The organism is Dongia soli (assembly GCF_034044715.1).
Taxonomy (GTDB): domain Bacteria; phylum Pseudomonadota; class Alphaproteobacteria; order Dongiales; family Dongiaceae; genus Dongia_B; species Dongia_B soli.
The window spans coordinates 1-115,343 of the sequence record NZ_JAXCLW010000010.1 but is presented as its reverse complement, the minus strand read 5'-3'; the positions used below and the strand labels follow the sequence as shown (position 1 = coordinate 115,343).

The following is a 115,343-nucleotide window of genomic DNA, read 5'->3' as shown; positions in this document are numbered from 1 at the left end:
GGTCGTCTTCCTGCGCGCCACGTCGATGTCGCAACCCGGGCGGGCCCCTGGCAGCCTCAATGAGATGACCAAGATCACCGAAGCCATCTGCCGGCGTGATCCCGATGCGGCGGAAACCGCCTGCAAGGAACACGTACGTCTGGCCCGCAATGCAGCCCTCGACATGCTGCGGCGCCAGGACGCGATCCAGCCGCATTCACCGAGACTTACAGGATAAAAGAGGGGTGGCAATCGGCCGCTATCGAAGCAGTCGAAATGGCTATATTAGATAATCTCTAATATGGCATACCAGAAACCGGGAAGGGCACCAAAGAGGCCCGCAAGAGAGAGCCATTCCGCGTAACTCATTGATGGAAGAGAGATAAAATGGACCTGCAGCTTCGCAAGATCGTCACCCATACCGAGGATATCTTCATCGAGGGCGGCAAGGCCGGCACGAAGCCGGTTCGCATGGTGGCGGCCGCGGCGGTGCTGCGCAATCCCTGGGCCGGACGACCTTTCGTCGAAAATCTGCGTCCGGAGATCCTCGGCATCGCCCCGAAGATCGGCGAGCATCTGGTGCCGATCATCCTGGAACGCTGCGGCGGCAAGGACGGCGTCGAGGCCTATGGCAAGGCCGCCGTCGTCGGCAGCAATGGCGAGGTCGAACATGCCTCCGCCCTGATCCACACTTTGCGCTTCGGCAATCTCTATCGCGAAGCGGTCGGCGGTAAGAGCTATCTCAGCTTCACCAACAAGCGCGGCGGTCCCGGCTGCGCCATCGCCATTCCGATGACCCATAAGAATGACGAAGGCATGCGCTCACATTATCTCACGATCGAATTCACCATCGACGATGCCCCGGCCCCGGATGAAGTCGTGGTCGCGCTCGGTGCTGCGACGGGCGGGCGCCTGCATCCCCGCATCGGCGATCGCTATATCGACATGAAGGAAATCGAAGCGGAAAAGGCCGCGCGCGCGTGATGACCGAGGCGGTTCCGCAGAATCTCAGCGGCACACGCTGCCTTGTGGAAGGCAAGGACGATGGCACGCCCATCGTCCTGATCCACGGTGTCGGGATGGATCTCTTCATGTGGGATGCCGTGGCCGCCGAGCTGCGGCAATCCTACCGTGTCATCCGCTATGACATGCAGGGTCATGCCGGCAGCGCCAAGCCGGCCGGCCCCTACAGCCTGGCGGATTACGTGGCGCAGCTTGACCGGCTGTCCGATGATCTGAAGCTCGACCGTTTTCATCTGGTCGGCTTCTCCATGGGCGGTTTGGTGGCGCAGGGCTATGCCGTCGGTCATCCCAACCGGGTCGATCATCTGGTCGTGGTCAATACCGTCTATAACCGCACGCCGGATGAACGCGCCGCGATCACCGCGCGTGTCGCCGATGTTCGCAATGGCGGCTATCCCGCCAGTGTCGAAGCCGCGATCGATCGCTGGTTCACGCCGGATTTTCGCCGCGATCACGGCGCCACCGTGGAGGCGGTGCGCAAGCGCATGCTGGGCAACGATCTCGAACCCTATGCCAATGCCTATGCGGTCTTCGGTTCAGCCGATGCAGAACTGGTGGAGAGCGTTGCGGAGATCCATTCTCCCACTTTGGTGATTACCGGATCGGACGATCAGCGCTCCACCGCCGCCATGGCACGGGCGCTGGCTGCACGCTTGCCGCAAGGTCGGCTTGAGATCATTGCCGGGCAGCGTCACCTGACGCCCCTGGAAGTACCGGGGCAACTCGCGGCCTCGATCCGTAATTTCATCACCGGGCCGCACGCAGCGAGAGCCGCCTCATGAGCGAGATCACCTCCTACCGAATGTTCATCGACGGCGCCGGGTGCGATGCCGCCGATGGCGCCACGCTGGAAAGCGTCAATCCGGCAACCGGCGATGTCTGGTGCCGCTTCCCCAATGCCGGCGCGGCCGATGTCGACCGGGCCGTCAAAGCCGCGCATCGCGCCATGACCAAAGGACCGTGGTCGACAATGACCGCGACCCAGCGCGGCAAATTGCTCTTCCGCCTCGCCGATCTCATCACCGAACAGGCCGATAAAATCGCCGAGGTCGAAACCCGGGATACCGGCAAGTTGATCCGCGAGACCAAGGCGCAGATCCGCTATGTTGCCGATTACTTCCGCTATTTCGGCGGCGCTGCCGACAAGCTGGAAGGCTCCACCCTGCCGATCGACAAACCGGATCTCTTCGTCATGACGGTGCGCGAGCCGATCGGCGTCGTCGCTGCCGTGGTACCGTGGAATTCGCAGCTCATGCTCTCGGCGGTGAAGATCGGCCCTGCCCTCGCGACCGGCAATTCGGTGGTGCTGAAAGCCTCGGAACACGGGCCGACGCCGCTGATCGAACTGGTGCGGCTGTGCCATGAAGCCGGCTTCCCCGCCGGTTCGATCAATGTCGTGACCGGCCTTGGCGATCCCTGCGGCAAGACGCTGACCAGCCATCCGCTGGTCGCCCGCATCGCCTTCACCGGCGGGCCTTCCACCGCCCGCCACGTCATACGCAATAGCGCCGAGAACTTCGCCACCGTATCCCTGGAGCTCGGCGGCAAGTCGCCGATGCTGGTCTTCGAGGATGCCGATCTGGACAGCGCCGCCAATGGCATCGTCGCCGGCAATTTCGGTGCGACCGGGCAAAGCTGCGTCGCCGGCACCCGCGTCTTCATCCAGGACAAGGTCTTCGACCAGGTGCTGGAAAAAGTCGCGGCGCGGGCCAGCAGCATCCGCATCGGCGATCCGCTCGACACCCAAAGCGAAATGGGGCCGCTCGCGACGAAAGCGCAGCTCGATCATGTCGAGGCCGCCGTCGCCGCCTCGGTCCAGGAAGGTGCGAAGTTAATCACCGGCGGGCAGCGTCCGTCCGGCTTCGGCAAGGGCTGGTACTACCAGCCGACCATCCTTGCCTGCCCCGGCCAGCACATAACCAGCATGCGCCAGGAATTGTTCGGCCCGGTCCTCAGCGCCATCCGTTTCAAGGACGAAGCGGACGCCATCGCCATGGCCAATGAGACCGAATTCGGTCTCGCCGCCGGCATTTTCAGCCGGGACGGCGCGCGCAGCTTGCGGGTGATGCGCCAGCTGCGCGCCGGCATCGTCTGGATCAACACCTATCGTGCGGTCTCGCCTATGGCGCCCTTTGGCGGTTATAAAAACAGTGGCTCGGGCCGCGAGGCGGGCATGGAAAGCCTGCTCGACTATACCCGGGTAAAAACCGTCTGGATCAATACCGGCACCGAGCCGATGGGCGATCCATTCATCATGCGTTGAAGATGCGTTGGAGGGGACAAGACCAATGATCTATGAACATCGTACCTATCGTTTGCGCAATGGCGCAGTACCCGAATATTTCCGCCTGGTGGAGAGCGAGGGCATCGCCATCCAGCGCAAGCATCTCGGCAATCTCATCGGCTATTTCACCACCGAGATCGGGCCCCTGAACCAGATTATCCATATCTGGGCTTTCGAAGACCTCGCCGACCGCGCTCGCCGCCGCGCCTCGCTGGCCGCCGATCCGGACTGGCTGGCTTTCTTACCAAAGATCCAGGTGCTGATCGAGACCGCTGAAAACAAGATTCTGAAACCGGCGCCGTTTTCGCCGCTGACTTAACTAATTCGCAAAAAAACGGGAGGGCTATGAAGATGATTACACGTCGACATCTGCTGCAGACTGCCGGCTTGGGGGCCGGGGCTCTGGCATTGGGGGCCATGCCGGCTTCGCGCCTGCTGGCCGCCGGCAATCTCACTTTCGTCAGTTGGGGCGGCACCACCCAGGACGGCCAGAAGGCGTCCTGGGCCGATCCCTTCACCCAGAAGACAGGCATTGACGTGCTGCAGGACGGGCCGACCGATTACGGCAAATTGAAAGCCATGATCGATGCCGGCAACACCGTCTGGGACGTCGTCGACGTGGAAGGCGATTATGCCTATCAGGCGGCCGAGAACGGCCTGCTGGAGCCGATCGATTATTCCATCGTGAAGAAGGACAATCTCGATCCGCGCTTCTCCTTCGACTATGGCGTCGGCAGCTTCTATTATTCCTTCGTCCTCGGCTACAACAAGGATGCCGTCGGGTCGAATACGCCGGAAGGCTGGGCCGATATCTTCGATACGAAGAGATTCCCCGGCAAGCGCTCCTTCTGGAAATGGTCAAGCCCCGGTGTCCTGGAAATGGCCCTGCTGGCCGATGGCGTCGCGCCCGACAAGCTCTATCCGCTTGACCTTGACCGCGCCTTCGCCAAACTGGACACCATCAAGAAGGATATCTTGTGGTGGGCCAGCGGTGCCGAATCGCAGCAGCAGCTTGCCTCCGGCGAAGTGGCGCTGGGCAAATTTTGGAACGGCCGCATGTATGCCCTGGAACAATCGGGCGCCAATACCGGCATTTCCTGGAAGCAGAACATGGCGCTGGCGGATATCCTGGTGGTGCCGAAGGGCACGAAAAACAAGGAAGCGGCGATGAAGTTCCTGGCTTTGGCGGCCAGTCCCGAAGGCCAGGCGGCTTTCGCCAACGCCACCGCCTATGCGCCGACCAATACCGCGTCGATCCCGCTGGTCGACAAGAAGATCCAATCGATCCTGCCCTCCGAACATACCGAGAGCCAGATCACCCTCGATATGCGCTACTGGGCGAAGAATCGGGACGAGATCGGCAAGCGCTGGTACGCCTGGCAAGCCGCCTGATCGATTGATGTCGTAACCGGCAGGGTGGTCTGCAGACCACCCTGCCCCGATTATTTGTGAGAGCCATGTTCGAGGCGATCAGTAACAACCCCTATCGCAGCCTGCGCGCGCCGCGGGTTGACCTGCGCCGATTGCGCCCGGCCTTGCCGGCGCTGATCTTTCTGTTCGTGTTCATGGTGGTGCCGCTCTCCAGCCTGCTGCTGCTCAGCGTGACCAAGCCGGAAATCGGCCTTGGCAATTATATCAGCCTGCTCGGCGATGCGACCTACGGCCGGGTGCTGCTAAACACCTTCACCATTGCCGCGATCGTCACTCTGGTCACTCTGATCATCGCCTATCCGGTGGCCTGGCTGCTGGCGATCCTGCCCTCGCGCGTCTCACAGATCTTCTTCGCCATCATCCTGCTCTCCATGTGGACCAATCTGCTAGCCCGCACCTATGGCTGGATGGTGCTGCTGCAGCGCACCGGTGTCATCAACCGCATGCTGATGGAGATCGGCCTGATCCACCAGCCGCTGCCGCTGATCAACAATCTCGTCGGCGTCACCATTGGCATGACCTATATCATGCTGCCCTATGTCATCCTGCCGCTGCATGCGACGATCTCCGGCATCGATCCGGCAATCATGCAGGCCGCCGCCATCACCGGCGCGAAGCCGCGCCAGATCTTCTGGCATGTGATGCTGCCGCTCTCCCTGCCCGGCATCGGCGCCGGCTGCATGATGGTCTTCGTCATGGCGCTCGGCTATTACGTGACGCCGGCTCTGCTCGGCGGCACCGCCAACATGATGCTGGCGGAAATGATCGCCCAGCAGGTCCAGTCGTTGCTGAACTGGGGCCTGGGCAGCGCCGCGGCCTTCATCCTGCTTGCCGTTACATTGATCTTCTACGCCATCTATGTCCGGGCCATCGGGCTCGGCCGGGTGAGGTAACACCATGCTGCTCAATCTCAACCGCATGGGTCCGGGCCGCTACGTCCTCTATGCCATCGGCGTTCTGACGGCCCTCTTCCTCCTTCTGCCAGTGGTCTTCATTGCCGCCCTCTCCTTCGGCTCCTCGCAATGGCTGCAATTCCCGCCGCCGGGCTGGACGCTGAAATGGTATGCGGCGATCTTCAACGATCCGCGCTGGATGGATTCGATCTGGACCAGCGTGAAGGTCGCCTTCACGGTGATGGTGCTGTCGATCGTGCTGGGCCTGCCGGCCGCCTTCGCACTGGTGCGCGGCAAGTTCCCCGGCCGTACCGTGCTGCATGCCTTCTTCATCAGCCCGATGATCGTCCCGGTGATCATCCTGGCGATCGCGCTTTACGCCTTCGTGCTGAAATTTGGCCTCAACGGCACCTTCATCGCCTTCGTCGCCGCGCATCTCATCATCGCCCTCCCCTTCTCGGTAATCTGTATCGTCAATTCGCTGGAAGGTTTCGATGAATCGACCGAGAAAGCGGCCATCGTCTGCGGCGCGACCAAAGCGGAAGCGATCTTCCGCGTGACCTTGCCGGCAATAAGGCTTGGCATCTTTTCTGCCGCCTTGTTCTCGTTCCTCGCGTCCTGGGATGAGGTGGTACTGGGTATTTTCATGGCCAGTCCCATCTTGCAGACCCTGCCGGTCAAGATGTGGACCACCTTGCGCCAGGATTTGACACCGGTGATCGCTTCGGTTTCGACCCTGCTGATCGCTTTGACCATCGTCATCATGATCATTACGGCGTTCTTGCGACGGAGATATGCAAGATGAGCGGACAGGCTCCTTTGGTGAATATTCGTAATCTGGTGAAGCACTTCGGCCCGGTCGCCGCCGTCGATGACGTCTCCCTGCAGGTTGGCGAGGGCGAGTTCCTCACCTTCCTCGGCTCATCCGGCTCGGGCAAGACCACGACACTCTTCATCGTCGCCGGCTTCGAAGACCCGACGGGTGGTGATGTCGAGATCGACGGCCGCTCGGTACTGAGCGTGAAGCCGAACGAACGCAATATCGGCATGGTGTTCCAGCGCTACACACTCTTCCCGCATATGACCGTGGCGCAGAATGTCGGATTCCCCCTGATGGTGCGCCGCCGGCCGAAGGCGGAGATCGACAAGGCGGTCAAGGATATGCTCGACCTGGTGCAGCTCGGCGCCTATGCCGGCCGCAAGCCCAGCGAACTCTCCGGCGGCCAGCAGCAGCGCGTCGCCCTCGCCCGCGCCCTCGTTTACAAGCCGCGCATCCTGCTAATGGACGAACCGCTGGCGGCGCTCGACAAGCGCCTGCGCGAGGATATCCAGCAGGAGATCCGCCGCATCCACCGCGAGCTCGGCGTCACCATCCTCTATGTCACCCATGACCAGGAGGAAGCCTTGCGCATGTCCGACCGCATCGCCGTCTTCAGCCATGGCAAGATCGCGCAGATCGGCAGCGGCGCCGATCTTTACGAACGCCCGGCCGATGCCTTCGTCGCCGGCTTCATCGGCAATTCCAATTTCCTCCAGGGCTCGGTGGTGCAGAGCCAGCAGGACCAGGTCGCCGTGCGGTTGGATGACGGTACCGTCATTCGCGGCAATACCCGGCACCCGATCGCCACCAATGCCCGCGTCCGCCTGATGATCCGCCCCGAACGCCTGACACTCACGCCATCCAACGACCAGCATGATCAGAGCCTCGATGTGACACTCAGCGACACCACCTATCTCGGTGACATGCTGCAGCATGAAGTGGTGACCGCCTGGCAGCAGCGCATCACTGTCCGTACCAACGACCACGCGGCCGCAGCCTCCGGCAACGCCCTGAAGCTGCATTTCGCCAGCACGGATGTCATGGTCTTCGAAGACAGCAGCCGCGCGACGGCGTAAGCGGCGGCATTTCAGCATGCCCGCAAGCGGCTGGCCGTGCGGCCTATCCTTGCACGGCGCCAGCTCTCAACGCACCAAAACACGATTGTCCCCCTCGGGCTTGACCCGAGGGTCCACGGCAACAACCGCGCCCGCCATCTTCCATGGACCCTCGGATCAAGGCCGAGGGTGACAATACAGTTTGGCGTTGGCGGTGTGCGATCATCATCCGGCAGGATTGATAACAAACGGCTTTGTTGCGGGTGCCGTTCGACGACGGCCGGCGAGACCGTCGCGCCCCTGCGACAACTGCCGACTGCCTCACACCGACAGTTGCCATGACCGCCCCCGATCGCGCTATGATGGTGGCAAGACCGTCACGACGCGCAGGGAGCCGGCATATGGAACGCATCACCATCACCATCGACAGTGATCTGCTGGCCGAGCTCGACAACCTGATCGAGCGGCGTGGCTATCAGAACCGCTCCGAGGCGCTGCGTGACCTCGCCCGGGCCGGCCTGCAAAGCGCGGCGCTGGAAGATGACGAGGCCCGGCATTGCGTGGCGGCCCTGGTCTATGTCTACGATCACACCGCACGGGAACTGCCGAAGCGCCTGACCGATTCAGCCCACGACCACCACGATCTCGGCCTCTCCACCCTGCATGTGCATCTCGATCACGATAGCTGCATGGAAGTGGCGGTTTTGCGCGGGCCGACCCGCAATGTGCGGGCCTATGCCGATCACGTCATCGCCGAACGCGGCGTCAAATACGGCCGAACCTTCATGATCCCCGCCAATCTGCAATCCGATAACCATGAACACGGGCATGGCCATCACCACCGCCACGACCACATCCACGTCGGGAAGAGCGAGTAAAGAAAAACGGCCGCCAGGTCGTGGCAGCCGCTCTCTGTTCTGCTTGCGTTACCGATAATCAGAGGCTCATCAGCGTCGCGTATTTGGTGTTGAGATAGGGTTCGATGGCCTCACTGCCGCCTTCGGAGCCATAGCCGGAATCCTTGATGCCGCCGAAGGGCACTTCCGGCAGGCCGAGGCCGAAGTGATTGACCGAGACCATGCCGGATTCGATATCGGCGATGGCAGAATTGGCCCGGTCCATCGAGCGGGTGAAGACATAGGCCGCGAGACCGTAAGGCAGGCGGTTGGCTTCCGTGAAGGCTTCCTGCTTGTCCGAGAATTTGGAGATGAGCGCGACCGGGCCGAAGGGTTCTTCATTCATCACTCGCGCCGTCTTCGGCACATCGACCAGCACGGTCGGTTCGAAGAAATAGCCGCGATTGCCGATGCGGTTGCCGCCGGTCAGCACCTTGGCGCCGTGCTTGACGGCGTCCTGGATCAGGCTTTCCAGCGCCGGGATGCGGCGAGAATTGGCGAGCGGCCCCATCGCCGTCTCCGCGTCCAGGCCATTGCCCACCTTCACCTGCTTCGCCGCCGCGACGAACTTCTCGACGAAGCGGTCGTAAGTAGCTTCCTGCACCATGAAGCGGGTCGGCGAGACGCAGACCTGGCCGGCATTGCGGAACTTGGCGCCGCTGGTGCCGGCAACCGTCGCATCGAGATCGGCATCGTCGAACACGATGACGGGGGCATGACCGCCGAGCTCCATGGTGGCGCGCTTCATATGCTCGCCGGCGAGGCCTGCCAGCTTCTTGCCGATGGCGGTCGAGCCGGTGAAAGAGATCTTCTGAATGACCGGATGCGGGATCAGGAATTCCGAGATCTCATGGGGCACGCCATAGACCAGATTGATCACACCGGCCGGCACGCCGGCATCGGCGAAGGCCTGGACCAGCTTGGCCGGGGCCGCCGGGGTTTCCTCCGGTGCTTTCAAAATGATCGAGCAGCCCGCGGCCAGCGCCGCGCCGATCTTGCGCGTCGCCTGGTTGATGGGGAAATTCCAGGGAGAGAAACCGGCGACCGGGCCGACCGGTTCGCGCAGCACATGCTGATGCACATTGCCGGCGCGGGCCGGGATGATGCGGCCATAGGTGCGCCGCGCTTCTTCCGCCAGCCAATCGATGATATCCGGCGCCGCCATGACTTCCATCTTGGACTGCGCCAGCGGCTTGCCCTGCTCCATGGTCATCACCCGGGCGATCTCATCCGCCCGTTCGCGCAGCAGATCGGCCGCCTTGCGCATGATCTTCGAGCGATCGAAGGCGGAAACCTTGCGCCAGATCGCGAAGCCCTTCTGCGCGGCCTGCGCCGCCGCTTCCAGATCGGTGCGGCCGGCATGGGCGACATGGCCGATGACTTCCTCGGTTGCCGGATTGAGAACCGGAATATTGCGGCCATCGGCAGCCTGGACCCCTTTGCCATCGATAAAGAGCAAAGTATCGGGATACATCTGAAATTCCTTTTACACCAATGAGACGCTTGCGGTGCCTGCAGATGCGGCCGTCGGTCTCGTGGAAGACGGCGGCTAATCTAGGCGCTGGGCCGCCGCCTGCCAAGGCGCGTCTTGGCGCGAAATCGCGCGAAAACCCTTCAGGCTACATTGGTTTTCGGAATTGCGCGGTCGTCGCTCGGCGCGGTCCCGAATTGCTTGCGATAACATTTGGAGAAATGCGAGGCCGAGGTGAAGCCGGTCGCGATCGCCACGGCGATGATGCTGAGGTCGGTGTGGCGCAGCAGCGATTGCGCGCGGTTCAGCCGCACCGACAGATAATATTCGGAGGGCGTCATGCCGAGATAGTCGCGAAACAGCCGCTGCAATTGGCGCTGCCCGACGGCCGCCTGTTTGCTGATCTCCTCAAGGCTGACCGCTTCCTCGACATTGGCGGCGATGGCATCAAGAGCACGGTCGAGAATCCGGTTATAGGCGATGCCGGGCAGCTTCGCATGCCGGTATTGGCGCGGCGTCTCCGTCGGCAGGCGATCGCAGTTCAGCCGGTCGCCGACATAGCGCGCCGTTGCCGGCGAGCAATGGCGGGCGATGACATGCAAGGCGAGATCGAGACTTCCGAGCCCACCGCAGCAGGTGATGAGCTTGCCGTCCACCTCGAACGACTGGCGGCGCATCTCGGTATCGTCATGCATCAACCGCCAGACCGCCTGCATATCGGCATGCACGGCGACCCGCCGGCCGGTCAGCAGGCCGGCTTTCGCCAGCAGCAAAGATGCCCGACCGATCGAGACGATGCGAGCATAATTGCGCGTCGCCTGGCGCAGCGAGGCGCCAGTCTTTACGTCAAGCTCTCCATCACCACCGAGGATGACGAGATTGCGCGTGAAAGCCCGGCGGCCATCGAGCGGAGCGGTCGCAATCGGGACGCCGAGCGAAGATACCACCCGCCCCGCTTCCATGGCACCGATGCGCCACATGAAGCGGACGCTTTGTTCCGCCTGGTTGGCGAGGCCGAAGGTATCGGTGATGGCCGAGAGATCGCCAAGATCGAAACCCGGCAACAGCAGGATGTCGAGGGCGATCTCACCGCTCAGCGTATCAACATAAAGCGGCGCCTCAGCCGGCCGTGCCGCCATGCTGTTACGCATCTCATTGAGACGCGCCTGTGCGATGCGGCGTTTTCCCGGGTCGGGCAAATGGACGAGGCTGGAGCACATTGTCGATCGGCACTCCTGGGCAAGTAAACGGGGACGGCTTTGGCCACCGTCCCCGCCAGCAATCAGCCACGCATCCTGCCGCCATTGGCGTCGTAAAGCGGCTGGGCTTGGATCTCCGCCGGATAACGCTCGCCGTTGATCTCCACCTCGACCTTGGTGCCGCCTGTGGCGAGGTCCACCGGCACATAGCCGAAGGCGACGGACTTGCCGGTGGCATGGGCATAGCCGCCCGAACTGACATAGCCGACCGCCTTGCCGCCCACCAGGATCGCCTCGTCATTGGAGACGTCGATATCCTTCGTGTCGATGACCATGACCACCAGCTTCTTCTTCGGACCGGTTTCGCGTTCTGCCGAGGCCGCTTCCTTACCGATGAAGTCCTTCTTCCAGTCGATGAAGGCATCGAGGCCGCTTTCCGCGGCGGTGAAATCCGGTCGGAAATCGAGGCCCCAGACGCCCCAGCTCTTTTCCAGGCGCAGGCTCATCAACGCCCGGCCGCCATACCAGCGCAAGCCAAGCTCGGCGCCCACCTGCTCCACCGATTCGGCCAGGCGAAGCTGGTATTGCGGCGCGACATAGATTTCATAGCCGAGCTCGCCCGAGAAGGAGACGCGAGCCAGGATGGCCGGCACGCCGGCAACGAAGGTGCGTCGGATATTGAGGAACTTGAAGCCCTCGGCCGAGACATCCTCGCGCACCAATTGCTCCAGCACCTGCCGCGATTTCGGCCCCGACAGCGCCAGGCCATGCAGCTCATCCGACATGTTGCGATAGCTGACGCCGCTTTCCGGCAGATGCCGTTCGAACCAGCGCCGATGGGCTTCCTGCATCATGCCGGAGCCGAACAGCATGAAGTGATCTTCGGCGAGGCAGGCCACCGTCAGATCGCCATAGAGCTTACCTTTCGGCGTCAACATCGGGGTCAGGGCGAGACGGCCTTGCTTCGGCAATTTGCCGGCCAGCACGCGGTCGAGATAGGCGCGCGCCCCCGGTCCCTTGAATTCGTGCTTGGCGAAGTTGGCGATCTCGATTACGCCGACATTCTCGCGCACGGCTTTCACTTCGCGCGCCACATAATCATGCGCCCGTGAGCGGTTGAAGGTCGGCTGTTCGTGGGCATCCGCCGGACCGTCGGCGAACCACAAAGCGTGCTCCAGGCCGAAACCTTGGCCCCAGACGGCGCCCTTCTGCGTTAGGCGGTCATAGAGCGAGGTGGTTTTCTGACGTCGGCCTTTGGGCAGGGTTTCGTTGGGGAAGGTCATCACGAAACGGCGTTCGTAATTCTCGGTGGATTTCACTGTGCCCCATTCCGGCGTCGCGTAATTTCCGAAGCGCGCGACATCCATCGCCCAGACATCGATCGACGGCTCGCCATCGATCATCCATTCCGCCATGCAGAGGCCGACGCCGCCCCCCTGGCAGAAGCCGGCCATGACGCCGACCGCCACCCAGTAATTGCGCATGCCGGGAACCGGGCCGATCATTGGATTGCCGTCGGGGCCGAAGGTGAAGGGGCCGTTGATCATGTTCTTGATGCCGGCGCGGCCGAGAGCGGGGATGCGCTCGAAGCCCAGTTCCAGACGCTCGGCAATATTGTCGAGCTTCGGCGCCAGCAATTCATGGCCGAAATCCTGCGGCGTGCCCTTGACCGACCAAGGTGTGGCGCGCGGCTCATAGGTGCCGAGCAGCATGCCGTGGCGTTCCTGGCGGAAATACATATTGCCTTCGTAATCGATACCGGCCGGCAGGCGTTCCTCGCCCCGCGCGACAATCTCTGGAATATCCTCGGTGATCAGATAGTGATGCTCCATCGGCTGCACCGGCAGATGCAGGCCAGCGAGATGGCCGACCTCGCGCGCCCAGAGGCCGCCGGCATTGACGATCATCTCGGCATGGATATTGCCATTCGGCGTGATCACGTCCCAGCTGCCGTCCGGCCGCTGATTGGTCTCGATGACCGGCGTCTGGGTATAGTATTTCGCACCATAGACCTTGGCTGCCTTGGCATAGGCATAAGTAACGCCGGACGGATCGACATCGCCGTCCAGCGGATCCCAGAGGGCCGCGATGTAATGCTTCGGATCGATCAGCGGATGGCGTCGGGCGGCTTCCTCGACGCTGATGAATTCCTGGTCGAGACCCATATAGCGCGCCTTGGACCGCTCGCGCTTCAGATAATCATACCAGGTCTGGTTGGAGGCGAGATAGAAGCCGCCGGTCGAATGCATGCCAACCGACTGGCCGGAGACCTTCTCGATCTCCTTATAGAGATTGATCGTGTAGCCCTGCAGCCGGGAGATATTGGGATCGGAGGAGATCGTGTGGATCTGCCCCGCCGCATGCCAAGATGAACCGGAGGTCAGCTCCTTGCGTTCGAGCAGGATGACATCCTTCCAGCCGAACTTGGCCAGGTGATAGAGGATCGAGCAGCCGACAACGCCGCCGCCGATGATTACTACGCGCGCTTCCGTTTCCATAACGCTACCTTGTTCGTCTTGTTTCTGTGTGGGTCTAGCGACGCTCAGTACCACTGATCGGCGATGGTTGCCTTCTTGCGCGCCACGAAATCCTTCAATGCTTCATCCACCGCGGGATCGAGTGCCGGCGCCTGATACTCCGCCAGCAGCTTCTTGATCCGCCGTGCCGAGCGGTCGACAGCGTCCAATTCGCCGCCTTCCTGCCATTGCTCGAAAGGACCGTTATCTGCCACCTCGGATTCCCAGAAGGCGGTGCGGTAATTCTCCACCGTATGGGCGCAGCCGAAGAAATGCTTGCCGGGGCCGACTTCCTGGAAGGCCGAGAAGGCAAGCTGGTTCTCGTCGATCTGGATGCCGGCGAGATAGCGATGCAGCGAGGCGCAGAAATCGGCGTCCTGGATGAACTTCTCATAGCCCATGGTCAGGCCGCCTTCCAGCCAGCCGGCGGAATGCAGGATGAAATTGGCGCCGCATTGCACCGCCGCCAGCATCGACATGGCGCTTTCCGTCATCGCCTGGCCATCGGCGATCTTCGATGCCGTGAAGGCGCCGGAGCAGCGCAGCGGCAGATTGAGCCGCCGCGCGAGCTGGCCGATCACCAGCGACCCCGCCGCCGGTTCCGGTGTGCCGAAAGTCGGCGAGCCCGAGCGCAGAGCGGTAGAGGACAGGAAATTGCCGAAGATCACCGGGCAACCCGGCCGCACCAGCTGTGTCAGCGCGCAGCCGGCCATGGTTTCCGCCAGCGACTGGGCGATGGCGCCGGCCATCGTCACCGGTCCCATGGCGCCGCCCAGGATGAAGGGCACGATCACGCAGGCCTGGTTGGCCGCAGCATAGGCGCGCAAGGCATTGGTCATGGTCGCGTCATAGACCAGCGGCGAATTGACGTTGATATTGCCGAGGATGACGCAGTTCTTATCGACGAATTCCTTGCCGAAGACGATGCGCATCATCTCGATCGAGTCTTCCGCGCGCTCCTGCGCCGTCACCGATCCCATCAGCGCCTTGTCGGAATAGCGCAGATGCGCCGAGACCATGTCGAGATGCCGCTTATTGACCGGTACATCCACCGGCTCGCAGACCGTGCCGCCGGAATGATGCAGCCAGGGAATCATGTAAGTGAGTTTGACGAATTTCTCGAAATCAGCGATCGAGCCGTAGCGCCGCCCGTCCTGCAGATCGCGCACGAAGGGTGAGCCATAAGCAGGCGCGAAGACGACGCTGTCATCACCGATCACGACCGAGCGCGCCGGATTGCGCGCATGCTGAGTGAAGGAACGGGGCGCCGTCTTCAGGATGCTGCGGATCAGGCCGCGGGGGAATTTCACCAGCTCGCCCGTCACATCCGCGCCGGCCTCGCGCCACAGCCGCAGGGCTTCCGGATCGTCGCGGAATTCTAAGCCGATCTCGGCCAGGATCTTGTCCGCCGCCTCTTCGATGGCGACCAGCGATTCCTCGTTCAGGATGTCATAGGTCGGCACCTGCCGCCGGATGCCGGCGATCGCCGCCGGAGCCGCGCCAGCTTCCGGGGGTCCGCGCCGTTTCGCCCGTCTTTGTCGGGATCCGGTGCTGTCGGCGGTAGCGTGTTCTTCGGTCATGGGAGCGGCCTTGCCTCAATTATAGGTAATGTCAGAATCCGGCTAATAGGATGTTTTGTCGAGGTTTTGCCGTAAAGCCTCATAAACATAATGGGAGAGAAAACATAAAGTAATGAGCCTTCCCCCAGGCCCCGCCATAAAGGACCGGGCCGCGGCACCGGCCCCCGCCTCCTCCACATTTATACTGTCCTTTCAATCGCCTGCTTGGCTGCCGTCGAGGTCCGGCCATTGCGTGCCCCAAGCAGCTCGGTAACGAAGCCGACAGGTACGCAGCGGGCTGTAGGTGATATAGTCCTGCAATCCTGCGTAGCAACCTGACAGATTTCGGAGACCGGCATGAGCGGCGCCCATCCACGACCAACCTTTATCAGCGTGATTCTGGCCCTGGCGCTATCGGCTGCATCACCCGCTTTGGCGCGCCCGCTTTCCACCATTGAGACCGACGGCATTCTCAGGGTCGGGCTGACCGGCGATTATGCGCCCTTCTCCCTGCGCGATGCCCGGGGCAACATCGCGGGCGCCGATGTCACCATGGCGCGCGCTTTGGCGGATGCGCTCGGCGTGAAGCTTCTCATCGTGCCAACCACCTGGAAGACGCTGCAGGCCGATCTCCAGGCCGGGCGCTATGACATCGCCATGGGCGGCGTCAGCGTGACGCCCGACCGCGCGGCGATCGGCGATTTCTCCGTGCCGGTGATGCGCGACGGCAAGCGGCCGATCGTGCGCTGCGCCGACAAGGACCGCTATATCTCGGTCGAAGACATCGACAAGCCCAATGTGCACGTCGTGGTCAATCCCGGTGGCACCAATGAACGCTTCGCCAAAGCGCATTTCACCCATGCCGCCCTGACCGAACATCCGGACAACCGCACGATCTTCCAGGAAGTCGCCGAGGGCCGGGCCGATGTCATGGTGACCGACGGCGCGGAGGTCGATTACCAGTCGCGCCTGCATCCCGGCGTCCTCTGCCCGGCCGCCGTGCCCGATGCCTTCGATCACGCCGCCAAGGCCTATTGGATGAGCAAGGACCAGCCGCTGAAGGACGCCGTCGATAAATGGCTAACGGACTGCCTCAAGGATGGCTGCTACGAAGCCGCCCTGAAACAGGCGGCCGAGACGAAGACGGAATGACGGCACGTCGAAGATGGCATTAAGTGCAATGATTGGAATCTATCCCTGCATTTGACGCCATAGTTGGCCGGAACCATGCTATGCTTGCTGCATGGCACGACCTGATCTCAATTTGCTCACCACGCTGGATGTACTGCTGACCGAAGGCAGCGTTGCCCGCGCAGCCCGGCGGCTACGGCTCAGCCCCTCAGCGATGAGCCGGGCGCTGGCGCGGTTGCGCGACGCCACCGGCGATCCGTTGCTGGTCCGGGCCGGGCGCGGTCTGGTTCCGACGCCGCGGGCGCTGGAACTGCGCGACCGTGTCGGCCAGCTGGTCAAGGATGGCGAAGCGGTTCTGCGTCCCACCGAGATGCTCGATCTCAAGCAGCTTTCCCGCACCTTCACTTTACGCACCAGGGATGGCTTCGTGGAGAATTTCGGCCCGGCCCTCCTCACCCGGATCGGCAAGGAGGCGCCGGGTGTGCGGCTCTGTTTCGTACAGAAGTTCGACAAGGACAGCACGCCTTTGCGTGACGGAAGCGTCGATCTCGATACCGGCGTCACTGGCGAGATGACCGGCCCGGAATTGCGGGTGCAGGCCTTATTCCGGGATCGCTTCATTGGTGTGGTGCGACCGGGTCATCCCTTGAGCCGCGGCAAGGTCACCGCCGCCCGTTATGCCAGGGGGAAGCATATCAATGTGTCGCGTCGTGGCCTCGCCGAAGGGCCGGTCGATGCGGCCTTGGCGACGGCGGGCCTCGAGCGTGAGGTCACCACCATCGTCAGCGATTTCTCCGCCGCCCTCGCTTTGGCCCGGAGCGCCGATCTGATCGCCACGGTGCCCGAACGCCATACCGGCAACCTGCGCACCCGCCTCGTCAGCTTTCCCTTGCCGCTCGCGGTGCCCGAGATCGCGGTATCACTGCTCTGGCATCCGCGCCTTGATGCCGATCCGGCGCATCGCTGGCTGCGTATGTGCGTGCGTGAGGTCTGCACGGCGCAACCGGCGATGCGACGCGGCCGTTAAAGGCTATGGGGCATCGGGCGGCGTAGCGGCACGCCTCGACCGGCGACGGCGGTGACGAGCGCCACCACGATCAGAACCGTCGCCGCTGCGTAAGTGATCCGCATGCCGGCGGCCACGGCATCGGGATCGGCCGCCATCACATCATGAACATTCGCCGTCGCGGCTGCCGCGAAGATCGCCCCCATGAGCGATGCACCGGTGACCAGCCCCAGATTACGCGACAGATTGAGCAAGCCTGAAATGACGCCGCGCTGGTCGGCGCGGATATCGGTCATGGTGGCGGTGTTGTTGGCCGCCTGGAACAAGGCGTAATGGGCCGTGACGATGCTGATCGGCAGGACATAGCCGGCGACGCCGAGGCTCTCCGGCAGCGCGGCCACCGCGCCCAAACCCGCCGTCATGCCGGCGAGCCCCATGATCGTCGACCGCTGGGCGCCGAAGCGATCCACCAGACGGCCGGCCGGCATGCCGGCCAGCGCCGCGACCAGCGGCCCCGCCGACATCACCATCCCTACGAAGACAGGGTCCAGCCTCAGCGCATAAGAGAGATAAAACGGCCCGACCACCAGCGTCGCCATCATCACGGTCGAGACAAGCGCGCTCATGATGAGGCCGGCGCCCAGTTTGCGCTCGCAGATCATCGCCGGCCGGATCAAAGGCGAGGCGATTTTCGTTTCGGCGAGGAGAAAGACGCCGCCACCGATCGCGGCACCCGACAGCAAGGCGATATTCAGCGGACCGAAGGCGCCCTGCCCCAGGGTCATGGCAAGGGCATAGGCCGCAAGCGACAAAGCCAGCAGCAGCGTGCCGATCACATCGAAGCTGGCGCGTTGGCCGTTCGTGTCCTGACGATCGGCCGGCAAATGACGATAGGCCAGCAGCAGATTGAGAATGCCGAGCGGCAGATTGACGAGGAAGATCGAGCGCCAGCCGAAGCCGCTGATCAGCATACCGCCGAGCGATGGGCCGAAGCTGGTGCCGATTGCGGACATGGTGCCGAGCAGCCCCATGGCCCTGCCTGTCCTCTCCTTCGGTACCGTCTCGCCGACCATGGCGACGGCCAGCGCCATCATGGCCGCAGCGCCAAGTCCTTGTGCGACCCGGGCGATAAGCAGCAGCCAGAATGCCGGGGCGAGACCGCAGAGCAGCGAGGCTGCGGTAAACAGGCCGATCCCCGCCAGCAGCAACCGGCGCCGGCCGACGATATCGCCCAGCCGGCCGGCCCCGACGATGAGCGCCGTGATGGCGAGCAGATAGGAAAGGAGGATCCACTGCATGTCCTGGAAGGATGCGTTGAATGCTCGCGCCAGGCTCGGCAAAGCGACATTGGCAATGCTGGTGTCTAGCGAGGGCATCAGCATCGAGAGCGACAGGGCTGCAATCGCCCATGTGCTCGCGGTGGCCGGTGTGTCCGTGATCGTTTTCAACATGACCTCCGTCTCTGACAGCTCCGGTTCAGGAGCCATCACAGACGTAAGGCCTCACGCGATATGGCGGAAGGCGCAGCATGTGCAGGTTATTCGTGCGTCTGGCGCCATGTCCAACGGAGACAAGTCGGCAGTGGCCGAGACTTTAAAGTCAAGAGAATGCTCAAGAAGTCAACCGGCCGGAGATCCAGGAGATGTTGTTTACAGATCACGCAGTCGCTGCCGTGCGGCCCACACGATGAACAATTCTCTTTTAGAGCGATCCCAAGCGGAATGATCCCTTTTCCACAATGATTGTGGGAATAGGATCTTCTGAAACCACTGTTGCGAACCCAGTGTCGGAAGCGCATAGAAAGCGAAAAAGAGATAGCCGAAGATCCGTACCCAATTGGGAAAATACGGACTGACCCACCGGTGGACGGCTTCTGCGATCAATGCCACGGCGATCACAAACAGAGTGGGAATTGATAAGGCTGTCAGCCGCCAGAGCAGCCAGTTGATGAAGGATACGCAGAGATAACCGAGATGCTCGACAAGCATTTTTTTCAACCGATAAATATCGGTTGATACGAGTGCGGTTAAATCGCTTTTTCCGCCAACATCTGTCATGCAGCCCCCCGACCCGCATCTTATCATTTGGTGCATGGGGTGGACTGCGCGCCGGCTGGTCCACCATTGCCCTCGTCGCGCTCGTACAATCCTCAGCCGGCCACGGTTGGCCAGGTATCCGACAGACGATAGCCGCCGGGCCAGGGATCGGTCGGTTCCAGCATGTGTTGATGCGTGCCGGTGATCCAGGCGCGTCCAGCCAAGGCCGGCACGATGCCTGGCTTGGCGCCGATCCGGGTCTCCTTCACGATCTCGCAGTCGAAGCGCGAGCCGATAATGGAGCGGCCGATGAAACGGTCGCCGACCTTCAGGATGCCCTTGGCATGCAGCACGGCTAGCCGCGCGGAGCAGCCGGTGCCGGTCGGCGAGCGGTCGATCTTCCCCGGCCGGATGGCAACCGCATTGGCGCCACAGGCAATCCCTTCTTCCGTGGTCAGAGGAGCGGCCATCTGGCAGAAGGAGATGTGGTTCCAATCCTGCGTTGGATGACTGAAGCCGAGCTGTTCATTGGCCGCCTTGGTGATGCGCATGCCGAGCTGCGCGATATCCTTGGCCTCGTCGGGGCGGATCGCGAAGCCCAGCGCATGGGCATCGACGATGACGAAACTGTCGCCGCCATAGGCGGTATCGACTTTCAGCGTGCCCAACCCCTCCACTTCCAGCGGCGCGTCGAGCTTATCGGCGAAGGATGGCAGGTTCTGCACCCGGATCTTTTCGGCCTTGCCATTGCGGCAGGTGGCCACGATCTCGACCAGCCCGCCCGGCGCTTCCAGGGTCAGGCGGGTTTCCGGCTCCTGCATCGGGATGATGCCGCTATCGAGCAGCACAGTGGCGACACAGATCGAATTCGATCCCGACATCGGCGGTGTATCGGCCGGTTCCATGATAATCCAGCCCATCTGGGCACGCGGATCCTTGGGCGGCACCAGCAGGTTCACATGGCGGAAGACACCGCCGCGCGGCTCGTTGAGGACGAAGTTGCGCAGGGTCTCGTCCCGGGCGATGAAACGCGACTGCTCCCAGACGGTATCGCCCGGCGGCGGGGCGACGCCGCCGACGATGACATCGCCGACCTCGCCTTCCGCATGGCAGCTCACGACATGAACGACCTTCGACGTATTCATGATCCGCGCTCCAACGGCGGTTGCTTCAGACCATCGCAGCCTATCGTCGAACGCGACCGGCGGGAACCGATTTCTCCCTACCGCCCGATGGCATAAGCCTGCATCAGCCGCGGCGTCGCGGCTGCCCGCAGCAATCCATCGACATCGCGCCGGGACGCCGTCAGGCGGCCGACCGTCCAGGGATCGGTGACGGTCAGTTGATGTCCGCGCCTACGCAAGTCGTTCAGCACATGCTCGCCGATGCTGGCTTCGATGGTCATGTGACCCGGCTCGGCGGTGCGCGGGAAGAAGCTGCTCGGGAAATGCATCGAATGGAACAGCGGGGCCTCGATCGCCGCCTGCAGGTTCATCTGGTGATGCACATAGCGCAGGAAGAAGATCAACTGCCACTGATCCTGCTGATCGCCGCCCGGCGTGCCGAAAGCCAAAGTCGACCGTCCTTCATAGAGCGCGAGGGAGGGCGTCAAAGTGGTGCGCGGCCGTTTGCGCGGCGCCAGCGAGGTCGGCAGCCCGTCCGACAGCCAGAACATCTGCGCACGCGAATTGAGCGCGAAGCCAAGGCCTGGAATGACCGGCGAGGATTGCAGCCAGCCGCCGGATGGCGTGGTCGACACCATATTGCCCTCGCGGTCGATGACGTCGATATGAACCGTATCCCCCTTCTTCTCCGCGAGATGTGCCATGGTCGGTTCATAGACCGGGCCCTGGGCCGGCTCGATGCTGGCCAGCACCTTTTCGGTCAGCCCATGTTGCGCCTCGAAGCCCGGCAACTTACCGGCCCGCAGCTCCAGCGATGCCTGCGTTGTAATCTGCCGGCGGCGTTCGCCGTTATAGCCGTCCGACAGCAGATCGCCCACCGGCACCTTGCTGAATTGCGGATCGCCGTAATAGACCTCGCGATCGGCATAAGCGAGCTTCATCGCCTCGATCACCGTGTGCACGAAGTCAGCACCGTTCGGATCCATCGCGCCGAGATCGAAACCTTTCAGCAAGGCCAGCGATTGCAGCAGCACCAGTCCTTGGCTCCAGGGCTGGGTCTTGGCGACGGTCCAGCCGTGATAATCATAAGTCAGCGGCTCCTCGATTGTGGCCCGCCAGCTCGCCATGTCATCGGCGCTGAGAACGCCCTTGTGACGGCCGCCACTTTCATCCATCACTTCGGCCGTCTTCAGATAATCGGCAATCTTCTCGGCGATGAAGCCGCGATAGAAGGCGTCGCGTGCTGCTTCGACCTGGTCTTCCCGATTCTTCCGGCTCTCGGCCTCGGCGACCACCCGCTTCCAGGTTTCGGCGAGAGCGGGATTCTTGAAATTCGAATGCGGTTCCGGCGCCTGGCCGCCCGGCAGCCAGGTGGCGAAGGAGGTGGGCCATTCCTTCTCGAAAAATCCGCCCATGTTCTTGATCGCGTTCGATACCGCCGGCAGGACCGGATGGCCGTGCTCGGCATAATAGATCGCCGGCTCCAGCACATCGCGCACCGACATCGTGCCGTAATCACGCAGCATCAGCATCCAGCCGTCGAAAGCGCCGGGGATGACCGTCGCCAGCAATCCGTCGCCGGGAATGATCTTCAGCCCTTCGCTCTTATAATGCGCAATCGTTGCCTTGGCTGGCGCCGGTCCCTGGCCGCAAATGACCTCGACCTTGTCCTTCTTCTTCGAATAGATGATCGCCGGCATGTCGCCGCCGGCGCCGTTCAGATGCGGCTCGACCACTTGCAGCGCAAATCCCGTCGCCACCGCCGCGTCGAAGGCATTGCCGCCGCGCTCCAGAATGCGCATGCCGACAGCTGAGGCGATCCAATGGGTCGAGGTAACGACGCCGAAAGTGCCCAATATCTCGGGGCGCGTGGTAAAGGTGGTCACTTGCTCTTCCTTTCCGAGAACGTTCCAAGAAACCGGGAAAGAAGCGGACGCCGGAAACCTGACCGCCCGATGACATCTCCCCTGCACTCATCGTCCTTGCGCCGCACGCTTGCCGTTTTCCGGTCGGTGCCGCGTCGCCCGGCCAGCATAGGCATAGCCGAAAAGAAATTTAATGGACATAAAAGAATCGTGCGGGCGGAAAGATGGGCCGCCGGGATGCTTGCTCGCACTTGATCCGAGGTCCACGGAAGAGGCAGGCCGTGGTGCTAAAAATGATGAATTGGCGCGGCACAGGTAACAATCGTTAGTCGCAACCATGGACCCTCGGATCAAGTCCGAGGGTGACAACTGTGTTCATGGTTAGTGCTGTGCGATGATCGGTGGCATCATGATGCCAGCAATTTAGGGCACGGCGCACACTCCAACTCGCTTGTCACCCTCGGACTTGATCCGAGGGTCCATGGTGGCGACTGACGACCCCGCCCTATTTTGCCTCGGGCGCACCATAGCCGCCACCGGTCGGCGTGCGCACAATGATCGCCTCGCCGGCCTCGATGAAGGTCTGGTCGGCGCCCTGCAGGCGTTCGAGGCTGCCATCCTTGCGTCGGACGATGTTTTCGCCGAGTTGCCCGGCCTCGCCGCCCGCCAGGCCGAAGGGACGCACGCGACGATGGCCCGACAGGATCGCGCAACTCATCGGCTCCAGGAAGCGGATGGTCCGCGACGTGCCGTCACCGGCGCGCCAGCGACCGCGACCGCCGGAATTGGCGCGGATATGGAAGTCTTCCAGCACCACGGGGAAACGCAATTCGAGGATTTCCGGATCGGTCAACCGTGAATTGGTCATATGGCATTGCACCGCATGGGCGCCATCGAACCCTTCGCCGGCCGGTGCACCGGAACAGATCGTCTCGTAATACTGATATTTGTCGTTGCCGAAAGTGAGATTGTTCATCGTCCCCTGCGTGGCCGCCAGGCCACCCAGTGCGCCGAACAGGCAATTCGTCACCGCCTGGCTCACTTCCACATTGCCGGCTACCACGGCGGCGGGATATTGCGGCGAGAGCATGGAACCCTTGGGAACGATCAGATTGATCGACCGCAGGCAGCCGGCATTCATCGGGATATTGGCATCCACCATGACGCGGAAGACATACATGACGGCGGCGCGCGCCACCGGTTCCGGCGCGTTGAAGTTATCATCTCGCTGCGGCGAGGTGCCGGTGAAATCCACTGTTGCTTCACGTTTTGCGTGATCGACGCTGATCTTCACGCGGATGACGCAGCCTTGATCCATCTCGTATTCGAAGGATGAATCCGACAGGCGCGAAATCGTCCGCCGCACGCTTTCATCGGCATTGTCCTGGACATGGCCCATATAGGCATGCACGACATCCAGGCCGAAATGATCCGCCATGCGGCGCAGTTCGGCGATGCCCTTCTCATTCGCGGCGATCTGCGCCTTCAGATCGTTGATGTTCTGCACGACATTACGCACCGGATATTTGGCGCCGGTCAGCAGTTGCGTCAGTTCCTTTTCCAGGAAGCGGCCGCGATCCACCATCTTGAAGTTGTCGATATAGACGCCCTCTTCCTCGATGGTGGTTGCTTCCGGCGACATCGATCCCGGCGCCACGCCGCCGATATCGGCGTGATGGCCGCGGGAGGCAACGAAGAACAGGATCTTTTTACCTGCCGCATCGAAAAGCGGCGTCACGACGGTGATATCCGGCAGATGCGTGCCGCCGTTATAAGGGGCGTTGATCACATAGACGTCGCCGGGCTGAATATTGCCTTCATGGGCCTGAATCACGCTTTCGACCGAGCGGTCCATCGATCCCAGATGCACCGGCATATGCGGCGCATTCGCCACCAGGCGGCCATCGGCATCAAAGATCGCGCAGGAGAAATCCAGCCGCTCCTTGATGTTCACCGAATAGGCGGTGTTCTGCAGGGTTAGCCCCATCTGCTCGGCAATCGACATGAAGAGGTTGTTGAAGACCTCCAGCATCACCGGATCGGCCTGGGTGCCGATCTTCGGCGCGACCTGCGCCGCGGCGGTGCGATTCAGCACCACATGATTCTTCGCCGTGACCTCGGCCTCCCAGCCAGCTTCGATGACGATGGTCTGATGCGGTTCGACCAGCAGCGAGGGGCCGGCGAGGCGTGCGCCGGGGAACAGCGTATCACGTTGATAGATCGCCGCTTCATGCCAGACGCCCTGCGAGAAGAAGCGCGTCTCGGCCACCGGCTTTGCCGGCGCGCTCGACAACGACTGCTCGGGCTCCTCGGCCGGGGCGCCGCCGCCGATCGCCTCGACCGAGACGGCCTCGATGCTGAGGCGGCGCGTCTCGTCGATGAAGCCGAAGCGTGCCAGATGGGCGCGTTCGAAACTGGCGGTCATGGCGGCGATATCGCCGAATTCGACATCGAGCGAGGTATCCGTGCCGGCATACCGGATATGGGCCCGGCGGCGGTAGCTGATGTCGGCTTCCTCAACCGCCTGGCGGATCAGCTCGTCGCGCACATCGCCGGTCAGGCCGTCGAGGATTTTCCGGGCTGTCTCCAGCCCCGTCGCTTCCAGCGGCATTTCCACCGTGCGCTGGCGCGTCGCGCGGATATCGGCGAGACCCATGCCATAAGCGGAAAGCAGGCCCGAGAACGGATGGATGAGGATCGTCTTCATGCCGAGCGCATCGGCGACGAGGCAAGCATGCTGCCCGCCCGCGCCGCCGAAGGTCTGCAGCGCATATTCCGCCGTGTCATAGCCGCGCTGGACGGAGATCTTCTTGATGGCATTGGCCATGTTCTCGACGGCGATGCGGATGAAGCCGTCGGCCACCGCTTCCGGCGAACGCCCCGCACCCACCTTTGCCGCCAGCTCGGCGAAAGCCGCGCGCACCGCCGCCACATCCAGCGGCTGATTGCGCTCAGGGCCGAAAATCGCCGGAAAGAAGCGCGGATCGAGCTTGCCGGTCATGACATTGGCATCGGTGACGGCAAGCGGGCCGCCACGGCGATAGCAGCACGGCCCCGGATTGGCGCCAGCCGATTCCGGACCGACCTGGAAGCGCGAACCGTCGAATTGCAGGATCGATCCGCCGCCTGCCGCCACCGTGTGGATCAGCATCATGGGCGCCCGCATGCGCACGCCGGCCACTTCGGTTTCCAGCGTACGCTCATATTCGCCGTTGAAATGCGAGACATCCGTGGAGGTGCCGCCCATGTCGAAGCCGATCACCTTGTCGAAACCGGCGATGCGCGCCGTTTCCACGCAGCCGACCACGCCGCCGGCCGGACCGGAGAGAATGGCGTCGCGCCCCTGCACCAGATCCGCATCGGCAAGGCCACCCGAAGACATCATGAACATCAGCCGTGCATTGCCGTCTTTATCGCCATCGCCTCCGCCATCCAGTTCCGAGGCGACCTGATCGACATAGCGCCGCAGGACCGGCGAGAGATAGGCATCGACCACAGTGGTATCGCCGCGTCCCACCAGTTTGATCAGCGGGCTCACCTCATGGGAGACGGAAACCTGGGTGAAGCCGACCTGCCGGGCGATATCGGCAACCATCCGCTCATGCTGCGGATGGCGATAGGCATGCATGAAGACGATGGCGCAGGCGCGGATGCCCGTTGCGAAGGCTGCTTCCAGGTCGCGGCGGATGGCGGCCGCATCAGGCGCCGTCTCGACCGCGCCATCGGCCCTGATCCGTTCATCGATCTCGAGAACTCGCTCATAGAGCTGGCTCGGCTTAACGATCTTCTTTGCGAAGATTTCCGGCCGCGCCTGATAGCCGATCTCCAGCGCATCGCGGAAACCGCGTGTGATGACCAGCAGCGTCCGGTCGCCCTTGCGCTCCAGCAGCGCATTGGTCGCGACGGTCGTTCCCATCTTGATGGTGGCGATCTGCCGGGAGGGAATCGGGGTATTGGGAGGCACCCCCATCAATTCGCGGATGCCTTGGGTGGCGGCGTCGCGATAGGCTTCGGGGTTCTGCGACAGCACCTTATGGGCGCGCAGGGTTCCATCCGGGAGGCGGGCAATGATATCTGTAAAAGTGCCGCCACGGTCGATCCAGAAGTCCCATTTAGCCGATTTCATGATATGCCTCGATGATGCCGCAAGCTTCGTCATACAGATAAGTTATCGATAAAATGTCGTCGTTTTGTCAACCCGGCATCCCCGGGCGGCGCTTAACCAAAGTTATCGGAGACCAAGCCGTGTCTAAAAAACCGACCTCCCCCCAAAAAACGTCTTCGATGGGCCCCATCGTTTCATCGTCGTTCCTGGCCAGCGGCGCCCTGCCTGTCCTCTCCGAATTCGAGTTCGGCCTGATCTTGATCTCGCACGCTTTCCAGCGCTGGATGGTGCGCTGCATGGCCGCCGCCGGTTATCCGGACCTCTCCCCCATCGACGTGCTGGTGTTGCATTCGGTGCAGCATCGCTCAAAGCCGAAGCGGCTGGCCGATATTTGCCTCGTCCTCAATATCGAAGACACCCATGTAGTCAGTTATTCGGTGAAGAAGCTGGAGCGGCAGAAGCTGATCAGCAGCCATAAGCAGGGCAAGGAGAAGATGATCGCCATAACAGCGGCGGGCGCCAAGGCTTGCGAGCAGTACAAGGAGATTCGCGAGGCGCTCCTGGTGGAGCCGGTCATCTCGCTCGGTGTTGACGAAGCGACCTTATCGCGGATCGCCAGCCAGATGCGGACTCTCTCGGGTTATTATGATCAGGGCTCCCGGTCAGCGGCCTCACTATAGGATTGAAAGCTTCTTGGCGCTGGCTCTCGCGCGCCAGCTTTCGATTGGGAGATCACCCTGTCACCAGCGTTTTCTCTTTATAGTAATTCCTCGACAAATTATCGATATTTTGCCAACATCGTTAAAGGTCCGCAACCGGACCGCATGGGAGGAGAGACATAGAAAATGACCGCAGGATCGATTCAATTTAACCGCCGCAGCCTTTTGGCGGGCGCTTCCGCCCGAATCGGCGCGCTGAGCATGGGGGCGCTGGCGCTCCGGCCGGGTGCCGCTTTCGCCGCCGGCCAGACGGTAACGCTCGCGGATATTGGCGTCGGTGATCCCGGCGATTGGTCGGACTACACCAAGGCCACCGGCAACAAGGTCAATGTCGCGGCGATCGGCAACGGCCCTTCGGCCGTGCTGAACCAGTTGCTCGCCGGCGGCGGCCAGCAGACCTATGACATCATCAACATCGTCGGCGGCATGCAGAAGCCGCTGGTCGAAAACAAGCTCATCCTGCCGATCGATGTCAGCAAGCTGAAGAACTGGCAGAGCAACACCTATATCTCGTCTTATCTCAAGCCGGGCTCGAAGGGCTTCGACTTCATCGGCTATGACGGCAAGGTCTATGGCGTCCCCACCGTGCTGCAGGGCGATGCCTTCGCCTATCTGCCGGAGAAGACCGGCGGCACGCTTGATTCCTACGCCGCTTTGTTCGATCCGAAATTCAAGGGCTATGTGGCCATCGAGGACAACTACACCTCGGCTGGCCAGAAGACCGCGCTTTACATGAAAAGCGCCGGTCTCGCCGACATCAAGGACCCGGCCGATATGACGCCGGACGAGATCACCAAGGTGGTTGACTTCCTGATCCAGAAGAAGAAGGAAGGCCAGTTCCGCGTGGTCTGGTCCAGCTTCGAACAGGCCGTCAATCTGCTGGTGAACCAGGAAGTCTATGTGATGGATTGCTGGGAGCCGATGGTCTTCGCCGCCAAGGCAAAGGGCATCAACGCGGTCTATGCCCAGCCGAAGGAAGGCTATCTGCTCTGGGCCATGGCGGCCTATCTCGTCGCCGGCGACCGCTCGCCGGAAAAGATCGAGGCATCCTATCAGTTGCTGGATTACATGCTGAGCCCCGAATATGGCGCGGTCATCACCAGTATGCGCGGCTATATGACCAATCCGGGCGCGCCGGCTTACGCGGCGAAGTCGTCCAAATTCGACAAGGCGACGGCGCAGAAGGTTGCCGAGATCGATGCCGGGGTGAAGAAGAAGTTCGAATCCGGCGGCACCTGGCAGGCCCGCTGGCCGACTAATATCGAGACCTACGAAGAACAGTGGCAGCGTTTCAAAGCCGCGTAAGCGCCAATTTGGGACCGGGATTTCTGGGACGGGTATCATGAGCTTTGCTATAAAGCGCCGCGATGCCGGCACGATAGCGCTGCTTGGCGGACCCGTTCTGATCTGCGCCGTCGCTATTATCGCTCCGCTGGTGCTGACCTTGATGGTCAGCTTCTGGGAGCGGCAGATGATCGGCATGAAGCCAGGTTTCACCCTGGCTTCATACGCCCTCTTCTTTGAGGGCGCGCGCTTCACGGTCCTTCAACGCAGCTTCTGGGTGGCAGCCAGCGCGACAATCATCATGCTGGCGATCGCCTATTTGGTCGCCTATCTCGCGACCTTCAAACTGTCACCCCAGCGCACCCGGATTTTCCTGTTTCTGCTCTCGGTGCCCTTCCTGGTGAATTACGTGATCCGGACCTTCGCCTGGGCTTATCTTCTAGGACGCACGGGGCCGATCAACGGGTTTCTGCAGCTGATCGGCCTGACCGGCGCACCCGTGGACTGGCTGCTGTTCAGTGATTTCTCTGTCTATCTTGGCCTCATCGCCGCCTATATGCCCTTCATGGTCTATCCCATCTGGCTTTCGCTCAGCGCCATCGACCGGCGGCTGATCGAGGCAAGCTGGATGCTGGGCGAACCGCCGCTCGGCACCTTCCTGCGGGTGGTCCTGCCACTCTCCTTGCCCGGCGTCTCCGCCGCGGCGATCTTCGGCTTCGTCGGTTCCTTCGGCGAGGTCGCCGTCTCGCAGATCCTGGGCGGCGTCGGCTACCAGCTCATGGGCAATGCGATCACCAGTTCGCTCGATGTGCTGAACTATCCGATGGCCGCGGCCATGTCCTCGGTCGTGGTCGGCTGCATGCTGCTGATGCTCACCCTCTGGCTGCGCTTCTTCGACCTGCGGCTCTTCCTCGGCAAGATGCTGGGACGGTGACCATGACATCTCGCAGTCTCGTCTGGCTCTTTCTGATCGGCGTCCTCGTCTTTCTTTATGCGCCGTTGGTACCGCCGGTCCTCCTCGCCATGCAGGACCCGGCCACCGGCACGATGAATTTCACCAGCTTCGGCGCTATCGCCGGCGACCAGATGTTGATGGGCGCGCTGCTCAATTCCGTCATTCTCGCGATCATCGTCGGCATCGCAGCACCACTGCTCGGCCTCGCTGCCGCCCAAGCGGTGCGCGCTTTCGGCATTCCCCGGCTGATCATCACGGTGATCCTGCTGCCGCTCTTCATCCCCGGCGCCAGCATGGGCGTTTCCACCAGCCTGTTCTTCAAGTTGACGGCGATCCCGCCCTCGCTCTTCACCATGGCGGTGGTGCAGATCCTCTGGGCCCTGCCCTTCGCCTTCCTGATCATACTGACGGTGATGTCCGGCTTCGACACGATCTATCTGGAAGCCGCCTATACTTGTGGCTCCAATCGCCTGCAGGCTTTCTGGGATATCGAATTGCCGCAGATCGCGCCCGGCATCAGTGGCGCGGCGATCTTCTCAATTATCCTGTCCTTCAACGAGACGGTCCGAACTGCCATCGTGCAAGGCGGCAATAACACGGTTCAGACCTTCGTCTGGTCGCGCTACCAGCAGGTCGGCCTGACGCCTAATATGTATGCTTTGATGAGCCTCATCATCGCGGTAACGCTACTCCTCATCCTGGCGCTGGTGGTGCTGGGACGCCGGGGCCAGGCCGCGACGACAGCGAATGAAGGTTGAGATCATGCGCGAAATCCTCCTTACCGGCTTCCAACCCTATGGCGGCAGGCCGCTCAATCCCTCGGCCGAGATCGTCCGGGCGCTCGACGGCAGCACGATCCGCGATGCCGTGGTTCGCGGCCTGCTCCTGCCGGTTTCCTTCGATGCCGCGAAGAAACCGCTGGAAGACGCGATCGCCAAGCATAAGCCGGTGGTGATCGCGTCGCTCGGCCTGTGGCCCGGCGAAGCGGTCATCCGGCTCGAACGGATCGCCGTCAACCGCGCCAGTTTCGAAATCGCCGATAATGATGGCCAGCGTCCGCTCGATACGCCGATCGAGCCCGGCGGCCCCGATGGCCGCGCCGTCACCCTGCCGGTCGCGAAGATCATCGCCGCCTTGCGCGGCAAGGGCATTCCGGCGCGCAGTTCGGATACCGCCGGCACGTTCCTGTGTAACACCACGCTCTATCGGGCGCTCGGTGCCTGTCAGCGCCTGGGCCTGGAGACACGCTGCGGCTTCATCCATCTGCCTTATCTGCCGCAGCAGGTGGCAGATCTGCTCGACGATCTCCTCGCGGAAGGCCGTCTCGAACTGCATCAGCGCGCCGATCTCGCCTCGATGAGCCTGGACATGATGCTCGATGCCGTCCGCACGGCATTGTTACTCTCTCTCGATCAAGGCTGAACCCGCCCATGCAGGATGTATCAATGCAGGCTGCAGCGGCTTCCGCTCCCCTCCTTCACGTCCGCACCGTCTGGAAGAAATTCGGCGACCGCGTAACCGCCGCCGGTGTCGATCTCCAGGTCGGCAATGGCGAGTTCTTCACGATGCTGGGCCCCAGCGGTTCCGGCAAATCCACCGTCCTGCGCATGATCTCCGGCCTGGAACAGCCCGATGGCGGCCGCATCCTCATCAATGGCGAGGACGTGACCGATCTGCCGCCCTGGCGGCGCGGCCTTGGCATGGTGTTCCAGCAATATGCCAATTTCCCGCATATGACCGTGGCGCAGAATATCGGCTATGGTCTGCGGCGCAGTAATCTCGATCGCGCGGCCTTGCGCGAGCGCGTCTCGGAACTGCTCGATCTGGTGAGCCTGCCCGGTTTCGAGGACAAGCCGGTGACCAAGCTCTCCGGTGGCGAGCAGCAGCGCGTCGCCATCGCCCGCGCCTTGGCGCCGCGTCCCCGCCTGCTGCTGCTCGATGAGCCGCTTTCCGCGCTCGACGAAAAGATCCGGCGTGAGATGCAGGTTCAGCTCAAGGATATCCAGCGCGCCACCGGCACCGCGTTCGTCTATGTCACCCATGATCAGGAAGAAGCCCTGACCATGAGCGACCGCGTCGCCGTGCTCAATTGGGGCTATCTGGTGCAGGTCGATGCGCCCCAGGCTTTGTTCCGCCAGCCCCGCACGAAATTCGTCGCGCAGTTCTTCCGCGGCAGCAATGTTGTCGAAGGACGTTTTATCGGCAGCGGGACGCAAACCGTCTTCGACTGCGCTGCCTTCCGCCTCGATTGCGGTGCCGTGGCCAATCCCGCCAATCCGCCCGCGGTCGCCATCCGCAACGAAGACATCCGCATTAATGCCCACTCCGTCGGAAATGTCGCGGAGGGCGAGACCGCTTTCGATGCAGTACTGGAACGAGTCGTCTATCGCGGCATCTATACGGACTTCCAGTTCAAGCTCGCCGACGGCCAGATCATCGTCGCCTCGGCGACCACTAACCAGGATCTAGCATCCGGCGCCAGGGTCCGGCTTGCCGTGAAGACCGACAGAATCATACCGCTCCACGCGGAACCAAGCTGATCTCGGCTTGGGTCGCAGTAAAGGGCAGCCCCGCAAGGCTGCCCTTTATGCATTCGCTGCCTGCAAGCCGGGGATTCCCCCAACGCCCAATGGGGCATTGCCGACCATTTGACGGAGCCCGGCCCGCTGTATAAGAATTAGACGACTATAGCATGCGGGTTTGGACTATTCCCCTTGTCCCATCGATTCGCCCTTCAAGTGACTGGTGAAGATGGAACCCATGACGACTGCATCAGATCGATCGGCAGGCTACTTCTGAAGTCACGTTATTTTCTGGACCGCATTACGTACCGACCATGCGTTGAGTTCGATCGGCGTAACCGGGGGTCGCCTCCGCGCGCTGCAGGACAGGCAAAACAGCTCGAAAGAAGGAACTCCCATGAGTGACATCATCGAGCCACCCGCGCAGGAGGCGCCACATTCGGCAGAACCGGCGCATCCGCAGGCAAAGACGCGCCGCGCACGGCGCATCCCGATTATCTGGATCATTCCGTTGGTTGCCATTGCAATCGGCGGCTGGCTTGCCTGGGATACCTGGTCGAAGAAGGGCCCGACGATCACGGTCTCATTCGAAAGCGCCGAAGGCCTGACGGCTGGGCAATCGCAATTGCGCTTCAAGGATATCGTCTTCGGCACAGTCCAAAGCTTCACCCTTACCCCAGACAATTCGCGTGTCATCGTGACAATCGCGACGACGCGCGAAGCCGAGCCGCTGCTGACCGATCAAACAGTGTTCTGGGTGGTCAAGCCACGATTATTCGCAGGCAATGTCTCCGGACTGGAGACTGTGCTCTCCGGCTCCTATATCGCGATGCTGCCGCCTGAAAAGCCGGGGAAGCCGAAACGGAACTTCGTCGGACGCGAAGATCCGCCGGTCCAGGAAGCGCATGTGCCGGGCCGCACCTTTCTGATCAAGGCCAACCGCTTAGGCTCGATTTCCGTCGGCTCGCCTGTTTTCTTCCGCGATCTCGATGTCGGCGAAGTGCTCGGCTGGGACATCGCCGATATGGCGGAAAGCGTCACGATCCGGACTTTCGTCCGTGCCCCCTATGACGCCTATGTGAATGACGATACCCGCTTCTGGAACGCGTCGGGCGTTTCCGTGAAATTCGGCGGCGGCGGTGTCGAGCTTCAGGTCGAATCCCTGCGCGCCATCCTGCTGGGCGGCATGGCTTTCGAAACCCCGCCCCAAAGCCATGGCCGCACCACGAGTGTGCAGAACCACGTTTTCCCACTATTCCCCGATCGCGACACCGCCGATGCTGCTTCCTATAACCGGAAGATCCCGGTTATCTCCTATTTCTCTGGCTCCGTCCGGGGCATTGCGCCCGGATCTGAAGTGACGATGCACGGCCTTACCATCGGCCGCGTCACCGCCGTCGGGCTGGTCTATGATGGCGACAGAAACGATATCCTGGCTCCGGTCCATTATGAGATCGAACCGGAACGCATCCTGGGCGTCGGTACGAAAGCGGTTTTCAAGACGGCCCTGGAAGCCGCGGACACCATGGTGAAGCGCGGCCTGCGCGCGACGCTGCAGAGCAGCAATCTGCTGACCGGCCAACAGGTCGTGGCGCTCGAATTCATACCGAGCGCCACGCCGGCGACGGCGCGGATGGAAGGCACGGATGTGGTGCTCCCGGCCAGCGATGCCGCCGGCTTGAGCGGCCTGCAAACCTCCGCAACCGACCTGCTCAATAAACTGAATGCAATTCCCTTTGCCCAGATCGGCGCAAGCCTCAACGGCATCCTGGCTTCGGCCAACGACCTCTCCAGGAGTACAGAGCTGCGGCAGACGCTTGCTGAAGCAGCCGGCGCCGTCAAAGAAGCGAGCGCCTTCGTGCGCGAGCTCAACACCGGAACAGGACCGGCTTTCAAGCAATTGCCGCAAGTGATGATGGGCCTGCAAAAGACCATGACCAATGTCGATCGGCTGTTCCTGTCGCTGAATACCGGCTACGGCGACAACACCAAATTCAGCCGCGACCTGCAGCGGCTCATCGTGCAGCTTAACGAAGCGGTTCGCTCCTTCCGGTCGTTGGCCGACATGCTCGTGCAGCATCCGGAAGCATTCATCAAAGGCAGACCGGCGGGGGGGCTTGAATGACAAAGATGCCGCGGCAACTCTTCATTGCCACGCTGGGATTGACAGTTGCGCTTGGCGGCTGCGCCTCGCCGAGCCCACAGCTCTACACCATCGCCCCGGTATCGGGCGCCGAACACAAAGCCGGGCCTGCGGTGATCGTGCTCCAACAGATTTCCCTTGCGCGTTATCTGGAACGGCAGCAGATCGTCCGTTCCTCGGAAGGCTATAAGCTGGATGTGCTGGAGAATGACTGGTGGGGCGAACCCTTATCGGCAATGCTTAGCCGCGTTCTGGTCGAGGAACTCAGCCAGCGCCTGCCGCAAAGCACAGTGCTCGGCGAGAGCGGCGCGGTCTCGGTTTCACCGGATGCGACAGTCGAGCTGAATATCCTGCGGCTCGACCAGGATGCGGCGGGACATGTCATCCTGCAGGCCCAGGCAAGCATCAACTACAAAGACCAGGAAGCGCCCCGCCTGCAGAGCTTTCGCTTCAGCGTGCCGCCGTCGGGCTCGGATGTTCAGGGGGAAGTCGCAGCGATCAGCGTCGCTTTGGGACAGCTCGCCGATAAGCTCGCCCCCATAATCGCAACAGGAAGAACGGCGCGGTGACGCCGATGACGGCCGCAGATGCCCCCATTAGCGATACTCTGACGGCAATGCCCCCGGCACAGCCGCAGCTTCGCGAATGCGGCGGTTGTGGTCTGCTTCAATCGGTTCCCGCCATCGGCCCCGGCATGCGCGCCCAATGCGCGCGCTGCGGCATCACGCTCTACAGCGTCAGCACACATCCCTTGGATCACAGCATCGCTCTCACTCTCGCCTCCATCGTGCTGATGGCGGTCATGTGCGCTACGACGCTGATGCATGTGCAGACAGCCGGCATCACATTGCATGCCGGTCTCTTTTCCGGGCCAGAGGAGCTCGTACGCCGCGGTATGAGCATGCTGGCGGTTGTCGTGGTCTTCGTGACCGTGATTGCACCGGCCGGCAAGCTTCTCGGCACGCTCTATGTCCTGCTGCGCCTGCATGAAGCCGCACCACCACATCATTTGCGGCGGGTTTTTGCTTTGGCGGAGAAATTGCGCCCCTGGTCGATGATCGAAGTCTTCATCCTCGGCGTCTTCGTGGCTTATGTGAAGCTGGGCGATCTTGTGCATATCACGCTCGAGACCGGCGTCTTCGCCCTCATGGCGCTCACCATCACCATCATCTGGGCTGACGCCGCTCTGGACCGCGAGCTGATCTGGCAGCGCCTCGGGTACCACGATCCGGAGAGCATTCCACTGCATCCCGCCCGGGCCAATCTCGCCGGGGCCGTCGGCTGTGAGACCTGCCATCTCGTCAGCCTGCCGCAAGGAAAACATGCGTGTTGCCCGCGCTGCGGCAGCGCCCTTCATGTCCGCAAGCCCAACAGCGTCTCCCGTACCTGGGCACTGATCATCGCGGCGGCGATCCTCTACATCCCCGCCAACTACTTCCCCGTCTTGACGGTGATGCAGCTCGGTGCCGGAGCGCCCAGCACCATCCTCGGCGGCGTTGAGGAATTGCTCGATGCGCATATGTATCCCCTCGCCGCTTTGGTCTTCTTTGCCAGTATCGTCGTGCCGGTGCTCAAGCTGATCGGCCTGGCCATTATGCTGATCGCCGTGCAGACCGGCTATGCGGGCGGGCTGCGCGACCGCACCAGGCTCTATTACGTCGTGCGGTGGATCGGGCGCTGGTCCATGGTCGACATCTTCATGGAATCCCTGCTCGGCGCCCTGGTGCGTTTCGGCGCTGCCATCACCATCGAGCCCGGCATGGGCGCGGTCGCCTTTTGCGCCGTGGTCATCTTGACGATGTTCGCCGCTGAGATCTTCGACCCGCGATTAATGTGGGATGCGGCCGCGGCCCGCCGGTCATTGCAGGCACAACCCAGCGCGGTGCCAGCGCGTTAGCATCAGAAACGGAATGCCGCAATCCCGGCATCGTTCTCGGCTTGTCGTGGCAGGAGAGACTCTGTGACAGTTGTTACGATTGGGCGCGCGGCAAGAATGCCATTTTGATTATCGAATTCGCGAAGGGACGGCACGAGGAGGGCATGAGTATCATCGAAGCGGCAATGGCTGGAACACGCCAACGTTTCCGTCGCGTACTCATGACCGCATTGGCATCGATCTTCGGCGTATTGCCTCGCGTTCCGACACCAGCGCAGGCGCCAGCAGCCGGCAATCGATTGGACTGACGCTGTTTGGCGGCTTATTCTACGGAAATTCGGCCGAAAAATCAGATGCAACAGGGTAAAAGCGACAATTGTCCCAGGCCGCGTTCTGCTCAGGGTATTCAGCAATCCCCCGCATTTTGTGCACTGCGGCGTGCGCTCCATCCCCGACATCAGTTCTACTTGTCAAACCGGCGGCGGCCCCGGTCAAGTAAAAGCCTGGATGGCGTCCTAAATTGCTAGGGTGGGAGCTGATCGGACCTGGAGGCTCGGCCTCAACCACCGGCGGAGAAAATCATGAGCGAACCAAAGCAGCAAAGCGCCAATCGCTGGCGTCGTTTCGCCGATTGGGACGAGCGGCCGCTACGGCTCGATCGGTTTGCCGTGGAAGATCCGCAAAATGGCTTTGCCGCTTTCAAGGGCGCCAAGGACCCGGCACCGGGCCTGGCCATCGAAAACGGCCGCGTCACCCGGATGGACGGGGTCGCCGCCGCCGATTTCGACATGATCGATGTGTTCATAGCCGAGCATCACCTCGATCTCGATCTGGCGCCCAAGGCCATGGCCATGCCGTCCACCGAGATCGCCCGGATGCTGGTCGATTTCAACATCCCTCGCACCGAGCTGACGCGCCTCGCCCACGGCCTAACCCCCGCCAAGCTGGCCGAGGTGGTGGCGCAATTGTCGTCGATCGAAATCGCCTATGCCTTCTCCAAGATGCGGGCACGCAAGACGCCGGGCAATCAGGCCCATGTCACCAACGCCAAGGACGACCCCTTGCAATTGGCGGCGGATGCCGCGACCGCCGTGGCTTTCGGCTTCGACGAGATCGAAACCACCATGCGTGTCGCTCGCAATGCCTGGGCAAATGCGTTGGCCTGTTCGGTCGGCGCTGCCGTCGGCCGTTGGGGCACCTTGTTTCAATGCGCCAGCGAGGAAGCGGAAGAATTGCAGATCGGCATGGCCGGCTTCACCTCCTATGCCGAGACGGTATCGGTCTATGGCACGGAAAAAGCGTTCATGGATGGCGATGATACGCCCTGGTCGAAGGCCTTTCTGGCCGCCGCTTACGCTTCGCGCGGCATCAAGATGCGCTGCACTTCGGGTGCCGCCTCGGAACTGCTGATGGGCTTTCACGAATCGAAGTCGCTGCTTTACCTGGAAGCGCGCTGTCTCTGCCTGCAGCGTGCCATGGGTGTCCAGGGCACGCAGAATGGTGGCATCGACGGCGCCCCGCTCGCATCGACCATGCCCGGTGGTGTGCGCGAATTGATGGCCGAGAATCTGATCGCCGTCTGGCTGGACCTGGAATGTGCAACGGGCAATGATGCGCGGCATTCGGAATCGGAAATTCGCGTCGGCGCCAAGATCCTGCCGCTCCTGATCGCCGGATCGGATTTGATCTGTTCCGGATTCGGCTCAATCCTTAAATATGACAACTCCTTCAATCCCTCTTCCTTCAATGGCGAGGAAATGGAGGATTTCCTGGTGCTGCAGCGGGATTTCGAAGCCGATGGCGGCTTGAAATCGATCGGTGAAAGCGAAGCTCTGGCGCTGCGCCGGCGTGCCGTGGATGCCTTAAGCGCCGTTCTCGCCGATTTGGAGCTCAGCCAGCCGAGCGCGGCGATGAAAGCCAGTGTCGTCGTCGCCTCCGGCTCCAATGATACGGAGAGTTATCTGCCGCGCGATGTGAGCTTGATCAGCGAGGAGATCAAAAGACGTGGCATCAATGTATTGGATGTCATCCGCGCCTTGGCCAGGCAGGGTTATCGCGAGGAGGCCGAAAATCTGTTGAACGTCGTGCGCCTGCGGGTCTCCGGCGATTATTTGCAGACTTCGTCGGTCATTCGCAATGGCAGCGTCCTCAGCGCCGTCAATGACGCGAATGATTATGCCGGACCGGGTACCGGCTATCGCCTCAGCGACCAGCGGCGACGCGAATTGGTTTCGATCCGCGATGTGCTCGACCGTGAAGAAGTGCTGCGTACCGAGGCCACCTATGCCCGTGACGAGGAACGCCGCATTCGCTACCGGGTTCTCGGCGGCGCCGAGCCCGGCCAGCCGAAGAATGAGGTCGTCATTGGCCTCAGCCCGGCCTTCGGCCTGAAGCTCTATCGCAGCCTGGCGGGCCATCCGCTATCGGCGCTGCTCCGCGAACTGGTTGGCGGAATTACGGCAAAGGGCGGTCAACCGCGCATCGTGCGGATGCGACATACGGCAGACACCTCCTTTCTCGGCCTCAGCGCCGCGCGGTTGGCAGGCTCGGGCATTGGCATCGGCTTGCAGGCCAAGGGGACGGCCGTCATTCATCAAGCGGATCGGCTGCCGCATCACAACCTGGAGCTCTTCTCCAATGCCCCCATCACCAAGCTCGCGCATTACCGGCAGCTGGGGGAGAATGCCGCGATTTATGCAAAGGGCGAGATGCCTGAGCCGGTTGTCGTGCCGACCGAAGGAGAAGCCATGGGTGCACGGTTTCATGCGCAGGTCGCGTTGATCTATGCCATCGAAACCTCGCTGGCGGTTGACGGTGCTCAACCTGAAGAGATCGAGGTCGACTTTCTGGAGGACCGGCCATGATACGAGACGACAATAGGATGAAGCTGGGCCTCACGATTGGGGATTATCCGCTGGCGGAAAAACGGCCCGATCTGGTGGTCTCTGCCCGGAACAAGTCCCTTGCCGATCTGACCCTGGAAGCGGTCGAACAAGGTGCCGCCAGTTTGGAAGATTTCCGCATCACACCACGCGCTTTGCGGCTACAGGCGGAAATTGCCGAAGCGGCGGGACGGCCGACCTTGGGGCGAAATTTCGAACGGGCGGCGGAATTGGTCGACGTGCCGCAGGAAACCATCCTGCAAATCTACGAGTTGCTGCGCCCGGGCCGGGCCAAGAGCAAGATTGAGCTTCTTGACGCCGCCCGCTTGCTGCGCGAGCAATATGGCGCCGGCACAATGGCCGGATTCGTTGAGCAGGCGGCCGAGGTCTATGAACGGCGCGGCCTGTTCACCTATCGTTTTTGAGAGTGCCCCATGAGTTGGAAAACGCGTCACCGCTCCTTCTATTATCAGGATGCCCCGGAACCGGCGGATCTTGATTTATCGCCATCGGAAACCGCCTTGCTGGTGATCGATGTCCAGAACACTTATCTTGCCCGTCCCGACCGAGCCAGCGTCTCGCCGGCCGACCGCGCCAGTTATGACGCCTGGACGCCGTTCCATGAGCGCATGCAAGAACTGGTCATTCCGCGCACGGCCGATCTGCTGCAACGGTTTCGCCGGAACGGCATGGAATGCCTGTTTGCCCGCATCGCCTGCCAGACCAAGGATGGCCGGGACCGGTCGCTCAGTCAGAAAATGCCCGGCTGGAACAATCTGCTCCTGCCGAAAGACGAACATGCCTCCCAGATCGTGCCGGAACTGGCGCCCCAGGGCGACGAGATCGTCGTCACCAAAACGACCGACAGCGCCTTGACGGGTACCAATCTGCGGCTGATCCTGCACAATCTCGGCATCAAGAATGTCATTTGCACCGGCATCTTCACTGACCAATGCGTGTCCTCGACCGTGCGCAGCCTCGCTGATGAAAGCTTGAATGTCGTTGTGGTCGAGGATTGCTGTGCCGCCGGCTCACATGCTTTGCATGAACAGGAACTGGCCATCATCAACATGATCTATTGCCATGTCGTCTCGGCAGAGGAGCTGATCGGCATGATGCGGCTTTGAGCGTCACTGCCCATGCGGCGTATCCTGGTCATCGTTCCCGAACTGGTCGCGCCGCCCGGCCTCCTGGGACAGGCGGTAATCGAATACGGCTTTGCCTATGACGCAATCTTTCCGGAAAGCCGCTTTGCCAGCCACGCGCCGCTGAATTATCCCGGCCTGCCGAGCGAGCCCGGCACCTATGCCGGCCTGATCGTGCTGGGCGGGCCGATGAGTGCCAATGATCTTCGAAAGCATTCGTTCCTAGAAGAAACCATGCGCCTCATCGTCGGCTTCCACGCAGCCGACAGACCCGTTCTCGGCATTTGCCTCGGCGCGCAGATCATCGCCCGCAGTTTCGGCGGCGAGGTCTATCGCATGGCGGCCTTCGAATCCGGCTTTTATGACATGGAATTGACCGAGGCTGGACGGGCGGATCCGCTGTTTCGCGCGGTCGATGAGCCGTTTACGGTCTTCCAGAATCATTATGAAGCAACCCGCGGGACACCAGGCGCCGTCACTTTGGCGACGGGTGGCGCCTGTCCGGTCCAGGCATTCCGTCTTGGCCGGGCCACTTATGGGCTGCAATTCCATATCGAGGTAACGATTGACATCGTGCGCGACTGGATCCGGGTATTCGGCGCTGCCTTTTGTCGCGATGAGCCACGGCTATTAACCGATCTCGACCGGCAGTTCGCAACAAGTTTTGCCGATTACCGTCAGGTGTGTCACCATCTCATCCGCCAGTGGCTTAGCCTGACAAGCGTTTGACCGGCGCAGGATGTCAAAATTGCCGGCCGCAATGTCAAGATTAGGCGGCTGGCCTCTTCTATTGTTTGTAGAGCCGGAATCATAACCGGGACGCAGCAAGCGCTCCGCCGGCACCCATAACACGTCTGCAGGGGAGCAGGCGGATAATCGGCCGCGGCCGGAAAGGCCGCGCGACGCAACGGCCGAGCGATCCTGGGAGGATGATATGAGGCAGTTCAAGCAGTCACGGCGTAATTTCATGCAGACATCGGCTGCCGCAGCGGCGGCCTTTGCGACCGGCGGCGTTGCAGGCCTGGGATCAGCTTTGGCGGCGCGTCCGAAGGAGCTCAATATTCTCTGCTGGGAGGGCTACAACTCGGCCCAGGTGCTCGATCCCTTCCGTGAATCGAAGAGCGCGACCGTCAAGGCCGAATCACTCACCAATGACCCCACCATGATCAACCGGTTGCGGGCGGGCGAAATCAACGTCTGGGATCTGATCAATGTCAACAATCCCTGGGCCCGCAAGATCATGTATCCGGAAAAGCTGATCAAGCCGCTGGACCGGGCCAAGATGGAGCCTTATTTCGAGAAGATGCTGCCGATGTTCAAGCCGCCCTATAAATGGGCGATGGATGACGGCGGCAAGGAGCTGCTGGGCATGTGCCAGCGCTTCGGCCCCTATAGTTTCGTCGTCAACACCGACAAGGTGAGCCGGCAGACGGCAGAGGACCAGGGCTGGGATCTGTGGAACGACCCGGCGAATAGCAAGAAATACGGCGTTCTGGAATCCGATGACTGGAATGTCTTCGGCATCTGCTGCATCGCCGGCTTCGATCCGTTCAAGCAGCACGACGATGCCGAAGTGGCGAAATTCACCGAGGCCGCCAAGCGCGTCTTCAAGGGCGCCAAGATGGTCGGCGATATCGCCACGATGAACCAGGCGATGATTTCCGGCGAGATCGATTTCCATCTGACCGGCGGCACCTATTCGGCCTCACCGGCGCGCCATGATGGCGCCACCAATATCCGCGGCATCACACCAAAAAAGGGACCGATGCGCGACGGTTTGGGCGGCATCTCCTGGATCGAGGTGACATCGGTCGTCAACAATCCGGATGTCTCGCCCTTGGCGGTGGAGTTCCTGCAATATGTTCAGGATCCCAAGACCGCCCACATCGTGGCCTTCGCCGAAGGTACCTTCAATCCGGTCGCCCAGATGGGCAATAAGGAATGCTTCGATCTCTTCACCAAAGAGGAGCTCGACGCGATCCAATGGGACAGCCTGGAAGAGGAAATGTCGCGGTCGATCGAATATGACATCGTCCCGGATTACGACAAGCTGCTGGACATCATGTCGGCGGCGAAGCGTGAAGCTTCCGGCGGATGAGCATCGGCGCTCTCGGCTCGGCAGCCGCAACCAATTGCCGGGCCGCGACCGGGCATGCGCTATCCCGCATGGCTTGGTCGCGGCCCCGATGAATTTCCAATTGCCTATGGCGTTCATGACGGATTACCGGGACTATGAGTGACGAGAGCACCACCGGCCGCAGCTCCATCCTGCAATTGCGGCAATTGACCAAAAGCTTCGGCAATTTCACCGCGGTCGACCGGATCGATCTCGATATCGCCGAAGGGGAATTCTTCACCATCGTGGGACCGTCGGGCAGCGGCAAGACGACATTGCTACGGATGCTGACCGGCATGGAGACGCCGAGCGGCGGCGATATCCTGCTGCGCGGCAAGCGCATCAACGACCTGCCGGCCAATCGCCGCCCCACCTGCATGGTGTTCCAGTCGCTGGCTTTGTTTCCGCACCGGACCGTTGGCCAGAATATCGAGTTTCCGCTGAAGATCCGCGGCGTTGATGCGGCATCACGCAAGGCGCGGGCCTTGCAATTGCTGGATCAGTTGCGGCTGCCGCAGGATCATTACGGCAAGAGCGTCACCAAATGCTCGGGCGGCGAGCGGCAGCGCGTCGCCTTGGCCCGGGCGCTCGCCTATAATCCGGAAATCCTGTTCTTCGACGAGCCACTTTCGGCGATCGACTACAAACTCCGGAAGACATTGGAAAAGGAACTGAAGGATATCCACCGGGAGACTGGCAAGACCTTCATCTACATCACCCACAGCCTGGAAGAGGCCATGGTGATGAGTGACCGGATCGGCGTGATGCGCGCAGGCCATCTGGTCCAGGTCGGCACGCCGCACGAGATCTACACGGCACCGCAGAGCAAGTTCGTTTCAGAATTCATCGGCGACGTCAATGTCATCGCCGTCCAGGCGCAGGCCAATGGCCAATTGCACGCGGCGGAATTCGGCACCAGCTTCGCGCCGCCGCGCCTGCCCAATGGCTTCACCAGCGGGCATTTGGTCGTGCGGCCGGAATTCCTGCGCTTTCTCGACCGCCCGGACAGTGCGGTCAACTGCCTGGAAGGTCGGCTCTATAACGAATATGCCCTCGGCTCCCGCATTCAATATCAGGTGCGCGTCGGCGAGCACGTCTTCATCGTGGAGAAATTGCGGCAGCAAGCTTTCGGCGGCCAGCGCGACGATGCTGTTTTGATTGGCTGGGATGCCAAGGACAGCATCCTGGTGGCGGAATAGGGTGGAACGATGTCGCTTCGGAAATTCGCCGCCGGACCGCTTTGTGCGCTGCCGATCGGCCTTTTTCTCCTGATCGGTTTTGCCGCGCCGCTGCTCGCGGTCATCGGCTTCAGCTTCATGCCGCCGCGAACCTTCGGCCTGTTCCTCGATCCGACCCTGGCCAATTATGTCGAGATCGTCGAATCGACCAGCTACATCTCCTTCCTCTGGTCGCTGGCCCTGGCGGCGCTGACCGTCGCCATCCTTGCCGTCATCTGCTATCCGATCGCCTATGGCATGGCGCGCATTTTCGGCAAATGGTCGATGCTGGTGACGCTGCTTTTCACCATCCCGCTTTTCGTGTCGGAAAACGTGCGGCTCTATGGCTGGGTTCTGTTCTTTATCAAGAATGGCGTACTGCTCGGCACGCTGAAATCCGTTTTCGGTATCGAGGTCAATAGCTGGCTCTTCACCACCAGCATCATTCTCTGGGGCATGGTCTATGTTTACTTGCCCTTCATGCTGTTTCCCATGACCTTGGGTGTGGCCATGGTGCCGGATCAGACCCGGGAAGCGGCGCTCGATCTCGGCGCCACGCGCTGGCAGGTGTTCCGTGAAGTCGAGCTTCCCCTGTCGATGCCGGGAATCATGATCGGCTTCCTGCTTTCCTTCGTCCTGGCCGTTGGCGCCATCACCGAAGCCAAGGTGTTGGGCGGGCAGCGCGTCATCCCCATCATCCACGATATCGAAATCGCCTTCACCTATGCGCAGAACTGGCCCTTGGGCGCGGCGCTGGCGGTGTTGCTGATGCTGGTGGTCGGCTTTCTGGTCCTGCTCGTGCTTAGGCGGTTCGATCTGGACGCGATCTTGGGGCGGAGGTAGCCATGCCCGGTTCACCTGCGCAACGTTGGCGACACGCTTTGGTCCTCGTCTGGACCTGCGCCATCATCATCTTCATGTATCTGCCGGCACTGTGTCTCCTGCTCGCCTCCCTCACCGCCAGCCGCTATTTCATCTTTCCGATCACCCGCTGGGGCGTCAATTGGTGGCAGAAGACCTTCGCCTCGATCGAGATTCGCCAGCTCTTCGAAACCTCGATCCTGATCGCGCTTTGCGTCACCGCGATCTCCGTCGTCATCGCCTTTTTCGGAGCCCTGGCGTTCGCGCGGTATAATTGGCGCGGCCGGTCGATCTATCAGAAGATCGTGCTGCTGCCGATTTTCTTTCCCCAATCGGTGCTCGGCCTGGCGCTGCTGCTGTGGTTCAACGCGCTTGGCCTTGGCCTTTCCTGGCGCACCGGCGTGCTGGCGCATCTGGTCTGGATCGTGCCGGTCGCAACCCTGGTGATCTCGATCCAGGTCTATAGCTTCGATCCGGCATTGGAGGAAGCGGCCTTCGATCTCGGCGCCACACGCTGGCAGGTCTTCCGCGAAGTGACACTGCCGGTGCTGTTCCCCGGTATCTTCTCAGGCGCCCTTTTCAGCTTCCTGCTCTCCTGGGGCAATTTCCCGCTCTCGCTCTTCACCACAGGTGCCGATAACACCATTCCCAAATATCTCTACGCCAAGATGGTGGCCGGCTATACGCCCGGCGTACCGGTTCTGGGAACGGTTTCAACTTTCGGCGCCGCCTTGCTGCTGCTCATCGGCTATGCGGTAATCTTGATCTTCCGCCGGCGCCGCAGCGAAACAGCGGCCGAAAAATAAAACGGTCTGAAGGAGGAACGCCATGCTGGCAGCATCGATCAAGGGGAAGTCGGTCATCGTTACCGGAGCAAGCAAAGGGATCGGCAAGGGCATCGCCCGGGTCTTCGCGCGACATGGCGGCAAGGTGCTGGTGGTCGGGCGCGATCTGCAAGCCGCGGAGACGTCAGCCAAGGAATTGACCGATGCCGGCTTCACCGCCGCGGCTTTTGCTGCCGATGTCACAAAACTGGATGATATGGAAGCGATGGCGCGGGCCGCTCATGATCGCCATGGCGGCGTCGATATCCTCTGCGCCAATGCCGGCATGTTTCCGCCGGCCAAGATGGAGGAGATGACGCCGGAGCAATGGGACGAGGTCCAGGCCACCAATCTCAAAGGCACCTTCCTCTCGGTGAAGGCCTGCATTCCCTATCTGAAGAAAAGCGGCGAAGGCCGCGTCGTCATCACCTCCTCGATCACCGGACCGGTCACCGGCTTTCCCGGCTGGACCCATTACGGTGCAAGCAAGGCGGGCCAGCTCGGCTTCATGCGCACGGCCTGTATCGAGCTTGCCAAATATGGCATCACGGTGAATGCGGTCATGCCGGGGAATGTGGTGACCGAAGGCCTCAAGGAACTAGGCGACGACTATATGCAGAGCATGGCGGCTTCCGTGCCGCTGAAGAAGCTGGGCGATGTCGAGGATATCGGCCATGCCGCCTTGTTCTTCGCCTCGCGCGAGGCCGGCTATATCACCGGCCAGACGATCGTCGTCGATGGCGGACAGATCTTGCCGGAATCGCTGGACGCGCTGGCTCAGGCTTGATCGACACCATGTTGCAGCCTGCCGCGCCGATAAGCGCGCGGGCTGATTCCAGTCCAGCGGGTGAAGGCGCGGGTGAAGGCGGAGAGTTCGGAATAACCGAGCAGCAGCGCGATTTCCGTCAAGGGCAATCGCCGCTGGTCGAGATACATCTGCGCCAGGCTGCGCCGCATTTGCTCGACCGCTTCCTTATAGGTCATGCCCTGTTCCGACAATTCGCGCTGTATCGCGGCCGGCGTCACCCGTAATTCATGGGCAATTTTCTCCAGGCTGGGATAGCCGTTCGGCAGATCGACGCGGATCGCCGTTTTCACCCGGTCCGCCAAGCCCTCATCGCCACTGCGATGCGATCCCAGCGATTCCAGGCAGGTCTGCATCATGGTCAGTAATTTCAGATCGCGCCCCGGCATCGCCCGGTCGAGGAGGTCCGGCCGGAAGAGAAGCGCATTGGTCGGCTGGCTGAAATAGACCGGCGCGTCGAAAGCCTCCTCATGTTGCTTCCAGGCTTCGGGACGTGGATGTTCGAAATGCACTTCGACCGGGGCCCATTTGACGCCACAGCATTCACGCAGCACATTGACGAACATGCCGAGCGACAATTCCGCATCCTGGCGGCGCTCGACGATCTCGGCGGAATAAATCTGATATTCCAGGCGTATCAGCCCATCCTTACCGCGCCGTAACTGCATCGCGGAAGATTCCTGATGATAGTGAAAGAGGCGCACTAGATTGTCGAGCGCCGCCCCCAAGGTAGGCGAGCAAACCGCGGCATAACCCCACATGCCAAGATCGCGAGGCTGAAATTGCTGTCCGAACCACAAACCGAAATTCGGCGCCTTCATTCGCCGGGCGGATTCCTCGAACAGCCGGCAATAGGCGCTGAGCTTCACTTTGAGCGTTGGCGCACCGGCCATATCGGGTGCGATACCGGAATTGCCGAAGATGCTGTCGACATCACCATGCTGGCGTTCAATGAAATTGACGAGGCCGGTCGCGGCCGCCGCGAGAACGATCGGCGCGGCGCCATTGGGCGCGGCCGCCATATGATCCTCCTCTCCTACTGTCGCCAATACGCTTGCCATTCGGCCAGTCCCCGGCAACTTGTCGTTATGGGCAATGATGGCACGTCGCAGCGACAAGCTGCAAGAGGCAGCGCGGCGGGTGAAGACCACAATCCGTGAGCCAGCTGTCAAGATCGCCGCTTCACCTGTCAAGCGGCCGGCTGACCGGGCTTCTAGGTTGAGATAAGGGCCAAGCCAAGCCGAACAGAACAAGCGGTTAAGCCGCGAAGCCGGCTTCGATGCTGAATGGGAGGAAGCGAAGAAGGCATGAGCGGCCAGCTCACGATCGATCAATTGCAACGCGCCGTAGATGAACTGGCAGCCTCGGCCCTGGCGTGCTGGGGTCTCGAAGAGGCTCGCCTCGAACTTATTAATCATTCGGAAAACTGGACCTATAAAGTGTCGCCGGCGGGCGCGACCCGGCCCGTCATCCTGCGGGTGCATCGGGAAAACTATCATAGCGTGAACGGCATTCGCAGCGAGCTTGCCTGGATGCGAGCCCTGCAAGCCGAAGCCGGTGTGAAGACGCCGCAGGCCATTCCCGGTAAGGACGATCTGGATATCCAGACCGTCAGCCATCCGGCACTCGATAATCCGCGCAATTGCGTGCTATTCGAATTCATCGATGGCAGCGAGCCGTCACAGCACGATCTCATCGCGCCCTTCATCCAGTTGGGTGAAGTCGCCGCACGCTGCCACAACCATTCCCAGGGCTGGAAACGGCCAAGCTTCTTCGAGCGCCTTTGCTGGAATTTTGACCATTCGCTGGGCGCTCGCCCTAATTGGGGGCCGTGGCAGGCCGGACCGGATCTTGATCCGGTCCGCGAGAAACTGCTTCAACGCCTTGTCGCGGTGATGCAACGGCGTCTGCAGCGTTTCGGCCAAGGACCGGAGCGCTACGGCCTCATCCACGCCGATTTTCGCCTCGCCAATTTGCTGGTCTATGAAGGCGATGTCCGGGTGATCGATTTCGACGATTGCGGCTTGGGCTGGTTCCTCTACGACGCCGCCACAGCCGTGAGTTTCTTCGAAGACCGCGCCGATGTGCCGGAGCTGATGGAAGCCTGGAAAGAAGGCTATCGCCGGCAGCGCAGGCTGAGCGCCGAGGATGAGGACGAGCTTTGGACCTTCATCCTTTTGCGCCGCATGACCTTGTTCGCCTGGATGGGATCCCATGCCGAAACCGAGCTCGCCCGCAGCGAAGGTCCGGGTTACAGCGCCGGCACCTGCGAGCTGGCCGAGCGCTACCTAACCCGCTACGGCTGACATGGCCGTGACTTGACGAAGGAACCGACGGATGGCCAGCGCTGAGAAGCAGGAATTTCTGGAGAAATCGAAGACCTTTTGGAATCCGGGCAAAACCCAGGCCTGGCAGGATATGGGCGTCGATCTGGTGATCGATCGGCGCGAAGGCTATCTGCTTTGGGACATGGATGGGCGCCGGCTGATCGATCTGCATTTGAATGGCGGCACCTATAATATCGGCCATCGCCATCCGGAGCTGGTGGAAGTGCTTAATCGCGGCACCCAGCGCTTCGATATGGGCAATCACCATTTCCCCTCCTTGGCACGCACTGCGCTGGCCGAACGGCTGGCGCGCATCTGCGGCGGCGACATGCATTATACGATGTACGGATCCGGCGGCGCGGAAGCGATCGATATTGCGCTGAAGACTGCGCGTCATGCGACCCAGCGCCGCAAGATCGTTTCCATTATCAATGCCTATCACGGGCATACCGGCCTCGCCGTGGCGACCGGCGCCGACCGCTTCAAGAAGATCTTTCTGGCCGAGCAGCCGGATGATTTCGTGCATGTACCCTTCAATGATCTCAATGCCATGGAGGACGCGCTCAAAGGCAAGGATGTGGCGGCCCTGATCATGGAGACGATCCCGGCTACCTATGGATTTCCCATGCCCCTGCCCGGTTATCTGCAGGAGGTGAAGAAATTATGCGAACGCTATGGCGCGCTCTATATCGCTGACGAAGTGCAGACCGGGCTGATGCGCTGCGGCGAGATGTGGGGCTATCAGCGCTACGGCATTCAGCCGGACATCCTGGTGACCGGCAAAGGCATTTCCGGCGGCATCTATCCGATCGCTTGCGTCGTCGTCCGTGAAGCCTATGCCGGTTGGCTGAAGCAGGATGGCTTTGCCCACATGTCGACCATGGGCGGTGCGGAACTCGGCTGCCTTGTTGCCATGAAGACACTGGAAATTCTCGAACGTCCGCCGGTCAAGCCGATGATCAATTACATCGCCGAGACCTTCCGCAATGGCCTTGCTGACATCATGGGGCTTTATCCCGATTTCTTCGTCGGCATCCGGCAATGCGGCTTGGTGATGGGATTGGAGTTCGATTATCCGGAAGGCGCGAAGCCGGTGATGAAGCATCTCTACGAGAACGGTGTCTGGGCGATTTTCTCGACGCTCGATCCCCGGGTGCTGCAATTCAAGCCGGGCGTCCTGATGACAACCGATCTGTGCCAGGAAGTCCTCGAGCGGGTCGAACGTGCCGTCGGGCTAGCTTATGCCGATTGCCTGGGGCGCGGCCGTCGGACATCGCGCAATGCCGCGTGATTTGAGGATGGAGTGAGATGACCGCCATCATCGAAGAGCTACTGGCCGGCGAAAAACGCGCCACCGGCAGCGCCGATCTGATGCTGCAGACGGCCGAATGGGGCGCGGCCGCCTTCGCCCGCTTTGATCGTGCAGCGGTGGAGGCGATCGCGCGGTCGGCGGCGGAAGCCGGTTTCGCCGAAGCCGGACCGCTTGCCGAAGCAGCTGTGCAGGAGACCGGCTTCGGCGTCGCTGCCCATAAGAAGATCAAGAACGAGCTGACCACGCGCGCCCTCTTCGAGGTGTATCGTTCGGCGGATTATTGCTCGCCCCGCATCCTGCCGCAGGTGAAGATGGTGGAATTGCCGCGCCCGGCTGGCGTGGTTTTCGCCCTGACGCCCTCGACCAATCCGGTCTGCACCACTTTCTACAAGATCCTGCTGGCGCTGTTCACCCGCAACGCCGTCATCCTCTCGCCGCATCCGATGGCGAAAGCCTGCTCCGTCAGGGCTGCCAAATTGATGGCAGCGGCGGCGGAAGCGGCCGGCGCGCCGGCCGGCATCATTCAGGTGATCGAAGCGCCTAATCTGCCGCTGATCGATCACATCATGAAATCGCCCAGGGTGGGCGTGATCCTGGCGACCGGCGGCACGCCGATGGTGCGGGCGGCCTATAGTTCCGGCAATCCGGCGATCGGCGTCGGACCGGGCAACGCACCTGCTTTGGTGGATGAGAGCGCCGAACTCGATGAGGCGGCGAAGCGCATCGTCGCCTCGAAAAGTTTCGACAACTCGATCCTTTGTACCAATGAAAGTGTCGTCGTTGCCGTGGAGAGCATCGCCGACCCATTGCTGCAGAGCCTCAAAGCGGCGGGAGCCTATCTTGCCAAGCCGGAAGAAACCGCGGCCCTGCGCGACCTGCTCTTCGGCAAAGGCAGCTTCAATATCGAAATCCTCGGAAAGACGGCGGGTGAGATCGGCAGTCGGATCGGCCTGCGTTTGCCGGCCAATGCGAAGATCATCTTGACCGAAATCGACCGCGTCGGCATTGACGAGCCTCTGTCAAAAGAAAAGCTCTGCCCGGTGCTCGGCTTCCTCAGGGTGCCGCATGTCCAGGCTGGTATCACCCAGGCCCGCGCCCTCATCCGACTATCCGGGGCCGGGCATTCCGCCGCCATTCACAGCCGCGCCGCCGCCAATATCCTCGCTTATGGCGCCGCGGTGAAGGCGCTGCGCGTGGTGGTGAATGCACCCTGCAGCCAGGGCGCCGCCGGTTACGGCACGCATCTCGCGCCGGCTTTCACCATCGGCACCGGCTTCTTCGGCAGTTCTGCGATCGGCGAGAATGTCGGCCCGCAGCATCTCGTCAATTGGACCCGCATCGCCTATAGCGACGAACCGGCAGAGCTGTTCGGTGAATTCGGCGGCCTCGATCCCTGGACCGGACCACCGGTAGCGCTCGGCCGCGATGCGCCAATCTCGCTGGGCCGGTTGCAGGAAGGGGCCGATCAGGCGCCGGCTTCCGCTTTCGCTACCGCACCGAGGGCGAGCTCGCCCATGACCACCCTCATGCCGAGCGACGAGATCGCCATGATGCGCGAGGAAATCCGCCGCATCGTCCTCGCCGAATTGCGCGCCACGCTCAGGGGCTGAGATCATGGCGGAGATCAGGTCCTTCATCTTTATCGACCAGTTGCAGCCCCAGACCCTCTGCTACATGGCGAGCTCGATGCGGGGTCGTTTGCCGCGCACCAATATGGCGGCACAGATCATTGAAGTGGCGCCCGGCCTCGATATCGAAGCCCTGACCGACACCGCGCTCAAACATGCCGAGGTGAGCGGCGGCATGCTGGTGGTGGAGCGCCAATTCGGTTACCTGGAATTTCATGCCCGATCGACGGCAGCGGTCAAATCGGCCGCCGCCGCGGTGCTGGAAGTCTTGGGCGCCGACGCTGCCCAGGCGCTGAAGCCACAGATCCTGGCGGCCAAGATCGTCACCCGGATCGATGATAGCCATGCCTTCCTGATCAACCGCAATAAGCTCGGCTCGATGATCCTGCCCGGTGAATCCTTGTTCGTGCTGGAGATGCAGCCCGCCTCCTACGCGATCCTCGCCACCAACGAGGCCGAGAAAGCAGCCGAGATCAAGGTGATCGACTATCGCATGTTCGGCGCGACGGGACGTGTCTATCTCTCGGGTGAGGAATCCGATATCCGCATGGCGGCGGAAGTGGCCGAGCGCACCCTCACCAATCTCGCGAGGCCGCAATGATCGATCCCGCCACCCTGCGCGACCTGATCCGCGACGTCATCGCGGAGGAAGTGAAAGCCCTCAAGGCCGGGCAGCAGGCCGGCGCGCCAGCCGCCGCGCCATCTATCGCACCCACGCCGCCTATACGCATCGCCAACGATGCCGATCTCGCCGCTTTCGCCAAACAGGTCCTCACGCTGGCCGAAACACCCGCGATCAGGGAAGCGATCCTGGCCGGGCGGCATCCCTTCAAATTGGCCGCGGGCCAGCCGGCGCAATCCGGCCCGGCCGCGCTGCCCATCTCTCACAGTCATCGTCTCGACAAGGGCGTCGTCACCGAGAGCACCATCCTGAAACTGCCAGCCGGGACCAGCCGCCTCGTGCTGGGACCGGAGGTCAGCATCACCCCCTTGGCCAGGGACAAGGCCAAGTCCCGCAACATCAGCATCGAAAGGGCGCGGCAATGATACGCGGTCGGGTCGTAGGCCGGTTCTGGGCCACCAAGCGCATCGAACATATTCCTTCCGGCGCTTTCCTGGAGATCGAAGCTGCCGGCGGCGGACGCATGATCGCGTTCGATGTGCTGGGCTGCGGCGAAGAGGAAGAGGTGCTGGTGGTGACGGGCTCCACCGCCGCCTCTTGGCTGGGCGGCGGCAAAATTCCGATCGATGCCTTGATCATCGGCTCGCTGGATGAGCCTGGCAAGACCGACAAGCCAAAGAGCAAATGAACTGTGAGCAACTGAATCTGCAAACTGATCTGAGCAATAAGGAGAATAACGATGTCCAACGCAATCGGCATGATCGAAACCAAGGGTTTCGTCGCGGCTCTGGCGGCGGCCGATGCCATGGTGAAAGCGGCCAATGTCACGGTGGTGGGCCGCGAACAGGTCGGTGACGGCCTGGTTGCCGTCATCATCAATGGCGATGTCGGTGCCGTGAAGGCGGCGACCGAAGCTGGCGCCGAAGCGGCCAACAGCGTCGGCACGCTGGTCTCGGTCCATGTCATTCCGCGCCCGCATCCCGATCTTGGCAAGCATTTCGCGACCGCGACATCGAAATAAGCAGCGCGTCGGAGGGCGGCGCGCGATGCCGCCGTGGCCGGATAACGCCATGCGAGAAAAGCGATGACAGAACTGCGCGTCTATCTGCTGATCGAGAACCTAGCGCGGCAGTTCGCCGCCTATATGTCGACGCCGACACGAGCGCGCGGCTACCCGCCGATCCAGGGTGAGCACAGTTTGATCATCGAAGTCGCGCCGGCCTTGGCGATCCACCGGATCTGCGATCTCGCCATGAAGACAGCACCCGACATGGAGCCGGGTCTGCTTTATACCGAGCGGCAATATGGCATCCTTGAACTGCATGCACGCGATCTCGGTTATCTGACAGCGGCAGGTGCCGCAATCCTCAACGGGATTGGCCGTGAAGCGGCGGATCAGTTGAAACCGCGGACGCTTTATGCCGACACCATCGACGATGTCGCCGATCAGCATGCCATCATCCTCAATCGTACCCGGGAAGCCTCCATGCTGCTGCCCGGCCAGTCGCTGCTGCTTTACGAATTGGAGCCGGCGCTTTTCGCCTTGGTCGCCGCCAATGAAGCGGAGAAGGCGGCGCCCGGCGTCACCATCGTCGATGTGCAGATGATCGGCGCCAGCGGGCGCGTCTTTCTCGCCGGCTCCCATCGGGATTGCGAACGGGCCCGCAATCGTATCGACGAGGTGTTAGGCTCGGTCATTGGACGCGCCGGCAAGGGCTGAGCCGCATCAAGGCGAAGACTGCGACGGAGCGGCAATTCTATTCATGCGGCGATTCGCTGCAGCGTCAAAGTTGAAGTCGCAGCGAATCCACCCGCAGCGAATCTACCCAAGGACGGCTCCGCTATGCGCAGCTCCGTCGCTTATTTCTTATGGGACTGCTGGAAGCCAGCCACGTCGTACTGAGATACACTTTTCAGATTCTTGGAGTTCTGCGGCTGTGTGCCCGCGTAATGTGTTCCGGCATTTCCATTTGGATTGAAGGCCGAACCCGGGGCGGTGCTGGCATGGCCCGGCGTGACACTCCCTGTCTGACGGCTGCCAATTGTTTGGTTGGGCTGACCCTTCGTCCCCGTTACCGCGTGGACATCGGCGGCCAAAGCCAAGCCGGTGGAGGTTATGAGCAGCGAAATACCGAGCATCATCGGCGTGAGAAGATGTTTCATGAGGAGATGTTCCATGGCGTGCTCTCCCAAAAGCGTTTGATTTTAGGAGGGCCGCTCGGGCCAGGTAGCATCCAGCGATGGGACATAACCGGATATCAGGCCACCAGCGCTGTTTGGGACCGCCATGCGTTGCGAACATCATCATTGATGATGTCGCGCGACATTGGCGTGGCTTGTCCGAGCGCCCTAGATTGACGATGGCACCGATCACGCGGTAGCCACCGATACCAAAGCCTACTCCGACCCAATCTCGTTTATTCCATGCTGCCCACAATAAGTTGGCGCATTAGATCGGACATGGATTTGTGCAAGCTGAGGCCAATTCCTCCAGCTTCGCCCGACAATCTGGCGCAGCCAGGGTGACCGGCGAGGAGGAGTCTGGCTCAAGACCCCTCCAGCGGGATGGAGCGAGCGCCTCGCCACGGCTTGTACCAGCGCATTGCGTGTCGATATATTTTTTATTTTAATGTTCCTACCCGCATAAAAATATATTATTTTGACAAATATAATTTTTGACCGTAGCTCTCCTGAACGTTATGTCGCCAAGACACATTGACCGGCACATCACGCCGGACATCGACAGGGGGAAAGAATGCGGTTCATGGCTTTTAGGAACCAGTCAGGCCAGAATGGCCTGGCCATCGCCTCAGCCGAAGGCCAATTCCGCGGCCTGCTTTCCGGCGATGCCGATTTCCCCGGGACACTTGAGCAACTCATCAACGGCGGGATGGCCGCTTTGAAGACAGCAGCGGAGCGGCTGTCACGGGGCGCGGTTGTCGAGCCTGACCGCGTCATGGTGCTCCCGCCGCTGCCCATGCCCGGCAAGATCGTTTGTGTCGGCCTCAATTATGTCGATCATTCGATCGAGAGCGGCTTTGCGGTTCCTTCCTATCCAACCATCTTCGCCCGGTTTGCTTCCACCCTGGTTGGGCACGGAAGCGCGATCTTACGCCCCCTCGCCTCCGACCAGCTCGATTACGAAGGCGAGATGGTGGCGGTGATCGGGAAAGGCGGCCGGCATATCGCCAAGGAAGATGCGCTGGACCACGTCATCGGCTACTCAATCTTCAATGAAGCATCGGTGCGCGATTTTCAGACCAAATCGCCGCAATGGACCGTGGGCAAGAATTTCGACAATACCGGCGCCTTCGGCCCGGTCTTCGTCACGGCCGACGAACTCCCGGCCGGCGGCAAGGGGCTGCGCATTCAGACACGCTTGAACGGACAGATCGTGCAGAACGCCACGACGGACGACATGATCTTCGACGTCGCGTCATTGATCTCGATCTTGAGCGAAGCGATTACCCTCTCTCCGGGCGACATCATCGTTACCGGCACGCCGTCCGGCGTGGGTATGGCGCGCAATCCCAAGCTTTTCATGAAACCCGGCGATGTCTGCGAGGTCGAGCTGGAGAAGGTTGGTGTGCTGCGCAACCGGATCGAGGCGGAACAGGGAAAGACCGCACCCCAGCGCGCGCTCAGCGCCTGACGCGGGCGGCTGCGTTTGACATTGCTGGCATGCAAGCCGGCGCGCACCGCCAGGCATATCGGCATCCGGGCCGAGAGGAGTCCCGTCCGATCATGATCAATGTACACGGCGTATCGAAGAGCTTTTCCACCCCTGATATCGGCGCGGTCCAGGCCTTGAAGACCGTGGATCTGGCGATCGGCGGCAGCGAATTCTTCACCTTGCTTGGCCCGTCCGGCTGCGGCAAGACCACGTTGCTGCGGTTGATCGGCGGTTTTGAGACACCGACGACGGGGTCGATTTGCATCGCCGGCATCGACGTCGCGGCCCTCCCGCCGCAGCAGCGGCCGGTCAATACGGTTTTTCAAAGCTACGCTCTTTTTCCGCATATGACCGTGGCGGAGAACGTCGCCTTCGGCCTGCGCATGCAGAAGCGTCCGGAACGGGACATCGAAACGCAGGTCGCAACCACGCTCGACATGGTTCGTCTCGGTGCCTTCGCGCAGCGGCGACCCAGCCAGCTTTCCGGCGGCCAGCAGCAGCGTGTGGCACTGGCGCGTGCGCTGGCGCCCCGGCCGAACGTGCTCCTGCTCGATGAACCGCTTTCCGCCTTGGATCTGAAATTGCGCAAGGAAATGCAGAGCGAATTAAAGCGGCTGCAACGCGAGACCGGCATCACCTTCATCCTCGTCACCCATGACCAGGAAGAGGCGCTTGCCATGTCGGACCGCATCGCCGTCATGCATGAAGGCCGGATTCTGCAAGTCGGAGCGCCGCAGGACATCTATCACAATCCCGCCAATCGTTTCGTTGCCGATTTCATCGGCGAGGCCAATTTGATTCCGGGTGCCGTTCTTCACCGCAATGCCGCTCTGACCGTAGCCGTCCGGCCGGAGCGCATCACGCTTCGCAAGGCGGCCGGCATGGCGGGGCGCTTGCTGGGTCGCATCGAGACGGTAACCTTCCTCGGCCTCGATACGCTCTACGAGATCGAGATCGCCAATCGCAATCGCATCCGTGTCCGGTTGCGCGACACCGGTGCCGGCTTCGATCCGGGGCAGGAAGTTGCCATGGACTGGGCGGCGGAGGCGGAACGCGAATTGATGCAGTGAAGGATGAGATGACGTGATGCCGCTCAAGCGAACACTCCTCCTCATCGCGCCGCCGGCGCTGACCATCGGTATTTTCATGTTGATCCCGATGTTCATCGCGGTCGCCTATTCCTTCATGACGGCCAATCCCTATGGCGGCGTCCAATATCCGCTGACCTTCGACGGCTACATCCAGTTCCTCTTTCAGCGCGACTTCGACGATTCGCTTATCTTCTCCGCCGATTACATCATCATCATTCTGCGCTCGCTGTATCTTGCCGTTGCAACCACAATGATCTGCCTGATCCTCGGCCTTCCGGTCGCCTGGTACATCGTCTGCCAGAGCGCGGAACGTCGGCGCGTATTGCTGTTTTTCGTCACGCTGCCTTTCTGGATCAATACGCTGATCCGCACCTATTGCTGGATCCTGATTTTGCGGGATGAAGGCGTGGCCAATATCTTTTTGCGTGACATGGGCCTGATCTCCCAACCCTTGCCGCTTCTCTACAATGACGGCTCGATCCTGCTTGGCCTGGTCTATACCTTCCTGCCCTTCATGGTGCTGCCGATCTATTCCATCCTGGAACGGTTGGATCCGCGTCTGGTGGAAGCGGCTTACGATCTTTATGCCAGCCGCTGGGCCATGTTCCGCCGGGTGATCTGGCCGCTGGCCAGGCCTGGCGCTTATGTCGGCGCGACCCTGGTCTTCGCACCGGCCTTGGGCTCCTTCCTGGCGCCGGACCTGTTGGGTGGCGGCAAGAAGCTGCTGATCGGCAGCCTGATCCAGATGCAGTTCACTTCGTCCCGCAACTGGCCCTTTGGCGCCGCACTTTCGACCGTCATCACGATTGTCATCCTGCTGGCACTGATGCTCCAGACGCGCAAGACGCGGCAAAAAGAGGCACGGCCATGAGCGATGAGACCGTCAGCCATCCCGCCACGCCGCCCCGCTTCGCCTCACGCAAACGCAAAGCCTTCGATTGGCGTTACACACCGGGACTTGGGCAATATACCGCCCTGATCCTTGTCTTCCTTTATGCGCCGCTGCTAATTCTGGTCATCTATGCTTTCAACAGCAGCTCGATGATCACCGTCTGGCAGGGCTTCAGCTTCCGCTGGTTCCTGCGCATTGCCCAGAACGCGGACATTCGCGATGCCGCCCTGAACAGCCTGGTCATCGCGGTCGTCGCCACCATCGCGTCGACCCTGATTGCCATGACCGGCGCCCTGGCGCTGGAACGCGGGCGCTATTTCCTCGGCCGCAACACCGTCGTCATGATGATCAACATGCCGCTGGTCGTGCCGGAAATCATTGTCGCCATTTCCACCCTGGTTTTTTTCTCCGCGATCGGCATGAAGAACGGCCTGGTCAATTTGATGATTGCCCATACCGTCTTCTGCATTCCCTTTGCCATCCTGCCGATCCAGACAAGATTACGCGATATGGGGCGATCGCTGGAGGAAGCCGGCCGGGACCTCTATGCCGATGAGTGGCAGCTCTTCCGCCACATCACCTTGCCTTTGCTGATGCCTGCCATCGCCGCCGGGGCGATCATGGCTTTCGTCGTCTCGCTCGATGACTTCCTCATCAGCATGATGGTGTCCAGCGCTGGCTCGACCACCCTGCCCGTCTATGTCTATGGAATGATGCGGCTGGGCGTAACGCCTGAGGTCAATGCCATCTCCACCATCCTTCTGCTTGTCTCACTCATTTTTGTCGGCGCCGCCCTGTTTCTCGGCCGCCGCAACCGCCGTCTTGCGTAAACGAAGCCAACTCAAAAACGACCATCTGGAGGGAGGAATACATGAAAAGCTGGCATCGAGGACTGACAGGGTTGCTTTCGATGGGCACCCTGTTTGCCGTGGCCGCTTCCGCGGGATTTATCGCCGAGGCACAGGCCGATTCGAAGGAACTGCATCTTTATAACTGGACCGACTACACCTCGGCCGACATGATCAAGAAATTCGAGAAGGAAACCGGAATCAAGGTCACGATCGACACGTATGATTCCAATGAGACGGCTCTTGCCAAGTTGACGTCAGGCGCCTCCGGCTATGACCTGATCGTCATCAGCAACGATTTCATCCCGATCTTCGTCAAGCAGAACCTGCTGGAACAGGTCGATGTCGGCGGGATGGCGAATTTCAAGAATCTCGATCCCAAATGGCAGAAGCGCGCCTGGGACCCGGATGCGCAATATAGCGTGCCCTGGATGTGGGGCACGACCTCCTATTCTGTCGATACCGCCGTGTATAAGGGACCGACCGACAGCCTGAAGCCCCTTTTCGACCCGCCGGCCGAGATGAGGGGCAAGATCGGCATGTTCGGATCGCCCAGCGAAGTCATGTCGCTGGCCCTGGTCTATCTCGGCAAGTCGCAATGCAACGAAAATCCGGCAGACCTCAAGGAGCTGAACGCGCTGCTGGAAAAGCAGAAGCCCTTCGTGAAGGTCTACAACTCCGACGGCACTGTCGAGCGTCAGGTTGCCGGCGAGACGGTGATGCATGAGCAATGGTCCGGCAAAGCCCAGGCGACTCGGATGCAGAAGGCCAGCGTGAAATATGTTTATCCGAAGGAAGGCGTGGTTGGCTGGATGGACAATGTCGCCGTGCCGAAGAATGCGCCGAATCTTGATAATGCCAAGAAATTTCTCAACTTCCTGATGGATCCCGAAAACATCGCCCTGGAGCAAAGCTCGACCGGCTATCAAAGCGCGGTCATGGGATCGAACAAATATCTTTCCGCCGAGCTCGGTTCGTCGCCGGAATTCAACCCGCCGGCGGATCTCAAGGTCGTCTTTGCGCCTTCCTGCGGGGAAAAGGCAACGCGTGCTTATGATCGGATCTGGACGAAGTTGCGCCAGTAAGCAAAGCTCTGACTGCTTGTGGATACCGTCGATGCAGATCGACGGTATCTTTATTTCGGCCGGACAGAACGGAGAAGATGATGGCGATGGCAGCACCTACGGCACTTCAACTGGCGCAGGAGTTGATTCGTCTCCGATCGATCAATCCGCCGGGTGAGGAACAGGCCTGTGCCGAGCTGACCGGCAAGCTGTTGAGCGATGCCGGTTATCGCGTCACCTATCATCAATATGCCGATGGCCGCCTCAACCTCGTCGCCGAACTATCCGGCACGGGCGACGAAAAGCCGCTTTGTTTCACTGGTCATCTCGACACGGTTCCGCTGGGTGCCGCGCCCTGGAGCCGTGATCCTTTCGCTGCGGATATCGTCGGAGATCGGCTTTACGGCCGGGGCTCCAGCGACATGAAGAGTGGTGTCGCCGCGATGGTGCGGGCCGCAATCGACCTTGCAAAAACCAGCGCCCGGCCCCAAGCGGGACTGGTGCTGGTTCTAACGGTCGGCGAGGAGACCGGCTGCGATGGGGCTCGCGCGCTCACCGGCATAGCCGGCGCCTTGCCGAAGGCCGGTGCGCTTGTGGTCGGCGAACCGACCGGCAATCAGCCGCTGATCGGGCATAAGGGCGCCTTGTGGCTTCGCGCCAGCTTCAAGGGCGTCACGGCCCACGGGTCGATGCCTGAACAGGGAGATAATGCCGTCTACAAGGCCGCGCGCGGCGTGCTGCGGCTGAGCGAGCATGCCTTCGATGCGCCGCGCCATCACCATCTCGGCGGTCCATCGCTCAATGTCGGCACATTCAATGGCGGCCTCAATGTGAATTCCGTACCGGATCGTGCCGAGATCCAGCTGGACGTGCGCACCATCCCCGGGCAATCGAATGAGACGATCACGCGCGAACTCGGCGCCTTGCTGGGCGATGGCGCGGAAATATCGCGTATCGTCGATGTCGGCGCGGTTGCCAGCTCGCCGCAAAATCAGTGGATCAGCGAGGTCTTCGATCTGTGCGAGCGGCTCACCGGCAACCGGATCGATCCCAAAGGGGCGCCGTTCTTTACCGATGCCTCCGTGCTGGTTCCGGCGATGGATAATATGCCCGCCCTCATCCTCGGTCCGGGCGAGACCGTCATGGCGCACAAGACTGATGAATATTGCCTGGTGTCGAAGATCGAGGCAGCCGTCGAGCTCTATGCCGAGATCGGCCGGCGATGGATGGGCATCTGAAGATCAAGGAGAGCCCCAGCCGGTGAACAACGCGGGCGTATCTGCGCGCTCAGTCGTCCGCGTCTTCGCTTCCCTGCATGTCGTCGTAAGAGGTCGCGGAAAGCAGGATTTTGGTGGTTGCTTGAAGATGTGCCGCCAGCAAGCCGGCCGCCGTCTCGGCATCCCGTGCCAGCGTCGCCTCCAGGATGCCCTGATGTTCGTCCTGCACGTTCCGTTCGGTGCGAGCGAGCGGAACTGAGAGCCGACGATACCGTTCGCTCTGATCGTAGAGCTGGCCGCGCAGCCTCAAAAGCCAGGGACTGTCGCAACCGTCGACCAGCGCCTGATGGAAGGCGGCATGGGCCTCGGCCCAATCCTCATTGATGCGGGCCGGATCGCTCGCCACGCGTTCGGGCGTGCGCGACAGGCGATGCGAGGCGGCCACCAGGCCCGCTTCCCAATTGACGTCGCCAACATCGATGGCGCGGCGCAGGCACAATGTCTCGATCTCCACCCGCACCATCGTGAGATCCTGAAGATCCGCCGCCGATATGGGAGCCGCCCGGAAGCCGCGTTGCGGTTCGGCAACGACCAATCCTTCCGACGTCAAACGCGACAGCGCCTCGCGGACGGCGCCGAGGCTCACTGAGAACCGTGCGCATAATTCCTGAATTTTCAGGCGGCGGCCCGGAAGGATGCGGCAGGAAAGCAGTTCGGCACGGAGGGCCTCATAAGCGCCCTGTGTCCGGTTAAGCGTGATATCTCGGGCCATCATATCCCTTATGGCTGGCAAGCGGTCAGGAGACTATCACGATATATTATCGAAGTCATCTCCCGCAGGAGGGATAAAATATATTTTTTATTGACGCATATATGATTGCTTGCCACACTTGCTTCATCGAGGAGGATCGAAGGCGCAGCCATAGCGGAGCCGGCATTCTGCCATCTTGATGGGCCGGCCATCGATTTAAAAACATAAGAGCGGATCGCCACGGCAAGACCGCAAAACCAAGGGGAGCAGCGATGAACAGGGTTCTTTTTCGCAATGCGATGGTGTGGGACGGCAGCGGCGCCGATGCTTTTCCAGCAGATGTCCTGGTCGAAGGTCAACGTATCCGGACGATCGCGCGGACCCCTGGCCAAATGGCTGCCGATGGCACAACCATCGTCGATTGCAAGGGCCGCACCTTGATGCCCGGCCTCGTCGAAGGCCATGCTCATATTTCTTTCGGCGGCGCGGTGAACGATTCCGATCTCGGCAACATCCCGCCCGAGGAGCATCTCCTCCTCACCATGCGCAATGCCAAGACCCTGCTCGATCACGGATTCACCAGCGCTTACAGCGCCGCCACATCGAAGTTGCGCCTGGATGTCGTCATTCGCAACGAAGTCGATGCCGGCCGCCTCCCCGGCCCGCGCATCCGCGCCGGCAGCCCGGAAATCACGGTCACCGGCGGCCTCGGCGATGAGCGCAAGATGCATATGTATTACGAGAGCTTCGGCATGATTGCCGACGGGCCAGAGGAGATCGCAAAAGCCGTGCGGCTGTGCTGCCGCGAAGGCGTCGATAACATCAAGATCAATATCTCGGGCGACGATCTTGGACCCAAGGCACATGGCGGCGTCACGGTTATGCGCGAAGACGAAGTCCAGATGGCGGTTTCCGTTGCGCGTGACTTCGGCAAGAAAATCAATTGTCATGCGCGCGCCGCTGAATCGGTGAAACGGGCCGTGCGATGCGGTGTCGACGTGATCTATCATTGTGAATCCGCCGATGAAGAGGCGCTCGACATGCTGGAAGCAGCAAAGCATCGGATCTTCGTCGGCCCAGCCATCGGCATCATTTACGGCACGCTCTATGACGGGGAAGCATTCGGCTTTACCCGCGAATTCGCTCTGCATATCGGTATGCAGCGTGTGATCGACGACAGCCGCCGGGTCTATACCGAGCTGCGCAAACGCGGCGTCCGCGTGCTGATCGGCGGCGATTACGGCTTTGCCCAGTCGCCCCAGGGTACCAATGCACGTGATCTCAGGCATTTCGTCGACCTTCTCGGCTATTCGCCGAGCGAAGCACTGCAATGCGGCACGCGGATCGGCGGCGAAGTCATGGGACTCAAAGGCGAACTCGGCGAGGTCAAGGAGGGTTACCTCGCCGATCTGTTGCTGGTGAATGGCGACCCGTTGAAGGATCTCGACATGATGGTTCATGAAGAGAATCTGCTGGTCATCATGAAGGACGGTGCCCTCTACAAGAACAATGCAAGCGCCCTGGCCCACGAACGCAACGTCGCGGCTCAATGACGATCGCCGCGCCGGAAATCGCCATCGAGGTCGATCCGGACACTGGAATCTGGCGCACAGATAACCTCCCGATGGTCTATCTGCCGCGCCACTTCCTGGTAAACAATCACCGGGCGGTCGAAGACGCCCTTGGCATCGACACCTATCGTGCCATTCTCCAAGGTGCGACCGAAAAATCGGCGCTGCATTGGTGCGAAGTTCAGGCGCGCAGCTACAATCTCGATCGAGAACAGACGTTTCACCTGTACTTCCAGCGCCTGTCGCAGCGCGGCTGGGGCCGCTTCACCGTGGAAATGTTGGATAGCGCGGCCTGTTTGGGTCGCATACGCATCGAGAATTCCGTCTTTGCCCTGGAATTCGGCACCGGCACCGAGCGGCGCGTCTGTTACATGTTCGAGGGGTTCATGATCGGTGCCTTTCGTTTTTTGATCGGCGCAATCAACAAATCAGCGAACATCTATTGCCGCGAAATCTGCTGCAACGCGCATGATGGAGTTGAGCCATGCCAATTCGAATTTGGCTTGGTGAGACCAGATTGACCTCCTAGCCTCCGCAGACGAAGCAAAGATAGCTGCCTGCAACCAGCAGAGATGTTATCGTTGCGGAGCTGATCGCTCGCCTAGCGAAAGAATCTGCTTAAGCTGAAGACGCTGGAATCGACGACCGGTGTGTCATTGGCACAGATCGGCGGTCAGGCGACCAGCGCCCAATCCCAGGCCAAAACCATGACCGGAACAGCCCGTGGAAATTGTCAGCCCCGGCACGCTCGCCGCGTTGGAGATAACAGGCACGGCATCCGGTGTGACATCAATGAGTCCGGCCCAGGTTTCGACGATCCGTGCCTTGCGGAACTGAGGCAGGGCTTGCAGGAGGTTCGCCCAAGCCGTCGGAATGTCGCGGGAGACCGGTGCCGGTCCAGCACGCGCTCGTCACTGCCGAAGCCAGCCCCCGCGGCAGCACTGGGGTGGAACCCACGCCGGCTGCGACGACCGGCGCGCAAGCGAATGGAACGCCATTCCGACTTCATCAGAGGCAGAAAATCGCCGAAACAGCGGAAACTGTCGCGCGTGTTTTCCGCTGCCACGGTCGGACCATAGCCCATCGTATAGCCGCCGTCGGCGCTTTCGAATGGCAAAACCGGCGCCCTTGATGGCGATGTCGAGATCATCGGCAAAGTTGTCGGTACGGCGGTGGCTTCCGTAATGGTCAATTGCGGCAACCGGATACCCAAAGGCCGCAGCAGCAGGCTTGACCAGGCACCGGCGGCAACGACCACATGCCGGCATTTGATTGTTCCCCGTTCGGTGACGACACCCGATAGCTTCCGGTAGCGTTGCCACACGACCAAGAGCCTAAGCGGGCTTGCTCCTCGCCGTGCCAACCGACTGCAAGCGCCCGAGTTGCTCGATCGGCAAATGGCATCGGATAGCGTGCTCCGCGCCGATCCTGGCGAGGCCAGGCTCTTGCAGTTCGCAGATCGGGCCGATCTTGCGCGGGCACCGGGTGTGGAAGACGCAGCCGGTGGGCGGGTTGACGGCGCTGGGCACCTCGCCCGACAGGCGGATCCGCTGCGCCTCGCGATCATCGATCGACGGGATCGCCGACAGCAGCGCCTCAGTATACGGATGATGCGGGCCGGCGAAAACCTGATCGGCGGGGCCAACCTCCATCAGCCGGCCGAGATAGAGCACGGCGATGCGGTCGGACAAGTACCGTACCACGCCGAGGTCGTGCGAGATGAAGATGTAGCTGACCTGGCGCCTGCTCTGCAGGTCCACCAGCAGGTTAAGGATCGCGGCCTGGACCGAGACGTCGAGCGCCGAGGTCGGCTCGTCGCAGACCACGATGCGAGGATCGCCGGCGAAGGCGCGCGCGATGGCGATGCGCTGCTTCATGCCGCCGGAGAGCTGCCGCGGCCGCGCCGAAAGATACCGGTCGGCGACCCGGACTGCACTCATCAGCTCGTGCAGCTTGGCCAGGATGGCCGCCGCCGGCGTGGCTGACAGGCGCTGGATTGCCCGGCCGATGATGCGGCGGATTGAATGGGCGCGATTGAGCGCCGAATCCGGGTTCTGGAAGATGATCTGCATCGACTTCACGTCGTCGAGGCTGCGGTCGGCCAGCCGCGCAGCCAAGGGCTTGCCGTCGAGCTTGATCGTGCTGCCGCCATCGGGCTCAAGGAGCCCGAGCAGGAGGCGCGCGAAGGTGGTCTTGCCGCTGCCGGATTCGCCGACCAGGCCAAGCGTCTCGCCGCGCGCCAGTGCCACCTCGATCTGGCGCAGGACCGGGAGCGGGTGCTTCTTTGGGTTGAACGTCTTGGACAGGTTGTCGACCGCCAGCACTGGCTGTGCGTTCTGCAGGCCGACGTCGGTGATGATCGCGGCTGCCGGCGTCTCGCGCGGCACCGGCCGGTCGTGATGAAAACAGCAGCTGGAATGACCCTCGCCGAGATCGAAGAATGGCGGCGGCGAGGTGCGGCAGGTGTCGTCCGCTAAGGTGCAGCGTTCGGCAAACACACAGCCCGCAATGGCGGCGTCGGGCGACGGCAAGGAACCGCGGATAGCCTCCAGCGGGCCGTCGCTCTTGCGTCGGCCGCGCGTTGGCAGGCAACGCAGTAGTCCGACGGTGTAGGGATGGCGCGGATTCCTGAAGAGGTCGTGGGTTGCGCCTTCCTCCACCAGCGTTCCGCCATAGAGCACGCCGACCCGGTCGCACACCTTCGCCACCACGGCGAGATTGTGGCTGATGAACAGGATCGAGGTCTGAAAGTCGGCGCGCAATTGCTGGATGAGGTCTAACACCTCGGCTTCGACCGTGACGTCGAGCCCGGTGGTCGGCTCGTCGAGGATCAGCAGCGTCGGATTGTTGGCCAGCGCCATAGCGATGCAGACCCGCTGCTGCATGCCACCCGAAAGCTGGTGCGGATAGCGCTGCATCACCTTCAGCGGATCCGCGATGCGCACGCTTTTCAGCATGGCGATTGAGCGCTCATGCGCCTCGCTCTTGGCGACATTGGAAAACTCGAACGCCTCCGCCAGCTGCCGACCGACCTTCATCGATGGATTAAGCGCGCGGCCGGGGTCCTGATAAACCATCGACACCTTGGTGGCGCGCAGTTGCTGCAGCTCCGCAGGCGCAAGCTCCGTCAGGTCGCGGCCCTCGACCACGACGCGGCCACCGCTGACGATCCCGTTGCGCGGCAGATAGCCCACCGCGGCGAAGGCGGCGGTGGATTTGCCGCAGCCCGACTCACCGACCAGCCCATAGGCGCCGCCGCGGCCGATGCGCAGATCAAGGCCGTGCAGCACGCGCCGCAGCCGGCCGCGCACGCGATAGTCGACCTGCAATCCCTCGATCGCGAGTGCGTCGAGTGCCGCCACCGGGGCGATCGCGGGCCTATTCATCGAGCGCACTCTGAATGCCGTCGGCGACCAGGTTGACGGCCACCACGAGGGTCGCAATGGCGCTACCGTCGAACAGCACGGTCCACCAATAGCCGGCGCCGATTAGCCCGTAATTGGCCGAGATCGACAGGCCCCAGTCCGGCGATGGCGGCTGGATGCCGAACCCGATGAAGCTGAGGCTCGCGACCGCAAAGATGGCATAACCGAGGCGCACCGTCGCCTCCACCAGGATCGGCGGCAGCACGTTGGGCAGGATCTCGACGAACATGATGTAGAACGCGCTTTCGCGGCGGAGCTCGGCGGCGGACACGTAATCCAGCTCGCGTTCCGCCAGCACGCTGGCGCGCACCGTACGCGCGATGATCGGGGCGAAGGTGAAGCCGATGACGACGACCACGGTGCCGGGAGACGGACCCAGGGCCACCAGGGCCAGCAGCGCCACGATCACTGTCGGCAGCGTCAGCAGTGCATCGACGATGCGGCTGATGCCTTCGTCGATGAAGCCGCGGAAATAGCCCATGATCAGTCCGAGCGCGGTGCCCAGGATCGTGCTGATGATGGTCGCCAGCGGCGCGATGGTGAGAATGTCACGCGCGCCGACAATGACTCGCGAGAACACGTCGCGGCCGAGCTGGTCAGTGCCGAACCAGTGCTCGCCCGACGGCGGCATCAAAGCGTTCAAAAGATCGTCGGCGTAGGGATCGTACGGGACGATCGCCGATCCGAACAAAGCGCAGAACACCCAGAACAGGACGATCGCCAAGCCGACCAGGAATGTCCCGGAGCGGAACACCTGCCGCAGCCGGTCGCGCCGCTCGTAGTCCTCCGCAGTCGCCGTTGAAATTGCTGGCTCGGCGATGCTCATTCGCCACCGCCTACGCGGATGCGGGGGTTGAGCAGCGCGTACAGCAGATCCGCGCCGAGGCTGGCCAAAGTGAAGATTGCACCGACGGTCAGCACACCCGCTTGCAGCGTCGGGAAGTCCTTCTTGCTGGCGGCGGTGAAGATCAGGCCTCCGATGCCCTGGTAGTGGAACAAGGTCTCTATGATGACGAGGCCGCCGATCAAATAGGCGGTTTGGGTCGCGATGACGCTGATGGTCGGCAGCAGGGCGTTGCGCAGCACATGCCGCCAGATGACGGTCCGTCGCGGCAACCCTTTGAGAATGGCGGTGCGGGTGTAGTCGGAATCCAGCGCTTCAATCATGCCTGCGCGCGCCATCCGTGCGATGTAACCGAACAGCACCAGGACCAGCGGAATCGAGGGCAGCAGCAGGTAGTAGACCTGCGTGACCGGCCCGGCGCCGTTCGGCCAGGTTGCCGAGATCGGCAGCCATTTGAGCCAGACGCCGAAGATGAGGATCAGCACGATGCCGGAAACGAACTCGGGCACGATGGTGGCGGAGAGTCCGAATATCGTGATGCCACGGTCGACCGGACGGCCGACATTCAAGGCAGCGACGATCCCACCCAGGATTCCAAGCGGTACGACCAGGAGGAAGGCGACCAGCGCCAGCTTCGCCGAATTGATCAGCGCCGTCGTCACCAGCGGCGCGACCGGGGTGCGGTAGGCATAGGACTGGCCCATGTCGCCGACCACGAAGCGTGAGATCCAGTCGGCATATTGCACCAGAACCGGCCGGTCGGTTCCCATCTCGTGATTGAGCGCGTCGACCGCTCGCTGGTCGGCGAACGGCCCCAGCACGGCGCGGCCGAGATTACCGGGCAGCACCTGCGCGCCGGCAAACGCCATGACGCTGAGGAGCCACAGCGTCACCAGCGACAGACCCAGGCGCTTCAGCAGAAAGGCGATCATGGCGCCGCTTTCCGGTCGGTTCCACTTCCAGTCATGAGCCGCGGCCAGAAGCGGATTTCGATCGGCGTCGGGCCTAGAGCGACGCCTGGTTCATAAACAAGTGGCTCATTGCGGTCGGCTGCACGCCGGTGGCCCTTCTTCGTCGCTGTCAGGAAGTCGTAGAAGTAGACGAAGAGCACCAGCGATTCATCGAGCAGCAGGTTCTGGATCTTGCCGGCGCTGGTACGCTGTGAGTCGAGGTCGAGCGCGGCGATGTAGCTTTTCACCAGCATATCGTACTCCCGGTTCATGAAGTGCGCCGAATTCCAGGTACCGTCGCTTTGCAGCGCGACCAGTCCGTCGATTAATGGTTCTCGTGCTGGCCGCGCCTGCGGCGCAACGCGTCCAGAAGCCTGTAATTGATAGCCATCGCTTGCCTCTCCTGTTGTCTTTTGTTTTGGTCTTGCGCCAAACTGTTATTCTTATTGTCCCGTTGTGGCCCGCCTCAAGTCAAGGATTGCCGGTCGGTCCAGGGGCCGACCGTCCTTGAGTATGCGTGAACCCGTCACCAAGCCCCAGACAGCGCATCGCCGAGGCGGCGGCCGCAATAGCGGTAGAAGTCCAGCACCGGCCCCTCGAAGTCGGCCGGCGCCAGCGGCCCCGCCTGATGCCGGCTCGAAGCCAGCCCCGCATCATGCCCGCCAGGGCGCGCTTGTGTTCCGCCATGGCTTCGTTGAACAGCGCGATCGCGACCTGGACGGTTTCCTTCGGCCAATTCTCGCCATAGAAATGAGGCCCATCTTCACCCGCACCCGGTCGACCGATTCCGGTTGCACACAGATGAAGGAGCTGTAGTCGCCGCCGCAGCCCGACACCAGGCCGGGCGGGATGGCGGACATCACGCAATTGCCGATCTCCGCCTCGGTCAGATCCGGGCGGCCCTTTTGCGCGCGGCAGGATCGGGGCATAGCCAGCGTTATAGCCAAAATAGGCATCGCCAGCCGGGTGGTGGCTGCACAGCCGCGTCGGATTGACGACGTGCAGCTTCATCCGATGCAGCGGCGAGAGGTGATAGCCCTCCATGAAGCTCTCGATCAGGCACTTCCAGTTGGTCGGCCAGACCTCAGTTGCCCACCGGCGATGCAGGCCAGTCCCTCGGCATTCTGCTCCACCAGCGCGCCGGTCCAGGGTCGCCGACGCCGTCGCGCCCGCGAGCGTGAACGGCGTCACTACCCAGACCTGATTGCGGCGCGCCATCTCGATGATGCCCATGGCGATCGGGCTATCGAGCTTGAGCGGAGAGTTCGTGTTGAGGCGGTTTATACAGACGCAAAGAGGGGAAGGTTACGGGATGCATAGCGTTGCCTGACCGATACGGCCCGCACAGAAATCGGCATTGACTCACATTCGCCCTCGTTTGAGAATTGTCCAAATCACAAGGCAAAAGCTTTCGACGGCAGGCGTTGGTTTGGAGTGTCCGGGAAAGTTGAACCCGAACTGAGAACCGCGAGCTTGTATTATTCGCATCATTTGTTCGCGCAGACAGTGCCAGTGGTAGGGAGGCATGTGTGGCTTCTGCTATTACTCCCTCCGCCGAGGAAGGTGGGAAGGACGTCGTCTACATCGTCGATGACGACGCTTCGCTATGCGTGGCCCTGGAGGAGTTGTTCGGGTCAATCAGCTTAGCTACACGGTGCTATCGCTCGGCGCGCGAGTTCTTGGACTCTGATTTAAGAAATTTGAGCGGTTGCATCGTTATTGACATCAGACTCCCAGATATGAATGGCCTGGAATTCCAAGCTCAGCTCGCCGAGATGGGCATTCGACTGCCGGTCGTTATGATGACAGGATATGGCGACGTACCGATGACGGTCCGGGCCATGAAGGGAGGCGCAGTCGATTTCCTCCTCAAGCCGTTTCGCGATCAGGATATGCTGGATGCTGCCCTAGCTGCCATCCGCCGAGACCAAGAGCGGCGAACGGTTGAATCTGAAACCTCGCAAATTCGCGAGCGGTTCGAAACCCTTTCGGCGCGCGAGCGCCAGATAATGTTCCAAGTCGCGACCGGCAAGATGAACAAGCAGATAGCCGGAGATCTAGGAATAAGCGAAGTCACCGTGAAGGTGCATCGGGGTGCTGCTATGCGTAAGATGGGCGCTCGGACTCTCGCCGATCTCATTCGACTAGCAGACTTGCTCAAGCACTGATCTTCTCTGTTGGCAATTGCACTCTCGTATAATTCACTGGCACAACCGTATAATTCACTGACACAACGCCAAGTGGTACAAATCTGTTGGCTGCCCGCCTCACTGCGGGGGCCAAAGGGGAGGTATGTGTCGAAAAAAGCGCTTAATCGCCGTGATCGACGACGACGAGCCGTTCCGCGCGGCGCTGGTTGAGCTCCTCGGCTCGACCGCGTTTGACGCCCTCGGTTTTGCCTCCGCGGAGGAGTTCATCTCATCGAAACATGCGGATGCGTATGACTGCATTGTTACCGACATTCACCTTCCCGGAATGAGTGGGATCGATTTGTTGCGATCTCTTCGCTCGAACCAGTGGTCAGTTCCTGTCATTTTGATAACCGCCTACATGACCCCGTGGCTTGAGGCGAACTTGAAGTCCATTGATCCAATATGTCTCCTCATGAAGCCGTTCAGTCCAGATGCTCTAACAGCCTGTATCGAAAAGGCTTTCAAGGGCTGCAAATCCTGATGCAATAGGACGCAACCCCTTCTATCATCCCAAAGTGCGGACAGGCTGCACCTGCCTCTTGCAAATTGCCCCCTCCAAGAGAGGTTGGATGCCCATTCATCTTACTTCGCGTGTTGATTTCACGCTCGCCAACTATCTCCGGGTGAGCTGGGAGGGCGAGCACGTTAGTTTCGCCGAATCCGCGCTCGCCAGGATGGCTGAGACACGTCGGCAGTTTCTCGATCTGCTTGACAATGATCCCGAAATCTACATCTACGGTGTCACCTCCGGCTATGGTCAAAATGCTGGGCTACGGCTGTCGCCCGAACAGCGCCGAGAACATGCCCGCCGACTACCCTATGGTAGCTGCTCCGCTTTCGGTCCGGCACTTCCTGACAGGCTCGCTCGTGGCATCGTATTCGCCCGGCTTGCAAACTTCGTCGAGGGCCATGCCGCTATCAGTCCGGATCTCGCCTGCGCGATAGCGAAATTGCTGGCCGGCAGCGAAATGCCCGAAGTGAGCATGTGCGGCCAAGGCGGGGCGGGTGAGATTTTGGGCCTCGCACCCCTCTTCTTTGGCGTCGCTGAACGGTTTGCGCTTGGTGAGAAAGAAGCCCTGGCACTCATCAATGGATCTCCGTGCGCCGCGGCACTCGTCGCCGACGCAGCTCTCGCCGGTCGCCGGCGTCTTGAATTGGCTGAGGAGGTTTTTGCACTGTCTTGTGAGGCTATCCTCGCACCACACGAGCACTTCGCAGCGGAGCTCGAGGAACTTTGGCGCGACCCGTCGGAAAGTGCGACGCTGGCACGGCTGCGTGCATTGATGGCTGGTGGCGAGGTTAACCGGCGGCCATTCCAAGCGCCTGTCAGCTATCGCGTCCTGCCGCGCGTACTTGCCCAGCTCCGTCGAACAATAGAGGCCGCCGAAGCAGCGGCAGGCACGTCGCTTGGAGCGATTACCGATAATCCTGTATTTCTGGCTGCAACCTCAGAGCGTCCTGAGGCCCGGTTATACAGCACCGGCGGATACCACAACGCGATGGCTTATCCTACACTCGACAATCTGGCTGCAGCGATGGCCGATCTTTGTCACATCGCCGACCGCCATACATCGAAACTACTCGACGGCCGATATTCGTTACTGCCCGATCAATTGCAGGAGGATGATGGGTTAGCATGCCTAGGCATGCTCCAGGTAGGCTACGCCGAGCAGGCGCGCCGGGCAGCGCAGCGGAACTTTCTGCCTGGAAGTGAAGGCGGCGGCTTTGGACAGAACGACGTATCAGCGCCGACCTTCCCGGCTTGGCGCGCCCAAGAGGAGGCCGGTCGATGCCTTGATGCCGGACTTGCCATCCTCGCGGTGATTGGCTCGCAGGCGCTCTTCGCAACTAATAGGTCTGCTCCGCCGGCGCTCGCTCAGCTCATCCTCCAAGTCCGCCAGTACGTACCGCCATTGACTCACAGTCGCGTGCTAAGCAATGACATGACTGCGCTGGCGAATGCGTTCAGTCGCCGTGTCTTCGCGAGCGGTGCGTAGCTTTCATCTAAAGGTAGATCGACCACGTCGCAGTCTGCCTTGTGTTACCGCCGAAATCGCCGTTGCGTCTCCCCCAATCGAGCCGCCGATCACGCGCTTGAAAAAAAGCTGCAACCTGGACACAATCCTGCCACACAGAGCCAGATACCTCTAATGACAGAAAGCGACAGGGTTTAGGCTGCGTCTTCGGCGAGAGACCGCTCGTGACCGATCTTTCGAAATACAGATTCACTACCTTGTGGCAAGAGGAGCTTGCACTTTATCGGGGCTCCGCTGGAGACCTGTCTCGTATTCTGGTGGTCTCTAACGTCAGCCGCCAGCCGCTAGAATTGCTGCGGCGCTTCGAGCATGAACTTGCATTTCGGTCAACGTTAGAGTCGGAGTGGGCTGCTCTGCCTCTCGAACTTACGGAGTACGAGGGGCGGGTGGCACTTGTCCTTGAAGATCCGGGCGGTGAACCACTCACCGGCCTCCTTGGAAGGCCGCTCGAGACATCGCAGTTCCTGCGTATCGCGATTTCACTGGCATCCGCAGTAGCCCGCATGCATGAGCGAGGGCTAATTCACAAGGACATTAAGCCGTCGAACGTGCTGGTCGAAACGGAGACCTGTGCGACGTGGCTCACGGGATTCAGCATCGCATCCCGTCAACCGCGCGAGCGTCAAGCACCAGATCCTCCCGACAAGATCTCAGGGACGTTCGCCTATATGGCGCCAGAACAGACAGGCCGCATGAATCGCGCGATCGACTCCCGCAGTGATCTCTACGCGCTGGGCGTTACGTTCTATGAAATGCTGGCTGGAGCCCTTCCCTTTACTGCCGACGATCCGATGGGATGGGTGCATTGCCATATCGCACGCCAGCCGCTGGAGCTTAGCCAGAGGTATCCAGCAGTTCCGCTTCAGTTATCATCGGTCGTGATGAAGCTCCTGGCGAAGAACGCCGAGGACAGATATCAGACTGCCGATGGGTTGGTAGCGGATCTCCGGCGCTGTTTGCTGCAGTGGGAGATGCACCGACGTGTCGACCAGTTTCCTCTTGGGCTTCACGATACTCCCAGCCGACTTGTAATACCGGAGCGTTTGTATGGCCGTGACGCTGAGATTGGCACTCTGCTCGCGTCCTTCGATCGGGTAGCTCTCGATGGCAGGTCGGCCTTCCTGCTCGTATCCGGTTATTCAGGCGTTGGGAAATCGTCTCTTGTGAATGAGTTGCACAAGGTCCTGGTGCCGCGCCGTGGTCTCTTTGGCACCGGCAAGTTCGATCAATATAAACGCGGCATTCCCTACGGAACGCTGGGGCAAGCCTTCCAGAGCCTTGTCCATCAGATTCTTGGCGCTTCCGCTGCGCAAATGGACGAGTGGCGAGATGCGTTGCTGGAGGCGCTCGGTCCAAACGGGCAGCTTCTCGTAAATCTCGTTCCCGAACTCGCTCTCGTAATCGGCAATCAACCATCCCCGCCCGAGCTGCCGCCGCAGGATCATCAGGCGCGGTTTCAGACGACGGTGCGTCGCTTTCTTGGCGTGTTTGCTCGGCCGAAGCACCCCCTCGTTCTATTCCTCGATGATCTTCAGTGGCTGGACTCAGCAACTGCGGATCTCATCGAACACCTGATCGCCCACCCTGAGCTAAAATACTTATTGCTGGTGGGTGCGTATCGGGAGAATGAAGTCAAACCCTTGCATCCGCTTGCGCGAATGCTTTCTCGGCTCCGCCATGCTGGAGAGATCGTACAGGATATCCGCTTGGATCCGCTTCCGCCCGAACAGGTATGTCAGCTGCTCGCGGACGCCCTGCACAGCAAGCCGGAGCGTGTCGCCCCTATCGCTGGACTTGTATTCGAGAAGACCGGCGGCAATCCCTTCTTTACGGCTCACTTCATCACGACGCTTGCAAACGACAAGCTCCTAACCTTCGACGCCGCAGAGGGCGCGTGGATTTGGGACGTTTCCGGAATCCGTGCGAAAGGATTTACCGACAACGTAGCGGAGTTGATGGCCGCCAAGTTGGGCCAGCTTCCGCCCGACACGCAGAAGACTCTGGGCATACTAGCCTGTCTCGGACCTGCTGCCGACGCGGCCACCCTCGCTGCGTTGCAGGAGAAAGAGAAAACTGCGGCGGACCTCGCGCTTTGGGAAGCAGTTCTCGCCGGTTTCGTCCTCCACTCCGACGACACCTATACATTCGCTCATGATCGTATTCGTCAGTCTGCCTATGAGCTGTTACCAGCGTCCGAACGCGCCACTATGCACTTACGGATTGGTCGTCTGCTCGCAAAGCGCACGTCACCTGACGAGATTCAAGAGAAGATTTTCGATATCGTAAATCAGTTCGATCGCGCTGCAGGGTTGATCACGACGGCGCAAGAGCGCGAGCAGCTCGCGGAGCTCAATCTCCTTGCCGGCAAACGCGCCAAGATGGCAAGCGCTTACGCCGCAGCGCTGGAGTATCTCGCAGCCGGCCGCACGCTTCTACCAAAAAATGGTTGGGAACAGTGTTATCGTCTCAGCTTCGAGCTCGAGTTGAACTTCGGTGAATGTGAGTATCTTACCGGTGAGGTTGCACGATCGGAGAAGCGACTCTCTACGCTGGGAGCCCGCGCCCGCACGCTTGTCGACGGCGCTGCCGTTGCCTGTGTGCGTATCAATCTCTACACCAACCTTGATCAAGCAGAGAACGCCATCAAGGTTGGCATTGACTTCCTGCGGCACGTTGATCGCAATTGGTCGGCGTCCGTTACCGACGCTGGCGTTCGGCGCGAGTATCTTCGCCTACTAGGCCAACTAAGGCCCGAGTCGATTGAAGACCTAATCGATTTACCTCTCGCAGTCGATCCCGAAAAACGGGCCATCATCGACGTTCTCACCGAACTGGCGGTGCCAGCTCTGTATACCAACGTGGATCTCTTTCGCGAGATCGTCTGCCGGATCGTGGCTCTTAGCCTGGAGCATGGGAACACCGACGGTTCAAGCCTTGCATATGTCCGATTCGGCGCCGTCGTAAGCACTTATATCGGAGACTATCAGATCGGCTTCCGCTTCGCCCGGCTTGGCGTAGATCTTGTCGAGAAGCGCGGCCTCGACCGCTACAAGGCGCGTGTCTATTTCGTACTCGCAGCGCACGTCGCGCATTGGACGCAGGAATTGACCGCCTGTCTGGCATTTGCGCGGCGCGCCTTTGATGCGGCGCAAGCTGCCGGCGACTACGTTTATGCAGCATACAGCTTCGCCATCATCATTGCACATCGCCTGGCCTTAGCGCATCCACTCGAGGATGTCCAACGCGAGGCGGAGCAATGTCTCCAGTTTGCTCAGAATGCTCGTCTCCGCATTATCAGCGAGCAGACCAAAGAACATCTCGTCCTAATCCAGACCCTTCGTGGAGTGACACTGGATCGTGACCTTTTACACGACGAAACTTTCGCCGACCGCCGTTTCGAGAAAGACCTACGTAGCGAGACTCCGTTGGCCTTCTCGGCGTGCGCTTATTGGTTCCGAAGGTTGGCGGAAGGAGTGTACTCGAACGACCCCCTGTCTGCCGTAGCGGCTTCACAAAAGCTTGCGCCTCTGATCTGGACCTTCCCTACCCGCTTTGATCTAGCCCAGTATCACTTCCACTCTGCGTTGGCCTGGGCGGCGTATTCTAGCACCGTCTCAGCCGATCATTGCCGCGATTGCATTGCAGCCCTGAGAACTCATCGCGAACAGATCGCCATTTGGGCTCGGACCTGCCCATCCACGTTCGCAAGTCGCGCCATTCTGCTAGACGCAGAGATTGCGCGCATAGAAGGCCGGCACTCGGATGCTACTCGGCTCTATGAAGAGGCAATTACGCTGGCGCGCGACCATGGCTTTGTCCAGGATGAGGCCATTGCTCACGAACTTGCCGCGAGATTCGCGTCTTCGCGTAACCTTCGCCATGAGGCAAATGCTCACCTTCAGCACGCAAGATATTGCTACCTTCGGTGGGGAGCTGGTGGCAAGGTCCTGCAGCTCGAGCAAAGGTACCCTCACCTTCGCGCGGAACTAATCTCGCCGAAGGCGAACACGACGATCGATGCTCCGGTCGAACAACTAGACCTCGCCACGGTTGTTAAGGCCTCACGGGCAGTTGCCGGTGAGATTTTGTTTGAGCGTCTCATTGAGACGCTCATGACCATCTCGCTCGAGCACGCTTGTGCCGAACGGGGAACACTCATCCTTCTCCACGATGGTGAGTTGAGGACCGCGGCCACGGCCAACACCAGAGAAGACGCAGTCCAGGTCACGCTGCAGAAGCCGCCAAAAACTCCGGCGGACCTACCGCTCTCTGTTCTGCACACCGTAATGCGTACCCGTAGGGGCATCAATCTCGAGGATGCCGTGCAATCCGGCGTCTTTACAGCGGACGCATATATACAGCGGCAGCGGCCTCGATCGGTGCTTTGTCTCCCCCTCTTAAAGCAAGGTCAGCTGATCGGCCTGCTCTACCTTGAAAACAATCTGGCGCCCGGAGTTTTCACTAAGTCTCGTGCCGGTGTAATTGAACTTGTGCTGTCACAGGCCGCGATCTCCCTCGAGAACGCGCGACTCTATGATGGATTGCGGCGGAGTGAAGCTCTCTTAGTTGAAGCCCAACGGATGACTGAGACAGGCAGCTGGGCGTGGGACCCCTTCACTGACGAAGTAGCCTGGTCCTTAGAACACTACCGCATCTTGGGACTCGATCGAGAAAAGGCGAAGCCTTCTTTCGAACTTTTCTTTGCTCAAATCCATCCTGATGATAGGTCCGCATTCGAGGAGACAGTCAGGTCGGCATGCCAGGCGAGGGCCGACTTCGAGAAGGAATGTAGGATCGTCCTAAGCGATGGGCGTATTAGATACGTCCATTGCGCGGGCCGTACGGTAATTGACACCGCAAGCAACTTCGTGGAGTTCATCGGGACCACCAGAGATATTACAGAGCGCAGGCAGGCTGAGGTGGCGCTAAGAGATGCTCAATCGGAGCTTGCTCGTGTTACGCGACTTTCGACAATGGGCGAACTCGTGGCTTCGATTGCGCATGAGATAAACCAGCCTCTCGGCGCAATCGTGGTTAATGCGGGCAATTCAATTCGCTCGCTCAGTAGGGAAAAACCTGATCTGCTGAAGGCGCGGGATGCGATAACGCGCATTGCCAGCGACGCTCAACGTGCAGCGGATGTGATCCGAGGCCTCAGGGCGCTAGTCCAGAAAAACGAGCCAAATATCTCCAAGGTGGATATCAATGACGCTATCGAAGAAGTGCTGATACTCACTCGCATTGAGCGACAGCGGCACAATATAGAGCTGCGCACTGCGCTGCGAACTGGTGATCGCATGATGCTTGGGGACCGAGTACAGCTGCAGCAAGTTATTCTTAACCTGATCATGAATGGCATTGAAGCAATGAGCACGGTCATCGACCGGCCGAGGGTCCTCGAAATATCGTCCGAACCGGTTGATAAGGACCATCTTCTTGTCGCAGTACATGACACCGGTCCCGGCATGAACCCTCAAATAATCGGTCGAATCTTTGATCCTTTCTTTACAACAAAGTCCAATGGCATGGGTATGGGACTCTCTGTCTGCCGAACGATTATCGAGGCTCACAAAGGACGCTTTTGGACATCGCCACGTGAGCCGCACGGGTCGAGCTTTCAGTTCACCGTGCCCAGTGTTGCTACACGATCCAATGACCCGACCCGCTAGAGAGTTCTCTCACTCTACGTGATCGCACTTCAGGAGTGAGCCCAGGGAAACCGAATGGTCGACGAGCTGAGTACCGGTGAATAGGTCAGCTTACGCTCAGGTCGCAGTAACAGCGGGAGCCGCGGACCCACTCTGCAGGCCCAGGGAGGAACTCTCGCGAAACCAGGTCGGAGAGGCGACATCGCCTAAGAGGAAAGGCGGGAGCATTCTACAAGAGCGGGTATGGGAGGTAGCAATGACGATAAACCGAAGGTTACTGGACAGCTTACGCCAGAGATGCAGCGCGCTGGAAAATCACCTAATCGATGGATTGGTTGCCGGTCGTGTCAGCCGGCGCGAATTTATACGACATGGATCAGTTCTAGGTTTAGGTTTGCCAGTCCTCGTACGTGCCGCTTCAACGGTTGGTTTATCTGGTTTGTCGGCGATGTCGCGTAGCGCCCGCGCCGCATCGCCAGGCGGTACGATCCGAGTGGGCCAGATAGTTCCCGCGGCCGCGATCGACCCCCTGAAGATCGCCGATGGCGGTGGCATAACGGTGATGTCGCAAGTTGCCGAAACCCTTGTGTTGACCGGCGGCGATCTGACGGCAAGGCCGTTGCTCGCCGAGAGCTGGTCGCCCAACAATGACGGCACGGTGTGGACCTTCAAGCTGCGCCAGGGGGTCAAGTTCCATAGCGGCAAGACCATGAACGCCGACGACGTGGTCGCCACCTTCGACCGGCTCGCCGACCCGGAGAACGGGTCGAATGCACTGTCGGCCTTGACCAGTACGCTCTCCAAAGGCGGCACGCGCAAGGTCGACGACTACACAGTTGAGTTCCACCTGGACGCCGCCAATGGCAACTTCCCCTACATCGTCTCGACCGACAACTACAACGCGGTGATCCTCCCCGCCGACTACAAGGGTGACTTCGAGCAGAACATGAACGGCACCGGTCCGTTCAAGCTTGAGAAATACACACCAAAGGTCGGTGCCTCCTTCGTCCGCAATGACAGTTATTGGGGATCCAAGGCGCTGCCCGATCGAGTCGAGATCGGCTTCTACAGCGACTACCAACCGCAGATCCTCGCGCTGCAGGGCGGCCAGATCGACATCATCCAGCAGATTCCAGTCTTGCAGGGCGTCGGGCTGCTCAAGGATCCCCATGTCGACATCATTGCGATGCCCTCGACGGCGCACCAGCAGGTGCACATGCGCACCGACAAGGCACCCTTCGAGGACAAGCGCGTGCGCCGCGCCATCGCACTGTGCCTCGACCGGCCGAAGATCGTGCAGGGCCTGATGAAGGGCAAGGCCAAGATCGGCAACGACAGCCCGTTCGCGCATGCCTATCCATCCACCGATCCGAACGTCAAGCAGCGCGAGAAGAACATCGCGGAAGCTAAGCAGCTGCTGGAAGCAGCCGGAATGAAGGGATTCGAGGCGACGCTCACGGTCGAGAAGTATCTCGAGATCCCCGAATACGCTGTCCTGATCCAGAACGCCGTGAAGGAGATCGGCGGCAAGATCAATATCGACCAGCTCGATCAGGGCGCCTACTATGGTGATGCGGTCTACGGCAAGTCACCGTGGCTTGATTCAGACATGGGCATCACCGACTACGGCCATCGCGGCGTACCAAACGTGTTCCTGTCGGCGCCGCTGAAAAGTGACGGAACCTGGAACGCGGCGCACTTCAAGAATCCCGAGTACGACAAGCTGGTCGCCAAGTACATCGCATCGCTGGATCTGGACTCGCAGCGTACGATCGCCGGCGAGATCCAGAACCTGCTGCTCGATGAGACGCCCGTGCTCTTCGCCTATTTCTACGACTTCCTGACCGCGACGAAGAAGGGTGTGGCTGGCGTGCAGCCAATACCAATGGGACAACTGATCTTGAGCCAAGCGACGCTTTAGAGGTCCAGATTGTGCCGCGAATGTCGGCCTGCCGTAATGTTCTAGGCTGCGGGCAGAGCGGGCATTACGACAGATACAGCGAAAGTTGGACCGATTGCCCTTTCCACGAACTCGCGGCGGCAAATGGTTTAACCTGCGACGACGTTCAGACCCTTCAGTCGTTCGAGCAGCCAAGGCGGCAGCTAACCGAAGCTCAGACGGCGCAGATTGGCCGGAACGACTTCAACTGTGGTGCTTGCTAATATCCTCAAGAACCAGCTTGGAACCGCTGAGCTCAAGGACATCCGGCCTCAGGAAGCAGACAAGCCCCGCTCTTTCGAACGGGGCCTTTTGTTGGTTGCGGGGGCCAGAAACCACAGACAGTTTCGCTTACCGCTGATAAAGATTTAGGGCTACCCAATCTGAATTGACGACTTCGCGCTTCGGAGACTTTTGACCTTCGGAGGGCGTTTTTAGGCTATTTCCCATGCTTGCCCGAATGCGATTTATCTCGATAATATACTGTAATAAGTTATATATTCAGCACGCCTGAGTGCAATGATTCACGCTCCTTTTGTCAAAAATGCGCCATTATTCGCTTCCGCTTGCTTTCCCGATGCTTCCCTGAATTGGCACTTACGAGAAAGAAGATGCCGGCAGTCAAACTCACAAAGCGGATATTAGACAGCTTTCAGAACGTGCGGCGGGCCATATCGCACACAGCATGGGTCTGAAACTTGGCGGATCAGAAAGCCAAGCGGAGAACATCCAGGATTTAGTCGGACTGTCCTAGCTACCAAAGCTCTTCCGTACGAGCTAGGTATTGTACTGCCAAAAGTCCCCTTGCGGCTCCGCCGGCTCTCCCAGGGGATCATGCAAATCATCTGTCTCCGGAAAGAGAGATTTCTCGTCCGGGCCGTTAATTGCCTTCTGTAAGTTTATATGCGCTTCAATATCCGCTAAGCGCTCCTGCACCCAAATGCGCATACGTCTGGCTTCACCAGACTGCTCATTCTCTACGTCGCTTGGTAGGGATGCCAGCCAGTCCCTCACCTCCGAGGCCTGCCGCCGCCTTTGCAACAGCTGCGAAAGATATGCGGTACGCTGCTCCTCGCGCTCTTTCCGCTTCTTCGAAAGATCGCGCCGATGCGCCATTTTTGCGCGGATCCGGGTGTCTTCCTCGCGACGCTCGCGCTCGCTCTTTTCGTTGGCAAGTGTGGCCTTGATGCCGGCGACAATATCTTCGAGCATCGCTTCAACTGCCTGGGTTTTGCCATCCGCCCAGGTTTTCCTCAATCCCCGAGCCCAGCTCTCGATAGAAAACACGAGCTTCCCCGTGTGAACGCGGTCGAATTCCGGCCAAGGCTTCCCGTAAGGCAGTGACAAGTGCAGACCCCAGTCCTGGCGATCAGCAGCCCGCTTGCGCTGAGCCTGTTGCTTCTCATAGAGAGCCAGTTCCTTTTCGGTAGGCGAGTGCGCCTCGCGCTTTATCAGCTCGGTCAGCGTGAAAGCAACCTCGTCCGCACCAACAATCACTTTCATCCGCCCGCCATCTGCCTGGAGATCAAGCCCGTCTGTCTCCAGCGCAATAGCCAGTGCGTTAAGAATACTGACAGTTCTCTCTACCCGGTCACCGTGGATAACGATGCCGCATAGTCCTGCTCCGACAGCGCTAATTGTTCCAGAGGCGTCTGCCTTTCCTTTCCGCAACAGCCTAGCTGTCAGATCTATTGACCTGTGTATATTCTGCGCCACTTGCACTTCAGGGAGATTGCTGACCGGTGGACTTTCACGTTGCCGGACGGCTTCCTCTGCCTTGGCCTCGCGGATGATACTTTGAGTCTCTTCTGAAAGCCCTGCAATCGTGGATTCGATGACAACCCTGTCGAATAACGGGTCGCTTACATCGCGCAAAATCGCCTTCTTAACGCTTTGACCGGCGGCAAGTCTTGCCCAATAGCCGTGCGGCGGGCTTGGTATGCGATGGCGCTCACATATTTTAGCAAGCCCACCGCCGGAGATTCCAAAATCTTCGGCGACCTTTTCAACCGGCTTTGACCATACCAGCTCATACAGTTCTCTGCGCGACAGCTTCATGATGCAACCTCTATCGAAGAGCCCATACTGTTTTCAGTCCCTGCGCCGCAGTCAGACTTCAAAAATAGACGATCCCAAGCGACGACGCAGGTTATATGTGGTCCGGACGTACGACCATCCCCGAGGCGCTAGGCGTCCGCCGGAAGATCATCATTGTCAAACTTACTGTCGAGCCTGTAATGAAGGATCTGCGCTTGGCGATATCGCATGCCCGTTCCATTCAGAATAATATATTTAAAGTGCTTCGCCGTCAGCATCAGAAGGATCTGTGTAAGAGCATCTGCTGGCATTGAAATTAAGCCCTGAAGCAACCCGCCGTAGATATTGAGGGTGCCAACCTGTGTTGGGTTGTCGAACACCTGAGCATCCGGATTGTATGACGCGGATGGCAGGAAAGTCAGAGAGACCTCTTCCGGCTTCAGCTTCTTTGGTCGTAGGATGCGACCTCTGATTTCCAGATGGCGATAGTTTGAGAACGGTCCAGGGAAATGCTTGCTTGTTTCTATCCCGAAACTGAATCCCCAGTCCCAGGACGCAATTTCAACGACGTAATACTGAATGTCCGGAGTGCGTGATTTTCTAACCTTCCGACGCGGCATGGCCTGCTTCTCCAGATTGCCTAAACGAATCAAGGAACCGGCCGTTCAAATTTCATAAATGGACTATGAGGGATCAATTCAGATTAAGAAGCATTAAGTTTGAGCGATACATTGCCCGGCTGGTGTCCCAGAAGTTATGTTATGGCGATCTGAGCTTAACTTTGCACTATGCATTGGACCATGAAAGACCAGACTGATCTCTTCAATGACATAGACGCTTCTGAAGCGCCGCTTCGTAAAGGCATGAAAGTCAAGCCCGTATCCGGACGCCATCAGGCAGCCCAGAACCCTGTTTCGCGGGACGAAGTGTATGAAGGCTGGGTGCGTCAGCTTGAAGCGTCGGGCCGGTATCGGGTGCTTCGTCAGTTGGCGCCGCGCCCGATTGTCCGTCGGGCACCAGCCGTGACGGAGAAAATTGCCGTTATTGTGGACGTTGAAACTACCGGACTTGATCACAGCAAGGATGAAGTCATTGAACTTGCAATTGTCGCCGTCACATACACCGATGACGGTCGGATTGGCGATGTCATCGACACCTATAGCTCTCTTCGTGAGCCGTCTGTGCCGATCAGCCCGACCATTACAGAGCTCACGGGAATCACAGCCGAAATGGTTGCAGGAAAGTCGCTCAATGATGACGCAGTGGCAGCTATAGTCACGCAAGCGGATCTCGTCATCGCACATAACGCGCGCTTCGACCGTCCCTTCTGTGAAAGTCTCTCACCGGAATTCCAACATAAAGCCTGGGCCTGCTCGTTCAGCGAAATCTCCTGGTCCGAGCTCGGATTTGAGGGTGCCAAACTGGGCTACCTCCTCGGCCAGTTGGGATGGTTTCACCGCGGCCACCGCGCAGTTGATGACTGCCTGGCTCTGCTGGAAGTTCTTGCCACGCCGGTACCTGACTATCCCGGGAATGGATTTGCGCGCCTGCTGGAAGCGGCATCTCTTTCAAAATACAGAATCTGGGCCGAGAACAGCCCCTTTGATCTGAAAGATATACTGAAAGCCCGCGGATACCGATGGAGCGATGGATCTGATGGAAGACCACGGTGCTGGTGGACCGAGGTCTCAGAGAACATGCGTGAATCTGAGCTGCATTTCCTGCGCACGGAAATCTACCGTCGCGACGTCGATGTTCACGTGCAGCGACTCACAGCGCTGGACAGATTCAGAAGGAGCTGACCCCCGACATCTTTCTGCCCCCGTCATCAGGTCGGCTCCTTCTGCCTGGCGCCTGTCTGCTTCTCAGGTCCGCTGGCCATCCGGTTTCCGGATATCTCCAGCTCCTGCTGCCGGCCGGAAATAAACCTCTCACACTGACGGGCAATTGATTCAGCAGTAAGACGTCCCGGCCCCTTAAGGCTGCATTCCCATACAGTCAGAATACGCCATCCGGCATCCAACAGAGCACTGCAGGTACGTTTATCGCGGGCTTTATTCCCCGCAATTTTCATTTCCCAGAACTCACGCCTCGTCACCGGGAGCTTGAAATTAGGGCAGCCGTGCCCATGCCAGAAGCATCCGTGCACAAACATCGCCACCCCGAAGCGTGAAAACACCAAGTCAGGCCGGCCGGGCAGTTTCTTGTCATGGAGACGGTAGCGAAATCCCCCCGCGTGGAGCAAGCGCCGCAACGTCATTTCCGGCGCTGTATCTCTTCCCCTGATGCGCTGCATGTTGAGACGGCGCTGAGCAGGAGTGAGAACGTCCGTCACGCCTCTGCTCCGGCATCCGCGATAATTGACCTGAGGGCAGACTGTATTTCCGGAAGCGGCGTGCCGGGCTTCAGCGTAACCGCGCCAAACCGGAAAGCTCCCCGGTAAAGGGGGTGGAACAGGCGCCCCGGCAAGGGCGTCTCGCGATAGCCGGTCTGAAGCAGCGGCACATGAGGCGTCAGAAGATAGGCAGCCCTGACAATGCCGCTCGTCTCTCCGCCGGCCATTTCTCCGACCAGTGCGTCGCGATACATGTGAATCGAACTCAGAGCGTCATTCAAGTTCTCATTAATACGGTACTTTGCATCGAGCACGATGAGCTGCCCCGGATCGCCCCCGGACTCTTCCCGGGTCATGACGATGTCGGGAATCATTGTCCGGCTGTAAGAGCCCCGCTTCTCGGGCTCAAGCCAGAACTCCCGGTACTGCCGCTGAAAACTGATCTTCCAACCGCTTCCCGTACCGATCGTGATAGCTGTGGCCTTAACCGTGACGCCTCCAGAGGTGTCCGTGCTGAACAGCTTTCCGATGTTAACGCTGTCGGAACCAAACTCTGCAATTGCCGCGTGGATGAGACGCAGGAAGCACCACAGCTCGTATAGTTCAAAGGTGCGCGCGAGCGGCAGGTCCAGAAAGTCGCCGAACACCGCAGCAATGCCACGTTCGATATCCTGCCAGATCCGGTAAAACCGGCCGTAAAGCGGATCGTTACGAAAGACCGGTGACATCGTGAGGCGCGGCTCGGCATCGCCGGCTTCTGCGAAGAGGGGCGAAGCGCGTAATGAACCGACGCGGCGTGCCAGCTGCCGACACCTCGATGACCAGGACATGCGGTTGTTACACCCTTCGTCGTCATCCACCGGCAGATTGCGTTCGAGCAGGTCAGCAGCCACCCCGAGCCAGGAGGCCCAGGACTGCAGGCATGCTGCCATCTGCCGGTGCTCCGGCAGATCCAGCGAGCTTACACGCCGACGGGTTCTGATACGGGCAGGAAGAAAGCCGTGCAGTGACGAAGGTAACCCGGTGACACCGTCAGCTTCCCTGAGAACTCTCCCCGATCGCAGGGAGCGGAGAATATCCGGCCCGGTTGCGCGTGAAGCCCGGTGATAGGGAAGAATTATCTCATCTCCCGCCAGTGCGTGCCGCGGCCGCCGGGCAATTGCAGCGACGGCCTCCTCGAGTTCATCGATACGTGACCGCAAAAACTCTAACCGTGCGAGGGCGGGTGGTCTCGAACCACTGCCGCGTGCAACAGACTTCCGGAAGCTGCTCAGGGAAAAGAGGGCAAAGGTATCGTTAAGAATTTCTCTGAGCATGACGTCGAAGTCATCCCGGGAGAGCTTCCGCCGGTCAGGATCAGTAATGACCTCAAACCGCCGGGGCCCCATTCCCGGCATCCGGAGTTCCGCCTGAACCGTGCCGGCGTGAAAACCAGGCTGCCAGCGCCAACGCACAGCAGCGGGCGGCTTTGACCTGAGTGCCTCCAGCCTGACCTCGTCAATCAGGAGGTCTGCGTCGGCCGCTACGCCATCGCCATGCAACTCAAAGACATAACTTCCCGTTTCATGCACCGTTCCCGGCTCGACGGGCGCCTGCTGCGGCCAGATCTGCCAGTAAGCACCGGACGTCTCGCTGCGCATAAACAGGGTAGCCATTCCCGGAATCACCTGCCCGCCTGGAACGACCCGAATTCATCGAGGTCAGACAAGAGCCGGTTGAGGAATTCGGCGGACCGTGGAAGACCGCCCAACGCTTTGAGAAGTCCCGTCAGCAGGGGTCGTTGCCTTTCGCCGCCACGGAGTTTCAATAAGACCTTTTGCACCATGAGGTCATCAATGATTTGGGCAGCAGCCATTTTGAGGTGCGTCCGTGCAAAGGCATGGTAGCGCAGGACTTCTTCCGCAACCCGATAGCCAAAACCAAATCCATGCGCTGCCATCGTCGCATATGCCGTCAGAAGATATGGACTACAATCAGCACATGATGGTGCAAGGTCCGACTCCCGGCCTTTCAGTCCGCTGATAAAGCCTTCCAAATCGACATTCGACATATCAATTACGATGGCGCGATCTAGCACCTTGTCGCTGACCGAATTCGTCGTCTCATCGACGTTGATCGTTCCAGTAATATAGAGATTGGACGGTAGCGGGAGGGCTGCCGGAATGGCGATTCCGTTCGAGCCTTCCAGCGGAACACTGTTGGAATGAAGCTGCAGACTCGCCCCTGTTTCTATGCAGGAGAGAACGTCCGAAAAGTAATATTCGACGCGTGCCAGATTCATCTCGTCGAGAATTACGAAAACGGGTGAGTCCCGGTGCGCTGTCGCTAACAGAACAGCTTCAAGAAAAGGGGGTACAATGTAGCGATTGGAGAGCACATCGGGATAACCGGTGAGGCCCGTTGGGTCCGTCCATTCTGGGCGCACCGGGCAGATAAAAAGGAACGGGTCCGGCTTGTCGGCCGTGGTGATCCCGTGTACGGCTCGCGCATAATTCAATGCAAGCTGAGTCTTGCCGGTCCCTGAGAGGCCGGTGAGAATTACGAAATGCTTTTGCGCCAGAAAATTTAGCGCTGCGTGGTAACGCGCAACCTCGCCGGCCGGATAGTGGCCGCCTAGATCCGCAACCGCTTTCTCAATATCGCTTACCGCCATTGAATTCGGCGCGCGTTGCATTTCCGGACTGGCGGCCGATGCATCCTGCCAGACCCGTATTTCATGCACTCTGTCGCGCCCGATCAGACCACCGAGGTATCCGACGAATTCACGAGCCAGCAGGCTCTTCCGGGCCGAAACAGCGGGTGGCCAGATTGCAAAGAAGAATGAGTCGACCTTCGCCATACAATCGGAGTCAAGAGGCTCATTACCAGGGCTCAGCTTTAGCGAATTCAAAAACCCGTCATTCTGAAAGTACACAGTACCTTCGTCAGTGACATAGAATTTAACATTATTATTTATCCGCCCGCCCTTCTTCCCTGCGGCCAGATTTTCTTTAATCCGCTCTTCGCCTTCATGGAAAAGTTTGACCAGCCCACGATTTACCGCACCGACCTCAGTGTCCACCAATACGGCAAAATAGACCTCTTCTTCCGGGGGAAAGGTCAAAACACTGACGAGGGCAATCTGGCTGGCGCCACTGGTCGGATCGGCCGCCAACCTCGCCGAGTATGCTTCCATGTTGTTTGTGCACGCGAACAGACCGCCCTCGATGATGCGGGCGCTGTTAGAGAATCCGAAGCCCGAAGCAATGATTGCATCATCGCTGATTTCCGGACGAATAGTTATCGCAGCTTCAAACTGCTGCTGCCGCTCTGCCCCCGACATGCTGCTCCTGCTTTCTCGTGGCCTTCAGGGCCTCCATCATTTTTTCTGCGAGCGCCCTGGCCATCAGTGGTGGAACCGCGTTGCCGATCTGACGGAATGAGGGATTCATCGTTCCGCAAAAAGCAAATCCGTCTGGAAAAGACTGAAGACGGGCGGCTTCACGCACGGAGATTGTCCGCGCCTGCTCGCTGTCATAGTGGATATGACTGTAACTGTCTTTCCCGAGATGCGCCATCAGCGTGCGCGCCGGCTGATCGCGCCACATCTTGCGCCATTTGTTCGGGAACTTGCTGACATCATAGGGCGGCACGATCGCTTTCTGCAGCTTCTCGTATGCAGCCGAGCTCTCACGCAACGTCTCACCTTTCCGGCGGCGCTTCGCGACTTCTTCGGCCAGAAGATCGAGCGCATGCTGATAGGCCTGCGGATACTGGTCTCCCGGGTTGAGGCGGGCAAACAGCTGATAATCCCGCGGCAGGTACCGGATGACGTGATCACGCAACCCCTCCTCCGGCGCTTCAAATCCCGGCCAGGTGCGCATCAAGCGCGCATAATCCGATATTTTCCGGCGACGGTCGTATGGAATGATTTCATCCATCCGCCGGGCACCCCGCTTAAGGTTTCCGGCCTCCAGTTCAGCCTGGGCATAGATCGGCGGAAGATCACCGAGCGCCTGCTCAGCGGTGACTGCTGCCGGCAGCAGCGGCTTTGCTTCCGGCGGCTCGTGATAGTCATGAGCCTGCGAGAACAGGCCGTTCAGGACTTTGAGGGCAACTGCGCGCGTCCCCTCATAACCCGGCGGCAGGACAAGCCAGTGGCTGGGCTCGGGAAAAACAACTGCCTGCTCCAGTTCGCGACGGTAGGCGATCAGGAACATCCGCTCGCGCATCTGCGGCACACCGTAGAAAGCAGCATTGAGCAGCGTATAGCCGCAGACATAGCCCTTGTCTTCGAGGACCTCGCTGATCTCTTCAGCGATATTCTGACCCCCGTGATTAAGCACGTCGGGCACGTTTTCCATCAGCACGGCAACCGGCTGGAACGCCTCCACATAGCGGAGATATTCCTGATAGAGCCGCGCCCGGGGATCATGCTTGAAAGCCTGGGGATGAGCATCGATCTCGCGCAGTTTCGGCCGGCCCACACGGGCAAAGGCCTGACAGGGCGGGCCGCCCACAATCACGTCGATCGCCCGCTCCACGGGTCCGAGGTCAAGCTCTGCAACAAGATCCTCAGGATGCGTTTCGATAATGTCCCGGGCGACGCTGTGGCGCTTGTCGCCGCCATGGAAATTGAGGCCGTGCGAACGCGCTGCTTCCGGATCGAATTCAACGGCAGCACGCGCTTCAAAACCGGCAGCCTGGAACCCCAGCGACAGACCACCACAACCTGAAAAGAGATCCAATACCCGCGGCTTGCCACCGGCACGGATGCGCGCAATCTTTTCCTTTATCGCCGAGGTCTTCACTGGCGGCCTCCGCGCGTCACCTTCGGCAGCCGAAGCGGCAGCTCCTCCTGATCGCCGTGTTCTTCCAGAAATCGCAAAACAGCGGCGCGGATGACCCAGGCCGCGGAGATATGATTGGCATCGGCCAGCGCCTGGATGCGCGCATGCGCATCTTCGGGCAGAAGAACCGACGTCCGGACGGATTTCTTCGGAGCAACGGCTGACATGGTGTGATTCCCATATGTTGGCTGCATCCAGCTTATGCATTTCTGATGCAAAGTGCACCACTGATATTTCCTGGATATTGAGGGAATGAGCTGCCGGCACCTCCCCGGGCGCTTTACCAGAAATTCCGGCCGTCCAGCCTCGGCAACACTAATAAGGCGTGGGATTCGGGTACACTTCCGGAAGATTTCAAAAATATTTAAAAAATATGTTGTCAAAAAAACAAATGTGACAAATACATGCAGCATATGGTGTGAAAATCAGGAAAAGGCTTGATGCGGGACAAGCGGAAAAAATTTGTCGAACTGGCGGAGGCCCGGGTCAACAAGACAATTAAAGATATCCGGCTGATTGGGAATCTCTCCAATAAGGCGGCATACAGCTTTACGGAAGGCGATATCAGGAAGATCTTCCGTGTGCTGACAAAGGAGCTGGAAACTGCGAGGGCACGCTTCAGCGAAGGTGCCGGCAGCGGGGAGAATGAATTCAGACTGGGGGACGAATGACGAACGGGATGTCAGCGGTGCAGCCGCGCTGGAATTTTGAGGCGCTGCGTGATTCGGACGTCGAAACGGAACCGACCCAGCGGGATCAGTTCAACAACGACGACGTCGGCCTTGCCGATGCCCTGGTCCGGGAAGTCATCCAGAACTCATCGGATGCCGCCCGCGAGAACCAGCAGGTCAAAGTACGGTTCAGTTTCAGGACACTCGAGAACAAGGCGGCCGGGGAACTCCGGGAGCTGTTCGGCGGGCTGACGAAACACCTGCAGAGCTGCAATCTCGACTGCAGTCCTTTTGACCAGCAGGTCGCCCGTATCCTCGTCATCGAGGATTTTAATACGACAGGCCTGACCGGAAATTATGATGCATTCGATAAAGGCAATTTTACGAACTTCTGGCGGCGGCACGGCAGATCTGCCAAGGGCGGGCAGGCCGGCGGCCGGTGGGGCCTCGGCAAGCTGGTTTTCTCGTCCTCATCAAGGATCCGGACGTTCTTCGGCCTGACCCTGCGCGACGGTGACAACGGCCCTCTGGCGATGGCGCAGGCTGTGCTGTCCGTGCATGAGATAGACGGTGAGCGCTTTCCCGCCCATGGCTTCTGGTTCGCAAACAGTACCCCCAAAGGCCTCCAGCTGCCCGTCACCGATGCCGGTGTCATCGCCCGGCTCCGCACCCTCCTCGGCTTTGTCCGCGAAAATCAGACCGGGCTGTCGGTTGTCATTCCTTATGTTCATGACGGTATCAATGAAGCGGCAGTGATTGCGGGCGTCATTAACAACTACTATTTCCAGATTCTCGACGGGCGCCTTGTTGCCGAAGTCGGCGACACGGTCATCGACAAGAAGTCATTCCATCAGATTGCTGCGGGACTGCCCGCCGCAGGTGCCGGCATTCCGTTCGCTTTTGTTGAAGCGGTAAGTGAAAAGCTGAAAACCTCCCCCGATCTCACAGCAGCAAAGCCGGTGGGCAAGGACGGCCTGGAACAAAGCGTTTTCGACCCGGAAACCCTGAAGAGTCTGAAGTCGCGTTTCGCCGCAGGCGAGATGATTCATGCCCGGATACCGGTGCAGCTGAGCAATCGCGACGGAAGCAAGCCCTCGTCTTACTTCGATCTCTTCCTGAAAATGCTGCCGGAAAATGCGCAATCTTTTGCTCTCTTTGCCAGGGGGCCGATTACACTGGTCGGCGAACGCAGATATTTTCAGGGTTCACCTGCCTATGGCGCCCTCGTCGCCCGCGACCCGGCAGTTGCCGCATTCCTCGGTGACGCGGAAAACCCGGCGCACACAGCCTGGAACTCCCACGCAGAAAAGCTGGAAAAGAACTGGCGCAATCCTGCTCCGGTGCTGGCAGCTGTCCGGCACAGTCTGCGTCATTTCTACGATCTGATCGCCGAACGCATCGAAAGAGAAGATCCCGACGCGCTGATCGATTTCTTCTCACTCCCGGACAAGACGAAGCCGGCGCGGGTCAGCCGCAGGAAAACGCCGCCGGCGCGGCTCCAGCTGCCGCCGCGTCAGAAGGCGATTATCATCAAACCGCAGAAAGGCGGATTTGAGCTGACCGCCGGCCCCGGGGCGGCGGCCTGGACCTATCCGCGCAATATCCGGATCAGGGTCGCCTACGACATTATCGGCGCTGATCCCTTCAAGCGCCACAGCCCGTTCGATTTTGATTTCACGAAAGGCGACATCAGCCTTTCCCCGGCGGGCGCCACCGTTGCGGAAAAGGCGAAGAATGTTCTCGTTCTCGAGGCAGCAGACAGCAATTTCCGGCTCGAGGCAGCCGGGTTCGATGAGAACAGGGATATTGTCGTTGATGCGAGGGCACAGGCATGAGCGGCGTAAAGAGACGAATTAATTCGACCGGGCGCAAACGTATCGGTCACGACAGAATCAATATCAGGTTGGCGGAGACGGCGCCCGGCCAACCGCTCAAAGCAACAGCAGCTCTCCGGCTCGATGACCTTGGCTTTCCGCCGCATGCGGCGGTCGCCCTCGAAGCCTATTACCGGTCTTCCGGGATGCGGTTTCCCTGCGGCACAATTGGCAACCTGAATGTTCCTTCCGTCCTTGTCCTTGATGAAATCGATCACGACAGCTCCGTTCTTTTCAGGGTCAAGGTCATTGACAGGGAGAGCAGTCACGGCCGGCTTCTCGGCAGTGCCGAGCGCGTCAGCCCGCGGGAAGCAGGTGATCAGGAAGGACGGCGCGGCATTCTGCCGGTTATCGAGCGGGACCTCGGGCACGAGATCTGGAAAGTCGATTTCAGTGAAGACGGTCCGAAGCTCATGCTCAACAACCGTATTTCCGGTGTGAGCGCCCGCATCCTCGGAAACGCCTTCGGGCAGGCACTTGTTCTGCCAGCGGCGCTGCGGATTGTGCTGGAGCAGCTCGCACATGAATCCGAGGAAGACGACAGCTGGCAGGCACAATGGCTTGACCACATCCGCGAGAAATTCAACATCCCGGACAATCCGGCCGATCTGCCGGACGAGGCAGCGGCGGAGTGGATCGATGAGGTTATACGCGGCTTCTGCGGGGGTCACGACTTCATCGGCAGTATTAAAGCGATGAGTGAAAAGGAGGCGCGGGATGCCTGAGCCGTTTAAAAAACTCAATGACCTCGGCATCAACCGGTTCAGGGAATACCTGCTGGCCGGTGCTGCCGGGCCCGCACCTCTCGACCTGCTGTCAAATCCCGAAACGGCGGAGGCAGTGGCCGGCGTCCCTCCCGCAGAGCGGAGCAACTTCAGCGACCGTTATGAATTCGGCTGCTACCTCGTGGAGCTCTTCAGTCCTCTGCCGGCCGCGTCGATCGCCCATGACCAGGGATTATGGTCGGCAGCCGCCCTCAGATGGTTCGATGCGATCTGCCCGGCCGGAAGCTCAGGTACACGCGATCCCGATAAGGAATACCGCTATATCCTCAGCAAAGACTACCGGCATTATTACCGCCACGCGGTCAGAGCCCCGTGGCAGCTGGTCCGCGCGCAAAAAGAGCTCGCGAAACTCCTTCTCATCTCGCCCCGGGAAACGACACATCCCCTCAGCACACATGGCGAAATCCTTGAACAATTCAGCGGACGCCAGCAGCTTCTTGGCAGCGGGCCGGTGATTGCGGCCGCGAATAGGCTCTATTTCGATGAAACGACGGGACGACCGAAAAAGGGTGTGGCTGGCAGTGGAAAGGGCAGCGCCCGCAGGTTCGGACTGGTTCTAAGACAGTTTGAGCTCACCTTCGATCCTGAAGTGATGACGCCCGGCGAACTCATTGCACTGCTGCCATCTGAATTTAACCGCTGGAAAAAAAGCGCTTCGGCGTCAACGGTTGAACAAGAGTCCTGGCCTGGTCCGATAACGAGGGCTTATACAAAAGGGGAAACGACTGAATGCGCCTCATAATGGGCGGAATAAACGGGTACTATCTTCAGAACATTACCGGAAACTGCGCTTCTGAAACCAACGAAGTTCTTGCCGCCGTCGCCTACGCCAGCGACAGCCGGCTTTTGTTCGATTGGTGTTGGGAGAATCGCATCCCAATCAAATTCTACGGCCGATTGGACGATAGGGTAGCGGTAAGCGTTGCGATCTTAAGTGATTTCCTGAACAGGAGATCGTCGAACTATGTCTGCCGGCTGGTACAGCATCATCATGCCAAGGTCATCTGGTGGCGTGGCGCCGGCGTCTATATTGGATCTGCAAATCTGACGGATCGGGCCTGGTATAGTAACGTGGAAGCAGGATGCTTCTTTCCTGAGAACGAAATTACTGACGAAATGGCGGGCGACCTTCTGCAGTTGTTCGCGACACTTGACGCTTATTCAACACCACTGACTGAAGAGGCGGTTAAGGAAATGCGCAGCCGAGAGCTGGCATTGAATGCGACATCGCCCAGTTCGAAGAACTTCTGGGCAAGCCCGAGCTTTAAGACTTGGCCCGGCCTGATTCACACTGCACCGAAGACTGCTCAGGATCGCAAGCACAAGGCTTTTCTCGAAGAATGGCATTCAACACTGCAGGACCTCCGCAGTATCGCCGCAATCGTGAGCCTGGATGAAAACCGTCCCCACTGGGTAAACCCCCGGCCCCAGCAGGAGCTCAGGCTGACCAGTTCCTTCATGCACCTTACTACCAGCGCACGTTCGATGGTCGGAAGGCCAATTATGTAGCCTTTTATGAGGAAAATAAGGGCCGTCGCGACACCGCATTGGCGGAAGCGATCCAATGGTGGAGAGAGCTGCCGCACGCGCCGTCTCTTGAAGCGGAGATGTTGACAATACGGCTCCTGCGTTGCGGTCGGCATTAAAGGAGGAGAGTTTGGACCTGATCAATGACGAGCTGTTTGAAAAGATCTGCGCCGGTGTACATGCAGTGAGGGATTGTGCCCGCCGCGTTCCGAACCGGACAGTAGGGCTTCCAGACAACGGCACGCGTTACAACATTTCTGAAAAGCTCGCAGCACTTTCAAATCGAATCTGGAACGACAAATCGTCGAGTGGGGCGAGTGTAAGAGATTTGCTGAGATACGTCCTATATGGCGGCGCAAGCGAAGAATTGCCGCAGCGACTGTGGCTTGGCATAACCTCCCCTGGAAAATTGACGGGCTCGGCATCAGCGCTCTCGGTGAAATAGTTGGTTGGGCCCTGCCTGACCAGTTTCCCCCAAGGAACGGACGCACCTCAAAGGCCCTGAGATCACTCGGTTATGATGTCACCGTGCATGTCGAGTAAATAGCACGGGAGCAGTATGACGACAGCTGAGTCACCTCACTCGTGACACCGTCATGGGCGGTGTCAAAAAGCCTCAACCGCGGCAAAAGTCAAGGAAGGGCTAATTCCTGGTGAGTCCCGTTGAGCCTAGTATCAAGCACCTAACTTTAGTTGCGTGTCCAAATTCGCAGACGGCCGGTGAAACAAAGTAACGGCAAATACGATGCAGCTTAGTAGATTGATGGGCAGCAAGTTCAATTCGCGGGCCTGCAGCCAGTTTAATCTGCCTTTCACGGCTCGAGGCCTGCCGGATACCGCACAAATGTAGGCATATCGCCCGTTCATGCTGCCACCTGCATCAGCAACTGCTGGCGGCCCGCAAGGTAGTCGGCGACGCGCTGCGCATGAGCGGCGGCGTGACCGTCCCTCACCTCCGGCGCTAGGTCGATCGACGAACACATGAAGGCGGCGCCCAGCTCGGCAACAAGCTCTTCCATGGCGTAGCCTTCATCCCCCAAGCGCTTGCACCCGAAATCCCGGTCAAGGCGCTTGCCGTGGCGCGTCCAGTGCACGCTCTGATGAGCAGGGTCGCATAATAGGCCTCGGCATCGCGAAAAATCTCAAACAGCGGTATCTGCACAAAGTCGAGCGTGAGCATATAATAGGCCTGATATTCCCCATGGCGGATATCGGCGCCCAGAGCGGCAAAGAACGTTTCCGCCCTCTCAATGCGCTTTATACGATCAAGGCGCGGCTCCGGCTTTCGGAAAATGCTCCGGCAGTCCTTCGACCTGCTCCACATTGAAGACGGTGTAGCCCTTGAGGAACGGAATTTCCCGCTCGGTGTCTTCGCCCGTCTGCTCGTTGGTTTCGGTGCGGCCTGCCTCCGCCGAAGTGCCGCTCCGTGCAGGCAGGCGGATCCGGTCAACCGACGCCCATCGCGCTTACCTACACGATCCAGCACAAGCGAAGGGACTACTACCCGGCGCTTGAACTCAACAACAAGAACCAGGAAATCACGGACTGGCAACTCTATTTCGAGAACACGATCCTCGAAGCGCAGGACACGACGATGAAGCGCGTCGAGTTCTATCTCGCCAAGGCGAAGCTCTACGAAAAGATGAAGGGCCTGCTCAACGCGCACCAGGAAAAGGCGATCGCCCGCATGTTCCACGAAGGCCTCGACGGCTTCGAGGGCGGCATGAGCGCCGACGACCACATCACCATCACGAGCGCATCACGGACAACGGCCAGGAGGGACCTACAGGAGCTGGTCGCCAAGGGCGCACTTACCCGGACAGGGGCGCTGCGGCATACGTGTTATCATCTTGGTCTGGCACAGTGGCATTCAGCGCGAAATGTGCACGAGCAAAATGGCTGAGCTTAGATCTCTGTAACGTTTGGGGCAGCCATGCGCAGGTTACGTAGCCGCGTCAGTTGCTCATGGCACCTTGAAAATGTCTTCCAATCTCCCGCTAATCCATTGAAATGCATCTTTTGCGGTATCGTGCGGCGGAGCCGGTGTAAAGGGGTCCAGCAAGGCTTTCAGAACGTAAGCAGCATTCTCAAGCCCCACGCTTCGGTCGCCGGTCTGGAATAGGGTTGATGCTTCGCGGAAGCGCAGGATTGCGGGAGGATGGTCAGTGCCTACACCGACTGTTTGCTCGTGCACAAACAGCCAGGTCAGAGAAATTACGACCACAAGCACACGGAACTCGCGATAGAGTCCGTGTCCAGCATTATCCAGAATCCAGCGGGTGGCGAAATCGTCAGCGCGGTACTCCTGACGCACAAGCAGGCTTGCAGGAAGAAGCTTTTCACCGCCGTGAAAAACATGTGCTATTTCGTGAAGGAGAATCCAGCTTAGCGCGCCATAGAAGGCGTTGTTCACGCGGCCTTCTGGTGTATCCAAGTCCGAGGACGCTTGAGGCTGAGGAAGATCGTCTGGCCAGTCCTGATCCTGCCGAACGAGTGCTTTGCTGTAGGCAATGTGTGCCGGGATCTTTCGCAACGCATATTCCTGAGCGATATTGATTTCGGTTTGCCCGGAGCTTTTTGGCGCGCGTTGAAGCCGTGAAGCGACATCAGCGACATTGAAGGCCGCGTACGCGATGCACCACAGGCTCGCGAGTCCGGCGTAGGAGAGGTAAATAGCCTTGTCGGATGGCACGGCATAGAAATTTGCTGCCATCTCACTCGGAACGAGCTGCCATCTGCCCGAACCAAATATTTCAGCGGCGAGTTCGGTACCGCGTTCAGGTGCAATGTTGAATGGCACTCGTGCCGCAAAGCTGAAGAACGGCTTCATCACCTCTCTGGTCGATATTCGCATACCGCCCCTGCCCTATATTCACTTACCGTCAAAATCGGTCATCGCTAGATCGCACAAACGCTTCGTGATCACATCAGCACACGCCAACTCCAGAGCCCTTGCGGAGAAATCGCGTAGGCTCATTACGACGATGCGTGATATCTGTAATGTACATTAGGAACTGCTCGGCTCTCGTAATGCCTACATAAAACAAACGCTTTGCAGCTTCATAATCCTCTGCAGTTCGCGACATGTAATGCGGGATACGGCCTTCGTGCAGGTCGATCATTGCGACGGCCCGCCATTCACGGCCTTTGGAAGTATGTAGATTGACCAGCTTGAGCGCCGCTTTTGGATTGGCGTAGACGCCCAGCTCTTCGGTCGTGAGATTCGCGAGATCGACATTGTTATTGCGCATGTCGCTCTTCATCTCCTCCACCGACATCCTAAATATGTCGCGTTCCGACGGGGCGAGATACTCTTCAGTGATCAGAAGATCAGCAAACTCCGCACTAGTGGCTTCCAGCCAGGCAATGGCACCCGTATGCTTAGCGTGCAGTTTCCGCGCGACCTCCAGCAGCCGAAAAACTATGACGCGCCCGCGATAAGAGAAGAGATCGAAAGAGGCACGGCCCGTAATATCGAGCAAGGTGTTGAACAGAGTGCGCTCTATGCCGGCAATAGCGTCGGGACGCGGCTCCATAAGATAACCGCAAATCTGCTCAGCTAGAGGCGCGAACTGGCGATTTCGCCGGTAAGGTCGGGCGCCGGGGCCTACAATGCTAACACCATACTCTCGCAGGCGCCGTCCAAGTGGGAAGAGAGACAACCAAGTGGGGGCCAATATTGCGGCCTCGCCTACCGGGATGCCGAGACCATCAAGAGCCGGGAGAAAGTGGTCCGTGATGACCTGAAACGGCGAAGATCCATGCCGCCAGACTGGCTGCTGAGCGACATCCTTGTACTGGCCGAGCGCCACCATCGCCGGCGTCCGGGCATAAAGAAGGTTAGCATGCGCCAGAATTGACGTACTTGACCGAAAATTTCCCGACAACTGCTTGTCTGTTCGCGCGGAGATGCGCGTCGCGAACTCGTCAGCTAGGTCCGGCCTCGCGCCTGCGAAGCCAAAGATGGACTGATAAGGATCGCCGACCAAAAGAAACCGTGTCCGCTTCGCTGCAGCGATCAACGTTAGAATCTCTACCTGCAGGTCCGTCGTATCCTGGAACTCGTCCACCAGAATCCACGCAAACTTCGCCGTGATCGAATTCAGGATTTCCGGCCGCTTCTGAAGCAGAATGAGTGAGTAATAGATGATGTTCGCAAAATCGATGAAGCCATCCTCCCGGATGCGCTTCCAGTAGTCCTTTGCGACATCCGGTGTAATCGCGCCATGTTCGATTCCGACCGGCTCACCGCTAAGTCCAACCCGAAGCTGGGTGAATTCCTCAAATTCTCGGAACGTCAGATTGTAGCGCCCATGCTGCGCCCAGACCGCAGTTACATGCTTTTCAAACTCTTCACTCTCTGGAGTAAGGACCTTGAAGCCTTTCTCGTACCCTTTGATGAGATGGCAGAACGGTCGGAAAATATGATTAAGGCAAAAGGAGTGGATAGTGCAGATATCGAAAAGCGTGTCGTCTCCGGGCTGAATGTGATGCCGTAAGCGCGATTCAATCTCCTGCACTGCCGCATTCGTGTAGGTGATACACGCAATGGCGCGCGGCGTTCCTCGTATCTCATCGACCACACGGGCAAGCTTTGAGATGATGACACGCGTCTTGCCACTGCCGGGACACGCGGTCAGCATGAGGTCCTCATCGCATCGTACAGCGTCCTTTTGCTCGTCGGTTAGCATCATGCTTCAGCCAGCCATTCTGCCGCATCCGTAATGTACTTCGGAAGTTCAGTCGCATCGCTGACGTGACGCGCTGCAAGCTGCGCGAACCTGGCCTTGCCAAATCTTTTGGCTGTATTCAGTACTAGCTCACGCATCTCCGTAAGAGTTGCCTTGCGATCATCGTCGTCGGTGTCTTCATCTTCAAGAATTGCGAGGCCCTGCCTCAGGCGCTTTGCGACTCTTGGCGCGCCGATGTCATCGGCCGCACTAGCGAACATTTCGAGGGTACCTTCTGCCGTCACTGCGCGTTCAAACGTCGTTTCGCAGGCAAAAACCTTTACATGATCACCCTCTAGATCCTTTAGATCGGGTATCTCCGGGAGATCGTCTTCGCCTTCCACGTCCTCATTGGCATCACTGGGCTTGAGGTCGCCATCGCAAACAATGGCGCAACGCTTCGGAAGCGCTTTGTCAGAGAAGAGCTTCGCGTAGACATCGAAGTGCACCCCGTAGATGGGGATTACCGATATGCCTTCCCGCTCCAGATCAATGTCGGAGACCTCCTTGAGTAGCGCAGGGATGAGAAACAGCTCCGCAGGTCCTTCTACAAGCATTACCCTTCGTGCGAAAAGCAAATTGGACTTCGTTGCATCAAGGTAGCGCTCCAGATCGTCAATCTCTCCGTCTTCCAGCTCCGCCCCTTCAGCCGGAACACTGGAGGCAACTCCGGCTTCTCCAACTTGCGTTAGCACAACGTAGGACTTAAGGGGGGCGTTGGCAGTAATATGCGTGCTGTGCGTAGTGAGGATGCTTTGGAACGGAAGACCACAGAGCGCCTTGTACAGGGTGAGCTGCAGCTGAGGATGCAAGTGCGCCTCTGGCTCCTCGAAGAGGATGATCTGGCCTGCTGATTTCTGCTGAGCCAAGCGTTTGAAGAAATACTCGATTAGGATGGACACATACAGAATGTTGTTAAGGCCCAGTCCATTGGAGGACGGCTCAAATTTCGTCATCGCCAAGTTTGTAAGCAGAATGCGTAACGCACGGACGATTGCCTGAAAGGATGGCTCGGCCAATCCGAGCTCGACGTCCATGGCGAATGCCGGTCCCGTGACGGTCTTGAAGGACTCATCAATGGCTTCGGCGATTTCCTTAATCGTTGGCGCTTTGGCTATCGCTTCGTTGGCCTTTTGAAGGATTTCGACGAGTTTATCCTGCTCAACGGTATCAATTTCCATGGCTGCTATCAGCCGTGCGAGCGGGGAGCTCCTGTGCTGGCGCAGATCGCTTTCTACGTCGCGAAGAGCCTGCAGGTATACGACTTGAAAGGACTGAAGATCGCTGAAGCGGATCGATGAACCGACATCCTCATCCCATTCGATTTCAGCCGGATCATGTGCCGGATCGCCACCCCCGGTGATTTCCCACTGATAGTCATCCCGCGTCAAAGCTCCCGGCTCAATCTCTTCGCTTTCAAGGTCCTCCCGGACACCCAGCTTGGGTCGATAACGATAGATCAACCTTGCCACGCCTGGCTTGTGTTGCCATGCACCGACCAGCGCCTCCTCATTAACCTTCCCAGCAAAATCGCTGATCTCCAGGGCGATCAGAACCTGATTAGGATGTGCAATATCAACAGCCGAATGAATGTCGTTCGGTGCCAGTGAGCGAAAGGCGGACGAAAGCTCCGCGTCTATACATAGCCGGATAGCGTGCAGAAAATTCGACTTGCCGGTGTTGTTCTCTCCAATCACGCATGTGGTGCCACGACAAATGGACAAGTCTAGCTGATCGAAGGAACGAAAGTTTCTTATGACAATTCTGCTGATGTACACGTTCTCTCCCCCGGACTAGCACACGGTTCATCACGACCGGTGCCAGCATTTAAATTCATTCAGGGTGAGACTAGCGAAGAGATGCACGGTTGGGTAGTGGTATATTTCGCCTTACACAATCTACCTCCTGAACGAGACCGACCCTGAATAAATTTGTCGGAAGAACAATCAGTCTAGACCCAGCGTAAGAAGAAGATGAGATTTCGACGCCTCTTAAATGGGTGGCCCCGCAAAGCCGTCCGCATGGCCCGCTGCCACACATGCGCATAAATGTTGTTGGCCACGACCGTCTTATCTTCCGCTGTGAATGGCGGCGTGGGCAGCACGGAATCTGGTGATCCCGCAATGGCCATAGGGGACATCGTCGGCGTCCTGGAGACACCGCGACCGTCCGTGTTTCCGTTGCCCGTCTATCTTGGCAAGCTCAACGAACGCGAGCGCCTCGCCTTCGAGCACGGCATCGATCGGGCATATCGGCGATCCGCCTCGGGTGATCGCCGGCGCGGGATCCGGCAAAACCAATACCCTAGCATCGCGCCGGCGGTCCGGAGGCTACCGGGTCCTGCCCGATTGACGCCACTCGCGATAAAGTGGTAGGCGCCATAAGCATCAATGTGGATCTGGTAGTACCACGAATAGAAAAATGCCACCTATCACAGCATGTGAAAAAAAAGCTGCGACCAAGATCGCGCACTTCGCCTTTGCCGACTTCGCCGCTGAGCGCGCCTTGATCCATTTATCATCCGTCAATTGCGGTTCGCCAAGGAGTTGTCTCAGGTTCCTCCATATGTGCCAGCCGTCATTGAGGCTGATCGGCACCAAGTTGGAGAGCAATTGAACAAAGGTCCAGTACGCCGCCAGCCACGGCATGGACCTCCAGCTCATCTTGTTCCAAGCGACGGCCAGCCTGTAGGTTATCTGGATGACACTCTCGTGCTCCAACTTGATGGGAAGGCACAATACCTCTTCGAGCAAATAGGCGGCTAAGAGCTGAAGCGAGCTTCCGATGTTAGAAACATAAGCTTTCAGCTGGCCGCCACTGTCGGACCGGGCGGCATCCGATTTCGCAGCGATGAGAGCCCACGTGAGCAATCCCGCCCCAATCAACGCGTTGACTAGAATTCCTCCGCTTGCCACCATCAATTGTTGGTAGGACCGCTTACAATGAACAGCAAGCCCGCGTTTATCCGGATGTATCGAGCTGCAAGCTCGCATCTCGCCGAAAACATCGACGCGACCACCAAACGGCGGAAAACCGATGTAAATGGGGATCCCACAAAGGCGAAGCCACTCTTTTCTCCTGCACATGCAGCGACCAATTATGATACGCCGGACTCGAATTTTGAGCACGACAGCCAAAATCCAATGCCCGACCTCGTGAATTGACAAGAGAACTAAGACTACAGAGGCAATCGCAAGTCCGATCCTTGGTCGTTCACTGCGCTGGCTCCAATCGAAGCGCATCATGCGGCATTTGCAATGTTCCAACGATTTGTTGCAGAGACGGGCACTGGCGAGTTGCGGTCAATACTTCTCAGATCAACCTGGGCAAAGCGATTGGCCCCGCTTAGGCCCTCGGTTTCGCGTTCCAGTCAGGATGACTGACCAATACCCCAAAGGAGCTCGTCGACAATTCTCAAATGATTTTTGTGCAATGGCACCGGTATCTGCTTCGCATTTTCGATCACATAGGCGTCAAGGTCGCCCTTGAGGTTTCTTGCAATCCGCGTTGTCAGGCGTAGGAAGTTCGAATATTCCACCATGGTAGCTTCAACTGCCTCATCTCCACCCAGGCAATTCTTATCTCTGTTGACGACGGGCGCTTTTTTTATGAGCTTCTCGCTTGCGAATGCATGCAAAGCGCCTTCGACCAAGCTGTCGTAAATTGATACTCGATCGGAGGCGATCAACCACGCCGCCTTAGTTGCCAGGACGAAATAGTTGCTTCGCCCCGCCTTACGGCACGACTCATATACGCTGAGGACCAATTCCTCCGGCGCGAAAGAGCCGCGCTCCATCTCAGCTCGCCAAGATCGATAGTTCTTTAGAAAATTCTTCACGATCCGGGTGCCATCAACGGCTGGCATATTCTTTGTCGTTTTGTAAAACGTCAACCATGAGTACAGCACATGGCCCGACAAGGTGCCTTCGCGGACGGCGTTGAGAACGATTTCATCGCCGGCGAAAAGAGGAGTCCCTCGATGGCTGTTCTTGAGATAGCCGGCAAGGGTCTCCCCAGCGAAATCGTTGCGAATCTGCCTTCTTAGGTATTCTTCAAGCCTCATCTCGCTGCCCCTTTTCATTCCGTCAGCATGACTGTGGCTTCAAATGGTGCTTTCGCCTCAAGCGATCGCATGGTGTCCAGCGCAACGGGTACCTCAGGCAGTCCAGACGAGCCCCACTAAGCCGGGCTTATGCGCCCACAGCTTAACGATTGGTCAATCGCAGGCGATTGCGGAATAGGGAAAACGCCACGCAGAGAACCGTGGTTGCCTCGTCGCTCGGCCAGCATCCGCGCGTTCCTAGAGCGCGCCTCCCCGCCGAGCAGTTTCCGAGCGTGTAAGAAGCGAGCACGCTCGTGACCGGGCCGCGCAAGGCGCGCGAGCAGTTCACGAAGGCCCAAGGGCAGCCAGAGCAACGAAGCGACACAGGCAAAGCGATGCCCGCGCGAGCACGCCGGCACCCGCCTCGCAGCCGCGCCGGACTATCACCTGAAGGAAGCGGAAGCTACCACGCTGATCGAAAGACAGATTGCAACGATCGCGCAAAGCTACCAAGCGGCTTGCAATGAAGCGGAACTGAACTCTGTCGACCGGAAGCTGTCCGCCGGCCGCCGGTTTCAAAATGGCTACTACCTTGAGGGGCTGGATGGTCACGAGGCCATGCGGGACGCTTTCCGGGCCGCACAGAAGAAGCTGATCGCTGGTGGAGTTGTCTGGCAGTCCCCTTGGATTTTCTTAAATGCCTATTGAGCATCGCCTGACCGCATTAGCGCGCCGATACTTTTGAAAATTTGTCCGCACTTCTAACTCGCGGCCCTCAAAGCGGATTGTCGCCGTCGATTTATTAAAATATTTCCGAAACCGTCAGCTTTGTAATCAGGACAGTCATCCCCACTTCCTGAAGATGCATGCCCTCTGATGGCGATCTTCAGCCAATGGCCGGCGCCAATGAACTGATGTCCATCCACGCCTTCTGTGCATCCGTCCGCAGACTGCCCACGACACGAAACCAGCAGCGATCCGTCAGTACGCTGATATCCCATGAATCGGCCGTCCCCGACCAAACCTTGTTCTTACGATCGAAGCTAAGGCCGAGCAATTGTAGCTCTCGACTGAGGTCATCACCGATAGGTTTGGAAAACACTAGGCACAATGGCGCGGTTTCATCGAGCCTGACCTCCACCGGTAACGCAGAAATCCAACGCTTGCGGGCTGCTACATTATCGCGGCTTTGATCTATTACCTTCAAGATGGAAGCAAGAATGGCAACGTCCCAATCCATCATCCCAGCTCTCTCAAATACTGCACCTGCGGTAATCCAGCGCCGGTTCCGCGCTTTGTTGGCAGGCCCGGTACCCGCGCCAGACACGCCCATCTCCTCCAAGATTTTTGCTCCTCGAACACGCCATGCTTCCATTTGCTTGAGATTGCATTGGCATTCCCTCGCGCTGACTAACGCACCTTCCAGCACGCGGTACTGCATGTTTGAGAGGCCGGAATGCTCGATAAGAATCCCCAACCGCAGAAGCTTTTGTGTCCGCGTTTTCCTCGCCAAACTCGATGCTTTGGCATGTTCCCGGTTGGCCCTCAGCGATCTCTGCAAGATTTCACGCTGAAGAGAGCCCATCCGCCAGCCGTTCTTTTCCTCGAGGGTCGTGATCTCAGCTTCGAGCAGCTTGATCTTCTCAATCTGGCGCACAATTCCGGTCAGTTTCGCCATAATCCCGTCTTTTACCTCACGCAGTTTCCGTTCGGATTTCGAGATAGTTGCCGGGAGCGGTGTCTGCCACGTGGGGGCCAAAGAAAGATTCGCCAAACTTCCCGGGCGCCCTCGCCCGGTCTGCTGGAGCCATTTTCCGGCTATCTGTATTGGCTCGATATTTCGGCATATTTGCCGACCGCGCGGAGCGGGGTCTCTGACAACGCACCGGGAGGTGACTTGGAAGCGCAATATGCAGTTTGCTGAGCGCAAACCGCTGGCATTGTCGATTTCTGGCAAATTGCCGCGCCACAACTATCTGACTTCAGCGTGACCGAGAACAAAGTTCCGTGCTGGAGAAACGCCGCATGGCGATCGATTTTATCAGGGTCTCGATCCTATCGGAAACCAACGGAGACAGCCCCGTCGGGCTCGGCGCTTACCTGTGCCGGGAAAATTGGCACAATGCTTTGACCAACAAATGGCATCGTCATGCGCATAAAAGCACTGACCTGGTGGGGCCGCCAATCGTCATCCTGCCTGAGGGCGCGGATCCCAAACTCTCAAATCCACTGACGCTATGGACGGAAGCGGAAATCGCGGAAACGACGGTTGATCCGAAGACAAAAATCTCTCGGTTCAAGAAGAGGGCGGCATTTGCGAAGCACGTCATCCTCGCGCTACCGAAGGAATTATCGGGCGAAGAACGGGAAGACATGACACGCGAATGGGTAACAGAAAACTACCCCGGCGTCGGCGTCATGATTGCGATTCACAGGCCAGACGATCCAGACTTTGGCAATTACCATGCACACCTTCTTGTCACTACCCGCGTGATCGTCGGCGACAGTTTTCGCAAAAAGGCTCGTCATCTGGACCCGCTCTTTCGAAGCAAGACCGGCAAGAAGGGCGCTTATATGCAAGGGGAAGACCTTCCCGGCCGGTGGCGCGCATTCCAGGACGCCTATTTCCTGAGCCACGGGATCGACCTCACTGTCGATCCATCTCGGTCGATCTCCGGCGAGCATTGGGGTAAAGCGCGTTATGTGCCGGATAGCAACAAGGCTGCTTTGGATAAAAAAGCGACAGCGGAAGCTCGGGCAAAAATGTCCGAACCAACCAATGTCGTCGCCGAAGCGACAAAGAACCGGGCGACCTTCAGTCGCCGTGCTTTATTTGGGATTTTGCGGCGACACGACATCGTTGGTGAGGAAGCCAGCGGCATCATCCGGCGCATTTTTAGAAGTGCCGAGACAATCCCGCTTTACGATCAAGCCACCGGAGAGCCGACCGGGCTTTACACGACCCGCGCGATCCGCCGACAGGAAAAGGCGATCTTGGAATCGGCGAAGCAGCTCGAGAAGCGGCGACTTACGAAGAAGCAGCTGGCGACGATGAAAGCCGCAACGACAAGGCTGGGCGAACAGATGAATCTCTCGCCAGAACAGCTCGCAGCGTTATCCCATGCAACGGGTAATGCCGGCATTCATCTCATTCGCGGCGTTGCCGGTGCTGGCAAATCTTACACCGTCAAAGCGATCCGGGAAGCCCATGAAGCAGCGGGATTTCACTGCATTGGCCTTGCGCCGACGAACACCGTGGCCGCCGCTTTGGGCGCTGACGGGTTCTCTCGTGCCGCGACATTGCATTCAGAACGATACAGACAGGAAAGCGCCAAATATCCAGATCAGGCCTGGAACCGGAAAACCTGCATGATCGTCGACGAGGCCGGAATGGTCGATTCTGAGATGACCGAATGGCTGCTGCGGTCCGCGGAAAGAGCCGGTGCGAAAGTCATCCTGGTCGGTGACGAAGCTCAGTTGGCCTCGGTCTCGCGCGGCGGCATGTTCCGTATTCTCAAGAATGAGCTGGGCGCTGCCGAGCTCAGGGATATTCGCCGCCAGGAAGCGGATTGGGCAAAGGCGGCAAGCCTGTCGCTGGCAGAGGGGCGTCCCGCCGAGGCACTGGAGGCATATGATGCCCATGGAAAGGTGCACTGGGCACCCGACCTTGGAGGCGCCATGGAGTCGCTCATCAACCGCTGGTCGAGCGATTTCAAGGAGAACCCCGAGGTCTTTCGATTTGTCTACTGTGCGACAAACGATGCTGCGAACAAATTGAACGATCGGCTGCAAGAGGCGCGGTTCGGCTCCGACGGAGAGTGCGGCATCTTCACCTGCATCCGGGGCCGCATCAAGTTGCATCTGGGTGACCGGGTTCAGTTTCATGCCACGGACAAAAGCCTCGGCATCATGAACGGGCATATCGGCAATGTTGTTGGCATCGCTGAAGACGAGATTTCGGTTAAACTGGATGGCGGCGCAACTGTCGCCTTCGATCCAGCAGCATTCGACGGATGGGGCTTGGGCTATGCCGGGACCATTTATCGTGGCCAGGGGAAGACCCTCCCTCGAGCTTATGCGGTTTATGACAGCATTCTCCCCTGGTCTGCCCGCGCGAGCTACGTAGCCATGACACGCCATAAGACGGCTTTCGACCTCTTCGTGCCGCGCGATCTTGCCGCAAATCTTGGTGTACTCGGACGGCAAATGTCGCGGGTGGACGACGCCGACGCCTCCTTGGTCCACCTGACGCAAGAGGAAGCATCGATCAAATTCCCTAAAATCCCATTTGCTATTTTTGATGGCTTGCCCGTTCCTCGTAAAATCGACGCCGCATCGGCCGATGCAGCCGACGCGCTCGAAACCCATTGGCGGCGCGTCCCGCCTGATCGCTTCGCGGCGGAATTCCAAATGCTCAAACAGGCCGCCAAAAAAACCAACGAAGCCCATCCACTACATGTTCATCTCTCTCGAGCGACAATGATCGCCTTCGACCGAGGTTTTCATCCATGGAACGGGCAACCGGACGTCAATTGCTTGCGCCACTCGCTGCCAGCTTACGATGGTCTGAAGCGGAGCGCCGACCCCGCTTTGGTACCCCAGAAAGGTGAAATCGACATCCGGCCCATCGTCATTGACATCGAGGATGTTGAAACGCATGCCTGGATGAACATGCAACGACGACTACGCCGACTGGACCACCGGGTCCTTTCCGCTGTTATGGGGCAACTCGGCCGGTCTGCGAAACGGGTTAAAGCCAAATCCAGTGTCTTCGCGGACATCGTCGTCGCGACATACTATGCCCGCATAGCGCAATTACTGAAGAAGTGGGACGCTAACGGAAAGCTGCGCCCGCACCGCAGCCGAAAGGAGTTTCACGCGCTTAGAGCGTTTAACCCGATTCCGCGGGAAACCAACAGCCGTTTCCATCTACACCGAAAGGACAAAGCCGGCGATCTGGTCGGGTGGGATGTCATGGGTATTGCAACCAAACGCAACGCGGTTAAGTCAGCCGCCCCGACTAGAACGCTGGATCCGCAAAACGCGGCGAGCGACACGCTCGCACCTCAGTTGGACAAGACAGCGCCATCTCATTTGGCCACCCGGGAAAACACTGCAGACCTGAATAGGAAGAATGCAAATGAATCGGGAAACCGGCCCGAAGCGATATTTATTGACGATGCCGCGCTCCGCGAAATCCACGTCTACGTTGATCACCATATACGGCGGGCTGCGGCCGAATTGCATGAATTCGAGAAAGCAAGGCAACCTCAGCCCCTTAAACCCGCACCTCAGTCAACGCAGCAAGTGCCGAAGCCGGCTGCGCGACAGAGCGATCTAATGCTAAGTCAGCCGCCGACACGCAGCGTGCCGATCAAACCCATGATTGTTCCGGCACCGAATAAAGAGGTCCCAAGCGAGGAAATTGAGATTTAAATAGGGCTCTGGACTGGCGACGTATGCGCATTAGAATAAGCAAGCACTGTGTCGCCGACAAACGGCCGCCCCAACGAAATAGTCTTTGCGCTATGTTGATGGTTACAAGCCACTGGAACTATGAGGATATCCCTTTACGGTTTTTCCCAGAGAAAGATATGAAGGAGCCACCGCATGAAACCGATGAATTGATTGAGGCATTCTGGAAGGCTTTTAGGGAGCGAAATTGGAAAGGAGCCAGAAGCTGCTTAAGTGACGATGCAATAATGTCGTGGCCGTGCACCGGCGAGCGCTTCCTAGGGGCCGATAGCATCATTCACGTTAATTCCATTTATCCAGAAGGCTGGTCGATTCGCCTGATCGAATGTAATCATCTTCTGGATGGCCGAGTACATACAGTGATTCGCGTTGATCACCCACCGCACAACTTCTTTGCAACATCACTATTCAGCACCTCTGGCCTCATACAGCAAATCACTGAGTATTGGTCAACGATCGAAGCTCCACCCCATTGGAGAAGTAGCGGAAATTTGCCAGGTTACGAGCGGATAAGCTTCACCAGCCCCTAAGCGGTCGAATCCGCCGCCAAGGGCGGAGCTGTCTATGTGGGTTTCAACTTCTATCATCTCGCCCTCCGCTATACTTCCTTGGAACAGGCGGCATCGCTCTCTCGACTCATGCCATCTGGCATGGATGCGACGGGGGCAGCTATGCTCTGTGGTTTTGCCCGTGTTGAAGAACAGGATGAACCTTGTTCTTCCGACAGGAGACGCGTCGACGTTCCCCGAGGGAGAAGTCCATCCGCTTCACTAGTCACGTCTCCAAAGGGACGGTGCTAAATACGATTTTTGCCTGCTAAGCTGTTTATTGGGCGAAAATCAGCCCACTCACTCGGCGGAACACGGAGAAATCTCTTTGCACTCTTGGCCACCTACTTGGCGGGACATCGAGTGGTCTCTTCATATTCTTGGCCGCCTATTCGGCGGAACATGGAGAAGTCTCGTCGGACTCTTGGCCCCTGCTTGGCGGGGTATTGAGTTGTCTCTTCGTATTCTTGGCCGCCTATTCGGCGGAACATGGAGAAGTCTCGTCGTACTCTTGGCCGCCTGCTCGGCGGGGTATCGAGTTGTCTCTTCGTATTCTTGGCCGCCCATTCGGCGGAAGATGAAACCGTCTCTTCACTCGGCGCCTTGGCGCTTTGCCTCAGTCTCCGAGCCTTTGCGACCAATCCCAGCTCACTGCTGTCTGCGCCAAGCGGACAGCGTACCAACCCTCTTTGTCCATCTTAACCGGGGCATGTTGCCCTTTCTTATGAATAAGCAATGGCGACCAAGCGAACACGCGCAAGTCTGCCGCAATGATGATCTGCTCGGCATGGATCTCGTGACTTTCTCCAATAAGATATGTTTGCCCATCAAAACGCACTCCCCCAGGTTTTCCTTTGTGCGGCACTACAAGAACGTCGCCCTGACGGACGCTCTGTGAGAGCTGCTGATCTGTGACCTGCCATAACCATCTCTGCGCGGCCCGGACCGATGCGGTAGGACTTTCCGGGGCCTTATTCACAGCTGCTCGTACAACCGCCGAAGCGACGGGGTGACGGAACGGCGCCTTGGTTACTTCATTGGAGCCGCACAAGACATAGTCTTTGTGCTGATTCGTGTATCCGCGCCGGTAGCGCTTGAATGTGTGCCGCACTTGAATGACTGCTACCTCTTCAAGATCGCAGTAGCCGTATAGATCCCAGCGAAGCGCATCTCCGCGCCCTGCCTTATCGAATTCCGTAAATTTGCTTGGCAGGCACGGCTCGAACTTCGTCAGGATAGCTTGCGCAGACACTTGACCAATGGCTTTGATTTCACCAAAGTTGCCCCGCAGAGCGTATGCGCTAGACAAAACCTCGGTCATCGAACTGTTGATGTTTAAAAGCATGTTCATGAGTATTCTCCATACAAGTTGATTCAAGATCCAATTCATCTGCTCGCGCGCTGTCTATAAGCCGGGAGATCTTCTGTACTGTTGGATTTAGCCGCGAAATTCGGGAAACCAAGCTAAATCGACTCAATTCGGTGATTTTCTTTTCGCGCTTACACGCGCTCTTTCCTGTTCAATATTGTTCCGTATTTGAGATTCGGACCGCAGATTCAAATTTTTCTCCGGGCCAATTATTTACCGAAGATAGTCAGCCGATCCTTGAATGTTTTTCCGCGGAGCCAGACGGCAGCGGTCTACCTCGGTTCGAATCAAGGACGCGTTAATGAGTGAAACCGATCGTCATATTCGTGGAAGCCATCAGGAGCGACCTTAGGGCTTGCGCAAAAAAGGGCGCATGCCGGACCTGTGGCGGCAGAGCACTTCTTCAAGCTTCCCGCAAAGCCACGTTACCGCGATCTATCTTCGCTTCTTCCAACGGCTTACGTTCTATCCGGACGACTTCTTTGGCAAGCGGCCACAAGTTGCTCGAGAAACCGATTTCGAGAAGGCGTCCCTGCTGAGGACGCTTTAAGTCTTCCAGCCTACCGCTAAGTGTTTTTAAGGTTCAGCGCGCCCATCAGTTAGCGCAGGCGAGCGGCAAGCTTGACGAGACCGGGGCCGCAGCGCGGCGTAACACCAAATCAACCACTGGCATGGGGCGTGCCGGTTAAACCTCTAATCAATGCTGCACGTCGAAGAAGGGCGACGGAGGAGCCGAGATCTAAGGTATTTGCTGGAACGGTTGGGCAGTTGCCTGGACAGACCTTTGCCCCGATACGCGATTTAGACGCCGCGTATCCCGTCAACGCAAAATCAACAAAGCCAATAGTTCCCGCCACCGCCCCGTTGGGATGCGGGCGGCGGCGGGAAGCATACCCGGCCGGAGCAGGAGCTCAACCAGGAAGGTGGGCCCGCGAGAAGCGCTGGAGATAATCGATGCTGGATTCCGAGGAACTGTTACACCGCACCTATGTCTTCACACCTGGCGGTCTGAGCGTCCAATGTTCGATTTGGCCGGTCAATGACATCGTCGGCTATGCGGCCTTCACCAACGAAACCGCCCTTTACCTACCCGGCGCTTTCGGATCCGGCCTGCCGCCGACCTTGAGCAAGATTCTGCAGGACCTCGATCGTGCCCGAGTGACCTGGTCGCTCGAGGAAGCCGAGCAGCAGGCCTGGCTGGACGTCATCAAAGCTGATCTGGAAGTAGATATCGCGAAAGCTCAAGCTGAGATGAACCGCCGATTTCTGTTTGGGAACTTCGAGCGTCGTCCCGCTGATGTCGAGGGCGGGATGATCACGATGGCTGTACCCACGAGGCGAAATTATTTGGCGCTGGTTGTCGTGCCCCCCGCGATCGGTGGCTGCACGGCCATCGTGTCACCCCGGTAACCGACCACCATCGCTTTCGCCCCCGCCCCGTTCGGCATCTCGGTAAGTGGCTTCAGACACCCGGCCGTTCAGCCGAGCGACAGCGGCCACCCAGCTTTTCCACGGACATAACAAATGGCCACACAAGCCCTCTTTCTGCCATATTCATTGTTCAACGCGATCCGCGATATACTCTCGGATCTACAGCCTCCCATATATCATCGCGGCCTGTTCCTCGAAGCCATTTACTATCGCGACACGGATGCGATCATGCTCCGCGCCGATAATGCGCATTTCAGCGATGTGGCGCTTCCCTTCGAGACCTCCGATTCAGCCGCCTTAGCATTCTTTCCTGCTGGCACCGTCCCTTGCTTTTGGCCACGTCCCCTGCCGGAGGAAAAGGTGCTGGCGTTTCTCGATATTCTAAAAGCCTCCGTCAGTGACTGCGCGGCGCTTTCCGCTCATAGTCGGATGGCGTTTCTGAAGAAGCTTGGCACGGCTCAATCCGCGCCGCCAATGTCGCGGCCATCTCTGCCGGTCCCGATAGATATGTCGCCACGCCACCGCCGGATACGGGGCAAAGCGATGATATTGAACAATACTCTCCGGCATCGCCTCGAGGCGATCGACACGAAAATTGAGGGATATGCGGCGGCACTCTATCCCACTCAGCTGGAAGAACCCATCGTCAGGCTATCGTGTCATGCCCGCTACGCCAGACGGCTGATCATCAAGCCAGGTTACGCGAGCGATTTGGTGGCGGCCCTGATTGGCGAGACGCGTCACGGCGATCTCATTCACAATCTCATCCTCGCAGACGGTATCGCAGACACAACGATCCGTCTGTATGACAGATTTGATCCACATGATGTGCCCTTTGTGCAAACACGGATCTTCGACGAAGTGGCCAATCTCCGCCGCGTCAATAGCGACGCGCGCGTCCTCTATCTCGGCCCAAACTGGGACCGGAGCTGGCGTCTCGACGATGATCTTTTCCCTTATCCGTCTCAACGGCCTTTCAGCCCGTTCAAAGTACCGCCCGCAGCGATTGAAGGCGCGATCGCAGGCTATGTCGATGATTTTGATGAAGATCGATGGACGGATATACATCCGTTGATCCATGCGGCCCTCTCTTTGGTTAAATTCATGGAGATCCTGCCCTTCGCGGAGGCAAATGGACGCACCGCCCGCATGCTGTTCGGTGCGAGGTTGCGACGCGCTGGATGGCCGGCATTGCCCTGGGAGGTCCTTATCGAAAGGCACTATGATCGTTATCAATGCCTGTTGCGCCGCGCCCTCGAGAACCGTGAGATCGATGCCTTCATCAGCTTCATCTTGCAAGCTTGCGAGCTTGCCATTGAACTCGGCCACGAGATGCTGGGCGTCATGGTCGCCAAGCGCCTGGAGCTCACCGCTGCGCTCATCATGGAAGGTATAGAGGATGAGCCGGCGCCACGGATCGCGATGGACCTGCTCAGTGGCGTCCTGGTCAACAACGTGCGACGGCACGGGACGCCGGACTCTCTTCTCGTTCCCCTGGCGAAGTTATGCGATCGAGGCCTGCTGCAAATCATCGGAACACCGACGGGAATCAGCTATAGCGTGCCGGCGATCCGAGACCTGGTCTCGCCTTTGAGCAAGACGCCTCACTGAGAGCGATAAAGCCGTCGGGTATCCAAGCGTCAGATGGATATCCACCGATAGCGCTTTTCTAAGAATCTCACGCCGATTTTGGTCATTGCCGCCGCGGCGACCGAATCTCTTCGTCATGAAGAGACAAAAGACCGCCGATAACGCTGAGCCAAGTGTCACGTCCGATGACGGGACAACGGACGCGTCTGTTCCGATTCCCACGGGAACCGACGGAACAAGTTCGGTCTTTGGTGCGGAAGCATCAGCCGCCGTGACGGAGGCCCTGTCACAACTGACCCGGCTGCTCGCCCGACAGGCTTTAGCCAGGCTGGCCGGCAATCAACTGGTAAAAAGGAAAATCCGTTTATGACCCTCAAGGTCGCCATTTACGCGCGCTATTCAACCTCACTTCAGCGCGAGGCCTCCATCAAAGACCAGACCGACGCCTGCCAAGACTACGCAGCTCGCAAAGGATGGCATGTCGTTGCTCGCCACGATGACCCGGCGATCAGCGGCGCCAGCGTCGCGAACCGTCCGGGGATTCAACAGCTCATGTCAGAGGCGCGATCCAAGCGATTCGCCGTTGTCGTCGTCCATGCCATCGATCGCCTTGGCCGGCGGCTCGCGGATCTTGCCGATATATACGATACGTTGGACTATCGGGGTGTTGAACTTCATACCCCAGAGATGGGGCAAATCACGCCGCTGCATATCGCTATTTTCGGCATGATGTCGCAGCAGCAGCTGCGCGACATCGGCAGCAAGACGAAGCTCGGCCAGATCGGCCGCGCCAAGGAAGGAAAGATCCCCTCTGGGATCGCCTACGGCTACCAGGCCCTGCCCGGCAAACTCGTCGGCAAGACGCTGGAGCGCGGCGAGCGCGAGATCATTCCCGAGGAAGCTAACGTCACCCGCCGGATCTTCGAGGCCTATGCCGATGGCAGGACGCCGGAAGCGATCGCCCGGGAGCTGAATGTCGAAGGCATCCCCGGCCCGCGCGGCGAGGTCTGGCTCAACACGACCATCCGCGGCCAAGTCGCGCGCGGCACTGGGATTCTCAACAACGCCCTCTACATCGGACGTCTGGAATGGAACCGTTGCTCCTACGTGAAGGACCCGCAAACCGGCAAGCGGCAAGCCCGGCCCAACCCGCCGGCGCAATGGTACGTCGCTGAGACCGAGCATCTGCGCATCATCGATGATGCCCTGTGGGTGCGGGTGAAGGCGCGGCAGCAGGAGATCGATCAGAAACGCACCCGCCTGGCAGCCACCTCGGGCAATCGCCTGAACGGGGCCAGGCGCGCCCGGTTCGTTCTCTCCGGCAAGCTGCGCTGCGGGAGCTGCGGTCACGATTTCATCGTCGTCGACAAGCAGCATTACGGCTGCACCCGGGCCAGGTCCGCCGGGACCTGCCGCAACGAGCAAAAGATCAAACGGAGCGATCTCGAGGCGCGCGTCCTTCAGGGCATCAAGCACGGCCTGATCGATGCTGACTACCTGTCACAGTTCCGGGCCGAGCTCGAGACTGAACTTGCGGCGGCCAGCAAAGCCCAATGCGGTGACCGAGAGAGGGTTCGCCGCGACCTCGCCAAGACCCAGAAGAAGATCGGCAACCTGGTTGCGGCGATTGCCGAAGGGGCCGCCGTCGCCACCCTGAAGGCGAGCCTGGCGGCTTTGGAGGCCGAGAAAACCACACTTGAAGCAAAGTTGGAGGAGATCATGGAAGAAGTCCCGCAATTCGACCTGCCGCCCGACTGGGAGGCGGCTCACCGGTCCGAGGTCGAGCGCCTGGAGGAACTGCTGGCGGATCCGCAGCTGCGCGACGGCGCAATCACGGCGATCCAGAGCCTGATCGAGCAGATCGTGCTCACCCCAGAGGGGACTGACTTGAGAATTGAGCTGGAAGGCGCCCTGGCGGGGCTCCTGGCACTGTCGGCTGCAAAAGCAAACAAGCCCTGGCATGGAGACCAGGGCTTGTCACTGTCGGTGGTTGCGGGGGCCAGATTTGAACTGACGACCTTCAGGTTATGAGCCTGACGAGCTACCGGGCTGCTCCACCCCGCGTTATCTGTGTGGTCTGAGTGTAGTGCCCGGTCGCTCTATGCGAGCGCTCCGAGCTTACGCTCTGCGCTGGGGCGGGCTGCTCAAGATCGAGCTCGTCCTCAGCGTTGGTTGTTCTTTAAGCACGAAAGGCGCCGTGATGGCGCCTTGGTGTGGTGTTTGTATTGCTGATGGATGTGCCCTTGCTGGTTTCGAAGACCTGGCGGCGACCTACTCTCCCACGTCTTGAGACGGAGTACCATCGGCGCTGAGGGTTTTCACGGCCGA

The 115,343-nt window shown here is 59.7% G+C and carries 97 protein-coding genes, 1 tRNA gene and 2 pseudogenes (1 of these 100 running past the window's edge); 65 read left to right on the top strand and 35 right to left on the bottom strand.

All coding sequences use genetic code 11. The features are described 5' to 3' along the window. The 10 genes from SMD27_RS21905 to nikR form a co-directional block, all read left to right on the top strand. Positions 1–217: the 3' end of a GntR family transcriptional regulator gene (locus SMD27_RS21905; RefSeq protein ID WP_320510583.1), read on the top strand. 512 nt of this gene lie to the left of the window's left edge; only the last 217 of its 729 coding nucleotides appear in the window; its start codon lies beyond the left edge, outside the window; the stop codon is at positions 215–217. A 149-nt stretch (positions 218–366) separates the two neighbouring features. Then, a complete protein-coding gene (locus tag SMD27_RS21900) occupies positions 367–963 on the top strand; it encodes an amino acid synthesis family protein (RefSeq protein WP_320510582.1) in 597 nt (198 codons plus the stop codon). Further along, positions 963–1,784, top strand: coding sequence for an alpha/beta fold hydrolase (locus tag SMD27_RS21895; RefSeq protein WP_320510581.1), 822 nt, complete (start codon positions 963–965; stop codon positions 1,782–1,784). The genes SMD27_RS21900 and SMD27_RS21895 overlap by 1 nt, the downstream gene beginning before the upstream one ends. Next, positions 1,781–3,265 (top strand): aldehyde dehydrogenase, encoded by a 1,485-nt coding sequence (locus SMD27_RS21890; RefSeq protein ID WP_320510580.1) that lies wholly within the window; start codon positions 1,781–1,783, stop codon positions 3,263–3,265. The genes SMD27_RS21895 and SMD27_RS21890 overlap by 4 nt, the downstream gene beginning before the upstream one ends. 25 nt (positions 3,266–3,290) lie before the next feature. Then, on the top strand, positions 3,291–3,605 hold the full coding sequence (locus SMD27_RS21885) for an NIPSNAP family protein (protein ID WP_320510579.1): 315 nt from the start codon (positions 3,291–3,293) through the stop codon (positions 3,603–3,605). Between the two features lie 32 nt (positions 3,606–3,637). Beyond that, on the top strand, positions 3,638–4,678 hold the full coding sequence (locus SMD27_RS21880; RefSeq protein ID WP_320510578.1) for an ABC transporter substrate-binding protein: 1,041 nt from the start codon (positions 3,638–3,640) through the stop codon (positions 4,676–4,678). Between the two features lie 65 nt (positions 4,679–4,743). Beyond that, positions 4,744–5,610 (top strand): ABC transporter permease, encoded by an 867-nt coding sequence (locus SMD27_RS21875; RefSeq protein ID WP_320510577.1) that lies wholly within the window; start codon positions 4,744–4,746, stop codon positions 5,608–5,610. Positions 5,611–5,614: 4 nt separating this feature from the next. Then, a complete protein-coding gene (locus SMD27_RS21870; protein ID WP_320510576.1) occupies positions 5,615–6,415 on the top strand; it encodes an ABC transporter permease in 801 nt (266 codons plus the stop codon). Further along, positions 6,412–7,506, top strand: a complete 1,095-nt coding sequence (locus tag SMD27_RS21865; protein WP_320510575.1) for an ABC transporter ATP-binding protein — start codon at positions 6,412–6,414, stop codon at positions 7,504–7,506. The genes SMD27_RS21870 and SMD27_RS21865 overlap by 4 nt, the downstream gene beginning before the upstream one ends. Positions 7,507–7,886: 380 nt before the next feature. Further along, positions 7,887–8,363: a nickel-responsive transcriptional regulator NikR gene (nikR, locus tag SMD27_RS21860; RefSeq protein WP_320510574.1), complete on the top strand. Its 477-nt coding sequence runs from the start codon at positions 7,887–7,889 to the stop codon at positions 8,361–8,363. Between the two features lie 58 nt (positions 8,364–8,421). Here nikR and SMD27_RS21855 read toward each other — a convergent pair whose 3' ends face one another. The 4 genes from SMD27_RS21855 to SMD27_RS21840 all read right to left on the bottom strand — a co-directional run bounded on the left by SMD27_RS21855 (position 8,422) and on the right by SMD27_RS21840 (position 15,147). Next, positions 8,422–9,855, bottom strand: coding sequence for an NAD-dependent succinate-semialdehyde dehydrogenase (locus SMD27_RS21855; RefSeq protein WP_320510573.1), 1,434 nt, complete (start codon positions 9,853–9,855; stop codon positions 8,422–8,424). 140 nt (positions 9,856–9,995) lie between these two features. Next, positions 9,996–11,072: a GlxA family transcriptional regulator gene (locus SMD27_RS21850; protein WP_320510572.1), complete on the bottom strand. Its 1,077-nt coding sequence runs from the start codon at positions 11,070–11,072 to the stop codon at positions 9,996–9,998. Positions 11,073–11,134: 62 nt separating this feature from the next. After that, on the bottom strand, positions 11,135–13,549 hold the full coding sequence (locus SMD27_RS21845; RefSeq protein WP_320510571.1) for a GcvT family protein: 2,415 nt from the start codon (positions 13,547–13,549) through the stop codon (positions 11,135–11,137). Positions 13,550–13,593: 44 nt separating this feature from the next. Further along, a complete protein-coding gene (locus SMD27_RS21840) occupies positions 13,594–15,147 on the bottom strand; it encodes a trimethylamine methyltransferase family protein (protein ID WP_320510570.1) in 1,554 nt (517 codons plus the stop codon). 336 nt (positions 15,148–15,483) lie between these two features. Here SMD27_RS21840 and SMD27_RS21835 point away from each other — a divergent pair, with 336 nt between their 5' ends. Together SMD27_RS21835 and SMD27_RS21830 are read left to right on the top strand one after the other, a co-directional pair. Further along, positions 15,484–16,278, top strand: a complete 795-nt coding sequence (locus SMD27_RS21835) for a transporter substrate-binding domain-containing protein (RefSeq protein WP_320510569.1) — start codon at positions 15,484–15,486, stop codon at positions 16,276–16,278. A 91-nt stretch (positions 16,279–16,369) separates the two neighbouring features. Continuing rightward, a complete protein-coding gene (locus SMD27_RS21830; RefSeq protein ID WP_320510568.1) occupies positions 16,370–17,284 on the top strand; it encodes a LysR family transcriptional regulator in 915 nt (304 codons plus the stop codon). Here SMD27_RS21830 and SMD27_RS21825 read toward each other — a convergent pair. From SMD27_RS21825 to SMD27_RS21805, 5 genes are all read right to left on the bottom strand, one after another. Continuing rightward, on the bottom strand, positions 17,281–18,714 hold the full coding sequence (locus SMD27_RS21825) for an MFS transporter (RefSeq protein WP_320510567.1): 1,434 nt from the start codon (positions 18,712–18,714) through the stop codon (positions 17,281–17,283). The genes SMD27_RS21830 and SMD27_RS21825 overlap by 4 nt on opposite strands. A 198-nt stretch (positions 18,715–18,912) precedes the next feature. Continuing rightward, positions 18,913–19,320 (bottom strand): hypothetical protein, encoded by a 408-nt coding sequence (locus SMD27_RS21820; RefSeq protein WP_320510566.1) that lies wholly within the window; start codon positions 19,318–19,320, stop codon positions 18,913–18,915. A gap of 92 nt (positions 19,321–19,412) precedes the next feature. Further along, positions 19,413–20,444, bottom strand: coding sequence for a trans-3-hydroxy-L-proline dehydratase (locus SMD27_RS21815; protein ID WP_320510565.1), 1,032 nt, complete (start codon positions 20,442–20,444; stop codon positions 19,413–19,415). 77 nt (positions 20,445–20,521) lie between these two features. Next, entirely contained in the window at positions 20,522–22,309 is a 1,788-nt protein-coding gene (locus SMD27_RS21810; protein ID WP_320510564.1) for a gamma-glutamyltransferase family protein, read from the bottom strand. Between the two features lie 484 nt (positions 22,310–22,793). Next, positions 22,794–26,414: a hydantoinase B/oxoprolinase family protein gene (locus SMD27_RS21805; RefSeq protein WP_320510563.1), complete on the bottom strand. Its 3,621-nt coding sequence runs from the start codon at positions 26,412–26,414 to the stop codon at positions 22,794–22,796. Between the two features lie 158 nt (positions 26,415–26,572). Between SMD27_RS21805 and SMD27_RS21800 the strand changes: the two genes are divergently transcribed. The 19 genes from SMD27_RS21800 (at position 26,573) to fabG (ending at position 45,724) form a co-directional block, all read left to right on the top strand. Continuing rightward, on the top strand, positions 26,573–27,073 hold the full coding sequence (locus SMD27_RS21800) for a winged helix DNA-binding protein (protein WP_320510562.1): 501 nt from the start codon (positions 26,573–26,575) through the stop codon (positions 27,071–27,073). A 165-nt stretch (positions 27,074–27,238) separates the two neighbouring features. Next, positions 27,239–28,417 carry an ABC transporter substrate-binding protein gene (locus tag SMD27_RS21795; RefSeq protein ID WP_320510561.1) on the top strand — a complete coding sequence of 393 codons (1,179 nt, stop codon included), beginning with the start codon at positions 27,239–27,241 and terminating at the stop codon, positions 28,415–28,417. Between the two features lie 37 nt (positions 28,418–28,454). Then, complete coding sequence (locus SMD27_RS21790; RefSeq protein WP_320510560.1) at positions 28,455–29,330, top strand: ABC transporter permease; 876 nt, start codon at positions 28,455–28,457, stop codon at positions 29,328–29,330. Positions 29,331–29,332: 2 nt separating this feature from the next. Then, positions 29,333–30,109, top strand: coding sequence for an ABC transporter permease (locus SMD27_RS21785; protein WP_320510559.1), 777 nt, complete (start codon positions 29,333–29,335; stop codon positions 30,107–30,109). A gap of 4 nt (positions 30,110–30,113) precedes the next feature. Next, entirely contained in the window at positions 30,114–30,773 is a 660-nt protein-coding gene (locus tag SMD27_RS21780) for a pyroglutamyl-peptidase I family protein (RefSeq protein ID WP_320510558.1), read from the top strand. Between the two features lie 23 nt (positions 30,774–30,796). After that, complete coding sequence (locus tag SMD27_RS21775) at positions 30,797–31,891, top strand: ABC transporter ATP-binding protein (protein WP_320510557.1); 1,095 nt, start codon at positions 30,797–30,799, stop codon at positions 31,889–31,891. A 379-nt stretch (positions 31,892–32,270) separates the two neighbouring features. Beyond that, the gene (locus tag SMD27_RS21770; protein ID WP_320510556.1) at positions 32,271–33,998 is read left to right on the top strand and encodes a PqiB family protein; all 1,728 of its coding nucleotides are present in this window, start codon (positions 32,271–32,273) and stop codon (positions 33,996–33,998) included. Then, complete coding sequence (locus SMD27_RS21765) at positions 33,995–34,585, top strand: PqiC family protein (RefSeq protein ID WP_320510555.1); 591 nt, start codon at positions 33,995–33,997, stop codon at positions 34,583–34,585. Before SMD27_RS21770 ends, SMD27_RS21765 begins: the two co-directional genes overlap by 4 nt. Positions 34,586–34,590: 5 nt before the next feature. Next, positions 34,591–35,913, top strand: a complete 1,323-nt coding sequence (locus tag SMD27_RS21760) for a paraquat-inducible protein A (RefSeq protein ID WP_320510554.1) — start codon at positions 34,591–34,593, stop codon at positions 35,911–35,913. A gap of 143 nt (positions 35,914–36,056) precedes the next feature. Next, positions 36,057–36,200, top strand: a complete 144-nt coding sequence (locus SMD27_RS21755; RefSeq protein ID WP_320510553.1) for an efflux RND transporter permease subunit — start codon at positions 36,057–36,059, stop codon at positions 36,198–36,200. A 273-nt stretch (positions 36,201–36,473) separates the two neighbouring features. Further along, positions 36,474–38,756: a propanediol/glycerol family dehydratase large subunit gene (locus tag SMD27_RS21750; RefSeq protein ID WP_320510552.1), complete on the top strand. Its 2,283-nt coding sequence runs from the start codon at positions 36,474–36,476 to the stop codon at positions 38,754–38,756. Further along, positions 38,753–39,199: a diol dehydratase small subunit gene (locus tag SMD27_RS21745; RefSeq protein WP_320510551.1), complete on the top strand. Its 447-nt coding sequence runs from the start codon at positions 38,753–38,755 to the stop codon at positions 39,197–39,199. The genes SMD27_RS21750 and SMD27_RS21745 overlap by 4 nt, the downstream gene beginning before the upstream one ends. A 9-nt stretch (positions 39,200–39,208) precedes the next feature. Further along, entirely contained in the window at positions 39,209–39,901 is a 693-nt protein-coding gene (locus SMD27_RS21740; protein WP_320510550.1) for a cysteine hydrolase family protein, read from the top strand. 12 nt (positions 39,902–39,913) lie between these two features. Continuing rightward, the gene (locus SMD27_RS21735; protein ID WP_320510549.1) at positions 39,914–40,648 is read left to right on the top strand and encodes a type 1 glutamine amidotransferase; all 735 of its coding nucleotides are present in this window, start codon (positions 39,914–39,916) and stop codon (positions 40,646–40,648) included. 205 nt (positions 40,649–40,853) lie between these two features. Beyond that, positions 40,854–42,017, top strand: a complete 1,164-nt coding sequence (locus tag SMD27_RS21730) for an ABC transporter substrate-binding protein (protein ID WP_320510548.1) — start codon at positions 40,854–40,856, stop codon at positions 42,015–42,017. 134 nt (positions 42,018–42,151) lie between these two features. After that, entirely contained in the window at positions 42,152–43,234 is a 1,083-nt protein-coding gene (locus tag SMD27_RS21725; RefSeq protein ID WP_320510547.1) for an ABC transporter ATP-binding protein, read from the top strand. A 9-nt stretch (positions 43,235–43,243) separates the two neighbouring features. Next, a complete protein-coding gene (locus SMD27_RS21720) occupies positions 43,244–44,095 on the top strand; it encodes an ABC transporter permease (protein ID WP_320510546.1) in 852 nt (283 codons plus the stop codon). A gap of 2 nt (positions 44,096–44,097) precedes the next feature. Further along, on the top strand, positions 44,098–44,919 hold the full coding sequence (locus SMD27_RS21715) for an ABC transporter permease (protein ID WP_320510545.1): 822 nt from the start codon (positions 44,098–44,100) through the stop codon (positions 44,917–44,919). A 22-nt stretch (positions 44,920–44,941) separates the two neighbouring features. Then, the gene (gene fabG / locus SMD27_RS21710) at positions 44,942–45,724 is read left to right on the top strand and encodes a 3-oxoacyl-ACP reductase FabG (RefSeq protein ID WP_320510544.1); all 783 of its coding nucleotides are present in this window, start codon (positions 44,942–44,944) and stop codon (positions 45,722–45,724) included. On the opposite strand, the gene qhpR is transcribed toward fabG, so the two are convergent. Then, the gene (gene qhpR, locus SMD27_RS21705; RefSeq protein WP_320510543.1) at positions 45,715–46,803 is read right to left on the bottom strand and encodes an AraC-like transcriptional regulator QhpR; all 1,089 of its coding nucleotides are present in this window, start codon (positions 46,801–46,803) and stop codon (positions 45,715–45,717) included. The genes fabG and qhpR overlap by 10 nt on opposite strands. Positions 46,804–47,049: 246 nt before the next feature. Here qhpR and SMD27_RS21700 point away from each other — a divergent pair, with 246 nt between their 5' ends. The 8 genes from SMD27_RS21700 to SMD27_RS21665 all read left to right on the top strand — a co-directional run bounded on the left by SMD27_RS21700 (position 47,050) and on the right by SMD27_RS21665 (position 53,351). After that, positions 47,050–48,048: a phosphotransferase enzyme family protein gene (locus SMD27_RS21700; protein ID WP_320510542.1), complete on the top strand. Its 999-nt coding sequence runs from the start codon at positions 47,050–47,052 to the stop codon at positions 48,046–48,048. 31 nt (positions 48,049–48,079) lie between these two features. Beyond that, entirely contained in the window at positions 48,080–49,360 is a 1,281-nt protein-coding gene (locus SMD27_RS21695) for a class-III pyridoxal-phosphate-dependent aminotransferase (protein WP_320510541.1), read from the top strand. Positions 49,361–49,377: 17 nt separating this feature from the next. Then, entirely contained in the window at positions 49,378–50,991 is a 1,614-nt protein-coding gene (locus SMD27_RS21690) for an aldehyde dehydrogenase family protein (RefSeq protein WP_320510540.1), read from the top strand. 4 nt (positions 50,992–50,995) lie between these two features. After that, positions 50,996–51,610 carry a BMC domain-containing protein gene (locus SMD27_RS21685; protein ID WP_320510539.1) on the top strand — a complete coding sequence of 205 codons (615 nt, stop codon included), beginning with the start codon at positions 50,996–50,998 and terminating at the stop codon, positions 51,608–51,610. Continuing rightward, positions 51,607–52,056 carry a hypothetical protein gene (locus SMD27_RS21680; RefSeq protein WP_320510538.1) on the top strand — a complete coding sequence of 150 codons (450 nt, stop codon included), beginning with the start codon at positions 51,607–51,609 and terminating at the stop codon, positions 52,054–52,056. Before SMD27_RS21685 ends, SMD27_RS21680 begins: the two co-directional genes overlap by 4 nt. Further along, entirely contained in the window at positions 52,053–52,319 is a 267-nt protein-coding gene (locus SMD27_RS21675; RefSeq protein WP_320510537.1) for a EutN/CcmL family microcompartment protein, read from the top strand. Before SMD27_RS21680 ends, SMD27_RS21675 begins: the two co-directional genes overlap by 4 nt. 51 nt (positions 52,320–52,370) lie before the next feature. Continuing rightward, positions 52,371–52,652 (top strand): BMC domain-containing protein, encoded by a 282-nt coding sequence (locus SMD27_RS21670; protein WP_320510536.1) that lies wholly within the window; start codon positions 52,371–52,373, stop codon positions 52,650–52,652. A 63-nt stretch (positions 52,653–52,715) separates the two neighbouring features. Continuing rightward, the gene (locus tag SMD27_RS21665; RefSeq protein WP_320510535.1) at positions 52,716–53,351 is read left to right on the top strand and encodes a hypothetical protein; all 636 of its coding nucleotides are present in this window, start codon (positions 52,716–52,718) and stop codon (positions 53,349–53,351) included. Between the two features lie 140 nt (positions 53,352–53,491). Here the strand turns inward: SMD27_RS21665 and SMD27_RS21660 are convergent, their stop codons facing one another. Beyond that, positions 53,492–53,809: a hypothetical protein gene (locus SMD27_RS21660; RefSeq protein ID WP_320510534.1), complete on the bottom strand. Its 318-nt coding sequence runs from the start codon at positions 53,807–53,809 to the stop codon at positions 53,492–53,494. 586 nt (positions 53,810–54,395) lie between these two features. Between SMD27_RS21660 and SMD27_RS21655 the strand changes: the two genes are divergently transcribed. From SMD27_RS21655 to SMD27_RS21630, 6 genes are all read left to right on the top strand, one after another. Continuing rightward, positions 54,396–55,283 carry a fumarylacetoacetate hydrolase family protein gene (locus tag SMD27_RS21655; protein ID WP_320510533.1) on the top strand — a complete coding sequence of 296 codons (888 nt, stop codon included), beginning with the start codon at positions 54,396–54,398 and terminating at the stop codon, positions 55,281–55,283. A gap of 92 nt (positions 55,284–55,375) precedes the next feature. Continuing rightward, positions 55,376–56,374, top strand: coding sequence for an ABC transporter ATP-binding protein (locus SMD27_RS21650; RefSeq protein WP_320510532.1), 999 nt, complete (start codon positions 55,376–55,378; stop codon positions 56,372–56,374). A 16-nt stretch (positions 56,375–56,390) separates the two neighbouring features. Next, positions 56,391–57,266: an ABC transporter permease gene (locus SMD27_RS21645; RefSeq protein ID WP_320510531.1), complete on the top strand. Its 876-nt coding sequence runs from the start codon at positions 56,391–56,393 to the stop codon at positions 57,264–57,266. Further along, positions 57,263–58,117: an ABC transporter permease gene (locus SMD27_RS21640; RefSeq protein WP_320510530.1), complete on the top strand. Its 855-nt coding sequence runs from the start codon at positions 57,263–57,265 to the stop codon at positions 58,115–58,117. The genes SMD27_RS21645 and SMD27_RS21640 overlap by 4 nt, the downstream gene beginning before the upstream one ends. A 41-nt stretch (positions 58,118–58,158) precedes the next feature. Continuing rightward, positions 58,159–59,220, top strand: a complete 1,062-nt coding sequence (locus SMD27_RS21635; protein ID WP_320510529.1) for an extracellular solute-binding protein — start codon at positions 58,159–58,161, stop codon at positions 59,218–59,220. An 86-nt stretch (positions 59,221–59,306) separates the two neighbouring features. After that, positions 59,307–60,437, top strand: a complete 1,131-nt coding sequence (locus SMD27_RS21630) for a M20 family metallopeptidase (RefSeq protein ID WP_320510528.1) — start codon at positions 59,307–59,309, stop codon at positions 60,435–60,437. Positions 60,438–60,486: 49 nt separating this feature from the next. Here SMD27_RS21630 and SMD27_RS21625 read toward each other — a convergent pair whose 3' ends face one another. Then, positions 60,487–61,191, bottom strand: coding sequence for a GntR family transcriptional regulator (locus tag SMD27_RS21625; RefSeq protein ID WP_320510527.1), 705 nt, complete (start codon positions 61,189–61,191; stop codon positions 60,487–60,489). 248 nt (positions 61,192–61,439) lie between these two features. Here SMD27_RS21625 and SMD27_RS21620 point away from each other — a divergent pair, with 248 nt between their 5' ends. Both SMD27_RS21620 and SMD27_RS21615 read left to right on the top strand, forming a co-directional pair. After that, entirely contained in the window at positions 61,440–62,720 is a 1,281-nt protein-coding gene (locus tag SMD27_RS21620; RefSeq protein WP_320510526.1) for a metal-dependent hydrolase family protein, read from the top strand. Next, the gene (locus SMD27_RS21615) at positions 62,717–63,259 is read left to right on the top strand and encodes a DUF5943 domain-containing protein (RefSeq protein ID WP_320510525.1); all 543 of its coding nucleotides are present in this window, start codon (positions 62,717–62,719) and stop codon (positions 63,257–63,259) included. Before SMD27_RS21620 ends, SMD27_RS21615 begins: the two co-directional genes overlap by 4 nt. A gap of 132 nt (positions 63,260–63,391) precedes the next feature. Here the strand turns inward: SMD27_RS21615 and SMD27_RS24280 are convergent, their stop codons facing one another. From SMD27_RS24280 to SMD27_RS21585, 6 genes are all read right to left on the bottom strand, one after another. Further along, positions 63,392–63,580 (bottom strand): FAD-dependent oxidoreductase, encoded by a 189-nt coding sequence (locus SMD27_RS24280; protein WP_407651945.1) that lies wholly within the window; start codon positions 63,578–63,580, stop codon positions 63,392–63,394. 492 nt (positions 63,581–64,072) lie between these two features. After that, entirely contained in the window at positions 64,073–66,124 is a 2,052-nt protein-coding gene (locus tag SMD27_RS21605) for an ABC transporter ATP-binding protein (RefSeq protein ID WP_320510523.1), read from the bottom strand. Beyond that, positions 66,117–66,989, bottom strand: a complete 873-nt coding sequence (locus tag SMD27_RS21600; RefSeq protein ID WP_320510522.1) for an ABC transporter permease — start codon at positions 66,987–66,989, stop codon at positions 66,117–66,119. Before SMD27_RS21600 ends, SMD27_RS21605 begins: the two co-directional genes overlap by 8 nt. Further along, positions 66,986–67,939, bottom strand: a complete 954-nt coding sequence (locus SMD27_RS21595; RefSeq protein WP_320510521.1) for an ABC transporter permease — start codon at positions 67,937–67,939, stop codon at positions 66,986–66,988. The genes SMD27_RS21600 and SMD27_RS21595 overlap by 4 nt, the downstream gene beginning before the upstream one ends. Continuing rightward, positions 67,936–68,211 carry a hypothetical protein gene (locus SMD27_RS21590; RefSeq protein ID WP_320510520.1) on the bottom strand — a complete coding sequence of 92 codons (276 nt, stop codon included), beginning with the start codon at positions 68,209–68,211 and terminating at the stop codon, positions 67,936–67,938. Before SMD27_RS21590 ends, SMD27_RS21595 begins: the two co-directional genes overlap by 4 nt. A gap of 217 nt (positions 68,212–68,428) precedes the next feature. After that, entirely contained in the window at positions 68,429–69,241 is an 813-nt protein-coding gene (locus tag SMD27_RS21585) for a trimethylamine methyltransferase family protein (RefSeq protein ID WP_320510604.1), read from the bottom strand. A 245-nt stretch (positions 69,242–69,486) separates the two neighbouring features. On the opposite strand from SMD27_RS21585, the gene SMD27_RS21580 reads away from it, so the two are divergent. The 5 genes from SMD27_RS21580 (at position 69,487) to SMD27_RS21560 (ending at position 79,754) form a co-directional block, all read left to right on the top strand. Continuing rightward, positions 69,487–70,125 (top strand): response regulator transcription factor, encoded by a 639-nt coding sequence (locus tag SMD27_RS21580; protein WP_320510519.1) that lies wholly within the window; start codon positions 69,487–69,489, stop codon positions 70,123–70,125. A 124-nt stretch (positions 70,126–70,249) separates the two neighbouring features. Next, positions 70,250–70,630, top strand: coding sequence for a response regulator transcription factor (locus SMD27_RS21575; protein ID WP_320510518.1), 381 nt, complete (start codon positions 70,250–70,252; stop codon positions 70,628–70,630). Positions 70,631–70,718: 88 nt separating this feature from the next. After that, positions 70,719–72,146, top strand: coding sequence for an aromatic amino acid lyase (locus SMD27_RS21570; RefSeq protein ID WP_320510517.1), 1,428 nt, complete (start codon positions 70,719–70,721; stop codon positions 72,144–72,146). 203 nt (positions 72,147–72,349) lie between these two features. Beyond that, entirely contained in the window at positions 72,350–77,854 is a 5,505-nt protein-coding gene (locus SMD27_RS21565) for a trifunctional serine/threonine-protein kinase/ATP-binding protein/sensor histidine kinase (RefSeq protein WP_320510516.1), read from the top strand. A 427-nt stretch (positions 77,855–78,281) separates the two neighbouring features. After that, a complete protein-coding gene (locus SMD27_RS21560) occupies positions 78,282–79,754 on the top strand; it encodes an ABC transporter substrate-binding protein (protein WP_320510515.1) in 1,473 nt (490 codons plus the stop codon). A gap of 795 nt (positions 79,755–80,549) precedes the next feature. On the opposite strand, the gene SMD27_RS21555 is transcribed toward SMD27_RS21560, so the two are convergent. Then, entirely contained in the window at positions 80,550–81,830 is a 1,281-nt protein-coding gene (locus tag SMD27_RS21555) for a hypothetical protein (RefSeq protein ID WP_320510514.1), read from the bottom strand. Positions 81,831–81,958: 128 nt separating this feature from the next. Then, positions 81,959–82,429, bottom strand: a complete 471-nt coding sequence (locus SMD27_RS21550) for a hypothetical protein (RefSeq protein WP_320510513.1) — start codon at positions 82,427–82,429, stop codon at positions 81,959–81,961. A 180-nt stretch (positions 82,430–82,609) separates the two neighbouring features. Between SMD27_RS21550 and SMD27_RS21545 the strand changes: the two genes are divergently transcribed. Further along, entirely contained in the window at positions 82,610–83,611 is a 1,002-nt protein-coding gene (locus SMD27_RS21545) for a 3'-5' exonuclease (protein ID WP_320510512.1), read from the top strand. A gap of 26 nt (positions 83,612–83,637) precedes the next feature. Here the strand turns inward: SMD27_RS21545 and SMD27_RS21540 are convergent, their stop codons facing one another. From SMD27_RS21540 to SMD27_RS21520, 5 genes are read right to left on the bottom strand one after another with little or no spacing between them, the layout of a single operon-like run. Continuing rightward, on the bottom strand, positions 83,638–84,144 hold the full coding sequence (locus SMD27_RS21540) for a very short patch repair endonuclease (protein ID WP_320510511.1): 507 nt from the start codon (positions 84,142–84,144) through the stop codon (positions 83,638–83,640). After that, positions 84,141–85,799 (bottom strand): DUF2357 domain-containing protein, encoded by a 1,659-nt coding sequence (locus tag SMD27_RS21535; protein WP_320510510.1) that lies wholly within the window; start codon positions 85,797–85,799, stop codon positions 84,141–84,143. Before SMD27_RS21535 ends, SMD27_RS21540 begins: the two co-directional genes overlap by 4 nt. Positions 85,800–85,807: 8 nt before the next feature. Continuing rightward, a complete protein-coding gene (locus SMD27_RS21530; RefSeq protein WP_320510509.1) occupies positions 85,808–87,466 on the bottom strand; it encodes an McrB family protein in 1,659 nt (552 codons plus the stop codon). Continuing rightward, positions 87,435–88,934, bottom strand: coding sequence for a DNA cytosine methyltransferase (locus tag SMD27_RS21525; RefSeq protein ID WP_320510508.1), 1,500 nt, complete (start codon positions 88,932–88,934; stop codon positions 87,435–87,437). Before SMD27_RS21525 ends, SMD27_RS21530 begins: the two co-directional genes overlap by 32 nt. Continuing rightward, complete coding sequence (locus SMD27_RS21520) at positions 88,931–89,140, bottom strand: CopG family transcriptional regulator (protein WP_320510507.1); 210 nt, start codon at positions 89,138–89,140, stop codon at positions 88,931–88,933. Before SMD27_RS21520 ends, SMD27_RS21525 begins: the two co-directional genes overlap by 4 nt. 273 nt (positions 89,141–89,413) lie before the next feature. Here SMD27_RS21520 and SMD27_RS21515 point away from each other — a divergent pair, with 273 nt between their 5' ends. The 6 genes from SMD27_RS21515 (at position 89,414) to SMD27_RS21490 (ending at position 94,275) form a co-directional block, all read left to right on the top strand. Continuing rightward, positions 89,414–89,644, top strand: coding sequence for a hypothetical protein (locus SMD27_RS21515; RefSeq protein ID WP_320510506.1), 231 nt, complete (start codon positions 89,414–89,416; stop codon positions 89,642–89,644). Next, positions 89,641–91,479: a hypothetical protein gene (locus SMD27_RS21510; protein WP_320510505.1), complete on the top strand. Its 1,839-nt coding sequence runs from the start codon at positions 89,641–89,643 to the stop codon at positions 91,477–91,479. The genes SMD27_RS21515 and SMD27_RS21510 overlap by 4 nt, the downstream gene beginning before the upstream one ends. Continuing rightward, a complete protein-coding gene (locus SMD27_RS21505; protein WP_320510504.1) occupies positions 91,476–92,243 on the top strand; it encodes a hypothetical protein in 768 nt (255 codons plus the stop codon). Before SMD27_RS21510 ends, SMD27_RS21505 begins: the two co-directional genes overlap by 4 nt. Next, the gene (locus SMD27_RS21500; RefSeq protein WP_320510503.1) at positions 92,236–93,045 is read left to right on the top strand and encodes a hypothetical protein; all 810 of its coding nucleotides are present in this window, start codon (positions 92,236–92,238) and stop codon (positions 93,043–93,045) included. The genes SMD27_RS21505 and SMD27_RS21500 overlap by 8 nt, the downstream gene beginning before the upstream one ends. Beyond that, positions 93,033–93,812: a phospholipase D family protein gene (locus SMD27_RS21495; protein ID WP_320510502.1), complete on the top strand. Its 780-nt coding sequence runs from the start codon at positions 93,033–93,035 to the stop codon at positions 93,810–93,812. The genes SMD27_RS21500 and SMD27_RS21495 overlap by 13 nt, the downstream gene beginning before the upstream one ends. 148 nt (positions 93,813–93,960) lie before the next feature. Beyond that, positions 93,961–94,275: a hypothetical protein gene (locus SMD27_RS21490; RefSeq protein ID WP_320510501.1), complete on the top strand. Its 315-nt coding sequence runs from the start codon at positions 93,961–93,963 to the stop codon at positions 94,273–94,275. Between the two features lie 418 nt (positions 94,276–94,693). On the opposite strand, the pseudogene SMD27_RS21485 reads toward SMD27_RS21490, so the two are convergent. Next, a pseudogene (locus SMD27_RS21485) lies at positions 94,694–95,154 on the bottom strand (zincin-like metallopeptidase domain-containing protein). Positions 95,155–95,256: 102 nt separating this feature from the next. Between SMD27_RS21485 and SMD27_RS21480 the strand changes: the two are divergent. After that, complete coding sequence (locus tag SMD27_RS21480; RefSeq protein ID WP_320510500.1) at positions 95,257–95,733, top strand: DeoR family transcriptional regulator; 477 nt, start codon at positions 95,257–95,259, stop codon at positions 95,731–95,733. A gap of 60 nt (positions 95,734–95,793) precedes the next feature. On the opposite strand, the gene SMD27_RS21475 is transcribed toward SMD27_RS21480, so the two are convergent. The 6 genes from SMD27_RS21475 to SMD27_RS21450 form a co-directional block, all read right to left on the bottom strand. Then, positions 95,794–96,660 carry a phage exclusion protein Lit family protein gene (locus tag SMD27_RS21475; RefSeq protein WP_320510499.1) on the bottom strand — a complete coding sequence of 289 codons (867 nt, stop codon included), beginning with the start codon at positions 96,658–96,660 and terminating at the stop codon, positions 95,794–95,796. A gap of 97 nt (positions 96,661–96,757) precedes the next feature. Beyond that, positions 96,758–98,521, bottom strand: a complete 1,764-nt coding sequence (locus SMD27_RS21470) for an ATP-dependent helicase (protein ID WP_320510603.1) — start codon at positions 98,519–98,521, stop codon at positions 96,758–96,760. Continuing rightward, positions 98,521–100,338 (bottom strand): ATP-dependent nuclease, encoded by a 1,818-nt coding sequence (locus SMD27_RS21465; RefSeq protein ID WP_320510498.1) that lies wholly within the window; start codon positions 100,336–100,338, stop codon positions 98,521–98,523. Before SMD27_RS21465 ends, SMD27_RS21470 begins: the two co-directional genes overlap by 1 nt. 609 nt (positions 100,339–100,947) lie before the next feature. Continuing rightward, on the bottom strand, positions 100,948–101,805 hold the full coding sequence (locus SMD27_RS21460; RefSeq protein WP_320510497.1) for a site-2 protease family protein: 858 nt from the start codon (positions 101,803–101,805) through the stop codon (positions 100,948–100,950). A gap of 125 nt (positions 101,806–101,930) precedes the next feature. Beyond that, complete coding sequence (locus SMD27_RS21455; protein WP_320510496.1) at positions 101,931–102,623, bottom strand: hypothetical protein; 693 nt, start codon at positions 102,621–102,623, stop codon at positions 101,931–101,933. Between the two features lie 865 nt (positions 102,624–103,488). Beyond that, positions 103,489–104,280 carry a conjugal transfer protein TraD gene (locus tag SMD27_RS21450; protein ID WP_320510495.1) on the bottom strand — a complete coding sequence of 264 codons (792 nt, stop codon included), beginning with the start codon at positions 104,278–104,280 and terminating at the stop codon, positions 103,489–103,491. 347 nt (positions 104,281–104,627) lie between these two features. Between SMD27_RS21450 and SMD27_RS21445 the strand changes: the two genes are divergently transcribed. Both SMD27_RS21445 and SMD27_RS21440 read left to right on the top strand, forming a co-directional pair. Next, complete coding sequence (locus SMD27_RS21445; protein WP_320510494.1) at positions 104,628–108,038, top strand: AAA family ATPase; 3,411 nt, start codon at positions 104,628–104,630, stop codon at positions 108,036–108,038. A gap of 158 nt (positions 108,039–108,196) precedes the next feature. Further along, positions 108,197–108,607, top strand: coding sequence for a nuclear transport factor 2 family protein (locus SMD27_RS21440; RefSeq protein WP_320510493.1), 411 nt, complete (start codon positions 108,197–108,199; stop codon positions 108,605–108,607). Positions 108,608–109,241: 634 nt separating this feature from the next. Here SMD27_RS21440 and SMD27_RS21435 read toward each other — a convergent pair. Continuing rightward, positions 109,242–109,976 (bottom strand): hypothetical protein, encoded by a 735-nt coding sequence (locus SMD27_RS21435; RefSeq protein ID WP_320510492.1) that lies wholly within the window; start codon positions 109,974–109,976, stop codon positions 109,242–109,244. Between the two features lie 972 nt (positions 109,977–110,948). Here SMD27_RS21435 and SMD27_RS21430 point away from each other — a divergent pair. The 3 genes and pseudogenes from SMD27_RS21430 to SMD27_RS24275 form a co-directional block, all read left to right on the top strand. Further along, positions 110,949–111,404 (top strand): hypothetical protein, encoded by a 456-nt coding sequence (locus tag SMD27_RS21430; RefSeq protein ID WP_320510491.1) that lies wholly within the window; start codon positions 110,949–110,951, stop codon positions 111,402–111,404. Between the two features lie 114 nt (positions 111,405–111,518). After that, positions 111,519–113,036, top strand: a complete 1,518-nt coding sequence (locus SMD27_RS21425; protein ID WP_320510490.1) for a Fic family protein — start codon at positions 111,519–111,521, stop codon at positions 113,034–113,036. A gap of 345 nt (positions 113,037–113,381) precedes the next feature. After that, a pseudogene (locus SMD27_RS24275) lies at positions 113,382–114,425 on the top strand (recombinase family protein); the annotation flags it as partial. Positions 114,426–114,515: 90 nt separating this feature from the next. Here SMD27_RS24275 and SMD27_RS21415 read toward each other — a convergent pair. Then, complete coding sequence (locus SMD27_RS21415; protein WP_320510488.1) at positions 114,516–114,977, bottom strand: hypothetical protein; 462 nt, start codon at positions 114,975–114,977, stop codon at positions 114,516–114,518. 25 nt (positions 114,978–115,002) lie between these two features. Beyond that, a tRNA-Met gene (locus SMD27_RS21410) sits at positions 115,003–115,079 on the bottom strand. Positions 115,080–115,343: the final 264 nt, after the last annotated feature.

Bases quoted from the DNA above. Each gene is read 5' to 3' on its own strand.
- SMD27_RS21900 (WP_320510582.1), top strand. From the start codon at position 367: ATGGACCTGCAGCTTCGCAAGATCGTCACCCATACCGAGGATATCTTC.
- SMD27_RS21895 (WP_320510581.1), top strand. From the start codon at position 963: ATGACCGAGGCGGTTCCGCAGAATCTCAGCGGCACACGCTGCCTTGTG.
- SMD27_RS21890 (WP_320510580.1), top strand. From the start codon at position 1,781: ATGAGCGAGATCACCTCCTACCGAATGTTCATCGACGGCGCCGGGTGC.
- SMD27_RS21885 (WP_320510579.1), top strand. From the start codon at position 3,291: ATGATCTATGAACATCGTACCTATCGTTTGCGCAATGGCGCAGTACCC.
- SMD27_RS21880 (WP_320510578.1), top strand. From the start codon at position 3,638: ATGATTACACGTCGACATCTGCTGCAGACTGCCGGCTTGGGGGCCGGG.
- SMD27_RS21875 (WP_320510577.1), top strand. From the start codon at position 4,744: ATGTTCGAGGCGATCAGTAACAACCCCTATCGCAGCCTGCGCGCGCCG.
- SMD27_RS21870 (WP_320510576.1), top strand. From the start codon at position 5,615: ATGCTGCTCAATCTCAACCGCATGGGTCCGGGCCGCTACGTCCTCTAT.
- SMD27_RS21865 (WP_320510575.1), top strand. From the start codon at position 6,412: ATGAGCGGACAGGCTCCTTTGGTGAATATTCGTAATCTGGTGAAGCAC.
- nikR (WP_320510574.1), top strand. From the start codon at position 7,887: ATGGAACGCATCACCATCACCATCGACAGTGATCTGCTGGCCGAGCTC.
- SMD27_RS21855 (WP_320510573.1), bottom strand. From the start codon at position 9,855: ATGTATCCCGATACTTTGCTCTTTATCGATGGCAAAGGGGTCCAGGCT.
- SMD27_RS21850 (WP_320510572.1), bottom strand. From the start codon at position 11,072: ATGTGCTCCAGCCTCGTCCATTTGCCCGACCCGGGAAAACGCCGCATC.
- SMD27_RS21845 (WP_320510571.1), bottom strand. From the start codon at position 13,549: ATGGAAACGGAAGCGCGCGTAGTAATCATCGGCGGCGGCGTTGTCGGC.
- SMD27_RS21840 (WP_320510570.1), bottom strand. From the start codon at position 15,147: ATGACCGAAGAACACGCTACCGCCGACAGCACCGGATCCCGACAAAGA.
- SMD27_RS21835 (WP_320510569.1), top strand. From the start codon at position 15,484: ATGAGCGGCGCCCATCCACGACCAACCTTTATCAGCGTGATTCTGGCC.
- SMD27_RS21830 (WP_320510568.1), top strand. From the start codon at position 16,370: ATGGCACGACCTGATCTCAATTTGCTCACCACGCTGGATGTACTGCTG.
- SMD27_RS21825 (WP_320510567.1), bottom strand. From the start codon at position 18,714: ATGTTGAAAACGATCACGGACACACCGGCCACCGCGAGCACATGGGCG.
- SMD27_RS21820 (WP_320510566.1), bottom strand. From the start codon at position 19,320: ATGACAGATGTTGGCGGAAAAAGCGATTTAACCGCACTCGTATCAACC.
- SMD27_RS21815 (WP_320510565.1), bottom strand. From the start codon at position 20,444: ATGAATACGTCGAAGGTCGTTCATGTCGTGAGCTGCCATGCGGAAGGC.
- SMD27_RS21805 (WP_320510563.1), bottom strand. From the start codon at position 26,414: ATGAAATCGGCTAAATGGGACTTCTGGATCGACCGTGGCGGCACTTTT.
- SMD27_RS21800 (WP_320510562.1), top strand. From the start codon at position 26,573: ATGGGCCCCATCGTTTCATCGTCGTTCCTGGCCAGCGGCGCCCTGCCT.
- SMD27_RS21795 (WP_320510561.1), top strand. From the start codon at position 27,239: ATGACCGCAGGATCGATTCAATTTAACCGCCGCAGCCTTTTGGCGGGC.
- SMD27_RS21790 (WP_320510560.1), top strand. From the start codon at position 28,455: ATGAGCTTTGCTATAAAGCGCCGCGATGCCGGCACGATAGCGCTGCTT.
- SMD27_RS21785 (WP_320510559.1), top strand. From the start codon at position 29,333: ATGACATCTCGCAGTCTCGTCTGGCTCTTTCTGATCGGCGTCCTCGTC.
- SMD27_RS21780 (WP_320510558.1), top strand. From the start codon at position 30,114: ATGCGCGAAATCCTCCTTACCGGCTTCCAACCCTATGGCGGCAGGCCG.
- SMD27_RS21775 (WP_320510557.1), top strand. From the start codon at position 30,797: ATGCAGGCTGCAGCGGCTTCCGCTCCCCTCCTTCACGTCCGCACCGTC.
- SMD27_RS21770 (WP_320510556.1), top strand. From the start codon at position 32,271: ATGAGTGACATCATCGAGCCACCCGCGCAGGAGGCGCCACATTCGGCA.
- SMD27_RS21765 (WP_320510555.1), top strand. From the start codon at position 33,995: ATGACAAAGATGCCGCGGCAACTCTTCATTGCCACGCTGGGATTGACA.
- SMD27_RS21760 (WP_320510554.1), top strand. From the start codon at position 34,591: ATGACGGCCGCAGATGCCCCCATTAGCGATACTCTGACGGCAATGCCC.
- SMD27_RS21755 (WP_320510553.1), top strand. From the start codon at position 36,057: ATGAGTATCATCGAAGCGGCAATGGCTGGAACACGCCAACGTTTCCGT.
- SMD27_RS21750 (WP_320510552.1), top strand. From the start codon at position 36,474: ATGAGCGAACCAAAGCAGCAAAGCGCCAATCGCTGGCGTCGTTTCGCC.
- SMD27_RS21745 (WP_320510551.1), top strand. From the start codon at position 38,753: ATGATACGAGACGACAATAGGATGAAGCTGGGCCTCACGATTGGGGAT.
- SMD27_RS21740 (WP_320510550.1), top strand. From the start codon at position 39,209: ATGAGTTGGAAAACGCGTCACCGCTCCTTCTATTATCAGGATGCCCCG.
- SMD27_RS21735 (WP_320510549.1), top strand. From the start codon at position 39,914: ATGCGGCGTATCCTGGTCATCGTTCCCGAACTGGTCGCGCCGCCCGGC.
- SMD27_RS21730 (WP_320510548.1), top strand. From the start codon at position 40,854: ATGAGGCAGTTCAAGCAGTCACGGCGTAATTTCATGCAGACATCGGCT.
- SMD27_RS21725 (WP_320510547.1), top strand. From the start codon at position 42,152: ATGAGTGACGAGAGCACCACCGGCCGCAGCTCCATCCTGCAATTGCGG.
- SMD27_RS21720 (WP_320510546.1), top strand. From the start codon at position 43,244: ATGTCGCTTCGGAAATTCGCCGCCGGACCGCTTTGTGCGCTGCCGATC.
- SMD27_RS21715 (WP_320510545.1), top strand. From the start codon at position 44,098: ATGCCCGGTTCACCTGCGCAACGTTGGCGACACGCTTTGGTCCTCGTC.
- fabG (WP_320510544.1), top strand. From the start codon at position 44,942: ATGCTGGCAGCATCGATCAAGGGGAAGTCGGTCATCGTTACCGGAGCA.
- qhpR (WP_320510543.1), bottom strand. From the start codon at position 46,803: ATGGCAAGCGTATTGGCGACAGTAGGAGAGGAGGATCATATGGCGGCC.
- SMD27_RS21700 (WP_320510542.1), top strand. From the start codon at position 47,050: ATGAGCGGCCAGCTCACGATCGATCAATTGCAACGCGCCGTAGATGAA.
- SMD27_RS21695 (WP_320510541.1), top strand. From the start codon at position 48,080: ATGGCCAGCGCTGAGAAGCAGGAATTTCTGGAGAAATCGAAGACCTTT.
- SMD27_RS21690 (WP_320510540.1), top strand. From the start codon at position 49,378: ATGACCGCCATCATCGAAGAGCTACTGGCCGGCGAAAAACGCGCCACC.
- SMD27_RS21685 (WP_320510539.1), top strand. From the start codon at position 50,996: ATGGCGGAGATCAGGTCCTTCATCTTTATCGACCAGTTGCAGCCCCAG.
- SMD27_RS21680 (WP_320510538.1), top strand. From the start codon at position 51,607: ATGATCGATCCCGCCACCCTGCGCGACCTGATCCGCGACGTCATCGCG.
- SMD27_RS21675 (WP_320510537.1), top strand. From the start codon at position 52,053: ATGATACGCGGTCGGGTCGTAGGCCGGTTCTGGGCCACCAAGCGCATC.
- SMD27_RS21670 (WP_320510536.1), top strand. From the start codon at position 52,371: ATGTCCAACGCAATCGGCATGATCGAAACCAAGGGTTTCGTCGCGGCT.
- SMD27_RS21665 (WP_320510535.1), top strand. From the start codon at position 52,716: ATGACAGAACTGCGCGTCTATCTGCTGATCGAGAACCTAGCGCGGCAG.
- SMD27_RS21660 (WP_320510534.1), bottom strand. From the start codon at position 53,809: ATGGAACATCTCCTCATGAAACATCTTCTCACGCCGATGATGCTCGGT.
- SMD27_RS21655 (WP_320510533.1), top strand. From the start codon at position 54,396: ATGGCTTTTAGGAACCAGTCAGGCCAGAATGGCCTGGCCATCGCCTCA.
- SMD27_RS21650 (WP_320510532.1), top strand. From the start codon at position 55,376: ATGATCAATGTACACGGCGTATCGAAGAGCTTTTCCACCCCTGATATC.
- SMD27_RS21645 (WP_320510531.1), top strand. From the start codon at position 56,391: ATGCCGCTCAAGCGAACACTCCTCCTCATCGCGCCGCCGGCGCTGACC.
- SMD27_RS21640 (WP_320510530.1), top strand. From the start codon at position 57,263: ATGAGCGATGAGACCGTCAGCCATCCCGCCACGCCGCCCCGCTTCGCC.
- SMD27_RS21635 (WP_320510529.1), top strand. From the start codon at position 58,159: ATGAAAAGCTGGCATCGAGGACTGACAGGGTTGCTTTCGATGGGCACC.
- SMD27_RS21630 (WP_320510528.1), top strand. From the start codon at position 59,307: ATGGCAGCACCTACGGCACTTCAACTGGCGCAGGAGTTGATTCGTCTC.
- SMD27_RS21625 (WP_320510527.1), bottom strand. From the start codon at position 61,191: ATGATGGCCCGAGATATCACGCTTAACCGGACACAGGGCGCTTATGAG.
- SMD27_RS21620 (WP_320510526.1), top strand. From the start codon at position 61,440: ATGAACAGGGTTCTTTTTCGCAATGCGATGGTGTGGGACGGCAGCGGC.
- SMD27_RS21615 (WP_320510525.1), top strand. From the start codon at position 62,717: ATGACGATCGCCGCGCCGGAAATCGCCATCGAGGTCGATCCGGACACT.
- SMD27_RS21605 (WP_320510523.1), bottom strand. From the start codon at position 66,124: ATGAATAGGCCCGCGATCGCCCCGGTGGCGGCACTCGACGCACTCGCG.
- SMD27_RS21600 (WP_320510522.1), bottom strand. From the start codon at position 66,989: ATGAGCATCGCCGAGCCAGCAATTTCAACGGCGACTGCGGAGGACTAC.
- SMD27_RS21595 (WP_320510521.1), bottom strand. From the start codon at position 67,939: ATGATCGCCTTTCTGCTGAAGCGCCTGGGTCTGTCGCTGGTGACGCTG.
- SMD27_RS21590 (WP_320510520.1), bottom strand. From the start codon at position 68,211: ATGCTGGTGAAAAGCTACATCGCCGCGCTCGACCTCGACTCACAGCGT.
- SMD27_RS21575 (WP_320510518.1), top strand. From the start codon at position 70,250: ATGTGTCGAAAAAAGCGCTTAATCGCCGTGATCGACGACGACGAGCCG.
- SMD27_RS21570 (WP_320510517.1), top strand. From the start codon at position 70,719: ATGCCCATTCATCTTACTTCGCGTGTTGATTTCACGCTCGCCAACTAT.
- SMD27_RS21560 (WP_320510515.1), top strand. From the start codon at position 78,282: ATGTCGCGTAGCGCCCGCGCCGCATCGCCAGGCGGTACGATCCGAGTG.
- SMD27_RS21555 (WP_320510514.1), bottom strand. From the start codon at position 81,830: ATGAAGCTGTCGCGCAGAGAACTGTATGAGCTGGTATGGTCAAAGCCG.
- SMD27_RS21550 (WP_320510513.1), bottom strand. From the start codon at position 82,429: ATGCCGCGTCGGAAGGTTAGAAAATCACGCACTCCGGACATTCAGTAT.
- SMD27_RS21545 (WP_320510512.1), top strand. From the start codon at position 82,610: ATGAAAGACCAGACTGATCTCTTCAATGACATAGACGCTTCTGAAGCG.
- SMD27_RS21535 (WP_320510510.1), bottom strand. From the start codon at position 85,799: ATGGCTACCCTGTTTATGCGCAGCGAGACGTCCGGTGCTTACTGGCAG.
- SMD27_RS21530 (WP_320510509.1), bottom strand. From the start codon at position 87,466: ATGTCGGGGGCAGAGCGGCAGCAGCAGTTTGAAGCTGCGATAACTATT.
- SMD27_RS21520 (WP_320510507.1), bottom strand. From the start codon at position 89,140: ATGTCAGCCGTTGCTCCGAAGAAATCCGTCCGGACGTCGGTTCTTCTG.
- SMD27_RS21515 (WP_320510506.1), top strand. From the start codon at position 89,414: ATGCGGGACAAGCGGAAAAAATTTGTCGAACTGGCGGAGGCCCGGGTC.
- SMD27_RS21510 (WP_320510505.1), top strand. From the start codon at position 89,641: ATGACGAACGGGATGTCAGCGGTGCAGCCGCGCTGGAATTTTGAGGCG.
- SMD27_RS21505 (WP_320510504.1), top strand. From the start codon at position 91,476: ATGAGCGGCGTAAAGAGACGAATTAATTCGACCGGGCGCAAACGTATC.
- SMD27_RS21500 (WP_320510503.1), top strand. From the start codon at position 92,236: ATGCCTGAGCCGTTTAAAAAACTCAATGACCTCGGCATCAACCGGTTC.
- SMD27_RS21495 (WP_320510502.1), top strand. From the start codon at position 93,033: ATGCGCCTCATAATGGGCGGAATAAACGGGTACTATCTTCAGAACATT.
- SMD27_RS21475 (WP_320510499.1), bottom strand. From the start codon at position 96,660: ATGAAGCCGTTCTTCAGCTTTGCGGCACGAGTGCCATTCAACATTGCA.
- SMD27_RS21470 (WP_320510603.1), bottom strand. From the start codon at position 98,521: ATGCTAACCGACGAGCAAAAGGACGCTGTACGATGCGATGAGGACCTC.
- SMD27_RS21460 (WP_320510497.1), bottom strand. From the start codon at position 101,805: ATGATGCGCTTCGATTGGAGCCAGCGCAGTGAACGACCAAGGATCGGA.
- SMD27_RS21455 (WP_320510496.1), bottom strand. From the start codon at position 102,623: ATGAGGCTTGAAGAATACCTAAGAAGGCAGATTCGCAACGATTTCGCT.
- SMD27_RS21450 (WP_320510495.1), bottom strand. From the start codon at position 104,280: ATGGCGAAACTGACCGGAATTGTGCGCCAGATTGAGAAGATCAAGCTG.
- SMD27_RS21445 (WP_320510494.1), top strand. From the start codon at position 104,628: ATGGCGATCGATTTTATCAGGGTCTCGATCCTATCGGAAACCAACGGA.
- SMD27_RS21440 (WP_320510493.1), top strand. From the start codon at position 108,197: ATGAAGGAGCCACCGCATGAAACCGATGAATTGATTGAGGCATTCTGG.
- SMD27_RS21435 (WP_320510492.1), bottom strand. From the start codon at position 109,976: ATGAACATGCTTTTAAACATCAACAGTTCGATGACCGAGGTTTTGTCT.
- SMD27_RS21430 (WP_320510491.1), top strand. From the start codon at position 110,949: ATGCTGGATTCCGAGGAACTGTTACACCGCACCTATGTCTTCACACCT.
- SMD27_RS21425 (WP_320510490.1), top strand. From the start codon at position 111,519: ATGGCCACACAAGCCCTCTTTCTGCCATATTCATTGTTCAACGCGATC.
- SMD27_RS21415 (WP_320510488.1), bottom strand. From the start codon at position 114,977: ATGCCAGGGCTTGTTTGCTTTTGCAGCCGACAGTGCCAGGAGCCCCGC.